This window comes from Oxalobacteraceae bacterium OTU3CINTB1, from assembly GCA_024123955.1.
Classification (GTDB): Bacteria; Pseudomonadota; Gammaproteobacteria; order Burkholderiales; family Burkholderiaceae_D; genus Rugamonas.
Genome location: CP099652.1, coordinates 6444384 through 6559726 on the forward strand (window position 1 = coordinate 6444384; position 115343 = coordinate 6559726).

At 64.8% G+C, this 115343-nt stretch carries 104 protein-coding genes and 1 tRNA gene (1 of these 105 only partly in view); 48 read left to right on the plus strand and 57 right to left on the minus strand.

Annotation, left to right across the window (positions count from 1 at the left end):
• The 5 genes from NHH73_28095 to NHH73_28115 all read right to left on the minus strand — a co-directional run.
• On the minus strand, positions 1–152 hold the 5' portion of the coding sequence (locus tag NHH73_28095; GenBank protein ID USX26376.1) for a formimidoylglutamate deiminase. 1225 nt of this gene lie to the left of the window's left edge; the window shows 152 of its 1377 coding nt (coding positions 1–152); its start codon is at positions 150–152; its stop codon lies off the left edge, out of view.
• On the minus strand, positions 149–937 hold the full coding sequence (hutG, locus tag NHH73_28100) for an N-formylglutamate deformylase (GenBank protein USX26377.1): 789 nt from the start codon (positions 935–937) through the stop codon (positions 149–151). The genes NHH73_28095 and hutG overlap by 4 nt, the downstream gene beginning before the upstream one ends.
• A gap of 11 nt (positions 938–948) precedes the next feature.
• Positions 949–2496 (minus strand): histidine ammonia-lyase, encoded by a 1548-nt coding sequence (gene hutH, locus NHH73_28105; protein ID USX26378.1) that lies wholly within the window; start codon positions 2494–2496, stop codon positions 949–951.
• A gap of 13 nt (positions 2497–2509) precedes the next feature.
• Positions 2510–4213: a urocanate hydratase gene (locus NHH73_28110; protein USX26379.1), complete on the minus strand. Its 1704-nt coding sequence runs from the start codon at positions 4211–4213 to the stop codon at positions 2510–2512.
• 82 nt (positions 4214–4295) lie between these two features.
• Positions 4296–5933 (minus strand): amidohydrolase, encoded by a 1638-nt coding sequence (locus NHH73_28115; protein USX26380.1) that lies wholly within the window; start codon positions 5931–5933, stop codon positions 4296–4298.
• 191 nt (positions 5934–6124) lie between these two features.
• Between NHH73_28115 and msbA the strand changes: the two genes are divergently transcribed.
• Complete coding sequence (gene msbA, locus NHH73_28120) at positions 6125–7963, plus strand: lipid A export permease/ATP-binding protein MsbA (GenBank protein USX26381.1); 1839 nt, start codon at positions 6125–6127, stop codon at positions 7961–7963.
• Here msbA and NHH73_28125 read toward each other — a convergent pair.
• From NHH73_28125 to ada, 8 genes are all read right to left on the minus strand, one after another.
• Entirely contained in the window at positions 7960–9867 is a 1908-nt protein-coding gene (locus tag NHH73_28125) for a response regulator (protein ID USX26382.1), read from the minus strand. The genes msbA and NHH73_28125 overlap by 4 nt on opposite strands.
• An 11-nt stretch (positions 9868–9878) precedes the next feature.
• Complete coding sequence (locus NHH73_28130) at positions 9879–11270, minus strand: sensor histidine kinase (GenBank protein ID USX26383.1); 1392 nt, start codon at positions 11268–11270, stop codon at positions 9879–9881.
• Positions 11270–12316: an ATP-binding protein gene (locus NHH73_28135; GenBank protein ID USX26384.1), complete on the minus strand. Its 1047-nt coding sequence runs from the start codon at positions 12314–12316 to the stop codon at positions 11270–11272. Before NHH73_28135 ends, NHH73_28130 begins: the two co-directional genes overlap by 1 nt.
• Positions 12304–12771, minus strand: a complete 468-nt coding sequence (locus NHH73_28140) for an ATP-binding protein (protein USX26385.1) — start codon at positions 12769–12771, stop codon at positions 12304–12306. Before NHH73_28140 ends, NHH73_28135 begins: the two co-directional genes overlap by 13 nt.
• Positions 12768–13124, minus strand: coding sequence for an STAS domain-containing protein (locus tag NHH73_28145; GenBank protein USX26386.1), 357 nt, complete (start codon positions 13122–13124; stop codon positions 12768–12770). Before NHH73_28145 ends, NHH73_28140 begins: the two co-directional genes overlap by 4 nt.
• A 7-nt stretch (positions 13125–13131) precedes the next feature.
• Entirely contained in the window at positions 13132–13992 is an 861-nt protein-coding gene (locus NHH73_28150) for an STAS domain-containing protein (protein USX26387.1), read from the minus strand.
• Positions 13993–14154: 162 nt separating this feature from the next.
• A complete protein-coding gene (locus NHH73_28155) occupies positions 14155–14946 on the minus strand; it encodes a 2OG-Fe(II) oxygenase (GenBank protein ID USX29733.1) in 792 nt (263 codons plus the stop codon).
• Positions 14947–15109: 163 nt separating this feature from the next.
• Positions 15110–16195, minus strand: a complete 1086-nt coding sequence (ada, locus tag NHH73_28160; GenBank protein USX26388.1) for a bifunctional DNA-binding transcriptional regulator/O6-methylguanine-DNA methyltransferase Ada — start codon at positions 16193–16195, stop codon at positions 15110–15112.
• A gap of 212 nt (positions 16196–16407) precedes the next feature.
• Between ada and hutC the strand changes: the two genes are divergently transcribed.
• The 6 genes from hutC to NHH73_28190 all read left to right on the plus strand — a co-directional run bounded on the left by hutC (position 16408) and on the right by NHH73_28190 (position 26032).
• A complete protein-coding gene (gene hutC, locus NHH73_28165) occupies positions 16408–17097 on the plus strand; it encodes a histidine utilization repressor (protein ID USX29734.1) in 690 nt (229 codons plus the stop codon).
• Positions 17098–17326: 229 nt separating this feature from the next.
• The gene (locus NHH73_28170; protein USX26389.1) at positions 17327–21685 is read left to right on the plus strand and encodes a PAS domain S-box protein; all 4359 of its coding nucleotides are present in this window, start codon (positions 17327–17329) and stop codon (positions 21683–21685) included.
• 214 nt (positions 21686–21899) lie between these two features.
• Positions 21900–22226: a thioredoxin TrxA gene (trxA, locus tag NHH73_28175; GenBank protein USX26390.1), complete on the plus strand. Its 327-nt coding sequence runs from the start codon at positions 21900–21902 to the stop codon at positions 22224–22226.
• A gap of 168 nt (positions 22227–22394) precedes the next feature.
• On the plus strand, positions 22395–23657 hold the full coding sequence (gene rho / locus NHH73_28180; GenBank protein ID USX26391.1) for a transcription termination factor Rho: 1263 nt from the start codon (positions 22395–22397) through the stop codon (positions 23655–23657).
• A 268-nt stretch (positions 23658–23925) separates the two neighbouring features.
• On the plus strand, positions 23926–24195 hold the full coding sequence (locus NHH73_28185) for a type B 50S ribosomal protein L31 (protein ID USX26392.1): 270 nt from the start codon (positions 23926–23928) through the stop codon (positions 24193–24195).
• 112 nt (positions 24196–24307) lie between these two features.
• Positions 24308–26032 carry a glycosyltransferase family 39 protein gene (locus tag NHH73_28190; GenBank protein ID USX26393.1) on the plus strand — a complete coding sequence of 575 codons (1725 nt, stop codon included), beginning with the start codon at positions 24308–24310 and terminating at the stop codon, positions 26030–26032.
• Between the two features lie 75 nt (positions 26033–26107).
• On the opposite strand, the gene NHH73_28195 is transcribed toward NHH73_28190, so the two are convergent.
• Positions 26108–26509: a gel scht gene (locus NHH73_28195; GenBank protein USX26394.1), complete on the minus strand. Its 402-nt coding sequence runs from the start codon at positions 26507–26509 to the stop codon at positions 26108–26110.
• 444 nt (positions 26510–26953) lie between these two features.
• Here NHH73_28195 and NHH73_28200 point away from each other — a divergent pair, with 444 nt between their 5' ends.
• Entirely contained in the window at positions 26954–28858 is a 1905-nt protein-coding gene (locus NHH73_28200; protein USX26395.1) for an AAA family ATPase, read from the plus strand.
• Positions 28859–28861: 3 nt separating this feature from the next.
• Here NHH73_28200 and NHH73_28205 read toward each other — a convergent pair whose 3' ends face one another.
• Positions 28862–29401: a hypothetical protein gene (locus NHH73_28205; protein ID USX26396.1), complete on the minus strand. Its 540-nt coding sequence runs from the start codon at positions 29399–29401 to the stop codon at positions 28862–28864.
• A 241-nt stretch (positions 29402–29642) separates the two neighbouring features.
• Between NHH73_28205 and NHH73_28210 the strand changes: the two genes are divergently transcribed.
• Positions 29643–29727, plus strand: a tRNA-Leu gene (locus tag NHH73_28210).
• 107 nt (positions 29728–29834) lie between these two features.
• Here the strand turns inward: NHH73_28210 and NHH73_28215 are convergent.
• Positions 29835–30029 (minus strand): hypothetical protein, encoded by a 195-nt coding sequence (locus tag NHH73_28215; protein USX26397.1) that lies wholly within the window; start codon positions 30027–30029, stop codon positions 29835–29837.
• A 188-nt stretch (positions 30030–30217) separates the two neighbouring features.
• Here NHH73_28215 and NHH73_28220 point away from each other — a divergent pair, with 188 nt between their 5' ends.
• The 4 genes from NHH73_28220 to NHH73_28235 all read left to right on the plus strand — a co-directional run bounded on the left by NHH73_28220 (position 30218) and on the right by NHH73_28235 (position 32566).
• Positions 30218–30724, plus strand: coding sequence for a hypothetical protein (locus tag NHH73_28220; GenBank protein ID USX26398.1), 507 nt, complete (start codon positions 30218–30220; stop codon positions 30722–30724).
• A gap of 137 nt (positions 30725–30861) precedes the next feature.
• Complete coding sequence (locus NHH73_28225; protein USX26399.1) at positions 30862–31578, plus strand: choice-of-anchor J domain-containing protein; 717 nt, start codon at positions 30862–30864, stop codon at positions 31576–31578.
• A gap of 61 nt (positions 31579–31639) precedes the next feature.
• Positions 31640–31963 (plus strand): hypothetical protein, encoded by a 324-nt coding sequence (locus NHH73_28230; protein ID USX26400.1) that lies wholly within the window; start codon positions 31640–31642, stop codon positions 31961–31963.
• Positions 31964–32062: 99 nt separating this feature from the next.
• Complete coding sequence (locus NHH73_28235) at positions 32063–32566, plus strand: glycine zipper 2TM domain-containing protein (GenBank protein USX26401.1); 504 nt, start codon at positions 32063–32065, stop codon at positions 32564–32566.
• 14 nt (positions 32567–32580) lie between these two features.
• On the opposite strand, the gene NHH73_28240 is transcribed toward NHH73_28235, so the two are convergent.
• Together NHH73_28240 and NHH73_28245 are read right to left on the minus strand one after the other, a co-directional pair.
• Positions 32581–34125 carry a carboxypeptidase gene (locus NHH73_28240; GenBank protein USX26402.1) on the minus strand — a complete coding sequence of 515 codons (1545 nt, stop codon included), beginning with the start codon at positions 34123–34125 and terminating at the stop codon, positions 32581–32583.
• Between the two features lie 110 nt (positions 34126–34235).
• Positions 34236–35582, minus strand: coding sequence for a BNR repeat-containing protein (locus NHH73_28245; GenBank protein USX26403.1), 1347 nt, complete (start codon positions 35580–35582; stop codon positions 34236–34238).
• Between the two features lie 102 nt (positions 35583–35684).
• Here NHH73_28245 and NHH73_28250 point away from each other — a divergent pair, with 102 nt between their 5' ends.
• Positions 35685–36131 carry a hypothetical protein gene (locus tag NHH73_28250; protein USX26404.1) on the plus strand — a complete coding sequence of 149 codons (447 nt, stop codon included), beginning with the start codon at positions 35685–35687 and terminating at the stop codon, positions 36129–36131.
• Positions 36132–36150: 19 nt separating this feature from the next.
• Here NHH73_28250 and NHH73_28255 read toward each other — a convergent pair whose 3' ends face one another.
• Genes NHH73_28255 through NHH73_28265 form a run of 3 tightly spaced genes read right to left on the minus strand, consistent with a single transcriptional unit; the run spans position 36151 to position 39400 of the window.
• Positions 36151–37374 carry an ABC transporter permease gene (locus NHH73_28255; GenBank protein ID USX26405.1) on the minus strand — a complete coding sequence of 408 codons (1224 nt, stop codon included), beginning with the start codon at positions 37372–37374 and terminating at the stop codon, positions 36151–36153.
• The gene (locus NHH73_28260; GenBank protein USX26406.1) at positions 37371–38168 is read right to left on the minus strand and encodes an ABC transporter ATP-binding protein; all 798 of its coding nucleotides are present in this window, start codon (positions 38166–38168) and stop codon (positions 37371–37373) included. Before NHH73_28260 ends, NHH73_28255 begins: the two co-directional genes overlap by 4 nt.
• The gene (locus NHH73_28265) at positions 38168–39400 is read right to left on the minus strand and encodes an efflux RND transporter periplasmic adaptor subunit (protein USX26407.1); all 1233 of its coding nucleotides are present in this window, start codon (positions 39398–39400) and stop codon (positions 38168–38170) included. The genes NHH73_28260 and NHH73_28265 overlap by 1 nt, the downstream gene beginning before the upstream one ends.
• A 291-nt stretch (positions 39401–39691) precedes the next feature.
• Between NHH73_28265 and NHH73_28270 the strand changes: the two genes are divergently transcribed.
• Complete coding sequence (locus NHH73_28270) at positions 39692–40402, plus strand: dienelactone hydrolase family protein (protein USX26408.1); 711 nt, start codon at positions 39692–39694, stop codon at positions 40400–40402.
• 32 nt (positions 40403–40434) lie between these two features.
• The gene (locus NHH73_28275) at positions 40435–41424 is read left to right on the plus strand and encodes an alpha/beta hydrolase (GenBank protein USX26409.1); all 990 of its coding nucleotides are present in this window, start codon (positions 40435–40437) and stop codon (positions 41422–41424) included.
• An 88-nt stretch (positions 41425–41512) separates the two neighbouring features.
• On the opposite strand, the gene NHH73_28280 is transcribed toward NHH73_28275, so the two are convergent.
• The 8 genes from NHH73_28280 to NHH73_28315 form a co-directional block, all read right to left on the minus strand.
• Positions 41513–42733, minus strand: a complete 1221-nt coding sequence (locus NHH73_28280; protein ID USX26410.1) for a pyridoxal phosphate-dependent aminotransferase family protein — start codon at positions 42731–42733, stop codon at positions 41513–41515.
• Positions 42734–42839: 106 nt separating this feature from the next.
• A complete protein-coding gene (locus tag NHH73_28285) occupies positions 42840–44255 on the minus strand; it encodes a HAMP domain-containing histidine kinase (protein USX26411.1) in 1416 nt (471 codons plus the stop codon).
• A 37-nt stretch (positions 44256–44292) separates the two neighbouring features.
• Positions 44293–45000 (minus strand): response regulator transcription factor, encoded by a 708-nt coding sequence (locus NHH73_28290; protein USX29735.1) that lies wholly within the window; start codon positions 44998–45000, stop codon positions 44293–44295.
• A gap of 234 nt (positions 45001–45234) precedes the next feature.
• Positions 45235–46386, minus strand: coding sequence for a glycosyltransferase family 4 protein (locus tag NHH73_28295; protein USX26412.1), 1152 nt, complete (start codon positions 46384–46386; stop codon positions 45235–45237).
• A gap of 56 nt (positions 46387–46442) precedes the next feature.
• On the minus strand, positions 46443–47594 hold the full coding sequence (locus tag NHH73_28300; GenBank protein ID USX26413.1) for a glycosyltransferase family 4 protein: 1152 nt from the start codon (positions 47592–47594) through the stop codon (positions 46443–46445).
• Positions 47591–48511 (minus strand): GDP-mannose 4,6-dehydratase, encoded by a 921-nt coding sequence (locus NHH73_28305; GenBank protein USX26414.1) that lies wholly within the window; start codon positions 48509–48511, stop codon positions 47591–47593. Before NHH73_28305 ends, NHH73_28300 begins: the two co-directional genes overlap by 4 nt.
• Positions 48512–48521: 10 nt before the next feature.
• A complete protein-coding gene (gene gmd / locus NHH73_28310; protein USX26415.1) occupies positions 48522–49565 on the minus strand; it encodes a GDP-mannose 4,6-dehydratase in 1044 nt (347 codons plus the stop codon).
• A gap of 209 nt (positions 49566–49774) precedes the next feature.
• Complete coding sequence (locus tag NHH73_28315; GenBank protein USX26416.1) at positions 49775–52093, minus strand: NADP-dependent malic enzyme; 2319 nt, start codon at positions 52091–52093, stop codon at positions 49775–49777.
• Between the two features lie 428 nt (positions 52094–52521).
• Between NHH73_28315 and NHH73_28320 the strand changes: the two genes are divergently transcribed.
• Both NHH73_28320 and NHH73_28325 read left to right on the plus strand, forming a co-directional pair.
• Entirely contained in the window at positions 52522–53055 is a 534-nt protein-coding gene (locus tag NHH73_28320; protein USX26417.1) for a carboxymuconolactone decarboxylase family protein, read from the plus strand.
• A gap of 26 nt (positions 53056–53081) precedes the next feature.
• The gene (locus NHH73_28325) at positions 53082–53753 is read left to right on the plus strand and encodes an AhpC/TSA family protein (GenBank protein USX26418.1); all 672 of its coding nucleotides are present in this window, start codon (positions 53082–53084) and stop codon (positions 53751–53753) included.
• A gap of 12 nt (positions 53754–53765) precedes the next feature.
• Here NHH73_28325 and NHH73_28330 read toward each other — a convergent pair whose 3' ends face one another.
• Positions 53766–54671 (minus strand): LysR family transcriptional regulator, encoded by a 906-nt coding sequence (locus NHH73_28330; protein ID USX26419.1) that lies wholly within the window; start codon positions 54669–54671, stop codon positions 53766–53768.
• A gap of 122 nt (positions 54672–54793) precedes the next feature.
• Here NHH73_28330 and thiL point away from each other — a divergent pair, with 122 nt between their 5' ends.
• Positions 54794–55762: a thiamine-phosphate kinase gene (thiL, locus tag NHH73_28335; protein ID USX26420.1), complete on the plus strand. Its 969-nt coding sequence runs from the start codon at positions 54794–54796 to the stop codon at positions 55760–55762.
• Here thiL and NHH73_28340 read toward each other — a convergent pair.
• On the minus strand, positions 55747–58353 hold the full coding sequence (locus NHH73_28340) for an EAL domain-containing protein (GenBank protein USX26421.1): 2607 nt from the start codon (positions 58351–58353) through the stop codon (positions 55747–55749). The genes thiL and NHH73_28340 overlap by 16 nt on opposite strands.
• Positions 58354–58657: 304 nt before the next feature.
• Between NHH73_28340 and NHH73_28345 the strand changes: the two genes are divergently transcribed.
• The 4 genes from NHH73_28345 to NHH73_28360 all read left to right on the plus strand — a co-directional run bounded on the left by NHH73_28345 (position 58658) and on the right by NHH73_28360 (position 60762).
• Complete coding sequence (locus NHH73_28345; protein USX26422.1) at positions 58658–59164, plus strand: CinA family protein; 507 nt, start codon at positions 58658–58660, stop codon at positions 59162–59164.
• Between the two features lie 127 nt (positions 59165–59291).
• On the plus strand, positions 59292–60044 hold the full coding sequence (locus NHH73_28350) for a hypothetical protein (GenBank protein ID USX26423.1): 753 nt from the start codon (positions 59292–59294) through the stop codon (positions 60042–60044).
• A 6-nt stretch (positions 60045–60050) separates the two neighbouring features.
• A complete protein-coding gene (locus NHH73_28355) occupies positions 60051–60620 on the plus strand; it encodes a hypothetical protein (protein ID USX26424.1) in 570 nt (189 codons plus the stop codon).
• Positions 60621–60624: 4 nt separating this feature from the next.
• The gene (locus NHH73_28360; protein USX26425.1) at positions 60625–60762 is read left to right on the plus strand and encodes a hypothetical protein; all 138 of its coding nucleotides are present in this window, start codon (positions 60625–60627) and stop codon (positions 60760–60762) included.
• Here NHH73_28360 and NHH73_28365 read toward each other — a convergent pair.
• Entirely contained in the window at positions 60750–62327 is a 1578-nt protein-coding gene (locus NHH73_28365; GenBank protein ID USX26426.1) for a Fic family protein, read from the minus strand. The genes NHH73_28360 and NHH73_28365 overlap by 13 nt on opposite strands.
• A 188-nt stretch (positions 62328–62515) precedes the next feature.
• On the opposite strand from NHH73_28365, the gene NHH73_28370 reads away from it, so the two are divergent.
• Together NHH73_28370 and NHH73_28375 are read left to right on the plus strand one after the other, a co-directional pair.
• Positions 62516–62842: a metalloregulator ArsR/SmtB family transcription factor gene (locus NHH73_28370; GenBank protein USX26427.1), complete on the plus strand. Its 327-nt coding sequence runs from the start codon at positions 62516–62518 to the stop codon at positions 62840–62842.
• Entirely contained in the window at positions 62839–63888 is a 1050-nt protein-coding gene (locus NHH73_28375; protein ID USX26428.1) for a cation diffusion facilitator family transporter, read from the plus strand. The genes NHH73_28370 and NHH73_28375 overlap by 4 nt, the downstream gene beginning before the upstream one ends.
• Here the strand turns inward: NHH73_28375 and cysK are convergent.
• The 3 genes from cysK to tcdA all read right to left on the minus strand — a co-directional run bounded on the left by cysK (position 63885) and on the right by tcdA (position 66408).
• Positions 63885–64817, minus strand: coding sequence for a cysteine synthase A (cysK, locus tag NHH73_28380; protein ID USX26429.1), 933 nt, complete (start codon positions 64815–64817; stop codon positions 63885–63887). The genes NHH73_28375 and cysK overlap by 4 nt on opposite strands.
• Positions 64818–64883: 66 nt before the next feature.
• Entirely contained in the window at positions 64884–65417 is a 534-nt protein-coding gene (locus NHH73_28385) for an FKBP-type peptidyl-prolyl cis-trans isomerase (GenBank protein USX29736.1), read from the minus strand.
• Between the two features lie 118 nt (positions 65418–65535).
• Positions 65536–66408, minus strand: a complete 873-nt coding sequence (tcdA, locus tag NHH73_28390; GenBank protein ID USX26430.1) for a tRNA cyclic N6-threonylcarbamoyladenosine(37) synthase TcdA — start codon at positions 66406–66408, stop codon at positions 65536–65538.
• A 73-nt stretch (positions 66409–66481) separates the two neighbouring features.
• Here tcdA and pdxH point away from each other — a divergent pair, with 73 nt between their 5' ends.
• From pdxH to NHH73_28410, 4 genes are all read left to right on the plus strand, one after another.
• Positions 66482–67729, plus strand: a complete 1248-nt coding sequence (gene pdxH, locus NHH73_28395) for a pyridoxamine 5'-phosphate oxidase (protein USX26431.1) — start codon at positions 66482–66484, stop codon at positions 67727–67729.
• A 96-nt stretch (positions 67730–67825) separates the two neighbouring features.
• Positions 67826–69097: a cyclopropane-fatty-acyl-phospholipid synthase family protein gene (locus NHH73_28400; GenBank protein ID USX29737.1), complete on the plus strand. Its 1272-nt coding sequence runs from the start codon at positions 67826–67828 to the stop codon at positions 69095–69097.
• A 168-nt stretch (positions 69098–69265) separates the two neighbouring features.
• On the plus strand, positions 69266–69769 hold the full coding sequence (locus NHH73_28405; GenBank protein ID USX26432.1) for a flavin reductase family protein: 504 nt from the start codon (positions 69266–69268) through the stop codon (positions 69767–69769).
• A gap of 88 nt (positions 69770–69857) precedes the next feature.
• Positions 69858–71042: an acyl-CoA dehydrogenase gene (locus NHH73_28410; protein USX26433.1), complete on the plus strand. Its 1185-nt coding sequence runs from the start codon at positions 69858–69860 to the stop codon at positions 71040–71042.
• Positions 71043–71114: 72 nt separating this feature from the next.
• Here the strand turns inward: NHH73_28410 and NHH73_28415 are convergent, their stop codons facing one another.
• From NHH73_28415 to NHH73_28470, 12 genes are all read right to left on the minus strand, one after another.
• Entirely contained in the window at positions 71115–71813 is a 699-nt protein-coding gene (locus NHH73_28415) for an outer membrane beta-barrel protein (protein ID USX26434.1), read from the minus strand.
• 72 nt (positions 71814–71885) lie between these two features.
• Positions 71886–73265 carry an esterase gene (locus NHH73_28420; GenBank protein ID USX26435.1) on the minus strand — a complete coding sequence of 460 codons (1380 nt, stop codon included), beginning with the start codon at positions 73263–73265 and terminating at the stop codon, positions 71886–71888.
• A 184-nt stretch (positions 73266–73449) separates the two neighbouring features.
• On the minus strand, positions 73450–74967 hold the full coding sequence (locus tag NHH73_28425) for a prolyl oligopeptidase family serine peptidase (protein ID USX26436.1): 1518 nt from the start codon (positions 74965–74967) through the stop codon (positions 73450–73452).
• Between the two features lie 110 nt (positions 74968–75077).
• On the minus strand, positions 75078–76148 hold the full coding sequence (locus NHH73_28430) for an L-threonylcarbamoyladenylate synthase (GenBank protein ID USX26437.1): 1071 nt from the start codon (positions 76146–76148) through the stop codon (positions 75078–75080).
• Positions 76145–77338: a 5-(carboxyamino)imidazole ribonucleotide synthase gene (locus NHH73_28435; GenBank protein USX26438.1), complete on the minus strand. Its 1194-nt coding sequence runs from the start codon at positions 77336–77338 to the stop codon at positions 76145–76147. The genes NHH73_28430 and NHH73_28435 overlap by 4 nt, the downstream gene beginning before the upstream one ends.
• A gap of 16 nt (positions 77339–77354) precedes the next feature.
• Entirely contained in the window at positions 77355–77861 is a 507-nt protein-coding gene (purE, locus tag NHH73_28440; GenBank protein ID USX26439.1) for a 5-(carboxyamino)imidazole ribonucleotide mutase, read from the minus strand.
• Position 77862: 1 nt separating this feature from the next.
• Positions 77863–78756 carry a phosphoribosylaminoimidazolesuccinocarboxamide synthase gene (locus NHH73_28445; protein USX26440.1) on the minus strand — a complete coding sequence of 298 codons (894 nt, stop codon included), beginning with the start codon at positions 78754–78756 and terminating at the stop codon, positions 77863–77865.
• A gap of 107 nt (positions 78757–78863) precedes the next feature.
• On the minus strand, positions 78864–79928 hold the full coding sequence (gene fba / locus NHH73_28450) for a fructose-bisphosphate aldolase class II (protein ID USX26441.1): 1065 nt from the start codon (positions 79926–79928) through the stop codon (positions 78864–78866).
• A gap of 77 nt (positions 79929–80005) precedes the next feature.
• The gene (gene pyk, locus NHH73_28455; GenBank protein ID USX26442.1) at positions 80006–81451 is read right to left on the minus strand and encodes a pyruvate kinase; all 1446 of its coding nucleotides are present in this window, start codon (positions 81449–81451) and stop codon (positions 80006–80008) included.
• A 263-nt stretch (positions 81452–81714) separates the two neighbouring features.
• Positions 81715–82920 (minus strand): phosphoglycerate kinase, encoded by a 1206-nt coding sequence (locus tag NHH73_28460; protein ID USX29738.1) that lies wholly within the window; start codon positions 82918–82920, stop codon positions 81715–81717.
• A gap of 76 nt (positions 82921–82996) precedes the next feature.
• Complete coding sequence (locus tag NHH73_28465) at positions 82997–83356, minus strand: AzlD domain-containing protein (GenBank protein ID USX26443.1); 360 nt, start codon at positions 83354–83356, stop codon at positions 82997–82999.
• A complete protein-coding gene (locus tag NHH73_28470; protein USX26444.1) occupies positions 83349–84113 on the minus strand; it encodes an AzlC family ABC transporter permease in 765 nt (254 codons plus the stop codon). Before NHH73_28470 ends, NHH73_28465 begins: the two co-directional genes overlap by 8 nt.
• A gap of 139 nt (positions 84114–84252) precedes the next feature.
• Between NHH73_28470 and NHH73_28475 the strand changes: the two genes are divergently transcribed.
• Genes NHH73_28475 through NHH73_28490 form a run of 4 tightly spaced genes read left to right on the plus strand, consistent with a single transcriptional unit; the run spans position 84253 to position 86536 of the window.
• Positions 84253–84465, plus strand: coding sequence for a zinc-finger domain-containing protein (locus NHH73_28475; GenBank protein ID USX26445.1), 213 nt, complete (start codon positions 84253–84255; stop codon positions 84463–84465).
• A gap of 35 nt (positions 84466–84500) precedes the next feature.
• Complete coding sequence (locus tag NHH73_28480; protein USX26446.1) at positions 84501–84929, plus strand: nuclear transport factor 2 family protein; 429 nt, start codon at positions 84501–84503, stop codon at positions 84927–84929.
• Positions 84930–84945: 16 nt separating this feature from the next.
• The gene (locus NHH73_28485) at positions 84946–85938 is read left to right on the plus strand and encodes an alpha/beta fold hydrolase (GenBank protein ID USX26447.1); all 993 of its coding nucleotides are present in this window, start codon (positions 84946–84948) and stop codon (positions 85936–85938) included.
• Positions 85931–86536, plus strand: coding sequence for a DUF2946 family protein (locus tag NHH73_28490; GenBank protein USX26448.1), 606 nt, complete (start codon positions 85931–85933; stop codon positions 86534–86536). Before NHH73_28485 ends, NHH73_28490 begins: the two co-directional genes overlap by 8 nt.
• Here the strand turns inward: NHH73_28490 and NHH73_28495 are convergent.
• Positions 86511–88226, minus strand: coding sequence for a M48 family metalloprotease (locus NHH73_28495; protein USX29739.1), 1716 nt, complete (start codon positions 88224–88226; stop codon positions 86511–86513). The genes NHH73_28490 and NHH73_28495 overlap by 26 nt on opposite strands.
• Positions 88227–88350: 124 nt before the next feature.
• Here NHH73_28495 and moaC point away from each other — a divergent pair, with 124 nt between their 5' ends.
• Positions 88351–88857: a cyclic pyranopterin monophosphate synthase MoaC gene (gene moaC, locus NHH73_28500; protein USX26449.1), complete on the plus strand. Its 507-nt coding sequence runs from the start codon at positions 88351–88353 to the stop codon at positions 88855–88857.
• Positions 88858–88964: 107 nt separating this feature from the next.
• On the opposite strand, the gene NHH73_28505 is transcribed toward moaC, so the two are convergent.
• Positions 88965–90278: a hypothetical protein gene (locus tag NHH73_28505; protein USX26450.1), complete on the minus strand. Its 1314-nt coding sequence runs from the start codon at positions 90276–90278 to the stop codon at positions 88965–88967.
• 288 nt (positions 90279–90566) lie between these two features.
• On the opposite strand from NHH73_28505, the gene NHH73_28510 reads away from it, so the two are divergent.
• Positions 90567–91277, plus strand: coding sequence for a flagellar brake protein (locus NHH73_28510; protein ID USX26451.1), 711 nt, complete (start codon positions 90567–90569; stop codon positions 91275–91277).
• 66 nt (positions 91278–91343) lie between these two features.
• On the opposite strand, the gene NHH73_28515 is transcribed toward NHH73_28510, so the two are convergent.
• The 7 genes from NHH73_28515 to recA all read right to left on the minus strand — a co-directional run bounded on the left by NHH73_28515 (position 91344) and on the right by recA (position 98571).
• Positions 91344–91799, minus strand: a complete 456-nt coding sequence (locus tag NHH73_28515) for a prepilin-type N-terminal cleavage/methylation domain-containing protein (protein ID USX29740.1) — start codon at positions 91797–91799, stop codon at positions 91344–91346.
• A gap of 207 nt (positions 91800–92006) precedes the next feature.
• Complete coding sequence (locus NHH73_28520) at positions 92007–92582, minus strand: FHA domain-containing protein (GenBank protein ID USX26452.1); 576 nt, start codon at positions 92580–92582, stop codon at positions 92007–92009.
• Positions 92583–92651: 69 nt separating this feature from the next.
• Positions 92652–93533 (minus strand): succinate--CoA ligase subunit alpha, encoded by an 882-nt coding sequence (gene sucD, locus NHH73_28525; protein ID USX26453.1) that lies wholly within the window; start codon positions 93531–93533, stop codon positions 92652–92654.
• A 13-nt stretch (positions 93534–93546) separates the two neighbouring features.
• Positions 93547–94716, minus strand: a complete 1170-nt coding sequence (gene sucC, locus NHH73_28530) for an ADP-forming succinate--CoA ligase subunit beta (protein USX26454.1) — start codon at positions 94714–94716, stop codon at positions 93547–93549.
• 526 nt (positions 94717–95242) lie between these two features.
• Entirely contained in the window at positions 95243–96856 is a 1614-nt protein-coding gene (locus NHH73_28535) for a phosphoethanolamine transferase (GenBank protein ID USX26455.1), read from the minus strand.
• Positions 96857–96928: 72 nt separating this feature from the next.
• A complete protein-coding gene (gene recX, locus NHH73_28540; GenBank protein USX26456.1) occupies positions 96929–97387 on the minus strand; it encodes a recombination regulator RecX in 459 nt (152 codons plus the stop codon).
• Positions 97388–97461: 74 nt separating this feature from the next.
• Positions 97462–98571 (minus strand): recombinase RecA, encoded by a 1110-nt coding sequence (gene recA / locus NHH73_28545; protein ID USX26457.1) that lies wholly within the window; start codon positions 98569–98571, stop codon positions 97462–97464.
• Positions 98572–98745: 174 nt separating this feature from the next.
• Between recA and NHH73_28550 the strand changes: the two genes are divergently transcribed.
• The 9 genes from NHH73_28550 to NHH73_28590 all read left to right on the plus strand — a co-directional run bounded on the left by NHH73_28550 (position 98746) and on the right by NHH73_28590 (position 110356).
• Positions 98746–99462, plus strand: a complete 717-nt coding sequence (locus NHH73_28550; protein USX26458.1) for a response regulator transcription factor — start codon at positions 98746–98748, stop codon at positions 99460–99462.
• Between the two features lie 35 nt (positions 99463–99497).
• On the plus strand, positions 99498–101012 hold the full coding sequence (locus tag NHH73_28555) for a sensor histidine kinase N-terminal domain-containing protein (protein ID USX29741.1): 1515 nt from the start codon (positions 99498–99500) through the stop codon (positions 101010–101012).
• Complete coding sequence (locus NHH73_28560) at positions 101005–101307, plus strand: DUF4212 domain-containing protein (protein USX26459.1); 303 nt, start codon at positions 101005–101007, stop codon at positions 101305–101307. Before NHH73_28555 ends, NHH73_28560 begins: the two co-directional genes overlap by 8 nt.
• Complete coding sequence (locus NHH73_28565; protein USX26460.1) at positions 101304–103367, plus strand: cation acetate symporter; 2064 nt, start codon at positions 101304–101306, stop codon at positions 103365–103367. Before NHH73_28560 ends, NHH73_28565 begins: the two co-directional genes overlap by 4 nt.
• Positions 103368–103452: 85 nt before the next feature.
• Positions 103453–105516 (plus strand): prolyl oligopeptidase family serine peptidase, encoded by a 2064-nt coding sequence (locus tag NHH73_28570; protein ID USX26461.1) that lies wholly within the window; start codon positions 103453–103455, stop codon positions 105514–105516.
• Between the two features lie 84 nt (positions 105517–105600).
• Positions 105601–107646: a prolyl oligopeptidase family serine peptidase gene (locus NHH73_28575; protein USX26462.1), complete on the plus strand. Its 2046-nt coding sequence runs from the start codon at positions 105601–105603 to the stop codon at positions 107644–107646.
• Between the two features lie 61 nt (positions 107647–107707).
• Positions 107708–108922, plus strand: a complete 1215-nt coding sequence (locus NHH73_28580; protein ID USX26463.1) for a 6-phosphofructokinase — start codon at positions 107708–107710, stop codon at positions 108920–108922.
• Between the two features lie 13 nt (positions 108923–108935).
• A complete protein-coding gene (locus NHH73_28585) occupies positions 108936–109616 on the plus strand; it encodes a polyphenol oxidase family protein (protein ID USX26464.1) in 681 nt (226 codons plus the stop codon).
• 14 nt (positions 109617–109630) lie between these two features.
• Positions 109631–110356 (plus strand): hypothetical protein, encoded by a 726-nt coding sequence (locus NHH73_28590; GenBank protein USX26465.1) that lies wholly within the window; start codon positions 109631–109633, stop codon positions 110354–110356.
• A 209-nt stretch (positions 110357–110565) separates the two neighbouring features.
• On the opposite strand, the gene purM is transcribed toward NHH73_28590, so the two are convergent.
• A complete protein-coding gene (gene purM, locus NHH73_28595) occupies positions 110566–111609 on the minus strand; it encodes a phosphoribosylformylglycinamidine cyclo-ligase (protein USX26466.1) in 1044 nt (347 codons plus the stop codon).
• 358 nt (positions 111610–111967) lie between these two features.
• On the opposite strand from purM, the gene hda reads away from it, so the two are divergent.
• Genes hda through folK form a run of 4 tightly spaced genes read left to right on the plus strand, consistent with a single transcriptional unit; the run spans position 111968 to position 115284 of the window.
• The gene (gene hda / locus NHH73_28600; protein USX26467.1) at positions 111968–112654 is read left to right on the plus strand and encodes a DnaA regulatory inactivator Hda; all 687 of its coding nucleotides are present in this window, start codon (positions 111968–111970) and stop codon (positions 112652–112654) included.
• A 10-nt stretch (positions 112655–112664) separates the two neighbouring features.
• A complete protein-coding gene (locus NHH73_28605; protein USX26468.1) occupies positions 112665–113336 on the plus strand; it encodes an HAD-IB family hydrolase in 672 nt (223 codons plus the stop codon).
• The gene (pcnB, locus tag NHH73_28610; GenBank protein ID USX26469.1) at positions 113329–114753 is read left to right on the plus strand and encodes a polynucleotide adenylyltransferase PcnB; all 1425 of its coding nucleotides are present in this window, start codon (positions 113329–113331) and stop codon (positions 114751–114753) included. The genes NHH73_28605 and pcnB overlap by 8 nt, the downstream gene beginning before the upstream one ends.
• Before the next feature lie 15 nt (positions 114754–114768).
• Positions 114769–115284, plus strand: a complete 516-nt coding sequence (gene folK, locus NHH73_28615; GenBank protein ID USX26470.1) for a 2-amino-4-hydroxy-6-hydroxymethyldihydropteridine diphosphokinase — start codon at positions 114769–114771, stop codon at positions 115282–115284.
• The last annotated feature ends 59 nt before the right edge of the window (positions 115285–115343 follow it).

Here is a 115343-nt window from a genome sequence, read left to right on the forward strand (position 1 = left end):
ATGCCCGGCAGCGCATACTCGACGGTTTCGACGCCCTCCACGGCGGCGCCGGCGGCCGCCGCCAGGATAGTGCCCGCCGCGTCCCACTCTATCAGCACATCGGTGCGCCAACCTTCCGGCAGCAACGCATGGCGGGCAAAGAGCTTGCTCATCGGCGCACCCAGTCGGCGGCGGCCTGCGTCATCTCGCGCAGCAGCCCCCTCACCTGGTCGGCGCGGTCGGTGCGGTAGCCGTAAGGCGCTTCCTCATCCATATAGGTCGATTGACACATCTCCAGCTGGATCGCGTGCACATTCGCCTCCGGCTTGCCGTAGAAGCGCGTGATATGCCCACCTTTGAAGCGGCCGTTGACGGCCACGCTGAAGCGCTCCTGCGCCAGCGCGCGCGACACCACGGCCTCGCTCAACCCCGGCGCGCAGCTGACGCCATCTGCGGTGCCGAAGTTCAGGTCGGGCAGCTTGCCCTCGAAGAAGCGCGGCACGTGGGAGGCGATCGAATGCGCGTCCCACAGCGCCACCGCGCCGTGCAGCGCCAGCAAGCGGTCCAGCTCCGCGCGCAGCCGCTCGTGATACGGTTTCCAGTAAAGACCCAGGCGACGCTCGACCTCCGCCTGGTCCGGCACCCGGCCTTCCAGATACAGCGGCTCGCGGTGGAAGGTATCGACCGGGCACAAACCGGTCGTGTCCTGCCCCGGATACAGGTTGGTGTTCTCCGGCGGCCGGTTCAAATCGATGACATAGCGCGACCAGCGTGCCGACAGGGTCGATGCCCCCATCTCGCCAAGGAAATCGTACAGGCGCGCCAGATGCCAGTCGGTGTCCTGCTTGTCGACGGCGGCCGGCGTCATCGCCGCCGCCACGTCGTCGGGAATATCCGTGCCCACGTGCGGCATGGACACCAGCAAGGGAATGCTGCCTGCTTTGAACTGATAATCCATGGCGCCCCCGGTTATGGATGCAGCGATGCGAACAACTCCTTGCACGACGCGCTCAACTCGCCGCGCATGACCATGCCCTTGGCGGCCTCGATATCCGGCGCGAAGAAGCGGTCCTGGTCGTAGACGGCGACCTTCTGGCGTAATTGCGCATGCACGTGCTCGAGATGCGGAGACGTCGTCAGCGGACGATGGAAATCGATCCCCTGCGCCGCCGCCAGCAGCTCGATACCGATGATCACCGCCGTATTCTGCGCCATGTCGTCCAGACGCCGCGCCGCGTACGTCGCCATGCTGACGTGGTCCTCCTGGTTGGCGGAGGTCGGGATGGTGTCGACGCTGCCGGGATGCGCCAGCGACTTGTTCTCCGACGCCAGCGCGGCGGCGGTGACATGGGCGATCATGAAGCCCGAGTTCAGGCCCGGCTCGCGCACCAGGAACGGCGGCAGGCCGGACAAAGTGGCGTCGATCAGCAGCGCAATGCGGCGCTCCGAGATGCTGCCGATTTCGGCGATCGCCAGCGCCAGCGTGTCGGCGGCAAAGGCGACCGGTTCGGCGTGGAAGTTACCGCCCGAGACCACCACCGACAGCTCGCCGTCCTTGAACAGCAGCGGATTGTCGGTGACGGCGTTGGCCTCGATCAGCAGGGTGCGGGCGGCGTTGCCGATGATGTCCCAGCAGGCGCCCATGACTTGCGGCTGACAGCGCAGGCAATATGGATCTTGCACACGCTCGTCGCCGACCAGATGCGAGGCGCGGATCGCGCTGTCGCTCACCAGTTGGCGGTAGATCGACGCGGCGGCGATCTGGCCCGGCTGGCCGCGCACCTCGTGCACGCGGGCGTCGAACGGCGAATCGCTGCCCTTGGCGGCGTCCAGCGACAGGGCGCCGGACACCATGCCCGCCTCCAGCAAGCGTTCGGCCATGAACAGGCCATGCAGCGCCAGCGCGGCCGACACCTGGGTGCCGTTGATCAGCGCCAGGCCCTCTTTTGCGGCCAGCACCACCGGCGCGATGCCGGCGGCCTTGAGCGCGTCGGCGGCCGGCGTGATCAACCCGTTGAAGCGCACGTCGCCCACGCCCAGCATGGCCAGGGTCATATGCGACAGCGGCGCCAGGTCGCCCGAGGCGCCGACCGAACCCTTGGCCGGAATGGCGGGCATGATGCCGGCGTTGTACAGCGCGATCAGCGTCTCGACGATCAACGGGCGCACGCCGGAGTAGCCGCGCGCCAGGCTGCCGATCTTCATCAGCATGATCAGGCGGCAGACGGCGTCCGACAGCAGCTCGCCGGTGCCGACCGAATGCGACAGGATCAAGTTGCGCTGCAGCTGTTCCAGCTTGTCGTCCGGGATGCGGGTCTTGGCCAGCAGGCCGAAACCGGTGTTGATGCCGTAGGCGGCGTCGCCCTTGGCGACGATGGCGCGCACGGCGGCGGCCGACGCCTCGATAACCGGCCAGGCTTCGGCGGCCAAGGACAGCGGTGCGGCGGCGGTCCATACAGCGCGCAATTCGGACAGCGTCATCGCGCCGGGCTTCAAGGTCAATGCATTGGTGGTCATGGTGGTTCTCTGATTATTTGATCATTGGGAGATTGAGGCCGTTGCGCTTGGCGCAGGCGACCGCCGTCTCGTATCCCGCGTCGGCATGGCGCATCACGCCGGTGCCGCTGTCGTTGACCAGCACCCGCGCCAGGCGGCGCGCGGCGGCGTCGGTGCCGTCGGCAACGATCACCACGCCGGAGTGCTGCGAGTAGCCCATGCCCACGCCGCCGCCGTGGTGTAGCGACACCCACGTCGCGCCGCCGGCGGTGTTCAACAAGGCGTTCAGCAGCGGCCAGTCGGAGACCGCGTCGGTGCCGTCCTTCATGCTCTCGGTCTCGCGGTTAGGGCTGGCGACCGAGCCGGTGTCCAGGTGGTCGCGGCCGATGACGACCGGCGCTTTCAGCTCGCCGCTGCGCACCATCTCATTGAAGGCCAGGCCGGCGATGTGACGCTCGCCCAGTCCCAGCCAGCAGATACGCGCCGGCAGGCCCTGGAAGGCGATGCGCTCGCGCGCCATGTCCAGCCAGCGGTGCACCTGAGCGTGATGCGGGAACAGCTCCTTGATCTTGGCGTCGGTCTTGTAGATATCCTCCGGATCGCCGGACAGCGCCACCCAGCGGAATGGCCCACGGCCCTCGCAGAACTGCGGACGGATGTAAGCCGGCACGAAACCCGGAAAGTCGAAGGCGTTTTGCACGCCGTGGTCGAACGCCACCTGGCGGATGTTGTTGCCGTAGTCGACCACCTTGGCGCCCAGCGCCTGGAAGTCCAGCATCGCCTGCACGTGCACCGCGCAGGATGCGGTGGCCGCATCCTTCAGCGCCGCGTGGCGCGCCTCTTCGTGCTGCGCGGCCTTCCACTCCTCCACGCTCCATCCCTGCGGCAGGTAGCCGTTGATCAGGTCATGCGCGGAGGTCTGGTCGGTGACGATATCCGGCACAATGCCGCCGACCTTGGCGCGGCGCACCAGCTCCGGCAGCACGTCGGCGGCGTTGCCCAGCAAGCCGATCGAAATCGCGTCGCCATTGGCCTTGTGCAGCTTGATCATCTCCAGCGCCTCGTCGATGCTGGCGGCCTGCTTGTCCAGGTAGCGGGTGCGCAGGCGGAAGTCGATGCTGCTTTGCTGGCACTCGATGGTCAGCGACACCGCGCCGGCCATGGTCGCGGCCAGCGGCTGCGCGCCGCCCATGCCGCCCAAGCCCGCCGTCAGCACCCACCGGCCTTTGAGGTCGCCGCCGAAATGCTGGCGCCCCGCCTCGGCGAAGGTTTCGTAGGTGCCCTGCACGATGCCCTGGGTGCCGATGTAGATCCAGCTGCCGGCGGTCATCTGGCCGTACATGAACAGGCCTTTGCGGTCCAGTTCATTGAAGTGCTCCCAGTTGGCCCACTTCGGCACCAGGTTCGAATTGGCGATCAGCACGCGCGGCGCGTCCTCGTGGGTCTGGAACACGCCGACCGGCTTGCCGGACTGGATCAACAGGGTTTGATTGTCTTCCAGCTCGCGCAGCGAAGCCAGGATCTGGTCGTAGCATTCCCAGTTGCGGGCGGCGCGGCCAATGCCGCCGTAGACCACCAGATGCTTGGGATTTTCCGCCACTTCCTTGTCCAGATTATTCTGGATCATGCGGTACGCCGCCTCGGCGCCCCAATTCTTGCAAGTCAGTTCCGGACCACGGGGCGCGCGGATCTCGCGGCTGGCGTCGAATCGTGGATCGCTGTCTAAATGGCTGGTCATGGGGCCTCCTCCTGTGGATGATGGCCACAAGGATAAGTTGTATAGACAACCAAGTCAAGCCACTATTTTTGCGCCCGACCCTTTACTTTTTGTACACGCGCTTGCCGCCCATCCAGGTCTGCAGCACCACCGTCTTGCCGATCTGCTCAGGCGCCACCTTGAATATATCGCGGTCGATCAGGATGAAATCGGCCCACTTGCCCGGCTCCAGCGAGCCGATGACGTTTTCCTGGTGGGCCGCGTACGCCGCGTCCAGGGTGAAGCAGCGGAACGCCTCGTTCATCGTCATCGCCTGGTTCTTGTACCAGCCGCCGGCCGGCACGCCGGCGTTGTTCTGGCGCGTGACGGCGGCGTGCAAGCCCTCGAACGGATTAGGCGACTCCACCGGGAAGTCCGACCCGCAGGCGATCTTCGAGCCCTGGTCGAGGAAGGTGCGCCAGGCGTAGGCGCCCTTGATGCGCTCCGGGCCGACGCGGTGTTCGGCCATGTTCTGGTCGGACGTCGCGTGCGTGGGCTGCATCGACGGGATCACTCCCAGCGCCTTGAAACGCGGGATGTCGTCCAGCGCCACCACCTGGGCGTGCTCGATGCGGTGGCGCAGTTGCGCGTTTTTATATTTGGGGATCAGCTGCGCATAGGCGTCGAGGATCTGGCGGTTGCCGGCGTCGCCGATGGCGTGGATATTGACCTGATAGCCGGCCTTCATCGCCTTGTTCATCTTGGCCAGCATCTCATCGTTGGGGTAGAACAGCAAGCCCTTGGTCGACGGCATATCGCTGTAGGGCGACATCAACGCCGCGCCACGGCTACCCAGCGCGCCGTCCGAATACAGTTTGACCGCCGCCAGCGCGTAGACGTCGTTGGCGTAGGACTTGAGCGGGCCTTCCCTGGACAGTTCGTCGAAGTCGCCGGCGGTGTCGCCGATCATCGCGTAGACGCGCGCGGTCAGCTTGCCGTGGTCGGCGTAGTCGCGATACAGGTCGTCCTGCGCCACCTTGATGCCGGCGTCGTGCACGCTCGTCAGTCCCACCTTGGCCAGCGCCGCCAGCGCGTTGTCCAGCGTGCCGCGCGCCTGCGCCGGCGTCGGCAGCGGCACCACCTTGTTGACCAGCTCCATGGCGCTGTCGACCAGCACCCCGGTCGGCTTGCCGTTGGCGTCGCGCTCGATCTTGCCGCCGGCCGGGTCGGGAGTGTCCTTGTTGATGCCGGCCATCTCCAGCGCCTTGGTGTTGACCCAGCTGGCATGGGCGTCGACCCGGTGCAGCAGCACCGGACGGTCGCCCACCACGGCGTCCAGTTCGGCGGCGGTCGGGAAGCGGCCGAGCTTCCACACCTCCTGGTTCCAGCCGTAGCCGACGATCCAGGCGTTCTTCGGGTGGCTGCGGCTAAATTCGGCCACCGCCCGCACCGCGCCGCCCAGCGACGTCGCGCTGAACAGGTCGACCCCGGAGGCGATCTCGCCCAGCTCGAACACGTGGCCGTGGGCGTCGATCAGCCCTGGCAGCAGGGTTTTGCCCTGGGCGTCGATGTGCTGCGCGTCCGGCAGCCTGGCCGCCGTGTCCTTTTCGCCGCCTACAACGATCACCCGTCCCAGATCGTCGAACCCCAGCGACGTGAAACGCTGCAAGGTGCCCGCCGCCGTCAGCGTGTAGCCGTTGGCGTGGTCGATGATGGTGTCGGCGTGGGCCGGCGCCAGGAAGGTGGCCAGGGCAAAAGTCATTGCCGCTGCCAGCGGGGAAGGTTGCAAAAGGGCGGTGCGCATCAAATCTCTCCATTCGGAAGCAAGTTCAGAGTGTAACCAAGTTTGCGCCGGGGTCAACCGAACTCGCCATGGGTGTCAGGGGTTTTTACACGCTGGCGCCCGGGCGGGAGGGGTACAATGGCGGATTCGCCGCTCTCAGAACGCCACACGTGTCCAGCCGCCTACTCTATATCCGCCTGCTCAACCAGTTCCGTCCCTACGCCGGGATCGTCGCCGTCACCCTGTTCGCGGTCGGCGTGGCGGCGGCCACCGACGTGCTGCTGATTAACCAGCTGAAGAACGTGATCGACGCACTGGCGCCGGCCGAAAACGCCACCGGCGCCCCCGCCACCGGCATCCTGGCCTGGGTGCGCGAACTGCTCGCCCCCCTGCTGCCGAGCGACCCGGCGCGCGTGGCGCTGTGGACCATCCCGGCCGTGATCCTCGGCCTGGCGGTGATGCGCATGGTCTCCAGCTTCGTCGGCGAGTACGGCGCCGCGTGGCTCAGCAGCCGCGTGCAGGCCAACCTGCGCGAGCAGATGTTCGCCCGCATCATGCGCCTGCCGAACGGCTATTTCGACCAGTCCTCGACCGGCACCACGCTCTCGCGCGTGGCGTTCGATGCCGCCCAGGTGTCACAGGCGGTGCTCAACGTCGTCAACGTCGCCGTGCGCGACTCGGTGCAAACCATCGGCTACCTGATCACGCTGTTCCTCGTCGACTGGCAGCTGGCGGTGTTTTGCCTCGGCCTGCTGCCGCTGGTGGCGGCCATCGTCACCTTCACCGGGCGCCGCATGCGTCACCTGAGCAAAAGCGCCCAGGCGGCCATGGGCGAGTTGACCAATGTGCTCGACGAGAGCATCAGCGGCCAGCGCGTGGTCAAGATCTTCGGCGGCCAGCACTACGAGCAGACCCGCTTCGACAACGTGGTCAAGACCAATCGCCAGCTGGCCGTCAAGCACGCCGCGACGTCTGCGCTCAACTCCGGCATCATCATGCTGCTGATCGGGATCACGCTGTCGTCGGTGATTTATTTCGCGCTGATCCGCAGCCAGGCCGGCGCGCTCTCGCCGGGCGACTTCGTCGCCTTCATGTCGGCGCTGATGGCGATGCAGTCGCCGATCAAGAACCTCACCAAGATCAATGAACCGATGCAGCGCGGCTTGGCAGCCGCCGAATCGGTGTTCGGCCTGATCGACACCGACACCGAGGCCGACACCGGCACCAAAACGCTGGAACGCGCCGAGGGGCGCCTGCAACTGGAGGAAGTGAGCTTCCATTATCGCGGCGCCGATGGCCAGCCGCTGTCGCCGGACGCGCGCCCGGCGCTGGACAGCGTCTCGCTCGATATCGCCGCCGGCGAAACGGTGGCCCTGGTGGGCAGCTCGGGCAGCGGCAAGACCACCCTGGCCGGCCTGCTGCCGCGCTTCTACGATGTCAGTTCCGGCGGCATCAGGCTCGATGGCGTCGACCTGCGCGAGTACACGCTGGCGTCGCTGCGCAGCCAGATCGCGCTGGTGAGCCAGGATGTGGTGCTGTTCAACGATACGCTGGCGGCCAACATCGCCTACGGCGATCCGGCGCCGTCGATGGAACGCATCGAGGCGGCCGCGCGCGCGGCGCATGCCCACGAATTCATCGAGCGCCAGCCGGGCGGCTACCTCGCGCCGGTGGGAGAAAATGGTTTGCGTTTGTCCGGCGGCCAGCGCCAGCGCCTGGCCATCGCCCGCGCCTTGTACAAGAACGCGCCGATCCTGATCCTCGACGAGGCCACCAGCGCGCTCGACACCGAATCGGAACGGCTGGTGCAGTCGGCGCTGGAAGTGTTGATGAGGGGCCGCACCACGGTGGTTATCGCGCACCGCCTGTCGACCATCGAGAACGCCGACCGCATCGTGGTGCTCGACGGCGGCCGCATCGCCGAAGCTGGCAGCCATGCCGCGCTGCTGGCGCAAAACGGCATTTATTCGCGTTTATATCAAACGCAAAAAAGCGTGCAAATCGCTTAAAGCAGGCGCAGCGTCTGCTGCAGTTCGTCGATCGCGGCCGGTTTGACCAGGTGGAAATCGAAGCCGGCGGCGGCGGTTTTCTCGCGGTCCTCGGCCGAGCCGAAACCGGTGTGCGCGATCAGCCGGATGCGCGACAGCGCCGAGTCGGCGCGCAGCATGCGCGCCAGTGCGTAGCCGTCCACGTGCGGCATGCCGATGTCGAGGATCATCGCGTGCGGCGCGAAGTCGCGCGCGCTGGCCAACGCGGTCGCCGCGTCGTGCGCCAGCCGCACCTCGTAGCCAAGCAACTGGAGCAGATCGCTCAACACCTCGCCGGAATCGATGTTGTCGTCGACCACCAGCAGCCGGTTCAGGCCTTTGGCCGACGCCGGCACCGGCGAACCCGCGCCCGCCACCGGCGCTGAAAGCTCCGTTCCGGGCGCGACCAGCACCGGCAGCTCGATGACGAAGCTGCTGCCCTGGTCGGTGCCGGCGCTTTCGGCGTACACCGTCCCGCCATGCATCTGCACCATCTTCGACACCAGCGACAGCCCGATGCCCAGGCCGTCGTGCGCGCGGTCGTGCGTCGAGGCGCCCTGCGCGAACATGTCGAAGATGCGCGGCAGGTTTTCGGTCGAGATGCCGATGCCGTTGTCGCGCACCGCGATGCGCACGCGGTCCGGCGCCGGCAACGTCACCTCCAGCCGGACCTCGCCGCCGACCACGGTGAACTTGGCCGCGTTGTGCAGCAGGTTGCCGACCGCCTGCGCCAACCGGACCGGATCGCCGTGCAGGCGAATCGGCTGCGGGGGCACGTCCACGGTCAAAGTATGGCCGCGTGACTCCATCAGCGGCCGGGCCGTCTCCAGCGCCGGCTCCAGCACCTCTTGCAGCTCCAGGTCCTCCAGCTTCAACGCCAGCTTGCCCTCGGAGATGCGGGCCACGTCGAGCAGGTCGTCCACCAGCCGCGCCAGATGGCCCACCTGGCGCATGATCACCTGGCGCGCCTTGCGGTGCACCTCCACCTGGCCGGCGTCGGCCACGCCCATCAGCGCCACCGCGTTGCGGATCGGGCTCAGAGGGTTGCGCAGCTCGTGCGCCAGGGTGGCCAGGAAGTCGTTCTTGTTCTCGTCGGCCGCGCGCAGCAGGCCTTCCATGGTTTTACGCTGGGTGATGTCGCTGCTGATGCGGGCGATGCGGTACGGCGTGTGACCGGCGTCGCGCACCTGGAAGGCGCGGTCGCGCACCCAGCGCAAGGTGCCGTCGGCCAGCAGCAGGCGGTACTCCTCGTCGTAATGCTCGCCGTGCTGCGCCGCCTCCCAGCGGGCGGCGACGGCGATGCGGTCGTCGACGTGGATGGCGTTGAGCCAGTCGCCGTTGTTTTGCTGCAGCTGCGCCGCCACCCGGCCCCAGAAAGTATCGTAGGCGTTGTTCACGTAGAGCAGCGCGCGGCTTTGCAGGTCGAACATCCAGAACACGTCCTCGATGTTCTCGGTCAGCTGGCGGAAGCGTTCCTCGCTGTTGCGCAGCTCCGTCTGGGTGCGCTGAAGCCGCAGCAGCGCGTTGACGTTGGCCACCAGCTCGTCGGCCTCGATCGGCGCCGCCAGGTAGTTGTCGGCGCCGCCCTCCAGGCCGCGGATCTTGTCGTCGCGCCCCGTCAGCGCGGCCGACGTTTGCAGCACCAGCACGCCGGCCGTCAGCGCATCGTCCTTGATTCGGCGGCACACCTCGATGCCGTTGATGTCGGGCAGTTTGACGTCCAGCAGCACCAGCGCGGGCAGCATCTGGCGCGTCAGCGCCAGGCCGTCGGTGCCGTTGGCCGCCTCCACCACCTTGAAGCCGGCGCCGTGCAGGATGCGGGTCTTGACGTAGCGCGCGCCGTCGTTGTCGTCGACATTCAGGATCAATATGCTGTCATTGCTCATGGCTTTGTCTTTCATGGCGCACCGTCGATGGCGCCCTCGGGACGGCGCGGCAGGTGCAGCGAAAAGGTCGAACCGGTGCCGATCACGCTGGCCACGTCCACCGAACCGCCCAGCAGCTGCGCCAGCTGGCGGCACAGCGGCAGCCCCAGGCCGGTGCCCTTGGCGCCAGCCTGCAGCGGATGGGCGATCTGGCTGAATTCCTCGAAAATCAGTTGCAGGTTGTCGGCCTCGATGCCGATGCCGGTGTCGCTGACGGTGAAGGTGAGCTGGTCGCCGCCATCGTCGTGCAGCGCCACCGTCACCTGGCCGGCCTGGGTGAACTTGAGCGCGTTGGAGATGAAGTTGCGCAGGATCTGCGCCACCTTGGGCTCGTCCGATAGCAGCAGGCAAGGCGCCGCCGGCGCGACGAACACCAGCTCGACGTCGGGATTGCGCGTCAGCGGCCGCAGCATGCCTTTGAGGCTGCTGAACAGGTTGTCGATGTCGATCGGCGCGATCGCCAATTCCACCTTGCCCGCCTCGATCTTGGCCAGGTCCAGCAGGTCGTTGACCAGCTCCGACAGGTCGAAGGCGGCGCTGGCGATGAAGCCGACCTGGCGCTCCTGCTCGGGGGTCAGGTCGCCGTCCATGCGGTCGAGCAGCAGCTTGGCCAGCGCGCGGATCGAGCTCAGTGGCGTGCGCAGCTCGTGGCTGGTGTTGGACAGGAAGCGCGATTTCATTTCGTCGGCCTTGCGCAGGCGCTCGGCCTTTTCCTCGATCTCGGCGTACAGCGCCACCACGCCACGGTTGGTGTCCTCCAGCTCGCGCGTGAGCGCCAGCAGGTCGTCCTGGCGTTCGCGCAGCTCGGCCAGCGCGGCGCCCAGCTCGCGGTTTTGCTGCTGCATCTCCGAATACGTGTTCTGCACCGGGCTGGCCGCCAGCTCGGCGCCGAGTCCGGCCAGGCCGGCGGCGTCGATGCGCTGGCCGGCCGGCAGATCCTTGCGCATGACCACCGTCAGGCCGCCGCCGGCCGCGTGTTCAACCTCGCAGTCGTCCATCAGCCGCCGGGCGGTGACGATGGCGTTGTCGAACTGCGCCGCCGCCGATTCCATCTCGACGCCTGCCGCAGACACCGGCGGCGTGAAAGCCGACAGGGAACCCTGCGCCGGCACCGGCCGCGCCTCGGCGCGGATCGACACCGTCAATTGCGCCACCGGCCCGCGCTGGTCGAGCGCGAACTGCCCGCGCCCGCCGGACAACCGGCCGTAGGCGCAGCGCGCCACCTCGGAGACCGCCGTCGCGACCCGCACCTGGTCCTGCACGCCGAAGCCGAGCAGGCCGGAGATCTGGCGCGCGCGCTGGCGCACCAGCACCACGTCAGGCTCGCTGTCGATGCCAACTTGCAGGATGCGGGTAAGCGACATCAACGTTCTCCGGGACAGCGTTGCACCAACACGCAGGCGTCGTCGCGCGCGCGCGCATGATCGCGCAGCAGCACCGCCGCCACGATGGACGGATCGCACGCGGCCAGGCCCGGATACTGCGCCAGGTCCCACTGCGTGGCGATGCCGTCGCTGGCCAGGATCACCAGCGCGCCGGGCGGGCATGGCAGCACGAACTCCTGCACCTTGCGGATGTTATGGCCGACGATGCCATTGTGCGACATCATCTGGCGGCGCTCCTCGCCGTCGATCACACAGGCGCCGATGTTGCCGACGCCGGCGAAGGACAGCTGGCGCGCCTCCAGGTCCAGCAGCGCGATCGCCTGCGCCGCGCCGCGCGTGGGCCGCAGCGCCGCGTGGCACACCTCGATCTGTTGCGCCGGGCGCATGCCCGGCTGCAGCGCCATCGCGTCGACGGCGGCGCGGCCGGCCTTGGCCGCCTCCGGCCCGTGTCCCAGGCCGTCGACCACCATCAGCGCGATGGCGTGCCGCTGGCGCGCCACCAGCCAGGCGTCGCCGCTTTCCGTTTCGCCGGCCAGCGGCAGGCAAACGGCACCCGATAAGGACCGGGACGGCGCCGGCGCCGGCGATATCGCCCCCGCGCCGGCGCGCGGCCACAGCCGCATGCAAAACACCGCGCCCTTGCCCGGCACCGCATACACGTCGAATTCGTCGGCCAGGCGGCGCATCGCCCCCAGGCCGGTGCCGGCGGTGCCGGCGCTGGAGACGCCGTCGCGCAGCGCCTGCCCCAGGTTGGCGATGCCGGGGCCTTTGTCGAGCGCCAGAATCTCGACGCCGGCGCTGTCGCCGCTAAACACCGGCAACAGCGCGATGCGCCCTTCGCCGGCGTGCTTGAGGATGTTGGTGGCGGCCTCGCTGATGACGATGGCCACCTGGCCGCTGCGCACATCGTCGAAGCCGGCGTCCTGCGCCATGCGCTGGCCGCAACGGCGGGCGCTGGCGATATCACTCGGATGAACAATTGAAAACCACTGCTGGCCGTCGAACGAACTGGCTATTTTTTCCATTTGACGACCGCCACGGCGGTGCCCTCTCCACTGCGTGAATCGATGTCGAATTCGTCAACAAGTCTTTTGGCGCCGCCCAGGCCGAGGCCCAGGCCGCCGCCGCTGGTGAAACCGTCGCGCAGCGCCTGCGCGATGTCGGCGATGCCGGGACCGTCGTCGGCGAACACCAGCCGCAATCCCTGGCGCACGCCGTCGGTCAGCTCCTGCGCGACAACCATGCCGCCGCCGCCATATTTAATGGTGTTGCGCGCCAGCTCGCTGGCGGCCGTCACCAGCTTGGTCTGCTCGACCAGGCTCAGTTTGAGCGCCAGCGCGTGCTCGCGCACCACCCGGCGCACGGCCACGACATGCTCGTCGGTACGCAACGGCAAGGTCTGGCTGGCGCGCACCATGCGGTCCGCTTGCAGCAACGGCGAGGCGAAGCGGACCGGGTCCGCTGACGACGCACCGTTCATTGATAACTCTTGCCGAGCAGCGCCATGCCTTTTTCGACATTGAGCGCGGTTTTCACGCCCGGCAGGGTCAACCCCAGCTCGACCAGCGTGATGGCGACGGCCGGCTGCATGCCGACGAGCACCGTTTGGGCGTCGAGCACGCGCGCCATGGCCGCCGTGTTGCTGATCATGCGGCCGATGAAGGAATCGACCAGATCGAGCGCGGAGATATCGATCAACACGCCCTTGGCCTGGTCCTTGACGATGCGCTCGGTCAGGTCGTCCTGCAGGGTCATCGCCAGGCGGTCATGCATGTCGACCTGGATCGTCACCAGCAGCAGGTCGCCGATGCGCAGAATAGGTATGCGTTCCATCGGCGGCTCAGACTTTGCGGGAAATGGTCGAGCCGACCCGCGCCAGCGCCACGATGAAGGCGTCGGCCAGGGTCGCCTTGGTGACGACGTCGTCCAGGTTCACGCCCAGGTGGACGATGGTTTGGGCGATCTGCGGGCGAATGCCGCTGATGATGCAGTCGGCGCCCATCAGGCGGGCGGCGGCGATGGTCTTCATCAAGTGCTGGGCCACCAGGGTGTCGACGGTCGGCACGCCGGTGATGTCGATGATGGCGATGGCGGCGCCGGTCTCGACGATCTTCTCGAGCAGGCTCTCCATCACCACCTGGGTGCGGGCGCTGTCGAGGGTGCCGATCAGCGGCAGCGCCAGGATATCGGTCCACAGCTTGACGACCGGGGTCGACAACTCCAGCAGCTCCTGCTGCTGGCGCACGATGATCTGGTCGCGGCTCTTCTGGAACACCTCGATGGTGAACAGGCCCAGCTTGTCGAGCAGGGTGCTGACGTTCCACAGCGCCTCGGCCAGCAGTTCCGGCTCGGACGCCAGCGACTGGCGCAGGCTGCCGAACAGCGACTGCTTGAGCGAGAACACGAAGGTGGCCGTCTCGCTCGGCGTCGAACCCTGCTTGGCGCGCTGGCCGGAGATTTCGGTCAACTGGTCGCGCACCTCGTCCCAGGCGCGGCCTTCGATGCTGTCGAAGCCGCCGTTCAGGGTCGCTTCGGGCAGCAAGGTCAGCAACTGGCGGCAGTGGCGGCGCAGTTGTTCCTGCGAAGCACTGTCGCTGCGAAATGCCATGCTTTCCAGATTTGCGATCCAGTCGGCGCCGATCTCGGCCTGGTGCTGTTGAATCAGGGCGCTGATACGGCGCGCGTTGTCGTTGGTGGTCATCAAATCCCCGGAGGTTGTCGTGCAAATTAAATAATAGCAACTAATAGTACCAAAGCATTGCGGCTTTTCGATGTTCAATTGACCACGCGCGCGGCCGCTGCGCAGGCAGCATAACAGGCGGACGAGTAGTGCGGCGGGGAAACCGAAGGAATATTCGAATCTTCAGGTGGCGTCGTGAAAGATGACGCCCAAGGTATGGCGCACCGCGATGGTGCGCGCGCCTGCGCCGGCGCCGGCCTCGGTTGCTGCTACCGCGCGCACCCGGCTCACGCCGTGACGCATGGCCACCCGGTAAACGCCGCGCGTGCCTTGCACCGGACGGTGGTTGACCGGGAAAATCACCATGTCGCCGCGCCGCAGCGGCACCACCTCGACCCGCGACTGCATGCGCGGGCGCTGCTCGGTCAGCACGAACTCGCCGCCGTCGAAATCCTTGCCCGGTTCGCTGAGCAAAATCGCCACCTGCAGCGGGAACACGTGCTCGCCGTACAGGTCCTGGTGCAGGCAGTTGTAGTCCCCCGCCGCGTATTGCAGCAGCAGCGGCGTCGGACGGTTCTGGCCGGCGGCGTGGCAGCGCGCCAGGAAGTCGGCGTGGTCGGCCGGGAAGCGGGTGTCGATGTCCAGCGCCTCGTGCCAGCGGTTGGCGATGGCGGCCAGCGGCCCATACAGCGCCTGCCGCAGCGCCGAAATCATCGACGGCAGCGGGTAGCGGAAGTATTGATACTCGCCGCTGCCGAAGCCGTGCCGCGCCATCACCACGCGGCTGCGGAACAGCTGCGACTGCGCGTACTGCGCGGCCATGGCGACGCTTTCGTCGGCGGTCAGCATGCCGGGGACGATGGCGTAGCCATGCGCAGTGAGCTCGTCGGCGATGGCTTGCCAGTCCAGCCCCGCCACATGCACGGCGATGCCGGCGGCCGCGCCCACGGCGCGGCGCGCGTTGGCCAGCGCCAGCGCGCCGGGCGCCGGATCGGTGGCGGCCGCGGGGTCGCTGGCGATGGCCGCCGCTGGCGCGGCTTGGGAGGTTGCTGGACCGGCCGGCGCCACGCCGACCGGCGGCGCCTTGCGCGGCTGGCGTTCCGGCGCGCCGGCGCTGAAGTCGAATTCGCCGTTGTTACTACTCATTGCCCAGCCTTTCCCGGTCCAACAGCGCCGCCTTGCGGTCCACGCCCCAGCGGTAGCCGGAAATCGCGCCATCGTTGCGCACCACCCGGTGGCAGGGAATCGCCACCGCCAGCGCGTTGGCCGCGCAGGCGCCGGCCACTGCGCGCGCGCCCTTGGGCACGCCCACCAGCTCCGCCAGCTCGGCGTAGCTGACCGTGCGCCCGGCAGGTATTTCGCGCAACACCTGCCACACCCGCTGCTGGAACGCCGTCCCACGCACGTCGAGCGGCAGATCGAGGCCGATCCCGGGCCGTTCGACCATGCCCACCACGCGCGAGACCACCTGCTCGTACTCCGCCTCGGCGCCGATCAGCTCCGCCTTGGGAAAGCGGTCCTGCAGGTCGCGCACCAGGAAGTCGGGATCGTCGTCGATCAGGATCGCGCAGATGCCCTGCGCCGTGCTGGCCACCAGGATCGCGCCCAGAGAACAGGCGGCGATGGCGAAGCGGATCACCGTGCCGGCGCCGCCGGCGCGGAAGGCGGTCGGCGTCATGCCCAGCACCGCTGGCGAACTGGCGTAGAAACGGCCGCTGGAATTGAAGCCGGCATCGTAGATCGCCTCGGTGACCGTGGCCTGGCGCGTCAAGCCGTCCTGCACCCGCCGCGCGCGCCGCGCCTGGGCATAGGCTTTCGGGGTGATCCCGGTGACCGCCTTGAACAGCCGGTGGAAATGAAAGCGGCTGACGCCGACGGCGGCGGCCAGGCGGTCCAGGTCCGGCGCCTCGTCGGCGGCGTCGATCAGGCGGCAGGCCTCGGCCACCAGCGCGGCGCGGCGCTCGGCCAGCGGCGGCTCTTCGGGCTTGCAGCGCAGGCAGGGCCGGAAACCGGCTTGCAGCGCCGCCTCGCGGCTGTCGTGGAACGCCACGTTCTTGCGCAAGGCCGGCCGCGCCCCGCACGACGGCCGGCAGTACACCCCGGTGCTGCGCACCGAATACCAGAACACGCCGTCGGCGCCGGCGTCGCGCCGCTGCACGGCGGCCCAGCGCGACTGCTCGTCGGCGTAGCCCGTCTCGGTCGCCTTGTCTGTTAACTTGTCCATCGCGGACTCCATCGTTGAATTGGAATGGTGTCATCCTATCGGGGGACGGACGGGGACGCACTCCAGCTCTTGCTTTTGAATTGTACCCGTGCCGATGCTAAAATGCCCCGCTCCGCCGCCTGCGGAGGCGCGCCAGGAGAACCCGTTTGGACGATCAAAGCGATCAGCAACAACAAGAACATCCCTCGCCGGCCAGCCCGGACGGCACCCCTATCTTCCAGCGCATCAAAGACCATTTGCTGGCGCAGATCGCCGCCGGCGTCTGGAAGGAAGGCGACGTCATCCCGTCCGAACAGGCGCTGGTCAAACAATTCGGCGTCTCCCGCATGACCGTCAACCGCGCCGTGCGCGAACTGACGGCCGAACAGGTGCTCACGCGCCGCCAGGGCTCCGGCACCTACGTCGCCCAGCAAAAATACCAGGCCACGCTGGTGGAGATCAAATCGATCGCCGACGAGGTGCGCGCGCGCGGCCACGTCCACCGCAGCAGCCTGCAGCAGCTCGAGCGCGCCAAGGCCAGCGACCTGATGGCCAAGCAGTTCGACCTGCCGGCCGGCCACCCGCTGTTCCATTCGGTGATCATCCACTTCGAGAACGGCGTGCCGATCCAGGTCGAGGACCGCTGGGTCAACCCGCTGTGCGCGCCCGACTACATGGAGCAGGACTTCGCCAGCACCACCCCCAACGAATACCTGATGAAGGCGGCCCCGCTGCAGGGCGCCACCTACAGCATCGAGGCGCTGGCCACGCCGCGCGACATCGCCGACATGCTGGCCATCGACACCCGGCAAGCCTGCCTGGTGCTCAAGCGCCAGACCCTTTCGGGCGGGCGCATCGCCAGCATCGCCACCATGTGGCACCCCGGCCACCGCTACCAGTTCGCCGGCAGCTTCGCGCAATAGCCGAAGCGTGACTCCCAGTCGGCAAGTCGCGCCACGCGCCGCTTTCTCACCGAATGTCACACGCGCGGGCCGCAACAGGGCGTTTTCATGCCCAAAATGTGTCTTTTTCGGGGCGCGACGCCCCTCGCACGCAGCAATTCCCTTCTTTTCCTATCGATGCGATCACAGCGGTTAAAACTGCTATAGTTGGCTGCCTCCAGGCACCCACTGTCATCGGAAAGGGAAGCTCTTGTCGCACAGCCGTCCCCGCGTTTTCCCGAGTTCCTGGCGCCGTTTGCCGCGCCTGGCGGCGGCGCTCGTCCTGCTGCTTGCCAGCGCGGCGCCGGGCGCGCAGGCGGCCGAGAAAGTCACCATCCAGCTCAAATGGCGGCACCAGTTCCAGTTCGCCGGCTACTACGCCGCGCAGGACCAGGGCTACTACCGCGACGCCGGCCTCGATGTCACCCTGGCCGAGGCGGTGCCGGGCAGCGATCCGCTGCAAAACGTCGCCGGCGGCCGCGCCCAGTACGGCGTCGGCAACACCGGCTTGCTGCTGGCGCGCGGCGCCGGCCAGCCGGTGGTGGTGCTGGCCTCGATCTTCCAGCATTCCGGCGCGGCGCTGCTGGTGCGCCATGGCCCCGACGGCAAGCCGCGCCCCTGGGCCGGCAGCCGCATCATGCTGGCGCCGAACAACGAAGAGTTGACCGTCTACCTGAAAAAACTGGGGGTGCGCAGCGACAGCATGGTCCAGTTGACCCACACCCATGGCTACGACGAACTGCTGCAGGGCCGCGTCGACGCCATGTCGGCCTACACCACCGAGGCACCGTTCGTACTCGAACGCGCCAACGTCTCCTACGAGATCCAGTCGCCGCGCGCCATCGGCCTCGATTTCTACGGCGACGTGCTGTACACCACCGAGAGCGAATTGCGCGAACATCCGGCGCGCGCGCGGGCGCTGCGCGAGGCGACCCTGCGCGGCTGGCGCTACGCCATGGCCCACCAGGGCGAAATCGCCGACCTGATACGGGCCCGCTACCCGGAGCGCAACAGCCGCGAGCTGCTGATGTTCGAGGCGCGCCAGATCGCCGCGCTGCTGGAGCAGGACCTGGTCGAACCGGGCTACAGCAACCCGGAACGCTGGAGCGCCATCGCCCGCGCCTACGCCCAGCAAGGCATGCTGCCGGCCGACTTCAAGCTCGACGGCTTCCTGTACCAGCCGCAGGGGTCGAGCCGGATGCTGCGCTACGGCGGCTTCGCGCTCGGCGCGCTGCTGCTGCTGGTGACCGTGGGCGGCGCCTGGCGCCTGCGCAAGCAAGCGGCCGCGCTGGGCGCCGCGCGCACCGAACAAAACAGCGCCGAACGCCTCGCCGGCCTGGCGCTGGAAGGCTCCGGCGCCGGCATGTGGGAATGGCGCATCGACTCCGGCGCGCTCAAACTGTCGGCGCGCTATTGCGAACTGCTCGGCTACGACGGCGGCCACGGGACGTCCGCCACGACGACACCGGCCCGGCCGCTGGCGCAACCGTTCGCGCAATCGATGGAACAATGGCGCGGCCACGTCCATCCCGACGACCTGCCGCAGGTCGAACGCGGCATCCAGGATTGCCTGGGCGCGGCGCCCGACGGCAACGTCCAGATCAACAGCGAACACCGCATGCGCTGCAAGAACGGCGCCTGGAAGTGGGTGCTCATGCGCGGCATGGTGGTCGAGCGCGACGGCGCCGGCCGGCCGCTGCGCGCGGTCGGCACCTTGGCCGACATCAGCGACCGCGCCGCCGCCGAGCAGGCGCGCCTGTGCGCGGTGGTCGACGCCACCCCGGGCGCGGTGCTGATCGCCGACAAGAGCGGGCGCGTGCGCCACGCCAACCCGGCCTGCGCCGCCAGCTTCGGCTACGACGGCGACATGGCCGGGCGCTCGGTCGACCACCTGGCGCCGGAGGCGATGCGCAGCAACGGCCGCGGGCGCGAGCTGTTCGCCCGCCCCAACCTGCCGGGGCGGGTGCTGAGCGCGCACCGCGCCGACGGCAGCACCTTCCCGGCCATGGTGCATATCTCGCAGGTGGAGCTGGGCGGCCAGGAGCTGGTGATCATGGCGCTGCGCGACATGACCCAGCGCCAGCGCGCCGAGGAGGCGCTGCAGGCCAGCTCCGAGCGCTACCGCCTGATCGTGCAGACCGCCGCCGAGGGCATCTGGATGAGCGACGCCGACGACCGCACCACCTTCGTCAATCCGACCATGGCGCGCATGCTCGACTACGACGTCGAGCAAATCATGGGCCGCGCCATGACCGACTTCATGGACGCCGACGGCCGTGCGCAGCTGCACCACCACCTGCAACGGCGCCTGGCCGGCGAGGCGATCCAGGGCGACGTCAGCTTCCGCCGCAGCGACGGCACCACCGTCTGGTGCCTGCTGTCGACCACCGTCATCAATTCCGACGCCGGCCACTACGCCGGCACCCTGGCCATGCTGACCGATATCACGGCGCGCCGCCAGGCCGAGGGCGCGCTGCGCGGCTCGAGCCAGCGCCTGGCGTCGATCTTCAACGCCGTCACCAACGGCCTGGTGATGGTCGACGGTAACGGCGCCATCCTCGAACGCAACGCCGCCGCAGCGCGCATGCTGGCGCACGCGCTGCCGATCGAGCCCGGGGGCGCGAACGGCGGCGCCGATGATGGCGGCGGCGGCGGCGGCGGTGGTCTCTGGTGCGGCGTGCGCGAGGACGGCACCCGCTTCGACGCCGCCAGCCACCCGGTGCGCCTGGCCATCGTCACCGGCCTGTCGGTGCGCGACGTGGTGATGGGCATCGCCCAGCCCGACGGCGCGCTGCACTGGCTGTCGATCAACGCCGAACCGATTCCCGACCAGGGCGGCGCCGTGCCGCTGGTGGTGGCCAGCCTGACCGACATCACCGACCGCAAACGCGGCGAGGACGCGCTGCGCGAGTTGAACGAGCACCTGGAGGAGCGCGTGGCCCGGCGCACCCGCGAGCTCGACCAGGCGCGCCAGGTGGCCGAGGAGGCCAGCCAGACCAAGGGCCAGTTCCTGGCCAATATGAGCCACGAGATCCGCACGCCGATGAACGGCGTGATCGGCATGGCCTACCTGGCGCTCAAGACCGACCTCGATCCGCGCCAGCGCGACTATCTGGAGAAGATCCGCTTCGCCGGCGAACACCTGCTGGGCATCATCGACGACATCCTCGACATCTCCAAGATCGAGGCCGGCAAGCTGGCCATCGAGCAGGTCGACTTCGCGCTCGAACACGTGATCCAGACCCTGACCACGGTGGTTGCCCCCAAGGCCGCCAGCCGCGAGCTGGAACTGGTGTTCGACCTCGATCCGAACCTGCCCAAGGTGCTGCGCGGCGACCCGCTGCGGCTCGGCCAGGTGCTGATCAACTACACCAACAACGCCATCAAGTTCAGCGAAAAGGGCCGCATCGACGTGCGCGTGCGCCAGGTCGTCGGCGACGCCACCGGCTGCCTGCTGCGCTTCGAGGTGAGCGATTGCGGCATCGGCCTGTCCGAGGGCGAGATCGAAAAGCTGTTCCAGTCGTTCCAGCAGGCCGACACCTCCACCACGCGCGAATACGGCGGCACCGGCCTGGGCCTGTCGATCTGCAAGCAGCTGGCGCAGCTCATGGGCGGCGAGGTCGGGGTGCGCAGCCGGCCCGGCCACGGCAGCACCTTCTGGTTCACCGCGCGCCTGGGCGTGTCGAGCGCCAGCGTGCCGGCGCTGATCGACCGCGTCAAGGACGCCGCCGCCGAGCTGCTGGCGTCCTCGCGCAGCGCGGCGGTAATGGCCGCGCTCAAGAACGCCCGCATCCTGCTGGTCGAGGACAACACCTTCAACCAGCAGATCGCGCTGGAGATGCTCGAGGAGGTCGGCTCGTCGGTGTGCCTGGCCGCCAACGGCATGGAGGCGCTCGAGCTGCTGCGCCAGACAGCCTTCGACTGCGTGCTGATGGACGTGCAGATGCCGCTGATGGACGGGCTGGAGGCGACCCGCCGCATCCGCGCCGACCCGCGCCTGGCCGACATCCGGGTGCTGGCCATGACGGCCACCGCCACCAGCGAGGACCGGGTGCGCTGCATCGAGGCCGGCATGGACGATTTCATCTCCAAGCCGATCCAGCCGGCGCTGATGTACCAGACCATCGCCAACTGGCTGCCGGAACGCGACGCGGCGCGCGAACGGCCGCCGGCGCCGGCGCGGCCGGCCTTCAAGACCACGCTGGGCGGCGATCCGGCGGTGATCGACCTGTCGATCCTGGCCAAGCTGCTGGGCTACCACCCGCACAAGGTGCGCAAGTTCGCCTTCAAGTTCCTGCAAAACAGCCAGGACGTCATCACCCGCATGGAGGCGGCGCTCAAGCGCGGCGACATGACGACGGTGCGCGACCTGAGCCACCGCTTGAAGTCGCCGGCGCGCACCGTCGGCGCGCTGGGCATGGGCGAGCTGCTGCTCGAGCTGGAGGAGCTGCCGCTGGACGATGCGGCCGGCGCGGCCAGGGCGCAGGCGCTGCTGGCCGAGCTGTGGCCGCTGCTGGAAAAGATCACCGAGCAGATCATGACCAACACCACCTTCGCCGACGACAATTGAGCCCTTTCGACATTCCGCCGCACATTTTTAAAAAATGGGTTATTATTTCAGCCATCCCCGCCTGCCGACCTTGTTGCCATCCCATCCAAGACATTGAATTCGCGCAATTGGCCACCATCTGTTGTCGGTAACCGGCAACGTTGTAGGCGATTGCGGACAACATGGCATAATCTCCAGGCGTTATTGACCCACACAGACCTCGATTGAGGAATATATGAGCGAAAATATCAAACACATCACCGATACTTCTTTTGACGCCGACGTGCTGAAGTCCGACCGCCCCGTGCTGGTCGACTTCTGGGCCGAATGGTGCGGTCCTTGCAAGAGCATCGCCCCGATCCTGGAAGAAGTGGCCAAGGAATACGACGGCAAGATCCTGATCGCCAAGATGGACGTCGATGCGAACCAGGCGGTCCCTGCCAAGTTCGGCATCCGCGGCATCCCGACCCTGATCCTGTTCAAGAACGGCGTTCCCGCCGCTCAAAAAGTCGGCGCGATGGCAAAAGGTCAACTGACTTCTTTCATCGACAGTAATATCTAAGTACGATAGTATTTGCCTGCATCGACGGCGCCGCGCCCGCGGCACCGTCGGTTATCCGGCAGAAAACGATGGCCCGGCCAGACCGCAGCCCGTTTTATAATTAAACAGACAACACCACGCAGTTCCCTCCCCTACCTTTACTTTCCCGTCACGGGACACTCAACACATATGCATCTATCTGAATTAAAGGCCCTACACGTCTCGGCATTGCTGGAGATGGCCATCGGTCTTGATATCGACAACGCGGCGCGTCTGCGCAAACAGGAACTGATGTTCGCGATCCTGAAAAAGCGCGCGAAATCCGGTGAACAGATCTTCGGCGACGGCGCCCTGGAAGTGCTGCCCGACGGCTTCGGCTTCCTGCGCTCGCCGGACGCCAGCTACATGGCCTCCACCGACGATATCTACATTTCCCCTTCCCAGATCCGCCGCTTCAACCTGCACACGGGCGATTCGATCGAGGGCGAAGTGCGTACCCCGAAAGATGGCGAGCGCTACTTCGCGCTGGTCAAGGTCGACAAGGTCAACGGCGAATCGCCGGAAGCCTCGAAGCACCGCATATTGTTCGAGAACCTGACGCCGCTGCATCCGAACGAGCCGCTGCGCCTGGAACGTGACATCAACGGCACCGAAAACATCACCGGCCGCATCGTCGACCTGATCGCGCCGATCGGCAAGGGCCAGCGCGGCCTGCTGGTGGCGTCGCCGAAATCCGGTAAATCGGTCTTGCTGCAGCATATCGCCCACGCGATCACCTCCAACCACCCGGATGTGACCCTGATCGTGCTGCTGATCGACGAACGTCCTGAAGAGGTTACCGAGATGCAGCGCTCGGTGCGCGGCGAAGTGGTCGCCTCGACCTTCGACGAACCGGCCACCCGCCACGTGCAGGTCGCCGAGATGGTGCTGGAAAAAGCCAAGCGCCTGGTCGAAATGAAAAAAGACGTGGTCATCCTGCTGGACTCGATCACCCGCCTGGCGCGCGCCTACAACACCGTGATCCCTGCCTCGGGCAAGGTATTGACCGGTGGTGTCGACGCCAACGCGCTGCAGCGTCCGAAGCGTTTCTTCGGCGCCGCCCGCAACATCGAGGAAGGCGGCTCGCTGACCATCGTCGCCACCGCGCTGATCGAGACCGGCTCGCGCATGGACGATGTGATCTATGAGGAATTCAAGGGTACCGGCAACATGGAGGTGCACCTGGAGCGCCGCCTGGCCGAGAAGCGCGTCTACCCGGCGATCAATCTGAACAAATCGGGCACCCGCCGCGAGGAACTGCTGATCAAGCCGGACCAGCTGCAGAAGATCTGGATCTTGCGCAAGTTGCTGTACTCGATGGACGAGATCGAGGCGATGGAGTTCATCCTCGACAAGATGAAGGCCACTAAGAACAACGGTGAGTTCTTCGACATGATGCGTCGCGGCGGCTAAAACCGCCCACAGCTTCGTTGCCCCTCCTAGCCGTGCTATTCGCACTGTCTTCGTCGGGGCACCTCGCTGCGAGCGGTTTTTAGCCGCCGCGCGGGGCCGGAGTAGTGCATCATGACAAACAGGCAACCTCGGTTGCCTGTTTCCGTTTACGGCTGTATAATCCGCGGTCGCACTATCCAAACCACTGGCAAGTGATCGGCAATCGGGTCAAGAAGCAGCATCGACCGACGAAGTGCTGTTTGGCTACCAAACCTACCGAGACTTAAACATGAAACCAGAAATCCATCCAGAATACCGCGACGTTGTCTTCCACGACCTGTCGTGCGACTTCAAATTCGTCACCCGTTCGACCATCCAGACCCGCGAAAAGATCCAGCACGAAGGTAAAGAATACCCGCTGGTCAAAATCGAGGTGTCGGCTGAATCGCACCCGTTCTACACCGGTAAGCACAAAATCGTCGACACCGCTGGCCGCGTTGAGAAATTCCGCCAGAAATTCGGCGCCGTCGGTTCGAAGACCCAAGTCGCCCAAGGTTAATTCCTTCCCGCGATCAAAAAAAGCAGCCTCTGGCTGCTTTTTTTGTTTGTCGGCCTCGCCTGCCGCCGGTTTTCCTTCATACTCCCGTCTACCTCAATTTGCACACTGATCGATGAAGCCAGTCCGTCTTCCCGCCGCCGCCACCCTGGCCTTGCCACGCTGGGCCCTGTTCGCCCTCGGCCTGCTCTACATCCTGCCCGGTTTGATCGGCCGCGACCCGTGGAAGAACGACGACGCCGCCAGCTTCGGCATCATGTGGACGATGGCGCACGGCACCTGGCAGGACTGGCTGTGGCCCAATATCGCCGGCCTGTCGATGCCCGACGAGGGCCCGCTGGCGTTCTGGATCGGCGCGCTCGGCATCAAGCTGTTCGGCTGGCTGCTGGGCGACGTCATGGCCGCCCGCGTCGGCACCATCGCCATCTTCCTGATCGGCGTGTCGTCGCTGTGGTTCGCCACCTTCAACCTCGGCCGCCGCCAGGACGCGCAACCGCTGCGCCTGGCCTTCGGCGGCCAGCCCGAGCCGGACGACTTCGGCCGCACCCTGGCCGACGCCGCCGTCCTGATCTACCTCGGCTGCCTGGGCCTGCTGCTGCACAGCCACGAGACCACCTCCGAGGCGCTGCAGGTGTCGCTGACGGCGTTCATGCTGTACCGCACCGTGCGCTACGTCGAGGCGCCGTCGCTGCGCAACGCCGCCCTCAGCGGCCTGGCGATCGGCCTGCTGACGTTGACGCGCGGCTGGGTCACGCCGGTGTTCCTCATGCTGGCCGTGTTCGCCTGCACCCGCCTGCTGGCCCAGCCGGTGCTGCGCGCGCTGCGCGACCTCGGCCTGGCGCTGCTGGTGGCCGCCTTTGTTGCCGCCGTGTGGCTGGTGCCGGCCGAAGTGCTGCGCCCGTACAACCAGCAGCCGCTGCAGGCGTGGATGAACTGGAACCTGAACCAGGTCGCGCTGCCCACCCTCGCCGCCTTCAAATACTTCTTCCGGGTCGGGGTCTGGTTCTTCTGGCCGGCCTGGCCGTTCGCCGGCTGGGCCGTGTGGGCCTGGCGCCGCCAGCGCCTGGCGCTGCACATCGTCGTGCCGCTGGCCTTCGTCACCATGGGTACGCTGCTGAGCTTGTCCACCGAGGTGCCCGAGCAGGGCCAGTTGCTGGTGCTGCTGCCGCCGCTGGCCGTCATGGCCGCCTTCGGCCTGCTGACGATGAAGCGCGGCGCCATCAACGCCATCGACTGGTTCTCGGTGATGGCGCTGACCTTGTGCGGGGCCGTCATCTGGCTGTTCTGGATCGCCAAGCTGACCGGCTGGCCGGCGCAGTTCGCCAAGAACGCGTTGAAACTGGTGCCGGGCTTCACGCCGGAGGTGGGACTGGTCGCGGTGCCGGTGGCGCTGCTGGCCACGGCCGGCTGGTTCGTGCTGGTGCACTGGCGCGTGTCGCGCCGGCCGACGGTGCTGTGGCGCGCCGTGGTGCTGTCGTCCGGCGGCGTGATCCTGATCTGGATCTTGCTGATGACGTTGTTCCTGCCGGACGTCAACTACAGCAAGAGCTACGCCAGCGTGGCGCGCCAGATCGCCGAGAAAATTCCATCGAAGGGGGATTGCATCGAAACCAACGTGGGGCCGGCGCAACGCGCGTCGTTCGCCTACTACGCGCAACTGCCGTTCACCGGTGTCGAAGGCGGGCGCTGCAAACTGCTGCTGCTGCAGGACAGCACCAAGGTGCGCGACAACCGCGAGATCCAGCCGCAGCATCGCGGCAAGCAGTGGGCATTGATCTGGGAAGGTCGCCGTCCGGCGGACCGCTCCGAGCGCTTCAGGCTATACCGCCGGGCCGACTAAGCTGACTAACAACCCGACTGAAAAACCCGGGCGCCGGCGGCCGCCACGCGACCGCCCGCCCACGGCATGCCCGCATCAGCGGCGCGCCATCATGATCGTATTGGCAGGCAGCTTGGCGGCCATCGGCAACTTTTCAAAGTTGCTGATGCCAACCGTTTGGCCCTCTTCGGTGAACACGATGCGGGTGCCCGCCTCGGTGACGAACTCAGTCCGCGAAGCGGCGAAGATACGCACGCGCTGGCCCTTGTCGATCTGCGTGTAATAGTGGTTGCCGTTCTGCGTGAACTGCAGCACCTGGCCGTTGGTCAACTGATAGGCGTTCTTGAAATCGGCGAACTCGCCCGGCGTGACGTAGTAGCGGGCCGGCGTGGCTTTGATCTGCACGCTGCTGTCATCCGCGTGGGCGGCGGACATCGAGGCCAGCGAAGTCATGACGAGGGCGGCTGCGGCGGCAATGCTGAACAGGGATTTTTTCATGGTGTGCTCCGTAAGGTTATCGGTTCAATAAACTGCTCTGGGATCACCGCTGGAATGTGCTGTTCAGCGGCTGACGTGATCACATTAACAAAAGCGGGCGCCGATATCCGGCGTTTGCGACGGGCGGTCAAACGGCGGGCGTCAAAAGCAAAAAACCGCGACGAACGGAAGGCGCATCAACCACGCCCGGCGCGCGCCGCCGGCTGTTGCGCGACACGCTTTTTTGTTGAGCAAACGCGAGACAAAACGAAAAAGGACCGCTATAGTTCACCTAGGACGAGTTGCCGCACGGCATGTTAGTTTCACAAGATTCGTCCCAAGTTAACCCTTAGCAACACCCGGCTGCGCCACACCGCGCACCGGCAACGGCGGCCTCGGCTGCTGCGCCCCACTCCCGCGCACCAGCCCGACACTCAGCTGCCCACTCCAGGTTGGATAGCGCATATGTTTACTCTTCACAAACTTCAATCCGCACTACGCAATAATTACGTCCGCGCCGCGCTGCTGCTGCTGGCGATCGCCGCCGCCGCGCTGTTCAGCTGGCGCAGCGACGTGCCGCAGGACACCGGCCCGATCATGCGCTCGCAGGACATTTCGCAGATCACCGCGCTGGCCACGCAGCGCGACAAGCTCGAATACCTGATGGTGGCCGCGCCGCTGTCGGAGGCGCCGCGCTATATCTTCAAGCTCAAGGGCGACCCGATGCTGCGCGTGATCAAGGTGCCGAGCACCTCGCACCTGAGCCTGGAGCGCGAAGTCCTGCTGCGCAATAACATCCCCTATTCCATCGCGCGCGAGGATTACCTGGCGTCGCACAAGGCCGTACTGGTCGACGAGGACGACAGCAAGCTGGCGCGCGCAGGCGGCTTCCTGCGCCGCCACGCGGTCGACATCCTGCTGATCGGCCTGGTGCTGTTCCTGCTGCGCCACGGCATTCCCGGCACCGGCGTCAGCGCCACCGTGCTCGATCCCGCGCAGCTCAAGGGCAGCATGGACGATCTGATCGGCATGGAAGACATCAAGCAGGAAGTGCTGCACCTGGAAGACATGATCCGCAACCGCGCGGTGTACCGCGAGCACGACATCGACAAGCCGTTCAACGTCATGCTCACCGGCCCGGCCGGCACCGGCAAGACCAAGCTGGCCGGCTACCTGGCCAAGCGCCTCGACGTGCCGCTGATCCAGGCGTCGGCCTCGGCGCTTGAATCGGGTTATATCGGCGGCGGCTCCAAGGCGCTGCACGCGCTGCACCGCAAGGCTTGCGCGCGCGGCAGCTGCATCATCTTCCTCGACGAGGCACAGGGCTTGTTCATGCCGCGCGGCCGCGGCGAAAAGAAATGGGAAGACGACACCGCCAACACTCTGCTGGGCCTGCTCGACGGCGTGCGCAGCGACCAGGGCGCCGGCGTGATCTGGGTGGTGGCCTCCAACTTCGACGACGCCTCCTCGCAGATGGACGAGGCGATGCTGCGCCGCTTCTCTGTCAAGATCAACTTCCGCCTGCCCAACAAGGGCGAGCGCAGCGAACTGCTGCGCTCCTTCCTGTCGCGCAAGGCGCACGGTTGCGTCGACTGGGACGGGCTCAACCTCGACCACGTGGCCGAGATCACGGCCAACCTCAGCCCGGCGCTGTTGCAGACGGTGGTCGAGCGCGCCAGCATGATCGCGATCCAGGAAAAGACCGTCATCAACACCGACCTGATGTTCCGCGCCTTCGAACGGGCCACCATCGGCCTGACCGACCGCGCCACCACGGCCGAGAAGACCCGCCAGCGCGAACGCGTCGCGCTGCACGAGCTGGGCCACTTCTTCATGCAGATCGATCCGTGGCTGCGCGAGGGGTTGCCGCTGGCCGAGGTGAAGGAACGCTCGCCGCTGCTCAAGATCAGCACCGAGTCGGTGTCCAAGCTCGGCGCGCTCGGCTATGTGTTGTCGGCGTCGGACGACGTCGCGCTGCGCACGCTCGAGGAACTCGAGCGCGACGTGATCCAGCTATACGGCGGCGTGGCGGCCGAGGAGTTGTTCTACGGCGCGCGCGGCATCTCGGTGGGCAGTCAGAACGACATCCAGAAGGCCACTTCGATGCTCGACATGATGGTCAACAAGCTGTCGATGTACTCGCGCTCCAAGCTGGACTACTCGCAGTTCAAGAACAAGGAAAACGACCTCGACCAGGTCCAGGCCAAGGCGGACGAGCTCTACACGTACACCTTGCAATCGATCAACGACTACCGCGAGCAGATCAGCGAACTGAAGGAAGTGCTCATGGATCAGTATGTGCTGTCGAAGGACGCCATCTTCGCGCTGCTGGAGCAGCAGCATCAACAGCGCCTGTTGAAGGTGGCGTGACCGCTAGCGGCTGAGGACGAAGATCATCTGTGAGATGTTGGCTGCCGCGAGCAGCCACATCGCGAACTCGACCCGGCCCACGCGTCGCTCAACCCTATCTACCCCTTGGGAAAGGTTGTCGACGTTGACGGACAAATGGTCGACGCTGGCGGACAAATGGTCGACGCTTACGGACAAATGGTCGACCCTGACGGACAAATGGTCCACCCTGACGGACAGAGCGGCCAACTCTGCCGCCAGTAGCGAGACTTGTTGCTCGAGTGTCTGAACTCTTGCAACCAAGGCATTCAGCCGTTCCTCCAAAATGGCAACTTTAAAAGTCAGCGCCGCCACTTCCTTGCGCAAGGCAGCCACTTCCTGGCGCACGGAGGCCAGCTGTTCCCCGTGATTGCCAAGCACCCGCTCAAGCGCATCCAAGCGTTCGCCGCACTCCGCCAGCTGCTCGCCATGCGTCTCCAACTGGTCGCCATGGGCCGCTTTGACCAACTCGGTCAGCGCATCGACCCGCGCGGCCAGCATATCTACTCTCTGGGACAATTCCATAGCGCCCTCCGCCCCTTGCGGTGCATGGCTAAAGTTTATACGGTTTACAGGGATATACCGGTCGTTCATGCATGCATTGTGGCGCCAAAAAAAACGAGCTCATCCGACAAAGACAGCACGTTTTGATCTGCGTCCAACGGTGCGCAGGCGACCGCGACGTCCGGCCACTTGCTTGAAAACCAAATAGTGCGCATCAAGGCTTGCGGCTGCGGAGCAAATCAGTGATAATGCGGGTCGCGTTGCCGGGATGGCGGAATAGGTAGACGCACGGGACTCAAAATCCCGCGCCGCAAGGCGTGCCGGTTCGATTCCGGCTCCCGGCACCATGAATAGAATTTGACCACGCAGTACATAGCTTCACCAAACGACAAAACCCGCATCGCCAACAGGCTCTGCGGGTTTTTTGTTGGCTGGCGCCGGCGCGCCAGGCACATCACTGGTAACGGCGGACGGTATCGCTCTTGCGGCGGGTCTCCGGATAGGCCAGCACGCGGCGGATCGCTTCCGCAGGCACCTTGTACGTCTGCATATACGCCCAGGCGATCGCGCTCCCCTGCGAGTCGGCCAGCCAAATTCCATGTTCCACCGCCGCGCTGAGCGAAGCGTTGTGTCGTTGTTCTGTTTGCATGTGCTCTCTCCCAATAGACACGCAAGTTATCATAAAAATAAAAACAATGTCGGATGCGAACTAAAGTGTTTCGATTGTACTGTATAAAAAGACAATCCCGCCTGTTGAGCGCCCCACCCTTCGTTAGCCCCCGAACAGACGCCGCCGCGCTTCGCCCCTATGCTGAGGTTTTTAACTCGGGAGCAGTCATGGGCTTTGACCTCGGAAACTTATTGCAGCAATTCGCGGCACATCCTACCGCCACCGATCCGGAAGGCGTCGCGCAAGCGTTCTCGCACGTTGCCGGCGATGCGCCACGCGCGTCGATCGCACAGGGATTGGCCTCCGCCTTTCTGTCGAGCGAGACGCCGCCGTTCGGCCAACTGGTCAGCCAGTTGTTCGTGCGCAGCGATCCGCAGGTGCAGGCCGGCTTGCTGAATCAGTTGCTCGACGACGTAGGTCCGACGATGCAGGCCGCCTTGGCCGGCAGCGTGGGCGAGCTGTTCACCGCCAACGGCCACGCGACACTGACGCCCCAGCAGGTGTCGGACATCACGCCGCCGCAAGTGGCCGAAATCGCCACCACCGCGCAGCAGCACAACCCGGGCGTCGTCGAGCGCGTCGCGTCCTTTTTTGCCGACCACCCACAACTGGTCAATTCGCTGGACAGCGCCAGCTTGAAGGTCGCGCTGGGTAAAATGGCCCAGGTGCACTGAAGGACGCTGCCGCAGCGAACCAGTATCGATCAAACTACCGCAGGGTTGTTTTGAGTTTAATGCCAATAAATTAAGCATGCTATTTTGACCATGACGGCGGGCGCCCGCTCGCCGTTTTCCACTTACTGGAGGTTAAGATGGCTGTTTCTTTCAAATCCGCTTTGATGTCGGCTTTCGCGTTGGCATTGGCCCTGGGCCTGAGTACCGGCGCCTCGGCCGATCCGTTGACCGAAAACTTCAACACCGGTCTACCCGCAGGCTGGACCGTCAAAAACCTGAGTGAGCCGCCGGGCACGCTCGCCTGGTTCCAGGGCAACGAGTTCGTCTTCGACGCGCAACAGGGCGCGCCGAACTCCTATCTCGCCGCCAATTTCGAATCGGGCGGTGACTTTTCCACCATCAGCACCTGGCTGATACTGCCGACCTCCACTTACCGCAATGGCGACACGCTGTCCTTCTACAGCCGCACCGCCGACTTGTCGGAATGGCCGGACCGACTGGAGGTTCGCTTCAGCAACATCGGCGGCAGCGATGTCGGCACCACGGCGACCAGCGTGGGCAGCTTCTCCACGCTTCTCCTCAGCATCAATCCGACGCTGGAGGTGGGTGGCTATCCGGAAGACTGGACCCGTTACAGCGCCACCTTGAACGGCCTGGCCGGCCCGACCACCGGGGCGTTCGCGTTCCGCTACACGGTCGCCGACGCCGGGCTGTTCGGCGCCAATTCGAACTACATCGGTATCGACACGGTGCAAATCAGTGCCGCCGCCGTGCCCGAACCAAGCACGTACGTGATGATGGCGTTCGGATTGGGCATGGTCGGCTACATGCGCAGGCGTCAATCCCGCGCCTAAGCGGGTGGCTGCGGGGCGGGCTTGCCGTCGGGTGCGCCCGCCCCCGGCGTAGAATGTCGCCATGGCTACCAAATCTCCGAAATCCCCCACCTTCCCCGGTCCGTTGACGGCGCGCGGCGCCGTGCTGGCGGTCCTGCTTTCCGATAGCGACCAGTCCGGCAACCCGCCGCTGCAAGGCCGCACGTCGCTCGCGGCCATCATTAAAAGCTTGAAGCGCAAATATCACTGGCCGGTCGAGGTGAGCAGCTTTCCGTCGAACGGCGCCGACGGCCGCGCCACCTGGGCCACCGTCTACAGCCTGCCCCCCGCCGTGGTGGAGCGCGCGCTGGAGCGGGGCGGACGCGAATGGCTGGAGCGCCGCGACGCCGCCAAAAGCGCGCCGTAACATCTGCTTACGCCGGAAACACTTCCCAGGTCACCCCGTGCCCTTCCCGTCCCGTTATAGGGGCAAGCGCCACACACGGCGATATCTGGAGAGAAGAAAATGGAACATACCGTACCTAACCGCATGCATCCCTTGCTGGCCGTCGCCGCGTTTTCCGTGACCATCGTCAGCCTGGTGGGCGCCGCTTCCATCCTCGGCCTGCTGCCGTACTCGCAAGCGAAAGGCAGCATGCAGCCGGAGATCAGCGCCACCGCGCCGGCGTCGCAGGCGAACCAGCCGCTGACCGCGCAAGTACAGGCACCGCAGCCGCAGCCCCGCCAGGTCGTCGAGCACCGCACCGTCGTGCACCACACGTATGCGCCTGCCCGCCAGGCAAGCCGCAACGACGACCGCACCGAGGTCGCGCAAGCGCCGGTGCAGCGCGCTGCGGCACCGGCGCCGCAGAACAGCGCGGTCGGGATCGGCCTGGGCGCGGTGGTGGGCGGGCTGCTGGGCAACCAGGTGGGCGACGGCAAAGGCAGGACGCTGGCCACCATCGCCGGCGCGATGGGTGGCGCCTACGCAGGCAACGAAATCGCCAAGCGCAACCAGCAACAGCAGTAATCCAGCGGTGCGTTTTAGTACTTGGCCGGCGCGTTGGGCGCCGGTGTCGCCTGGCGGATGAAGTCACGCAGATCCTCGTTGGCGCTGGCCAAATCCTCCGACCGCAGATACATCATGTGGCCGCTGCGGTAGCCCTCAAAGCGCAGGCGGTCCTTCATCTTGCCGCTCGGGTCCAGCTGCCACATCGTATACTTGGCGTCGAAGTAGGTGCAGGCGCCGTCGTAGTAGCCCGACTGGATCATCACCTTCAGGTAGGGATTGGCGGCCATCGCCAGACGCAGGTTCTCGCCGGTCTTCTCGTTCTTGAAGTCCCACGGATGGACGTCGCCGAACAGGTTGTACTTGATGTCGGTCTTGTAGCCCAGCTCCACCCGCAGATACTGGTTGATGGCCGGGGTGAACGAGTGCAGCCACGACGTCAGTTCGGCGTTGTAATCGACCTTGTCGCCGGAATCGGTCTTGTCGATCCCAAGGTAGCGCGAGTCGAGGCGGCCGACGGTCTTGCCCTGCTTGCGCAGCAGCTCCTTCCAGAAACTGTCCACCGGCACCGACAGGTTATTCTGCAGCACATAGGCTTCCGACAAACCGGAGTAGCGCGCGAACCTGGCCGCGATCTGCGCCTTCTTCTGCGGATCGATAAAGCCGCCGCGCGCCGTCGCCGGCAGCAGTTCGTCGATGGTGAAGGCCTCCACCTCCGGCAGCAGATCCTTCAAGTCGCGCGCCTGCAAGTCGGCCGGCAACACCTTTTGATACCAGGCGGTGGCGGCGAAGTACGGCAGCGCGAGCGCGTCGGCGACGACGCCGTCGCGCTTGAGGCCCAGTTCCGTCGGCGACACCAGCACCACACCGTTCAAGTACATCCACTGGGCGTTCTGCAATTCCAGCGCCAGGCCGGCCACGCGCGAGGTGCCGTAGCTCTCGCCGATCAGGTATTTCGGCGAAGTCCAGCGGCCCTCGCGCGAGACGAAGGTGCTGACCCATTCGGCCAGGTAGGAAATGTCGGCGTTGACGCCGAAGAAGCGCGCGCGGTCGCTCTTGCCGTCCAACACGCGCGAGAAGCCGGTGTTGACCGGATCGATGAAAATGATGTCGGCCACGTCGAGGATCGAGTGCGGATTGTCGCGCACGCCGTAGGGCTGGGTCGGATAGCCTTCGGCGTCGAGGTTGAGCACCTTGGGGCCGGTGTAGGCGACGTGCATCCACACCGACGCCGATCCCGGGCCGCCGTTAAACGATAGCACCAGCGGACGCTTGCTCTTGTCGGCGACGTCGGTGCGCTGGTAGTAAGTGTAGAACAAGGTCGCGCTGACCTTGCCATCCTTGTCCCACACCGGCTGCGTGCCGGCCGTGACCTTGTACGGCACCGCCTTGCCCTTGATGGTGACGGTGGCGGTTTTGCTCACGCGCGAGTCGGCCTTGATGACGCGCTCGTTGGCCAGCAGGTCGGCCGCGCGCTCCTTGCCCAGCGCCGGCGCGGACTGTGCTTTGTCGGTAGGGTTTTCTTGCGCGCAGACGGTCGCGCTGACGGCCAGCAGCATGATGGCAAGCTTGGATTTCATGGGCTACTCTTGACGTTAAAAAATCAATGGTAGTCCAATCGAATACCAGCCGACAACAAAATACGCGATACCGCCGGTATCGATTTGTCACGTATTGTTTCAGCGTGGTTTTAGCGCGGCGGCCGCCAGTCCAGCACCCGCACCGGCCGCGGCGGCACCGCCGCCTGTCCCTCGCCATCGACCTGCTGCACGTCCTGCACGAACAGGCTGAGCACACCGTTGCGCCGCCACAACTCGGTATCGAAACTCGGCTCCCACGCACCGACCGACGCATCGGTCAAATCGCTGACTTGCCACTTGCCGCCGACAAAGTTACTGATGCTGACGACCGACACCTTGCTGCCGCGTTCCTCGTCGCGGAACACCAGCAGGCCCCCCGGCGTGCCCGTGCCGGGACCGGCATCGACCATGATTTGCGGGCGCGCGATCGGGATGCGCTTGGTGCCCTGCCCGCTCAGCGAAAACGCCGTCTTGCGGAAATCGAGGGCGCGCACCGTCCAGCCGGCGTCGGTGCGGAACACCACGTGGTATTGCGGCACCGCCGAGCCGGCGTCGCGCCAATAGCTGGCGATGTAGGGGTGGCCGTCGCGGTCGGCGGCCATCGAGGTCTGGTTGATCAGCTCGCTGTTTTGCGGGATGCGCAGCGCGTACTCGGCGCTGCCGGCGCTGATCGGCAAGCTGTAGGGCTGGCCGTCCGATTTCTCCCAGGTCACGCCGCCGTCGCGCGAGCGGGCGTAGGCCAGGTCGTGGTTGCTGGCCACGTCCGGCGATTCGCGCCACACCCAGGACAGGTGCAAGGTGCCCTGGTGGTCGAGGAAGGCTTGCCAGTAGGCGTTGCGCTTGCCTTCGCCGGTGATCAGGTTGGTGTGCAGGCGCGACCAGCGCCGCGTCTTCGTGTCGTAGCGGTTAATCACCAGGTCGCCCCGGCCGGAACCTCCCAGCCGGTAAAAGAATAGCAGGTTGCCGTCCGGCAGACGGTAGAACTCGGGATACGACACCGATTCCTCGTCGGCGCCGACCATCGCCAGCTTGGCGCCCAATTCCAGCGCGCCCGGCTTGACGCTGCGGGCGTAACGCAGCGCGTTGTTGTGGTGGTCCCAGGACACATGCAGATACCCGGCGCCGTCGAGCATCAGGCTGATGGCGTTATGGGCGTCGGCGGCGTTGCCCCGGTACGGCGTGCGTTGCGTGGTCCACCGCGACGTGCCCAGCTTGCGCTTGCCCAGCACCAGGTAGCGCTCGGCGTCGTAGTAGCCGATGTATTGCGTGTGCCGGTCCGAGACCAGGGAATTCTTGCGGAACACCACGGCGTTGACCGAATTGTTAGCCCAGCCGGGGCCGACGACCGATTCTGTCGGCGCCAAGGCCGAGTCGGCCGCCGCCAGCGCGCCCGGGGACGCGATGCACACGGCCACGGCCATGGCCAGCAATACGGCCGGCAACAAGCTTCTCTTCATCTCAGCGCCCTCATTGATACATATCAATTGCAACTATAGTTTCCCTATGGAAAATATGACCTATAATATCCTCCGCTCCACCCGCGCCCAAAAAATGCCGCCATGACAACCGAAACGCTTGACACCCTCCCTAACGATGCCCCTCTGGAATTCTGGGAACATCGCATCAAAGCCAGCAGATGGTTGATCACCAAGACCATGGCGCTGGGCACCTGCGCCGCCGTGCTCGGGATATTGGGCCAGGGCTGGCTGGAGCAAGCGGCGCCACTGTTTCCCTTCATCAGCCAGAATTATGGCATCTGGCAAGCCGCCTATCTGCTCTCCCTGCTGATCATTTTCTTTATCTGGGCGGCCGCGATGCGGCAAAAAATGGGGCTGCTGGAAAACAGCAAGAGGGGTTTCCAGGTGCAGCAGCGCATCGCCGAGCACAACGAACGCCGCGCGCAGCAGGCGCAAGAGGCGCGCGAGCGGCGCAAGAAGCTGGAAGAAGAGCGCGACCCGGTGTCGTTCTTCAAGAGCGCGGCGCGCAGCAAAAAATTCGACTACTAAATTCGACCATCACGCGGCGTCACTCATAGCGCAGGCAATCGACCGGCAGCAGCTTCGACGCCCGCCGCGCCGGATAAAAACCAAAGAACACGCCCACCAGGCTGGAAAACCCGCACGCCACCACCACCGCCTGCAAGGTGATGAACACGTCGAATTTGCCGGTCGCGGTGATCGCCGCCGCCGCCCCCGTGGCCACCAGAATGCCGAACACCCCGCCCACCAGGCAGATGACCACCGCCTCCGTCAGGAACTGCAGCAGCACGTCGCGCGGCTTGGCGCCGATCGCCATGCGGATGCCGATCTCGCGGGTGCGCTCGGTCACCGACACCAGCATGATGTTCATGATGCCGATGCCGCCGACGATCAGCGAGATCGCGCCGATCAGGCCAAGCAGCGCGGCCAGGCCGGCGCTGATGGTCTTTGCCGTCTCCGCGAACGAGGCCAGGTTATCGATGCGGAAGTCGTCCGGCTGCTCGAACTTGATGCGGTGACGGTCGCGCAGCGTTTCGTTGATGTCTTGGATGGCGTCCTGCAGATTGCCGCCGGATTTGCCCTGCGCGACCACGTAGTGCACATTGCCGGGGAACTGCATCTTTACCAGGTTGGCGGCGGCGGCGGTGATCGGCACCAGCACGTAGTCGCTCAAATCGCCGCCGTCAACCTGCTTGCCCTCGCCGTACAGCACCCCCACCACCTGGAACGAGACGTTCTCGATGCGGATGTATTTGCCCAGCGGGTCGATCTTGTAGAAGAACTGGTCGGCGATCTTGCGGCCGATGACCACCATGCGCGCGGCCGAACGCACGTCGGCGTCGCTGAAGGCGCTGCCCTTGTCGATTTTCCAGCCACGGATCTTGAACATGTCCGGCGTGACGCCGTGCACCGTCTTCGATGCGTTCTCGTTGCCGACCGCCAGATTGAAGCCGCCTTGCAGGGTCGGCGCGGCGCCGGCCAGCGACGGCAGCCGGTTCAGCGCCGCCGCGTCGAGCATCGTCAGCGCCGGCGCGGCGCCGTTGCGCAGGCGCTGCTGCTGCGCGCGGTCGCCGCCGGGAGAAATGAACAGCATGTTGGTGCCCAGCTGCTCCAGCTGCTTGCCGATGAAGCGTTTCATGCTGTCGCCGACGGCCAGCAGCAGCACCACCGAGGCAATGCCGATGATAATGCCCAGCATCGTCAGCAAGGTGCGCAGGCGGTTCGCCAGCATCGAGCGGAACGCCTCTATCGTGATCTGCAATGGGTTCATGGCGCCGCCACGCTTGTCGGTGACAGCGGAGGATGGCCGAGGGCCGCCTCCTGGCTTAGCGCCATCTCGCGCAAACCCTCGGCGGCCGGGCCGTCATAGATGACATGGCCGTCCTTGAGGCGCATCAGCCGCTTGCTGTAGGCGGCGATGTCCGGTTCATGCGTGACCAGCAGGATGGTGATGCCGCGCTCGTGGTTCAATTGCTGGAACGAGCGCATGATCTCCTCGCTGGTCTGCGTATCGAGATTGCCGGTCGGTTCGTCGGCCAGGATCAGCGGCGGGTCGCCGACCAGCGCGCGGGCGATCGCCACCCGCTGCTGCTGGCCGCCGGACAGCTGGTTCGGCGTGCGCTTGGCGTAGTCCTTCAGCCCCACGCGCTCCAGCTCCACCAGCGCCTTGGCGTGCGCCTTCGCGCGCGAGACGCCGGCGTAGATCAGCGGCAGCGCGACGTTTTCCGCCACGCTCATGCGCTTGATCAGGTTAAAGCTCTGGAACACGAAGCCGATGGTGCGGTTGCGGATGGTGGCCAGTTCCGCACGCGACAAGGTCAGCGTGTCGACGCCGTTGAGGAAGTAGCTGCCGCCGGTGGCCTGGTCCAGGCAACCGAAGATATTCATCAAGGTCGACTTGCCGGAGCCCGACTGCCCCATCACCGCCAGGAAGTCGCCGCGCGGCACGGCCAGGTCGATCCCGAACAGCACCCTGGTCTCGACGCCGCCGGAGAAGTAGCTTTTGGTGACGCCGCGTATGTCGATCAAGGCATTGGTCAATGCGCTGCCGGCTGGTGGCGTCATCAACGCACCCCGTCCTTGTTCTCGACGATGGCGCGGGTGACAACCTTGTCGCCCTTCTTCAAGGCGCCGCCCACCACCTCCGTATAGCGGAAGTTCGACAGGCCGATCCTGACGTCGATCGGCTGCGGCTGATTCTTGGCGTCGAGCGTGTAGATCTTGAAGGTGCGCGTCAAGTCGGCCTTGGTGCGGAACGCCGCATCGTCGTCCGGCGGCGGCGCGTCCAGCGCGGCGTCGGCGCCGGCACCGGCGCCGGTCCCCGCACCCTTGCCCTTGGCCGTCCTGGCCTGCCGTTCGAGTTCCTCGTCGCTGAGGCGGAAGCGCAGCGCGGCGGTCGGAATGCGCAGCACGTTCTCGCGGTTGCCCACCAACAGGCGCACCTGCGCCGTCATGCCCGGCTTGAGCAGCTCGTCCCGGTTGTCGACATCGAGCACCACGTTGTAGGTGACGACGTTCTGCACCACGTTGGCCGCCAGGCGGAACTGCCGCATGCGCGCCTCGAACTCCCGGTCCGGATAGGCGTCGACGACGAAGCGCGCCTGCTGCCCCTCCTTCAGCGCGCCGACGTCCGCCTCCGAAACGCTGGTGTCGATCTGCATCTTGGTCAAATCCTGCGCGATCTGGAACAGGGTCGGCGTGGTGAACGACGCGGCGACCGTTTGTCCCAGGTCGACGGTGCGCTTGATGATCACGCCGTCGATCGGCGAGCGGATCACGCTGTTGTTCAAGTCCGCCTGCGCGCGCGCCAGCTGCGCCTGCGTCAGCTGGATGTTCGCCTGCGCCACGTCGACCTCGCGCTTGGACTGGTCCAGCGCCAGCGGCGAGATGAAGCTTTGCGTCACGAGGGTCTGGTTGCGCTGGTGCGTGGCCTGCGCCAGCCGCAGCGAAGCGCGCGCTGATTCCAGTTGCGCCTCGCCCTGGCGGATTTGCGCGTTGAAGATGGTCGGATCGAGCGTCAGCAGGATCTGGCCCTTTTTCACGCGGTCGTTGAAGTCCGCCTTCAGCACGTTGACCGTGCCGGACACCTGCGAACCGATGTTGATCAGGGCGACCGGATTGATGGTGCCGGTGGCCGTCACCGTCTGCGTGATGGTTCCCGTGTCGACGGCAGCGACGCGGAACCGTGGCGGCTCCACCACAGGGGCCTGGCTTTTGGAATAGAACGCCAGCGCGGCGCCGCCGATCACGATCGCGCCCACCGCCAGCGCGATCTTTTTCTTGGTGAAAAAGGCCATCGTTTTTTATCTGTCTCATAGTGGAGATCCGGCCATACGCGGATCAACCCGGCAAGTATTGAGCAGTTTTGCAAAAAACGCAATCCAGCGCCTTGCATCGCCGGCCCGCAAAGGGGAATGGAGACGGGTATCACTTAGGGGATGGAAGCCCGCACCCCGATGTCGGGATATGCAATTTTGCAATCCAACTTTGCAGGAATGGCCGTTCCCAGCGACGAAAATCGGCCCTACCATGCACTCCATCGCCAGGCCACAACGGCCTGTCAGCGGCCCACACCACGGAGCAAAAACATGAACGCATCCCTCAAGGAGTCCCTCACCGTCACCGTCGCCGACGGCAGCTTCCAGTGCTACGTCGCGCGTCCGACCGGCAGTGGCAGCGCGCCGGTCATCATTGTTCTGCAGGAGATCTTCGGCGTCAACGCCGGCATCCGCAGCATCTGCGACGACTACGCCGCCAAGGGCTACATCGCCGTCGGCCCCGATCTGTTCTGGCGCGCCGCACCCGGCCTGGACATGTCCGAGGCCAGCCCCGGCGACTGGGAGCGCGGCTTCGCGCTGTACAGCGCCTACGACTTCGGCGCCGGCGTCGGCGACATCGCCGCCACCGTGGCCGCCGCCCGCGCGATGACCGGCGCCTCCGGCAAGGTCGGCGTGACCGGCTACTGCCTCGGCGGGCTGATGACCTTCCTCACCGCCGCCCGCGCCGACGCCGACGCCTTCGTCGCCTACTACGGCGGCGCCACCGAAAACTACGCGGGCGAAGGCGCCAACGTCAAACGCCCGCTGCTCTACCACCTGGCCGGCGACGACGAATACATCGGCAAGGATGCGCAGGCGGTCATCCACGCCGCCCTCAAGGACAACGCCAACATCGAGATGCATACCTACCCGGGCTGCAACCACGCCTTCGCCCGCCCGGGCGGCGACCACTACGACGCCCAGGCGGCGACGTTGGCCAACGGCCGCACCGACGCTTTCTTCAAGCAGCACCTGAACTGATCTTTAATCCCATCGACAAATAAGGAAAAACCATGTCCGGCAACGATAACAACCAAGTCAATCCATCCCGCCGCTCCGCCATGGTGGGCGGCGCGTTCGCCGCCGCCGCGGCGGTCGCCACCGCGCTGCCGCTGGCCGCCGTCAGCACCGACAGCCAGGCCGCCGCCACCGGCGGCAAAATCCAGAAGACCGCCAGCACCATCACCACCCGCGACGGCGTCGAGATCTATTACAAGGATTGGGGTCCACGCAACGGCCAACCGGTGATCCTGAGCCACGGCTGGCCGCTCAACGCCGACAGCTGGGAATCGGCCGCCTTCCATCTGGCGAACAACGGCTTCCGCGTCGTCAGCCACGACCGCCGTGGCCACGGCCGTTCGAGCCAACCCTGGGACGGCAACGACATGGACCACTACGCCGACGACCTGGCGCAGCTGATCGAAGCGCTCAACCTGAACAACATCATCCTGGCCGGCTTCTCCACCGGCGGCGGCGAGGTGGCGCGCTACGTCGGCCGCCACGGCACCAAACGCGTCGCCAAGCTGGCGCTGATTTCCGCCGTCACGCCGCTGATGCTCAAGACCGACACCAACCCGGGCGGCCTGCCGCTGTCGGTGTTCGACGGCATCCGCGCCGCGTCCGAGGCCAATCGCGGCCAGTTGTACCTGGACTTCGCCTCCGGCCCGTTCTACAACTACAACCGTCCCGGCGCCAAGCCGTCGCAAGGGCTGATCAACGCGTTTTACAACCAGGGCATGCAGGCCGGCCATAAGAACACCTACGATTCGATCGCGGCGTTCGCCCAGACCGACTTCCGCGACGACCTGAAAAAATTCGACAAGCCGACGCTGATCATTCACGGCGAGGACGACCAGGTGGTGCCGATCGACGCCGCCGGCCGCGCCGCCGCCAAGATCGTCAAGCAGGCCAGGTTGATCACCTATCCGGGCGCGCCGCACGGCCTGACCGACACCCACAAAGAGAAGTTCAACGCCGACTTCCTGGCCTTCGCCAAGTCTTGACAGCACGCGGAGCCGCGGGCCGGTAACAGATGCCCGCGCTCCCTGTGATCAAGAAGCGCCGGGCAGAGCATTCAGTAGAAAAAGACCGTCAGGCCACCAGTCGCAACTCGCGCCCCGCCATGCGCGCCATGACGCCGACCACGTGGTCGATTTGCGCGCGGGTATGGCCGGCGTTCATCATGAAGCGCAGGCGCGCCTGGCCCACCGGCGCGGCCGGGAACTGGATCGCGTCGACATGGATGCCCTCGCGGCGCAATTCGATCGCGTAGCGCTGGCAGGTCTCGGCGTCGCCGATCAACACCGGCAGGATCGGCGTCTGCGTCGAGATGATGGTGTAGCCCAGCGGCGCCATCTTCTCGATGAAGTAGCGCTGGTTGTCCCACAGGCGCTGGCGGCGCTGCGGCTCCTCCTCCAGCAAATCCAGGGCCGCCAGCAGCGCGGCCGCCTGGTCCGGCGGCGGCGGGCAGGTGAAGCCGTAGGCGGAACTGGTCAGGCGGATCACGTCGGCCACCTCGGGCTCGACGGCGACAAAGCCGCCGATCGACCCGAGCGCCTTGCTCAGGGTCCCCATCTGCATGATGTTCTCGCTGTAGCAGTTGAAATGCTCGGAGGTGCCGCCGCCGTTGGCGCCCAGGATGCCGGTGGCGTGGGCGTCGTCGATGTACAGCAGCGCGCCATAGCGCTCGGCCAGCGCCACCAGCTCCGGCAGCGGCGCGATCGTGCCCTCCATGCTGAACACGCCGTCGCTGACGATCAGCGGCGTGGTGCCCTCCTCGGCGCCGGCCTTGAGCAGCGTCTCCAGGTGATTCATGTCGCAGTGGCGGTAGTTGTAGCGCAGCGCGCCGGACATCTGGATGCCTTCGCGGATGCTGATATGATTGAACTCGTCCGAGTAATAGGCGTACTTGTGGCGCTTCTTGGTGCGGAAGCCGTGCAGCCGCGCCAGGGTGGCCGCCTTGACGATCGACGACAGCACGCCGATGTTGGTCATGTAGCCGGTCACGAAGAGCACCGCGTCGCCCTTGTGCTTGAGCGCCCCGAGGCGCCGTTCCAGCTCGCGGTAGACTTCCAGGTCGCCGCCCAGCAGCCGCGATTCGCAGTTGCCGACGCCGTAGCGGTCGAGGCCCTGCTTGGCCGCCGCCACCAGGCGCGGATGGTTGGCCAGCGCCAGGTAGTTGTTGGTGCTGAAGGAGACCACCGTCTCGCCGCCCGTGACAAAGGTCGGATCGGGCAAGGTGCTGTGCACCAGCGAGTCGTGGTGGATCGGGTGGTGTTGCAGCCAGTGGGCGATGTCGCTTAAATCATGCATGGTGATGGAGAGTCGAGTGAGCGTGAATCCATGATAGGACCGCGCGCCTCTCCGCAAGATTGCGGTCACATTACGGGTGGGATAGCTTGGCGGCGCGTCACCGCCGTCACCCCGGCGCCAGCGGCAGCAGGATGCGCGCGACCAGCCCGGGCGCGCCGTCCTCCAGCGCCAGCGAGCCGCCGTGCGAGGTGGCCGTGGCGCTGACGATGGACAGTCCCAGGCCATTGCCGGGCAGGTGGCGGCTCTTGTCGAGGCGATAAAACCGCTGCGTCACCTTGTCGCGCTCCGCCGCCGGGATGCCGGGGCCGTTGTCGTGGATGGCGATCGAGGCCCGGCCCTGGTGCACGCCGGCGCGCACGCGGATGGCGGCGCCCGGCCCGGCGTATTTGATGGCGTTGTCGAGCAGGCTGGCGACGGCGCTGGCCAGCAGGTTGCGGTCGCCGTCGACGTACAGCGAGGCCGGCGAATCGACCGTCAGCGCGATGCCCGCATCCTCGGCGATGGCCTCGTACATCTCGCCGATGTCGGCCACCACCCGCCCCAGGTCGAGCCGCTCGAACAGGCGCGCGCGCATGCCCGATTCGGCTTCGGCGATCTGTAGCAGGCGTTCGAACAGGCGTATCAGATCGTCGATGTCGTCGATGGCGTCGTGGGCGGCGCCGGACAGGCGCGGCACCGTCATCTCGTGGCGCAGCGCGTCGTCGAGCCGCCCGCGGATGCGGCTGAGCGGCGTGCGCAGGTCGTGGGCGATGGCGTTGGAGACGTGGCGGATGCCCTCCATCAGCAGCTCGATGCGGTCGAGCATGCGGTTGATGTCGCGGTTGAGCAGCGCGAACTCGTCGCCGCCGGAGACGGGAATGCGGTGACTGAGGTTGCCCGCCTCGATCTGGGCGGCGGTGCGGCGGATCTGGCCCAGCCGCCCCTCGATGCCACGGCGGAACAGCAGCGCGCCGCCCACCGTCAGCAGCAGCGAGACGCCGGCGCCGGCCAGCAGCGCGCGCCAGATCACCTCGCGCACCGCGTGCTGTTCGCTCAGGTCGCGCCCGACGATCAGCAGGCCGCCGTCGGCCATCGGCCGCAGGTACAGGCGCGCCGGCCGGTCATGGCCGGCGCGCTTGACGACGGTGGTGACCATCAGCGCGCGGCGCGGCGGCACGGGTCCGGCGCCGGCCGGCACGGCATCGAGGTTGCCGGCGGCGGGCACGCCGTTGCCGGTGAGGAGCTGGAAGATCTCGCGGTCGCTGTCGACGCCGTCGGCCAGCTGGCGCCGCACCTCCTCGACCAGCGCGCCGTGGCCGGGGAAGCGGGCGTGTTCGATCAGGCGCTCCGATTGCATGACGATCTTGCCGTCGAGGTTATCGTCAAGCACGCCGATGGTGCCGGTGTAGAACACCGCCGACACCACCACGATCGAGAAGGTGCCCAGCAGGCCGTAGCCCAGCGCCAGCTTGGCGGCGATCGAGGCCCGCCCGAGCGGCCCGAAAGGCCGCTTGGCCGGCAACCTGGCGGCGGCGCCCGGCAAGGAAGACGGGGTAGACGATCGAGACGAGTTAGACGAATTAGCCAAGCGCCGGCCCCGTGTCGTCGGCCGCGCCGGCGCCCATGCGGTAGCCGACGCCGCGCAGCGTGTGGATCAACATGACCGGGAAATCCTTGTCCACCTTGGCGCGCAGGCGGCTGATCTGGACGTCGATCACGTTGGTCTGCGGGTCGAAGTGGTAATCCCATACCGATTCGAGCAGCATGGTGCGGGTGACGACCTGGTTCTCGTTGCGCATCAGGTATTCGAGCAGCCGGTACTCGCGCGGCTGCAAGGTGATGACCTTGGGGCCGCGCGTGACGCGCATGGTGCGCAGGTCCAGGGTCAGGTCGGCCACCTGCAGCTGGGTGCTGTCGGCGCCCGGGGCGCTGCGCCGCAGCAGCGCCTCGACCCGCGCCAGCAGCTCGGAGAAGGCGAAAGGCTTGGACAGGTAGTCGTCGGCGCCGCCGCGCAGGCCCGTGACGCGGGCGTCGATGGTGGTCAGCGCGCTGACGATGATGACGGGGGTCTGCTTGCCCAGCGCGCGCAGCTTGTCGACAATGGACAGGCCGTCGATGCGGCCCGGCAGCATGCGGTCGAGGATGATCAAGTCCCATTGCTCGCCGGTGGCGTAATCGAGTCCGTCCGGACCAGTCGCGCAGGCGGTGACCAGGTAGCCCGCTTCGCGCAGGCCCTTGCAGATGTAGTTCGAGGTTTCTACTTCATCTTCGATGACCAGGCAGCGCACGCGGTTCTCCATCATATTGGGGCGATGGGCGTATTCTACCTGCTTGGGGACAGGGACGAGGACAAGGACGAAGACAAGCACAAGGACGACCGGGTGAACCCCCGCCCGGACGACGTCGTTGCGTCGCACAGGGGGTGGCGCCATCTTGGTAGCGCCATCAATGAGGACCGTCGGCAGGACGCGGAGTTCGGTGACGATGATAGCCGCCGGCGCCCGCCGAAGACTTGCGCCAGATCAAACAGCGTGGTCGCGCGGGGCTGCGCGCTTGCCGGTGTGGCGCGCCGCCAGCTCCCGGTACAGCGCGTGGTAGTTCTCGGCCATGCGCTCGGCGGTGAACAGCTCCCAGTAGCGCGCCTCGGCGCGGCGGCCCATTTCGGCGGCGCGCTCGGGCTGCTCCCACAGCAGGCGCATGGCGCCGCTGAAGGCTTGCGGGTCGCTGGGCGGCACCACCAGGCCGGTCTCGTTGTCGATGTTGATGTAGGTGGTGCCGGTGCCGATTTCGCTCGAGATCATCGGCTTGCCGAACATCGCGCCCTCCAGCAGCGAGATGCCGAACGCCTCCGAGCGCAGGTGCGACGGGAACACCATCGCGTAGCAAAGCCGCAGCAGCGCGATCTTGTCCTCCTCCTCCACCGCGCCGACGAACGTGACGTGGGTCAGCCCCAGGCGGGCGGCGTGCTCCTTGAGCTCCTGCTCGATCGGGCCGGCGCCGACGATCACCACCGGATAATCGATGTTGGCCATGGCGTCGAGCAGGATGTGCAGTCCCTTGTAGTAGCGCAGCACGCCGACGAACAGGAAGAAGCGCTCGCCGCAGCGTTCGCGCCACTTCTCCATCACCGCCGCCGACGGCTGCGGATAAATGCTCTTATCGAGGCCGTAGGTGATGGTGCGGGTCTTGTGGGCGAAGCGCTTGAGCACCGGCGACGAGGCCAGGTAGTTGGGCGAAGTGGCGATGATGGTGTCGACGCTGCGCAGGAAGCGGCGCTTGAGCGGGCTGTAGACGCGCAGCAGGTTCTTCTGGCGCACGATGTCCGAGTGGTAGGTTACCACGCTCGGTTTGTTGATGCGGGCCATGAAGTGGGCCACGTCCATGAACGGCCACGGGAAATGATAGTGGATCACGTCGGCCTTGCGCGCCAGGCGCGCCAGCGCGCGGATCGCCGCGAACGAGAAGCCGGTCGAGGCGATCTCGAAGTCCATGCGCACGCGGTGCACGGTATGGCCTTCGAACTCGATCTGCGCCGGGCCGCCATCGCGGGTCAGCGTCAGTACTTCGTTGGTCACGCCGAGGCGTCCGGTGCCCACGCACATCTGGCGGATCACCTGCTCGATGCCGCCCCAGGTGTCGGGATAATAAGTCTTATAGAAATGGAGGACGCGCATGGATGTGGTGGGGGTTGCCGCCCTGCGGCGCCGGCCGGCGTGGCAGGGGTGGGGCGTTATTGTGACAGGACGCCATGATACACGGCGGCGGTGCGGCGGGCCGCTTCGTCCCAGGTGAGTTCGAGCGCGCGGCGCCGGCCGGCGTCGATGCAACGGGCACGCAGCGCGTCGTCGCGCACGATGGCGGTCATCGCCGCGCTCATCTCCGGCACCGACAGCGGGTCGAACTCCAGCGCCGCGCCCTGCGCCACTTCCGGCAGCGAGGTGGCGTTGGAGGTGGCCACCGGCACGCCGCTGGCGAAGGCCTCGACCACCGGCAGGCCGAAACCCTCGTACAGCGAAGGAAAAATAAAGGCGCCGGCGCCGGCGTACAGGTGGCGCAGCTGGCCGTGGTCGGTCAGCTGGTCGAGCCAGACCACGTTCTCGCCGTTCTGGCGCGCCGCCTTCAGGCGCGCCACCACGTCCTCGCTGCGCCAGCCGGGCGCGCCGACGACGACCAGCTGGCGCGCCGAGCGCAGCACCGGCGGCAGCGCCAGGTAGGCATCCAGCAGGCGCCCGATGTTCTTGCGCGGCTTCAGCGTGCCGACGAACAGGAAGTAGCCGGCGCGCAGGCCGTATTGCGCCAAGGTCGTGTCGCGCTCGGCGGCGGCCGGCGTCTCGAACCATTCGGCGCCTATGCCGTGGTGCACCACGCTGATGCGGCGCTCGTCGACGCCGAAGCAGTCGACCAACTCGCGGATCGAATAGTGCGAGCCGGTGATCACATGCTGGGCCTTGCGGGTCGCCTTGACCTGCAGCCAGTTCTTCAGGCGACGCATCTTCGGACTGCACCACTCGGGGTGGGAAATCGGCAGCGCGTCGTGCAGCGTCGCCACCACCGGGCAATCCATGCGCACGATGCGGTAGTCGGTGGCGTGGAACAGGTCCAGCGGTGCCGGCGCCAGCCGGCTGACGTTGAGGTGGACGCTGGACGGCAGGATCAGGTCGCCGAGCGTGGCGAGCGGATACGACAGCGGCAGCGCGCGGCCCACGGTCAGGCGCCCGGCCTGGCCGGGCGGGGCGAACGAAAACGGCAGCACCTCGACGCCGGCGCGCGGCAGGTGCCGCAGCAGGGCGCTGCTGTAGACGCCGATGCCGTCGGGCCGGCCGCCGCTCAGTCCCGGCTCGGCCGTCGTGGTCGACAGCCCGACCCGGGGTGCGCCACTCATGCTTCGTACATCCAGCGCAGCGTCTCGGCCAGCGGCGGCGCGGCGATCGGACCGGTGACGGCGACCAGGCGGGTATTGTCGCCGACCAGGCGCACCACCTCGTTGGCGCGCACGAAGGCCGGATTGACGTGGACGTTGATTGTATAGCCGGCGATGTCGGCCATCATGTCGAGCGCCTCGCCCAGTGAATAGGCCTGGCCCGAGCAGATGTTGAAGGTTTTGCCGGCGGCGGCCGGCGCGGCCAGCAGGCCGCGGTAGGCGCGGGCGACCGCGCGCACGTCGGAAAAGTCGCGCCACACATGCAGGTTGCCCAGCTCGATGTCGGCCGCGCGGCGGCGGAAGTGCGAGACGATTTTCGGCAGCAGGAAGTTCTCGTGCTGGCCGACGCCGGTGTAGTTAAACGGACGCACCACGATCAGCGGCAGCTTGTCCTGCCACAGGCGCGCCATGTATTCCATGGCCAGCTTGCTGACGGCGTAGTCGTTGGCCGGCGCGGCCGGCACGTCCTCGCCGATGACGCCGACGTCGGTGTTGCCGTAGATGTTGGCGCTCGAGGCCAGCAGCACCGCCGACGGTTTCTTATCGAGGCCGGCCAGCGCCTCGAGCAGGTTGCGGGTGCCCGCGACGTTGACGCGGTAGATTTGCTCGACGTCGCCGTGGCCGACAAAGGCGATGGCGGCCAAATGCGCCACCACATCGGGGCGCACCTGCTGCACCACGGCGGCCAGGCCGGCGCGGTCGTTCAGGTCGACCGGATAGCGCCCTTCGGCCTGCGCGCCGTCCGGCGACACGGTGCCGAAGACTTCATAGCCGGCCGCGCGCAGTTCGCGCTCAACGTACAGGCCGGTGAAGCCGGACAGGCCGGTGATCAAGGCCCGCTTGCCGGTGCCCTCGCTGCCCTCCAGCGCCGCCGTCACCGTGCCCACCTTAGAACGAGAAGCCGGCTTTGTTGCGGCGCAGGTCGGCCTCGACCATCATCTGGCACAGCTGTTCCAGCGTGGTTTGCGGTTTCCAGCCCAGCTTTTCGGTGGCCTTGGCCGGGTCGCCGATCAGCAGCTCGACTTCGGCCGGGCGGTAGAACTTCGGATTGACGCGCACCAGCACCTTGCCGGTTTTCTTGCAGGTGCCGATCTCGTTGTCGGCCGCGCCGCTCCACGCGATCGTCACATCGATCGCCTTGAAGGCCATGCTGACGAAATCGCGCACGGTCTCGGTGCGGTTGGTGGCCAGCACGAAGGTGTCCGGCTCGTCAGCTTGCAGGATGCGCCACATGCCTTCGACGTACTCCTTGGCGAAGCCCCAGTCGCGCTTGGCGTCCATATTGCCCAGCTCGAGCACGTCGAGCAGGCCCAGATGGATCTTGGCCACCGAGTCGGTGATCTTGCGGGTGACGAATTCACGCCCGCGCAGCGGCGACTCGTGGTTGAACAGGATGCCCGACGAGCCGAAGATGCCATACGACTCGCGGTAATTCACCGTCATCCAGTGGGCGTACAGCTTGGCCACGCCGTACGGGCTGCGCGGGTAGAACGGGGTATCTTCTTTTTGCGGCACGGCCTGCACCTTGCCGAACATTTCCGAGGTCGACGCCTGGTAGAAGCGGATCTTCGGATTGACGATGCGGATCGCCTCGAGCAGGTGGACCGGGCCGACGCCGGTGATCTCGGCGGTGGTCAGCGGCTGGTCGAACGACACGCCGACGAAGCTTTGCGCGGCCAGGTTGTACACCTCGTCCGGTTGCACCGTCTGCATCAGGCGGATGCTCGACGCCAGGTCGGTCAGGTCGTACTCGACCAGGTTGAGCTTGGGGTGCGACTGGATGCCCAGTTCTTCGATCCGCCAAAAGTTGACCGAGCTGGTGCGACGATAAGTGCCGGTGACCTCATAACCCTTTTCCAACAGCAGTTCGGCCAGATAAGCGCCATCTTGCCCGGTGATGCCCGTAATAAGGGCTTTTTTTGTTTTCGTCATGGTGTGTGGCTGCAAATTGTAAGATAAAAATTGTCCGGTATTGTAACAGGACCGTCACACGGGACGGCTCGCGCAAGGCCCGACATTACATAAATTACATCCTGTTACAGCGTGTCGGCGCCCAAAAAAAAACCGGCCCGGCTCCTGGCGGAGCGGGACCGGTATCGCCGGCCCGCGCGCGGCGGGCCGTCACGGTTGGGTACTCCGGCTTAGACCTTGCGCTGGGCCACCGAGTCGACCACGCACAGCGCGGTCATGTTGACGATGCGGCGCACGGTTGCCGACGGCGTCAGGATGTGCACCGCCTCGGCGCAGCCAAGCAGAATCGGGCCGACCGCGATGCCGTTGCCGGCCGCCGTCTTGACCAGGTTGTAGGCGATGTTGGCCGAGTCCATGTTCGGCGCCACCAGCAGGTTGGCGTCGCCGGTCAGCGTCGATTCCGGCATGATGGCGTGGCGCAGCTTCGAGTCGAGCGCGGTGTCGCCGTGCATCTCGCCGTCGATCTCCAGGGTCGGATCGAGCTTCTTGACCAGCGCCAGCGCGGCGCGCATTTTCTGCGCCGACTCGCTGTTGGACGAACCGAAATTCGAATGCGACAGCAGCGCGGCGCGCGGCGACAGGCCGAAACGGCGCATCTCCTCGGCCGCCATGACGGTGATGGCCGCCAGTTCGTTGGCGTTCGGGTTCTCGTTGACGTGGGTGTCGACCATGACGAGCTGGCGCTCCGGCATGATCAACACGTTCATCGCCGCGTACACGCAGGCGCCTTCGCGCTTGCCCAGCACCTGGTCGATGTAGTGCAGGTGCAGCTGGGTGGTGCCGAAGGTGCCGCAGATCATGCCGTCGGCGTCGCCCTTCTTGATCATCATGGCGCCGATCAGGGTGTGGCGGCGGCGCATTTCCAGCTTGGCGTATTCCTGCGTCACGCCCTTGCGGCTGGTCATGTCGTAGTAGGTCTGCCAGTAGTCGCGATAGCGGTCGTCGTGGTCCGGGTTGATGACGTCGAAATCGACGCCGTGCTTCAGGCGCAGGCCGAACTTGGCGATGCGCGTCTCCAGCACGGCCGGACGGCCGACCAGGATCGGGCGCGCCAGCTTTTCATCGACGATGACCTGCACGGCGCGCAGCACGCGCTCCTCTTCGCCTTCGGCGTAGACGATGCGCTTGAGGTTCATATCGGTCTTCTTGGCCACCTGGAACAGCGGCTTCATGAAGGTGCCGCTGCGGTAGACGAATTGCTGCAGGCTGTCGGCGTACGCTTGCAGGTCCTTGATCGGACGGGTGGCGACGCCGGAATCCTCGGCCGCCTTGGCCACGGCCGGCGCGATCTTGATCAGCAGGCGCGGATCGAACGGCATCGGGATCAGGTACTCGGGGCCGAACGACAGGTTGGTGAAGCCGTAGGTGGTGGCGACGATGTCGGACTGTTCGGCGTGCGCCAGTTCGGCGATGGCGTGGACCACGGCGATCTCCATCTCGCGCGTGATGGTGGTGGCGCCGCAATCGAGTGCGCCGCGGAAGATGTACGGGAAGCACAGCACGTTGTTGACCTGGTTCGGATAATCCGAACGGCCGGTGCAGATGATGGCGTCGCCGCGCACGGCCTTGACGTCGTCCGGCAGGATCTCCGGATTCGGGTTGGCCAGCGCCAGGATCAGCGGGTTCTTGGCCATGGCCTTGACCATGTCCTGTTTGAGCACGCCGCCGGCCGACAGGCCGAGGAAGATGTCGGCGTCGGGGATCACTTCGGCCAGGGTGCGGGCCGAGGTGTCGCGCGCGAAGCGTTCCTTGTCCGGGTCCATCAGCTCGGTGCGGCCCTTGTAGACCACGCCGGCCAGGTCGGTGACGTAGATGTTCTCCAGCGGGAAGCCGAGGTCGACGATCAGGTCCAGGCAGGCCAGCGCGGCCGCGCCGGCGCCGGACACCACCAGTTTGCAGTTTTTAATATCCTTGCCGACGTACTGGATGCCGTTCATGATGGCCGCGCCGACGATGATGGCGGTGCCGTGCTGGTCGTCGTGGAAGACCGGGATCTTCATGCGCTCGCGCAGCTGGCGCTCGATGTAGAAGCACTCGGGCGCCTTGATGTCTTCCAGGTTGACGCCGCCGAAGGTCGGCTCGAGCGAGGCGATGATGTCGACCAGCTTGTCCGGGTCGAGCTCGTTGATTTCGATGTCGAAGACGTCGATGCCGGCGAACTTCTTGAACAGCACGCCCTTGCCTTCCATCACCGGCTTGGCGGCCAGCGGGCCGATGTTGCCCAGGCCCAGCACGGCGGTGCCGTTGGTGATGACGGCCACCAGGTTGCCGCGCGCGGTGTATTTATAGGCGGCGGCCGGGTCGATGACGATTTCTTCGCACGGGGCGGCCACACCGGGGGAGTAGGCAAGCGCCAGATCGCGCTGGTTGGTCAGTTGCTTGGTCGGCGTAACGCTGATTTTGCCTGGGGTCGGGAACTCGTGGTACTCGAGCGCGGCGACGCGCAATTGTTGACGAATTTCTTCTTTTTTCTCAGATGACGAATCCATGCTGTGCTGCCTTCCTGTTTGTGCGGTCGGAAAGCTTACGATTTTATCAGACCAATTCTTTCATTTAAGTAGGTATTTTCACCAACGGTGATGACGGTTATTGGCAGAACTTATTGTTCCAGAGGGCAATTGGCCGAATTTTTGGTGTTTTTAGCAGCTTTAGGCTATCAATAGCTTCAATATAGTCACATTTGATTAATAATTCAGTTTAGCTATTGATACACGCTTACTGATTGAGATTATGAATATTTTGACCGGTTCCCCAGAAAGTTCCGGCGCGGTCACGCCGGGCATCGACGGCCGCTTCGCCAATCACAGTTCTACTGTCGGAGGAATAAAGCGTATGCCGGCCACCTTCCTACCCTGAGAGACTAAACAACTTCATAGTTCGTCCTGTCGCAACCCACATTAACCTCCAAGGACCAACCATGAAAACTTTCACCATCCCGACCGCTGCCACCGTCTCGCCCGCCAACCAAGCCATTTTCGAAAAACTCCAAAAGGGCTTGGGCATGGTGCCCAACCTGTACGCCACGCTGGCACACTCCGAAAGCGCGCTGGGCAATTACCTCACGCTGCAGAACGGTAAAAGCTCGCTGAACGCGAAAGAGCGCGAAGTCATCAACCTCGTGGTCAGCCAGGTCAACGAGTGCGCATACTGCCTGGCAGCCCATAGCGCGCTCGGTGCCATGGCCGGCTTCACTCCCGAGCAGATCATCGCCATCCGCAGGGGTGGCGCGCCGTTCGACGCCAAGCTCGATGCCTTGGCGCGTCTGGTGAAAAGCGCCACCGAGCGCCGTGGCCAAGCGGAACCGGCGCTGGTCGACGCCTTCTTCGCCGCTGGCTATATGGAGGGCCAACTGGTGGATGCGGTGATGGTCATCGGCGACAAGATCATCACAAACTACCTGCATGCGCTGACCCGGGTGCCGGTCGACTTCCCCGCAGCGCCGACACTGTAAATAACGCACCCAAAGGAAAACCAGTCATGACGTTACAAGCAAAACTCGACGCATTCAAGGCCGACTTCAAGGGCGGCAAAGCCCCTTACTTCGCACCTGCGGAAATCCACCCCGTGATGGAACGCGCCACCGCCGAACTGATCGAATCCGGCCAAGCCGGCCGCGCGCTGAAGGCGGGCGACCGCGCGCCCGTGTTCACCCTCAACGATCCGGATGGCCAGCAGGTCTCGTCCACAGACCTGCTGGCGCAAGGGCCGCTAGTCGTCAGCTTTTACAGGGGCGTGTGGTGCCCCTACTGCAACCTGGAACTGCAGGCACTGCAAGAAACGCTGCCGCAGTTCAAGGCCGTGGGCGCCAACCTGGTTGCCATCTCGCCGCAAACGGCCGCCAACAGCCGCAAGTCGCAGCGACAGAACAAGCTGGACTTCCCTATCCTGAGCGACACGCACAATGATATTGCCGCCGCGTTCGGCCTTCGCTTCGCACTGCCAGACTACTTGGTGGACCTGTACAAGCGCTTGAAGAACGATCTGCCGGCCTTCAACGACGACCCGGCCTGGACCCTGCCGATGCCGGCCCGCTACGTGATCGGCAAGGATGGCGTCATCGCCTATGCCGAGGTCAACCCCGACTACACGCTGCGACCGGAACCGGACAGCATGCTGCCAGTGCTGCAGAGTTTGCTAACCAGCACCTGATCCATTGGCCGCTCACTCTAGCGCTGGCGCATCACCGCCCATGATCTCCTGTACAAAGGCCGTGAACGCACGCGCTTTGGCGCTGGCCAAACGGCCGGACGGATAGACCGCCCACAAGTCTATCGACGGTAGGCTCCAATCGGCCAGCACGCGTTCCACCGCGCCGCTGGCCAGTTCTGGCGCGAACATCCACTCCGAGACAATGGCCAGGCCGACGCCGCCACACACAGCCGCCCGCACGCCTTCGGCCGCGTTCACGCGCAGCCGGCCGTTGACGGCGACCGACAACTGAGTGCTGTCGCGTTCGAAGGACCATGTGTTGTCGCCACCGGCATCCGCCAGGTAAACCACCGCCTCATGCCGGACCAGATCCGCCGGCACTTTCGGCACGCCGCGCCCGGCAAGATAGGCAGGAGCGGCCACCACCGTGCGCGGTCCGGTGGCGATGCGGCGCGCGGTCATCGATGAATCGCCGAGCTCGCCCATGCGCAACGCCACGTCGATGCCATGTTCGAGCAGGTCTATATTCCTGTCGTCGAGCATGACCTCGACGTCGAGCCCCGGGTGGCTGTCCAGGAAGCGCTTGATATGCGGGATAACGTGCAGGCGCGCGAAAGTGACCGCGGCGCACACCCGCAGCTTTCCTGTCAGGCCCGCACTGGCGTCGCGCGCCGCAGCATCGGCCTCGTCCGCCATGGCAATCGCCCGCTTGACGAATTCGTAGTACGCCTGCCCCGATTCGGTCGTGGTCAGGCCGCGCGTCGAGCGTAGCAGCAGTCGGGTTTGCAGCCGGTCCTCCAACTGTGCGACCGCCTTGGAAACGGCGGGCTGGCCCACGCCGAGTCTGCGCGCGGCGGCCGAGAATGAGCCAGTCTCCACGGTACAGACAAAGGTTTCCATCAAAGTGAGTCGATCCATCGGTTTCCCTAGCGATGCGCCTTGCCGCTATACCGGGCATTCCGCGCAGGAATGAATTATAGGCGCGACGGCGCCGCGCGCGTTTTTTGTGTTCTTCGCCAGCCGGCTGGGTACAATAGGCCATGATCTCCGAATTCGACCTCATCAAAGAATACTTTCAGCGCCCCCAGCAGCCGGGCCGGGCCACGCTCGGCATCGGCGACGATTGCGCGCTGCTCACCCCTACCCCCGGCATGCAGACGGCGATTTCGTCCGACATGCTGGTCGAGGGCCGCCACTTCTTCGCCGGCGAGGACGCTTTCCGGCTGGGCCACAAAAGCCTGGCCGTGAACCTGTCCGACCTGGCGGCGATGGGCGCGCGGCCGGTCGGCTTTACCTTGGCGCTGGCGCTGCCGCTGGCAGATCGCGCTTGGCTGGCCGGCTTCTCGCACGGCTTGTTCGCGCTGGCCGACGCCTTCAACATCGAGCTGATAGGCGGCGACACCACCAAAGGTCCGCTGACCATCTGCATCACCGTATTCGGCGAGCTGCGTCCGGGGCAGGCATTGCGCCGCAACGCCGCGCAGGTTGGCGACGATATCTGGGTGTCGGGCACCTTGGGCGACGCGCGCCTGGCGCTGGCCGGCTACCGCCTTGAACAATCCCTGGACGCGACCATTCTGCATACGGCGTCGGTGCGCATGCACACGCCGGTGCCGCGGGTGGAACTGGGCGCCGTGTTAGGCGAACAGGGCATCGCCCGCGCGGCAGTCGATATCTCCGATGGCCTGGTCGGCGATCTCGGTCATATCTTGTCGATGTCGAACGTAGGCGCGACCTTGAACGTGGATGCGCTGCCCCCGGGCGAGGCGCTGACGGCCTTCCCGCAGGAGCTGCGGCGCCGGTTCACCGCCGCCGGCGGCGACGATTACGAGTTGTGCTTCACCGCGCCGGCGTCGGCCCGCGCGGCGGTCATCGCGGCCGCCGGCAGCGTGGCCACGCCGGTCACGCGCGTCGGCAGCATCGAGGCGGCGCCGGGCCTGCGCCTGGTGGACGCCGCCGGCCAGCCGCTAGACCTCAAGCTCGCCGGCTTCGATCACTTCACGTCCTGAAGCGCGGTCACATCCTCGTCCGGCTGACCGGCGCGCAGGCCGCTGCCGTGCATCAGCCAGTAGTGGTGGAACGCCAGCCGGATGTTGTCGCGCAGTTGGGTGTCGTCCCACGGCTTGGTGTAGAAACGGTAGATGGCGCCCTGGTTGACCGATTCGAGCACCGCGTCGAGCCCCATGTAGCCGGACAGGATGATGCGGATCGTCTCCGGATACATGTCCTTGACCTGGCCGAGGAACTCGGTGCCGTTCATGCCCGGCAGGCGCTGGTCGCACAGGATCACCTGCACCGGGTGCAGCGCCAGCAGCTCGAACGCCTCGCTGGCCGATCCGGCCGTCAAAATCTGGTAGGCGTCGCGCTGGAACAGCTGGTCGAGCGACCATAAAATATCCGGATTGTCGTCGACGATGAGCAGCGTTTGCGCCGGCTGGTTAGGCGCCGACGGATCGACCGGCAGGCAGCGGCCCGATTCGACCAGCACCGCCATGTCGGCCGGCGCCACCGGACGGCTGAAGAAATATCCCTGGATTTCATCGCAGCGGCTGCGCCGCAGGTATTCGAGCTGCGCGCGCGTTTCCACGCCCTCGGCGATCACGCGCAGCTTGAGGCTGTGCGCCATGCTGATGATGGCCGTGGCAATCGCCGCGTCGTTCGGATTGGTGGTGATCTCGCGCACGAAGGCGATGTCGATTTTGAGCTTGTCGATCGGGAAGCGCTGCAGGTACGCCAGCGACGAGTAGCCGGTGCCGAAATCGTCGATCGCGACCTTGATGCCGATCGCCTTCAGATTGGTCAGCACCATGATGGTGCGCTCGGCGTTGGACATCAGCGCGGTTTCGGTCAGCTCCAGTTCCAGCAGTTCCGGCGGCACCTCGTGGCGCACCAGCGCCGAACGCACCACCTGTTCCAGGTCGCCCTCGATGAACTGGCGGCTGGCGACGTTGACGGCCACGCGCACCGGTCCCACGCCGCTGCGCAGCCAGGCGCCGATCTGCTTGCAGGCGGCGTCGATGATCCAGGCGCCGACGCGCACGATCAGGCCCGTGTCCTCCAGCACCGGCACGAACTCGGACGGGAACACCAGCCCGAAGCCGGGCCGTTGCCAGCGCAGCAGCGCCTCGGCGCCGGCGATGGCGCCGGTGTGCAGGTTGACCTTGGGCTGGTAGTACAGCAGCAGTTCGTCGTTGTCGAGCGCGCGGCGCAGCGCCAGCTCCATGTCCAGCCGCGCCAGCACCTGCACGTTCATGCCGGCGGTGAAGAAGCGGTAGCCGTCGCGGCCCGCCTGCTTGGCGCGCTCCATCGCGGTGTCGGCGTATTTCAGCAGCGTTTCCGGGTCGGTGGCGTCGTCCGGATACATGGCGATGCCGATGCTGGCGCTGAGCACCGCCGGGTGGCCGTTCAAATCGAACGGCAGGCGCAGCGCCTCCCTCACCTCGTTGGCCGTGTGGACGGCGTCCTGCTGGTCGCGCGGCATCGACAGGATCAGCGCGAATTCGTCGCCGCCCATGCGCCCGACCGTGTCGCGCAGGCGCACGCATTGCACCAGCCGGTTGCTGAACTGGCGCAGCAACTCGTCGCCCAGCGCGGCGCCAAGCGAATCGTTGATGTTCTTGAAGCGGTCCAGCGCGATGAACAGCACCACGATGCGCCACGATTTTTCCTGCGCCAGCGAGATCGCGTCGGCCAGGGTCTGGAAGAACAAGGTGCGGTTGGGAAGACCCGTCAGGCTGTCGTAATGGGCCATGTGCTGCAGCAGTTCCTCCGAGTGGCGCCGCTCGCTGATGTCGCGCGCCACGCCCAGCATGACGTTCGACTGGCCGGGACGCGTGAGCAGCTGCCAGTAAATCTCCACCGGCACCGAAATTAGGTCGCGCCGCATCAATTCGAGTTCGGCCAGCTCCGGCGCGCGCGCCTTGCCGACGGCGGCGGCGTAGTCGTCGAGCCGGTGCGCCTGCGCGCGCAGCAGCGCCTGCGTGCCCAGGCCGAGCCGGCTGGCGGTCTGGCCCAGCATCTCGTCGCGCGGGTAGCCGAGCATGCGGCAGGCGCCGTCGTTGACGTCGACCAGTTCGGCGGTGGCCGCGTCGAGCAGGAAAATGGCGTCGGCGGTGGCGTCCATGGCGCTGCGGAAGCGCTGCAGTTCGACCGTCCGCTCGCGCACCGTCTGCTCCAGGCGCACGCTGTAGTTGCGCGCCTCGCGGTGCAGCAGGCGCACCTCGAGCATGTTGCGGATGCGCGTGAGCACCTCGACCGGGTCGATCGGCTTGCTCAGGAAATCACGCGCGCCCGATTCGAGCGCCTTGAGTTTATGGTCCGGCTGGGCCGTGACCACCAGCACGGGCAGCCAGGAATCGGCCTCGAGCGGGCGCAGCGCGTCCATCACCTCGAAGCCATCCATGCCGGGCATCTGCAAGTCGAGGATGATGAGGTCGTACCGGTGTCGGCTGTGCCAGTCGGCCACCACGCGCGAGTCGGTGGTGGACGTGACGGCCTTGTAGCCCGTCGATTTGAGCAGGAATTCCAGCAGCTCCACGTTGACGAGCTGGTCGTCGACGATCAAGATGCGTGCATGAAAAATATCAGTCTGGCTGATCATGGGATGCGCCTCCGTGGGCTCTTGAACCGGCGTTCTGGCCGGATCAGTCCGATTTCTTCCCGCAAGCGACTTCGGCTTGCTTGTCTGGTGCGCGTTCCGCGGTGTTTGGGCAGAGCACGCTACGCAGTGCTATTGAGTGTACGCAAGTTCAAATCGCCGGTCTAATGTTTTTATGCAAAGTTAGGGTTGCCGTTAATCAGCGGTGCATCGCTGGCAACGATTGTGATCTGCATGGTACAGTGGCAGCACGCCCAGCGGGATATCCCAGCCGGCTCCCGAACGCCGCTTCAGAAGGAGAGTTTACATGAGCACCGAGATGACATCCGATAACGCTAGCACCATCCTCGACCTGGCCGCGCAGGTCGGCAAGGCACTGCAGGACAAGGGCCTGATCCTGGCCACCGCCGAGTCGTGCACCGGCGGCGGCGTGGCGCAGGCCATCACCGAGATCGCCGGCTCGACCGCGTGGTTCGACTGCGGCTTCATCGCCTATTCCAACGCCTCCAAGAGCGAGCTGCTGGACGTGTCGGCCGCGCTGATCGCGCAGATGGGCAGCGTCTCCGAGGAGGTGGCGGCGGCGATGGCGAGCGGCGCCCTCGGTTCGAGCAACGCCCATCTGGCCGTCTCGACCACCGGCATCGCCGGCCCGACCGGCGCCGTGCCGGGCAAGCCGGTCGGCACCGTCTGCTTCGGCTGGGCCAACGCCGACACCGTCCACACCGAACGCCTGGTCTTCAGCGGCGACCGCAAGGCGGTGCGCGAACAAACCGTGATCCACGCCTTGCAGGGCCTGCTGCGCTTTATTGATTAACCTGGTTTCATCGCCCTGATGGCGCCATCACTTTCGTGATGGTTGCCTTCCTGCCACAAAACAATTACTCTCGATGCGTTCGAGCGCGATGGTGCGCCTATTCCATGCAGATTCAGGGGTGATTTCGATGCAAAACACGGTACATTTTATTCTCCAGGGTAAAGGCGGCATCGGCAAGACGCTGGTGTCGACCATCCTTGCGCAGTGGCTCGCCAGCAAGGACGCCGCCGGCGACCTGGAAGCGCAGCGCCAGCCGCTGCGCTGCTACGACACCGACCAGGAGAACGCCACGTTTTCGCGCTACAAGGCGATGGAGGTCAAGCACGTGCCGGTGATGACCGACAGCCGCACCATCGATCCGAAACGCTTCGACGCGCTGATGATCGACATCCTCGAAGAGGAAGGCAACTGCGTCATCGACAACGGCGCCAACACCTTCTCGCCGCTGATGGGCTATTTGCTTGAAAACGATTGCTTCGCTTTATTGGAAGAATCAGGCCGCAAGGTCTACATCCACACCATCGTCGGCGGCGGCGACACCTTGCACGACACGGCGATGGGCTTCGTCTCGACCGCCAAGGCCACCAAGGTGCCACTGGTGCTGTGGGAAAACGAACACTTCGGGCTGCTGCAATCGGCATCCGGCAAGCAGTTCACCGAATCGCAAACCTACGCCGACAACTCGTCGCGCGTGCGCGGGCGCATCGTGCTGTCGGCCCGCAACGCCGACACCTTCGGCGCCGACATCAAGAAGATGAACACGGCGCGCCTGACCGCCAACGAGGTACGCGAAAGCGACAAGTTCAACGTCATGGAAAAGCAGCGCATCAAGGTGGTGTTCCGCGACTTGTTCGAGCAGCTCGACAAGGTCGAGTGGTAAGCGGCCATGGATCAACAAAAGCTGCGGAGTCTGGTATTTGAAAAAACCGGCGTCAAGATCGACATCGACGACCCGATTTTTGCGCTGGTGGCGCTGAACGAGGCGGTGCTGGAGGAAGCGGTCGGGCGGCATATCGCGGCCATCGACGCGGCCTCGCTTGAGCTCACGCAGCATGCGCGGCTGGCGGGCGGGCTGCCGGCGGAGTCGGCGCGCAAAACGGCGGCGCCGGACGCAACCGACGAGGGCCCGGCGCCCTCCCCGTCAGCCGCCAATGCCGGCTACGTGCCGACGCCACCCGGTCCGGTGCGACCGATCGCCACGCAGTCGCCCGCGATCACGCCGCGCGAGTTGCGGTTGCTGGGGGCGGCCGCCGGTATCGCCATACTCAGTGCGCTGATCGTTGTTGGCGCGCAGGCGGTGTTTTCCAAACCCGCGCCGGCGCCGGTGATCGAGCAGGCCAAGCAGCTGACGCCGGAGCAGACGCTGGCCTTGCGCAATGCTGAAAAACTGAGCAAAGCGATCGAGAAGCTCGATCCGAAGCTGCGCAACCAGTTGCAAGCGGAGTTGCAGAAATAGCGGTTTGGAGAGCGATTCCGGCGCCGCAGAAAAACACAACTTTCCCATCTTCGTGCGCCTGAAAGAGCGCGTCGGGAACATCTGGACCAAGATTGGCAAACTGCACGCGGTGCTCACCTTCCCGGAAGTTTACTTAGAATGACCAGGTGAATCAGCTTTATCCTCATCGTCTATGACTTCAAGGTAGTCGGGATCTAGCACTGCTCGAACGGCGTCGATGATGGACTCTGCAAGTCGAGGATCCTCCAACATTGGAAACGCCTTTCGTAACTTGTTTGAGAGCATCCAGCCATTGTCCCGTATGGAGCGGATTATTTGGTCGATATCACTGTTAGGTCCCTCGAGATAGTCTTTTACATTATGTCTGGCACGTTCGATATCGCGCAGGTAGCTAGCCTCCTTACTCATCTCCACTTCGATGGTCATCCGGACGACGCGGCCAAGGAAGTCCGCCTGTTGTGTGAGATCGGGATAACGCCAAGTTGGTAAGGCATCTTCGTATGCGTCGAAGGTAAAATCACTTTCGATCCCATCGTCATAAGTGTTCCGCGTACCGAAATCACACTGCCTGTGGTACTTAAGCATCAGTGGTTTGGAGAGCACTTCAAGGGCGCGATCATAACCAATGCGCTCGCGTGAGTTGTCAGTGATCGTCGCAGAAATAGGAATGATGAATGGCGCTGGCACTGCCCCATCACGACGTAGCACATCATTTACCAGGAACCTTGAGATGCGTCCGTTCCCGTCCGACATTGGATGGATATAGACAAAACCAAATGAGGCAATTGCCGCCCTTAAAATGGACGGCATTCCTTTTGTTCGACGCATTGTGGTGCGTAAGCCATCGAGCATCTGTTCCGTTTGATGCCAGTGCGGTGCAATGTAATCGACGACATTTGTGAAGCCCGCTGTGTGGCCGACGATTACGGGCGATTTGCGCAATCCATATCGCGTTGCCATCCCAAGGATGTCAGCCTGAAGCTGGCCTAGCGAATCCAGCGTTAGTGGATCTCCGTCCTGACCGCACCGACGGTCCATGACAGCCGCAAACCTCTTTATTCGATCGACGTGGCGATCTTCGTGTTCGATCTTGAAGCTTGCTCGACTTTCCTTTATGGACAACCAAACCACACTACGCATCAGAATATCGGCGCCAAACTCACGTTCAAGCTTTGCAAGCTCCCCGTCGCAATCATAGGTTTCCCATTGTTTGATCGCCTCGGTACGGTGGATAATTGGGCAGAACTCGCGCGTTCCAGGCATGTTGTCCCTCACGCGCCAGCGAGGGACATTGGCTGACCGGCTTGCAACGAGATGGGTGCCTGAGTCAAGGGCGTCAACATAGTTTCCGCCCAAGCCCTCCGGCACGTTAAGCTGTAGATTAGTGAGCCATTCATATAGGAATCCGGCGCGGCGAGCGTACGCGCCCGTCGGCTCGTCTGAAAGCCATGCTTCGAGCTCACTTGCGTCGAGTACGTCAAACAAGCGCGAGAAGAATTCCAAATTAACGACCTCGTGTTTGAGCGCAAACGTGAGTTCTGTGCGTAAGCTAGGTCTGGCATCAACTTTAACGTATGTTTCTTCGCGCGTGCCGTCACTTTCCACCGTTCGGCGAGTGTTGCCTAATTTGCTGACGACAGCAAAAGCTTGAACCGGTTCAAGCTGAAATTTTTCAGCCAGCCATTTTTGCCCCAAGTACTGTGTCATTTTCGATTAACCCGCGTAAGTAACGATTACATTTTAGCCCCCTGCCAAAAAAATGATTAGAAAATTGAGATGCAGGAAATGTATATAACTTTCAGCGGATGAAAAAGTCCTGAGCACGCAAATTATTCGTGCTAACATATGAATAGCTGTTCACATGAAGAGTTATACAAAATACACGAGCTAAATCTATGAGCTGTCAACACGACTACGCCGGCGTCGATCCCGCCATCGCCCAACTCGCCGATCTGTTCCACCTGCTGGGCGATCCGACCCGCTTGCGCATTGTGCTCGCCTGCGTGGCGGCGCCGATCGCCGTCAGCGACATCGCCACCTCCCTTGAACTGAGCAGCTCCCTCGTCAGCCACCACTTGCGCTTGCTGCGCGCGGCGCGCATCGTGAAGTCGGAGCGGCAAGGCAAACAAGTTTTCTACTCCGCCGCCGATGCGCATATCAGCGACGTCCTGAACGATATGCTGGAACATATCGCCGAACCTGCCAACGGGAACGAAGCATGAGCAAGCACCACGACCATCACGACCACGATCACGACCATGAGCACCACGATCATGATCACGGGCATGGCCACAGCCACGCGCCCGCCAAGCCGGCCGCGAAAGCACACGCCCACGATCATGGCCATGGACACGATCACGCGCACGGCCACGGCCATCACCACCACGGCGATCCCAACACCATGGGCCGCGCCTTCGCCATCGCCATCGTGCTCAACCTGGGTTTTGTCGGCGTCGAATTCTTCTACGGTTTCCTGGCCAACTCCACCGCGCTGATGGCCGACGCCGGCCACAACCTGTCCGACGTGCTGGGCCTGATGCTGGCCTGGGGCGCGGCCATCCTGGCCAAGCGCCTGCCAAACCAGCGCTATACGTACGGCCTGCGCAGCACGTCGATGCTGGCGGCGCTGTTCAACGCGATGCTGCTGATGGTCGCCTGCGGCGGCATCGCCTTCGAGGCGGTGCAGCAACTGGCCCATCCCGAGCCGGTGGGCGGCTTTACGGTGTCGGTGGTGGCCGGCATCGGTATTCTGATCAACGGCTTCTCGGCGTGGCTGTTCATGTCCGGCAGCAAGGACGACATCAATATCCGTGGCGCCTACCTGCACATGGCCGCCGACGCGGCGATCTCGCTGGGCGTGCTGGTGGCCGGCCTGATCGTCCGCTATTCGGGCTGGAACTGGGTCGATCCGGCGGTCAGCATGGTGATCGTGGCGATTATCGTCTACAGCACCTGGTCGCTGCTCAAGCAGTCGCTGCGCATGATGCTGGCGGCGGTGCCGGACAACGTGGATCGCGGCGAGATCGAGCAGTTCTTGCGCGACCGTCCCGGTGTGACCGAGGTGCACGACCTGCACATCTGGGCGATGAGCACCACCGAGACGGCGCTGACCGCGCAGCTGGTCACGCCGGCCGGGTATCCAGGCGACGTGGCGGTCGACGACATTACCCGGCAGCTGCGCGAGGATTTCTCAATCCAGCACAGCACCTTGCAGGTGCGGCTCGGCACCACGGTGCACGAGTGTTGCCTGCAGGAGCCGGCGCACTAATCAGCGTATTGGGCGTATAGGGCGGTGCTCAGGTAGCGCTCACCGAACGACGGGATGATCGTGACGATCATCTTGCCGGCGCTTTCCGGCCGGCGCGCCACTTGCAGCGCGGCCCACAGCGCCGCGCCCGACGATATCCCCACCAGCAAGCCTTCCTGGCTGGCCGCCAGCCGCGCGGTCTCGAAGGCATTGTCGTTGCTGACGCCAATAATCTCGTCGTACACCCGCGTATTGAGCACGGCCGGCACGAAGCCGGCGCCGATGCCCTGCAGCGGGTGCGCTCCCTTGACACCCTTGGCCAGCACCGGCGAGGCTTCCGGCTCGACCGCGATGCAGCGGAACGCCGGCTTGCGCGCCTTGATCACTTCGCCCACGCCGGTGATGGTGCCGCCGGTGCCGACGCCAGCCACCAAAATATCCGCGCGGCCGTCGGTGTCGTCCCAGATTTCCTCGGCCGTCGTGCGGCGGTGCACATCCGGATTGGCGGGATTGTTGAATTGCTGCGGCATCAGGTAGCGGCGGTCGCTCTCGGCCAGCGCCTCGGCGCGGTGGATGGCGCCGAGCATGCCTTCGCTGCCCGGCGTCAGGATCAACTCGGCGCCATAGGCGCGCAGCAGCATGCGGCGCTCGCGGCTCATGGTGTCCGGCATGACGAGCGTGCAGCGGTAGCCGCGCGCGGCGCAAACCATCGCCAGCGCGATGCCGGTGTTGCCGCTGGTCGGTTCGAGGATGATGGTGTCGGGATGGATCTGGCCAGCCGCTTCGGCCGCTTCGATCATGGACAGGCCGATGCGGTCTTTCACGCTGTGGGCGGGGTTGCAGTATTCCAGCTTGACCAGTACTTCAGCGTTGAGGCCCTTGGTCAATCGATGCAGCCGCACCAGCGGGGTGTGGCCGATCAGTTCAGTTACGTCGTTGGCAATTTTCATGGAAAAAACCTCCGCGCGATGGGGAGTAGCCAGTCTACTCCTGCCACGCGGACAACGACGTATTGTTTACTTCACATCCATCAGTTCGACGTCGAAGATCAGCGCCGAATTCGGCGGGATGCCGCTGCCCGGCGACGGGCGCGAGCCGTAGGCCAGCTCGGACGGAATGATCAGGGTGCGCTTGCCGCCGACCTTCATGCCCTGGATGCCCTGGTCCCAGCCTTTGATGACGCGGCCGGCGCCGAGCACGAAGTCGAGCGGTTCGCCGCGCGAGATCGACGAGTCGAATTGTTTGCCGTGCATGTTTTTCGCCAGCGGACGATACAGCCAGCCGGTGTAGTGCATGTAGACGGTGGCGCCGGTACTGGCTTCCTTGCCGGTGCCGACCTTGGTGTCGGTGATGATCAGCTGCTCGGCGGCCGGACCCGGCGTGGCCGAACCGACGACCATCGGCGGCGGTGGCGGCGCGACGGCGGGCGTGGCGGTGGTGGTCGGCGCGGCCGGCGCTGGCTGGGCGGTAGGGGCTGCCGGGGCTGCGGGTGCGGCAGGCGCGGCGGGAGTCTGGGCCTGGGCCACGGAGGCCGCCAGCGCGCACAGCATTGCTACTAAAACGGAACTACGCGTCATGTTTTTTCTTTCAATGAGTTTCTGTGGACGGCACGGCGGCCGGGCCAGCGCGCACAATGATAGCAAACCTGCCTGGCGCACCGGATAAAATCTACGCCGTCTCGTCAGCCGCCACCGCAGGTACCGGCGCCGGCGCCGCCTGCGCGCCATTGGCCAGCTGCCGCAGCACGTGGCCGGCGGCGACCATGCCGAAGGTGGCCGTGACCACCATCGCCGAGCCGAAGCCGGCGCAGTTCAAGCCAGTCACGCCGCCGGCGCGGTCGTCGCCGTCGACCGCGCACACCTCTCCCGTTTCGGGAAACTTGAGCGGTTCCATCGAGAACACCGCGTCCACGTGGAACTTGGTTTTCTCGCCGCGCGGATAGCCGTACTGGCTGCGCAAGACCTTGCGCACTTTTTTGAGCAGCGGTTCCTGCTCGGTGCGGGCCAGGTCGCGCACGGCGATCTGAGTCGGATCGGTCTGGCCGCCGGCGCTGCCGATGATGACCAGCGGCAGCGCGTGCTGGCGGCAATACGCGATCATCGCCGCCTTGGCCTTGACGCTGTCGATGGCGTCGACCACGTAGTCGAACTTGCCGGTGCCGAGCATCTCGTCGAGATTGTCGGCGCTGACGAAATCCTCGATCTGGTTGACCACGCAATACGGATTGATCTGCGCGATGCGCTCGGCCAGCGCGCTGATCTTGGCCTGGCCGACAGTGCCGGTCAGCGCCTGGATCTGGCGGTTGATATTCGACTCGGCGACGTTGTCGAGGTCGATGAGGGTCAGTTGGCCGATGGCGCTGCGGGCCAGCGCCTCGACGATCCACGAGCCGACGCCGCCGACGCCGACCACGCACACGTGGGCGCCCCGGAAGCGCGCCAGCGCGCGTTCGCCGTACAATCGGGCGATGCCGCCGAAACGGCGGTCGAAGTCGACGGCGTCCGGGCCTTGGTCGACATTAAGGTCAGAGATACTGTTCATCCCGCCATTTTACCGGACACGGCGACAAGAATTATTCTAGAATGACTTTCCCCCCTAGCCTAAGCCCCACGCCATGAGCAACGCAGAGAATAAACCCCTGTTCGACACCGCCCCCGATTTCAGCCAGCCGATAGCAGTTTTGAAACATTGCCACGACCGTATCCGCAAGCAATTGTTGACGATGCAAAACCTGCTGGCCCACCTGCCCGCCCACGGCGCCGACGCCGAGGCGCAAAAAGCCGCGCAAGCCGTGCTCAAGTATTTCAACAACGCCGCCCACCTGCACCACGACGACGAAGAGCAAAACCTGATGCCGATGTTGCAGGCCACCGCGCGCGACGCCGACGCCGCGCTGCTCGACGAATTGGTGCCGGGCATCCTGGCCGACCACCAGGCCATGGACAAGGACTGGGAAATCGTCCGCGCGCAGCTGGAAAAAATCGCCGCCGGCGACAGCGCCGAGCTGTCGACGCCTGACGTGGAGCGCTTCTGCGACGCCTACGCCGCCCACATGGCCAAGGAGGAAGCCAACATCGCGCCGATGGCCAAGCGCCTGTTCAGCCCGGAGCAGATGGCGCAACTGGGCAGCGCGATGCAATTGCGGCGCGGTATCACGCCCGACCTGCCGCAAAGCCAGGTGCCGGAGCAGCAACAGGTGGCCGTGGCCAAGGCCGTGGCAGACGGCGTGGTGCTGGCCGATCTGCGCCTCGACTATGGCCGCGCCAGCCTGACGAAAGCGGACGTGCTTGACGACCCGATCGCCCAGTTCGGCAAATGGTTCGACGAGGCGCTGCACGCCAAGGTCAACGAACCGAACGCGATGAGCGTGGCCACGGTGGGCGCCGACGGCAAGCCAACCTCGCGCATTGTTTTGATCAAGCAATTCGATCCGCGCGGCTTCACCTGGTACACCAATTACGACAGCCAGAAGGGGCAGCAATTGCGCGACAACCCGCACGCGGCGCTGCTATTCTTTTGGAACGAACTCGAGCGCCAAGTGCGCATTGAAGGCAAGGTCGTCAAAACTTCGGCCGAGGAAAGCGATCAATACTTCCATAGCCGGCCGGTGAAAAGCCAGATCGCCGCGATCGCCTCGCGGCAGAGCGCGCCCATCGCCAGCCGGGAACAGATGGAAGCCAATTACGATGCCTCGGCCGCGATCAGCGGCGAGCATCCGGTGCGGCCGGAACACTGGGGCGGTTACCGCCTGGAACCGGTGCGCATCGAATTCTGGCAGGGGCGCCGCTCGCGCTTCCACGACCGGATCGTGTATGTGAAACAGGCAGATGGCAGCTGGATCAAGGAGCGCTTGCAGCCGTAACCGCGGCGCGCGAACGCGATCCGATTCGGAAATCCAGACCATCGCTTGCGGTGGTCTTTTTTATTTCTGGACGGGAGGTGCATCGTGTTAGCACAAGTGTTCGTACAAAACCGCTTCAGCGCCTGGATCGCCGGCATCCGGCGACAGATCGCGCTACCGCTGCGGATTGAATTATGGAACGGCCAATGCGTCGACTTTTCCAGCGAGGCGCCGCGCGTGACGATACGCCTGCCCAATGTAGCGGCCGCGCGCTACCTGCTCAAGCCGTCGCTGGCCAACCTCGGCACGGCCTATGTGGAAGGGGCGATCGAGGTCAAGGGGGCGGCGCGCGACATGATCGCCGTCGTCAACGCGCTGGCGCGCACCACGCTCAAGCCGGAGCGCAAGTTCTCGCGCCCGGCGCGCGGCATGAAGCACGACAGGCACAAGGACGCCGAGGCGATCCGCTATCACTACGACGTCTCCAACGACTTCTACGCGCAATTCCTCGATCCGGACATGGTCTATTCCTGCGCCTACTTCGAGGACGGCGACGAGGACCTGGCCGCCGCCCAGCTCAAGAAGATCGACCACATCCTGCGCAAGATCGCGCTGGAGCCGCAGCACACCTTGCTCGACATCGGCTGCGGCTGGGGCGCCCTGGTGATCCGCGCCGCGCAGCAATACGGGGTGCGCTGCATCGGCGTCACCTTGTCGGAAAACCAGTGCGCGCTGGCCCGGCAGCGCGTGCGGCTGGCCGGGCTCGAGCACCTGGTGGAGATCCGGCTGCAGGACTACCGCGACGTGCGCGGCCAATTCGACCGCATCACCAGCGTCGGCATGTTCGAGCATGTCGGCCTGCGGCATTTGCCGGAATACTTCGCCGCCATCGAACGGCTGCTGGCGCCGGACGGGTTGGTGATGAATCACGGCATCACCTCCACCGACGCGGACAACGGCCAGACGCCCTACGGCGGCGGCGAGTTCATCGACAAGTACGTATTCCCGCATGGCGAACTGGCGCACGTCGGCAGCGTACTCAAGGCGATGCAGCAAGGCGGCCTGGAAGCCTACGACGTGGAAAACCTGCGGCGGCACTACGCGCGCACCTGCGCCATCTGGACCGACAATTTCGAAGCGCACGCCGAGCGCCTGCGCGCGCTCGCCGGCGACAAGCGCTACCGCATCTGGCACGTCTACCTGGCCGGTTGCAGCTACGCCTTCGAGCAGGATTGGATCAGCCTGTATCAAATCGTCGGCCACAAGGCGGGGCAGCGCAGCGGCACCCTGCCGTGGTCGCGCCGGCACATGTACCCGCCGCAAAAGCAACTCCAGGGTCAGGTCCACCAATGCTACACGGGCCCGAGCGTACCGGACCTCGACGGTTGAGATCGTGTAGAAATGGTGGACCTGACCCCGGGCTACGAAGCCGCATGCGATGGCCCCCTGTAAGGCAATCGCGCGCCGTCCGCAGCTCGTTTACCGCCGCCCCGAGGGACGCAATCCGACGCCGCCACAAATCTTTGGCATAATGGCTAAAAGAACCCAGGCCGACCCATGCACACCATTTCCCCCCGCGCTGAAGAACGCGCTTTCGACACCGCCCATTTCCGCCAGGCCCTGGGCCAGTTCGCCACCGGCGTGACCGTGATCACCACCCGGCTGGCCGACGGCACGTTTCGTGGCCTGACGGCCAGTTCCTTCAACTCGGTGTCGCTCGATCCGCCGCTGGTGCTATGGAGCCTGTCGAACGGCGCCAACAGCATGCCCATTTTCACCGGTAACTCCCACTATGTCATCAACGTGCTCAGCGCCGGCCAGGCCCACCTGGCCAAGTTGTTTGCCACGCGCGGCAGCAATCCGTGGGACAGCGTCGAGTACGACCTGTCGCGCACCGGCCATCCCATCCTCAAGGGTGGCTCGGCCTGGTTCGAATGCCACAACCGCAGCCGCTACCCCGAGGGCGACCACGTCATTTTCGTCGGCGAGGTCGAGTTGTGCGAATTTACGCCGGCGCCGCCGCTGATCTTCCACGGCGGCCAGTTCGGCAGCCTGGGCTAAAAACGGAAATTGGTGTCGCCATTTGAAAAGCCGGGGTCTGCGGCGCGGCATAGAATGCTGGCAGCATTCACCATAATGAGAGACCACCATGAGCCAAGCCCGCGCCCAATTCCACTGGGATGACCCCTTGTTGCTGGATCAGCAACTGACCGACGACGAGCGCATGGTGCGCGACGCCGCCGCAGCCTATTGCCAGGACAAGCTGGCTCCGCGCATCCTGGAGGCCTTCCGCCACGAGAAGATGGACACCTCGATCTTCCGCGAAATGGGCGAACTGGGCCTGCTGGGCCCGACCATTCCCGACCAGTACGGCGGCCCCGGCCTGAACTACGTCTCCTACGGCCTGATCGCGCGCGAAGTCGAGCGCGTCGATTCCGGCTACCGTTCGATGATGAGCGTGCAATCGTCGCTGGTGATGGTGCCGATCTTCGAATTCGGCACCGAGGCGCAGCGCCAGAAATACCTGCCGAAACTGGCCACCGGCGAGTGGATCGGCTGCTTCGGCCTGACCGAGCCGAACCACGGTTCCGATCCCGGCTCGATGATCACCCGCGCCAAGAAGGTGCCGGGAGGCTATGCGCTGACCGGCGCCAAGATGTGGATCACCAATTCCCCGGTGGCCGACGTGTTCGTGGTCTGGGCCAAGGACGACGAAGGCGCGATCCGCGGCTTCGTGCTGGAAAAAGGCATGGCCGGCCTGAGCGCGCCTGCCATCCACGGCAAGTTCGGCCTGCGCGCCTCGCTGACCGGCGAGATCGTCATGGATAACGTGTTCTGCCCGGAAGAGAACGCCTTCCCGGACGTGCGCGGTTTGAAGGGTCCGTTCACCTGCCTGAACTCGGCACGCTACGGCATCGCCTGGGGCGCGCTGGGCGCGGCCGAGGCGTGCTGGCACATCGCCCGCCAGTACGTACTGGACCGCTCGCAGTTTGGCCGTCCGCTGGCCGCCAACCAGCTGGTGCAAAAGAAACTGGCCGACATGCAGACCGAAATCACCTTGGGCCTGCAGGGCTGTCTGCAACTGGGCCGCATGAAGGACGCCGGCACGGCGGCGGTGGAAATCACCTCGATGATGAAGCGCAATTCCTGCGGCAAGTCGCTGGACATCGCCCGGGTGGCGCGCGATATGCTCGGCGGTAACGGCATCTCGGACGAGTTCGGCGTTATCCGCCACATGGTCAACCTGGAGGTGGTCAACACCTACGAGGGCACGCACGACATCCACGCCCTGATCCTGGGCCGCGCGCAGACCGGCATCCAGGCTTTCCAGTAAGCCGCCGCAAGACGAAAAAAAACCGCTGCAGAACATCGCAGCGGTTTTTTTTATCCAGCCCAAGCGCAATAATCAGAAATTGAAGCCCTTGAAGTTGTAGCCGACGCTGACGCTCACCGCCAGCGGATCGAGGCGGATGTCCTGGGTCTGGCCGGTCGAGAAATGCACCTTGGTCTTGAGCTTGGTCTTGATGACGGTCGCATCGACAAACCACTGCTCGTTGATCTTGACGGTGCCGCCGATCTGGTAGCTGGCCGCCCATTTGTCGTCGACCTTGAAGGTGGCGCCCGGGCCGCCGGTGTTCAGGATCGCCGTCAGCTGGCCCGAACCGCGTTCCTTCTGGAAGTGCGCGTAGGTGATGCCCAGGCCGACATACGGACGGAACATCGCGTTGGCCGGCAGGAAGCGGTACTGGATGAAGGCCGTCGGCGGCAGCACTTCCGACGTGCCCAGCTTGCCCGTGCCCTCGATCGATCCCGCGCCGACCAGGTCGTGCTTGTACGGCAGGCCCAGATCGACTTCAGCCGAAATATTATCGGTGACCATATACGCGAACGCCACGCGCGGCTTGGTGTCCGGATCGATGTCGGCCTTGGTGCCCGGCAGCGCCGGCGCCGACACGTCGCCGGATTTGACCTTCGGCGTGATCTTGTTGATACCGGCGGTGACCAGCCAGGTGCCGGTGGTCTGTTGCGCCGACGCGGCCGTGGCCACCGACATCGCGGCGGCCAGCGCCAGCAGTTTTACGGTGGTGTTGAAACCCTTGTTCATATCGTCTCCTGTTTTTTTATGGTGTTGTCCGGGGAGCACCGCCGAAAGCGGCGCTCCCCTGCGACGACAGAATTACAGCCAGCCCTTGGTCACCAGGCTTCTGGACACGAAACGGGCCAGCAGCAGGTTGTTGAACGGGGTTGGGTGGACTTCGTCGGCGAACGAGTAGTGGCTGACATCGCCCGATTTGAGGTTGCCGCCGTTGCACACCAGCGAAGTGCCCAGCGGGTTCTTGGCGGCGCTCAGGTCGCAAGCCGGTTCGGCCACGTTGGTCAGGCCGTACGGGCCGGGATTGGTGGCCTGGTCGTGGCTGACGGCGAACACGTCGACAATCACCACCTTCGATTCGGCCGACAGGCCGGCGGTCAGCGCGTTGTTAAAGGCGCTCACCATGGCGTTGATCAGCGCCTGGGTGGCGGCCGACTGGCCACGGCCCGACGGCGTGGTGGCCACGTCCGGCAGGTTGTTCACCGTCACGAAGTTGGCGCCGTTGGCGAGGATCTGCGTCTTGACCAGGTTGGCCAGTTCGGTGCCGGCGGTCGCCAGCGCGGCGACCAGTTCCGGGCCCTTGGCGGCGGCGTAGTCCAGTCCGGCCTTGTTGCCGGCGGCGGTGGCGTCGGCGGTGGCCTTGGCGACCATCGGACCGTAGACGGCCTGCCCACCGACCGCCGAATTGCCCGGCTGGACGGCGGCCGCGCCGATGGCGATCTGGGTGATGCTGGCCTGGGTGCTGCCGGCGCGCGCCGCTTCCGTCTGCGCGGCAAAGGCGATCGCCTGCGCAGCGGTCTGCGGATTGGTCGCGCCCGCCGCCAGCTGTGGCACCAGGCTCTGCAAGTATGCGGGACCACCGGCGGCGGTGCCGGCGGCGGTGGCGCCGGCGCTCAGCGCGGCCAACTGGAACAGCACATCGTTACCGCCGGCCATGACGAAGACCATCTCGTCGCCCTTGAACTTGCCGCCGACCGCCTTCAGGTGGTTGGCCACCTGGGTGACGACGGGAACCGTCAACGCGCCCAGCGCGCTGCCGGTCAACTTGTTGCCCGGTCCGACGGGGTTGGTGACGCGGGAGCCGCCCTGGGCGTAGCCGTAGCAGCCGGCGTGCGCGACCTGCGGCACCGAGAAGCCCTTGGTGGCGTCGCCGTCGAGGCCGGTAAGCGCGGCGCATGGCGCCGGCAGACCCAGCTGGGCGGCGACCAGTTCGGTCCAGTTTTTGCCGGTCAGGGTGGAGGCGATGGCCGTATTGTCGCCATTGATGGTGAATTTGCCGCCCTTGAGCGCAGCCACGGTACCGACGGCATACGAACCCACGTCGGACAGGCTATCGCCGAACGACACTTGCGCGCTGTACTTGTTTTTGATGGTCTGATCACCCGGCTTCGGGTCGGCGCTGCCGCCGCAACCCGCGAGGACGGCCAGAGTCATTGCAGCGAGTGCAAATTTGGTGTTGCGCATGTTGTCTCCTGTAAATATTCTTTTATGATTTGACACGAACGAACGTGCTATTCGTAGCCCGACTAATATGCCAGCGTTCGCGTGGCTTGTATAGGAAAACACCCGACAAACGCAATAGTTGTGAGCAAAAAAGAACAGTTGCTCGGCTATTCCGTTGCAAGTTTAATTTTCCTCAAAGGCCAAGTTAGCGGTTTGGGGCAGAATCGAAGAACGCGCGCGCCTCGCGCAGGCAAAACGGCGCGACAAGGCCGGCATGATAACTATCCTTCACCGACTTGTTGGCGAAGCGCAGCGCCTCCTTGGCGGCGGCGAATTGCAACCGCGTGCTCAAGTAAGGCGCCGCCAGCGACGTCTCCTCCAGATCGAGTCCGGTTACGGCCGCCGCTCCCCGGGCAGCGAAGTAGGCCCCGGCCGCCTTCGTATTGGTAAAGGACACCACCGGATCGTCATTGCCGCCGCACAGGAACAACGGGACGGCGGGCGTATAGGTGCGCAGATCGTTTTTCAACAGCCAGCGGCGCAACGGCTGGGCCGGCGCGCAATCGAGCGGGTTGGCCACGCTGGCGTTGCACGCGTTGGCCTTCAAATCGGCCAGGTAGGCGTTGCGGTAACTCGTCCGTATCAAATGGTCGGCGCCGAAGAAGGAGGCGTAGCCGCTCGCCTGCGGCAACGAATCCTGCGCGAACAGCACATCGTCGGGCAGCTTGCCGGCGGCCACCAGATCGCCGAAGCCGCGCGTGCCCGGCAGCAGCGTATCGATGCCGGTGGCGTACCTGGCTTCGTAGATATCGGCTGTTGCCGCATAGAGCGCGGCGCCGGCGCGCTGGCCGGCATTGATCACCAGCGGCAGGAAGCCGGTCGCGCCCACCGTCGGCGCGCCGCTGAAAATGGTATCTCCCGTCAGCAGCAGCGCATACGGACCGGACAGCGGCGCGGCGGCGGTGACGGCGAACTCGCCCGCGTAACCGGTCTGCATCGCGCGCTGCGTGGCCATTGCGACATAGCCGCCCTGCGAATAGCCGGTCAACATCAGCCGGCTGGAGGCGGCAACCTTCATCGATCCGAAGGCGGCGCGGGCGGCGCGCAACGCGTCGACCATATCGCTCGACTGCTGGGCGGCGTCGAGGTAGGCGTGGTAGCCCAGTGACGAACCCGCATATCCCGCGTAGTTCGGCGCCACCACGATGTAGCCCTGGGCGGCGAACAAGGCGGCGATCGTCAGCGGCTCGCTGGCCGACAGGTCGGCCATATCGGTGCCTTTTTTCACGGAGGTGCCGTGCGCATACAAGAGGACGGGCCGGCCGCCCTGGCAGGCCGCATCCTTGCCGGACGGGACCATGACGGCGGTGCTGGCATCGGTGTCGGCCGCCATCGCGTCGACGGTATGGTATTTGAGTGTATAGGTGGTGACCGCGCACACGGGCGTGCTGGTGACATTGGTTCCCAGCACCACGGACGCATCGACCAACAACTTCAGCTCGCCCGGTTCCAAGGTATTGGCGGGACCACCGCCGGCCAAGGTGGCCGGCACCAGGGTCGCGCCGCCGATCAACATGCCGCGCGGCGGCGGCGCCGGTTGCAAGACGGGCGGCTGTACCACCACCGCGCCGCTGCTCTGGCCGTTGGATCCACCGCCACCGCCGCCACCGCATGATGCCAGCACCAGCGGCAAGCACATCACCCTCCATCCAGCCCAGCGCATACGAGCTCCAATGCAAGACGGCCGGGCGAGCTTTTCGGCCGGCAACAATTCATCTTAGCACTGGATTTCGGAAATTTCACTCAAACCAGGCGAATCGAACGCCCAAAAACCTATTGCAACAGGGAGTCGATGACGCCGGCGGAGCCGAACACCGAGCGGCGCAGGCGGTCGTTGACGCCCAGCCATTGCGCATCCTGCGGCGGGGTTTCGACCAGGATCAGATCGGAACCGGTCTGGTCCATGTCCCGCAGGGCGGCGTAGAGGCCGTAAGCGTACCCGGCCGGGTCGGCGGGCAGCATTTGCTGGCTGACGGCCAGCTTTGGCTGTGCGTGGCTGATGATGGCGACCTCGATGCCCTTGGCCTGCAACTGCGCCAGTTTAACGGTCAGGGTGGCGCCGTCGAGCATCGTGACCGGCGTGCGTGGGGCGTAGTGCGATTCCAGCGTGCCGGAGGCGCGCGGCGCGGCCTGGTCCGGCGCTGCCGGCAATTGGCCGATGACGCCGGCGATTTGCTCGGCGCTGATATGGCCGGGACGCAGCAGCACCGGGCCGTGCGTCGCCAGCCGCGACAGGTCGACGATGGTCGACTCGATGCCGACCTGGCTGGGGCCGCCCTCCAGCACGGTATTCAATAATGCGGCCGAACAGGCGTCATCGCCCGTGATCGGGCCTTCATCCTCGTCGTCCAGCGCGAACTCGTCGCGTACGTGCTGGGCCGTGGTCGGGCTGACGTTGCCGAACTTGTTGGCCGATGGCGCCGCCACCCCGCCCTTGCCGCCATTGAAGGCGCTCAGTAAGGCGATCGCGACCGGATGCGACGGGCAGCGGATGCCGACCGTGTCCTGCCCGCCAGAGACGGCGTCGGGAATGTGGCCGGCACGTTTCAAAATCAGGGTCAGCGGTCCCGGCCAGAAGGCGGCGACGAGTTGCCGCGCTTCGTCGGGGATGTCGGTGACCCAATAGTCCAGGTCGGCGCCGGGCGCCACGTGCACGATCACCGGGTGGTCGTTGGGGCGGCCCTTGGCTTGATAGATGCGGGCGACGGCGGCGGGATTTTCGGCGTCGGCGCCGAGGCCGTAGACGGTCTCGGTCGGGAAGGCGACCAGGCCACCCTCCTCCAATACGGCGGCCGCGGCCGCGATGTCGGCGGCGTCGGCTACCGCGTGATGCTGTTTCTTCACGGCGCGATACCCAGGATGGCGCACGCGGCGTTCAGCTGGCGCTGCGCCTCGTCCAAGGTCGGCGCAACGATGGTCAGGTGGCCCATCTTGCGGGCGCGGCGCGGGTCGTCCTTGCCGTACAGATGCAGGCAGGCGCCCGGCAAGGCCAGGATGCGGTCCCAGGCCGGTTCGCGCACGGTCTCGCTGTCGCCTTCGAACCAGACATCGCCGAGAATGTTGAGCATGACGGCCGGCGAATGCTGGCGCACGTCGCCCAGCGGCAAGCGCGCCATCGCGCGAACCTGCTGCGCGAACTGGCTGGTGACGCAGGCGTCCATCGTGTAGTGCCCGCTGTTGTGCGGACGCGGCGCCATTTCGTTGACCACCAGGCTACCGTCGGTCAGCACGAAGAATTCGATGCACAACACGCCAACATAGCCGAGCTCGGCCACAATCGCTTGCGCTGCCTGTTGCGCGACCTTGGCGCTGGCGTCGGAAACATTGGGGCCCGGCACGGTGGTGGTGAAGAGGATGCCGTCGCGGTGCACGTTCTCGGCGATTGGATAAACCACCGACGCGCCATCGGCGCCGCGCGCGGTCAGCACCGACACCTCATAGGCCAGCGGCAGCATTTTTTCCAGCAGGCAGGTAACCTTGTCCATGCTCTCGAACGCGGCGCGCACGTCCTCGCGCGACTTCACGCGGACCTGGCCCTTGCCGTCGTAACCCATGCGCACGGTCTTGAGGATGCCCGGCAGCAGATCGTCGGCGATATCGTCGATATCCTGCTGCGATGCGATCACTTTGTGCGGCGCCGGCAGCACGCCCGAGCGCGGCGCGCAATCGACGAAGAATTTCTTCTCGGCGATGCGGTCCTGCGCCACCGACACGCCATGCGCGTTGGGGGCGACGAATACGCGCTCGGCCAACCGCGACAGGCTGTCTGCGGGCACGTTCTCGAACTCGGTGGTGACGGCCAGGCATTGCTCGGCCAGCGCGTCCAGTCCGGCGGCATCGCTGTAGCCGGCGTTGACCAGGCGCTGGGCGACCTGGCCTGCGGGACATTCATCGGCAGGCTCCAGCACTGCGACCTGATAACCCATGCTCTGGGCGGCCTGGGCGAACATGCGGCCCAGTTGACCGCCGCCCATCACGCCCAGCCACGCCGGTGGATTGGCGGCGGGCAGAAGTGGAGAAAAATCTTTACTCATCGATGTATTTCAAACGTTATTCAAACGGCAGCGTCATGGCCTTGGCGGCGTCGGTCTGCGTCACGCGGAAGGCTTCCAGCTTGTCGGCCAGCGCGTCGTCGTTGGCGGCGATCATGGCCACAGCCGTCAGTGCGGCATTGGCGGCGCCCGCCTCTCCGATGGCGAAGGTCGACACCGGCACACCCTTCGGCATCTGCACGATGGACAACAGCGAATCCTCGCCGCGCAAATACTTCGACGGCACCGGCACGCCCAGCACGGGCACAATGGTCATCGCCGCGACCATGCCCGGCAGGTGGGCCGCACCGCCCGCGCCGGCGATAATGGCGCGCAAGCCGCGAGCACGGGCGCTCTTGGCGTACGCATACATTTCGTCGGGCATGCGGTGCGCCGAAATCACTTGCGCCTCGAACGGCACGCCGAACTGCTTGAGGATGGCGACCGCGTTTTGCATCACGTCCCAGTCCGAGGACGAGCCCATGATGACGCCGACCAGCGGCTTGGAGTTGTTAGCGTCCGCCATCTCAGGCCTTCAGCTTCTGGCCGGTCAGGCGCTCGATCGCTTCAAAGTACTTGGCCTGGGTCTTGTCGATGACGTCGGCCGGCAGCGCAGGCGCCGGTGCAGTCTTGCCCCAGTCCAGGGTTTCCAGGTAGTCGCGCACGAATTGCTTGTCGAACGACGGCGGCGACATGTCCGGCGCGTACGAATCGGCTGGCCAGAAGCGCGACGAGTCGGCGGTCAGCACTTCGTCCATCAGATGCATGACGCCGTTTTCGTCGAGGCCGAATTCGAACTTGGTGTCGGCGATGATGATGCCGCGCGTGGCAGCGTAGTCGGCGGCTGCCGTGTACAACTTGATGCTGATATCGCGCATTTTGGCGGCCAGTTCGGCGCCGATGCGGCTTTCCATGTCGGCAAAGCTGATGTTCTCGTCGTGCTCGCCCAGATCGGCTTTCGCGGCCGGGGTGAACAGCGGCTCAGGCAATTTCTCCGCCTGGCGCAGGCCGGCCGGCAATTCGATGCCGCAGATGCTGCCCGTCGCCTGGTAATCCTTCCAGCCCGAACCGATGATGTAACCGCGCACCACCGCCTCGACCATGATCGGCTTCAGGCGCTTGGCGACCACGGCGCGGCCTTTTACCTGCTCCACCTCATCGGCGGCCACCACGGACTCTGGCGCGACGCCGGTCAGGTGGTTCGGCACGATGTGGCCCAGTTTCTCGAACCAGAAATCGCTCATCTGGTTCAACACCATGCCCTTGCCGGGAATCGGCTCGTTCATGACAACGTCGAAGGCGGACAGACGGTCGGTGGTGACGATCAGGATCTTGTCATCGCCGACGGCGTAATTGTCGCGGACTTTGCCATGGCCGAGCAGTGGCAGGGATTTGATGGAGGATTGGTAAAGGCTGTTCATAGCGGAGAATGTATTAACCAAACGTAGAAAAAGCGAAAACCGGCGACAAGGAAACCTTGCCAGCCGGTCAAGAGATTCGGGCAACCATCGCCCGTCCAACCCGAATTTTACTTCACAATCTGTTGCAGCTCGCCGGCCTTGTAACGCTCGGCCATTTTTTCCAGCGTAACCTGCTTGATTTTCGATGCTTGACCGGCACAGCCGAACTGCTCGAAACGGGCGCGAACGATTTGTTCGGCGGCCAGGCGGGCAGGCTTCAGGTAGTCGCGCGGATCGAATTTCGACGGGTTCTGGAACATGAACTGACGGATCGCGGCGGTCATCGCCAGGCGGATGTCGGTGTCGATGTTGATCTTGCGAACGCCGTGACGGATGCCTTCCTGAATTTCTTCAACCGGCACGCCATAGGTTTCCTTCATGTCGCCGCCGAATTCGCGGATGATGGCCAGCAGTTCCTGCGGCACCGACGACGAACCGTGCATCACCAGGTGGGTGTTCGGAATGCGCGCGTGGATTTCCTTGATGCGGTCGATCGCCAGGATGTCGCCGGTCGGCTTGCGGGTGAACTTGTAGGCGCCATGGGAAGTACCAATAGCAATCGCCAGCGCGTCGCACTGGGTTTGCTTGACGAAGTCGGCGGCCTGGTTCACGTCGGTCAGCAGCTGCTCGCGGGTCATGGTGCCGTCGGCGCCGTGGCCGTCTTCCTTGTCGCCCTTCATGGTTTCCAGCGAACCCAGAACGCCCAGCTCGGCTTCCACGGTGACGCCAATGGCGTGCGAGAACTTGACCACTTCGCGCGACACTTCAACGTTGTACTCGTACGATGCGACCGATTTGCCGTCCGCTTCCAGCGAGCCGTCCATCATCACCGACGAGAAGCCGGAGCGGATCGCGGCCATGCAGATCGCCGGCGATTGGCCGTGATCCTGGTGCATAACGACCGGAATGTGTGGATAGGCTTCAATCGCGGCGTCGATCAGATGACGCAGGAACGCTTCGCCGGCATATTTGCGGGCGCCGGCGGATGCTTGCATGATGACCGGGCTGTCGAGCGCGTCGGCGGCGGCCATGATGGCTTGCACTTGTTCCAGATTGTTGACGTTGAAAGCAGGAATGCCATAGCCGTTTTCAGCGGCGTGGTCCAGCAGTTGACGCATGGATACGAGGGACATGATGTGTACTCCAAACAATAAAAAAACTTGGTTGCCGGAGCATTGCGCCCCCGTTCCGCGGGGGCGCGCTATCGGACTTACTTAATACCTACTTTGACGATCTTGAGCGCGTTGGTGCCGCCGGCCTGGCCCATCTGGCCGCCCCACGTCACGACGATCATATCGCCCTTCTTGACGATGCCGTTCTGCACCAGCAAGTCTTCGGCAGCCTGCAGCACGGCGGCGCTATCGCCAGCCTGCGCCAGATTGTATGCCTTCACGTTGCGGTACAGCGCCGCTTTGCGCTGGGTCGTCACGCTCGGCGTCAACGCGTAGATCGGCGTGTCGATGTTGTGACGGCTCATCCACAGCGCGGTCGAACCGGACTCGGTCAGCGCGATGATCGCCTTGACCGCCAGGTGGTGCGCGGTGAACAGCGCGCCGTACGCGATCGACTGGTCGATGCGGGTGAAGGTCACATTCAGGAAGTCGGCGTCGAGCTTGTTGTACTCGGACTGCTCGGCTTCCACGCAAATGGCGGCCATCATTTCCACGGTCTCGATCGGGTAGCGGCCCGAGGCCGTTTCCGCCGAGGTCATCACCGCGTCGGTACCGTCCAGCACGGCGTTGGCCACGTCGGACACTTCGGCGCGGGTCGGCACGGCATTGAAGATCATCGACTCCATCATCTGGGTCGCGGTGATCGCCAGCTTGTTCGACTCGCGCGCCATCTTGATCATGCGCTTTTGCAACGCCGGCACCGCCGCGTTGCCCACTTCCACCGCCAGGTCGCCGCGGGCGACCATGATGCCGTCGGAGGCGTCGAGGATCTCCTGCAGCACAGGGATCGCTTCGGCGCGCTCGATCTTGGCGATCATCATTGGCTTATGGTTGAATGGCTCGCCGGCGATATTCGCCAGCGTGCGCGCCATTTCCATGTCGGTTGCGCTTTTCGGGAACGAGATCGCCAGGTAATCGCACTGGAAACTCATTGCCGTCTTGATGTCTTCCATGTCCTTGGCGGTCAGCGCCGGCGCGGTCAGGCCACCACCCTGGCGGTTAATGCCCTTGTTATTGGACAGCTCGCCACCGATTTTCACGGTGGTGAAGATTTCATGGCCGACGATCTTGTCGACCACCAGCACGATCAAGCCATCGTTCAGCAGCAGCTTGTCGTCGGCGCGCAAATCCTGCGGCAGCGCCTTGTAATCCAGACCGACGCGTTCCTGGTTGCCCAGTTCGCCGTTTTCGCCCCATTTGGCGTCGAGGATGAACTTGTCGCCATTGGTCAGATCGATCTTACCATTTTCAAATTTGCCCACGCGGATCTTAGGACCCTGCATGTCCGCCATGATCGCCACTTCGCGCCCGCATTCGGCGGCCGCCTCGCGCACCAGCTTGGCGCGGTCGATATGGTCCTGCGCCTTGCCGTGCGAGAAATTCAAACGCACGACATCCACCCCGGCACGTATCATTTTTACCAGAACGTTGAAGTCTGTAGAGGCCGGGCCGATCGTTGCGACAATTTTGGTACTACGGGACATAGGATTCCTTAGCGTTGGGTCATGCGGAAAGCCCCCGCGACAGCGGCGGGAACCAGGAAAAAACCAGGAAAGCTGCACTGTAAGCTCGTGTCGAGCTGGGTGTCGCCCGGTTCGAAGTAGGCAAAGTGGCTATCAATGTAGCCAAACTACAAATCTTTGTAGCAAACTTTCACAAACCGGGCTTTTTTCAGCGATTACTCGAATTTTACTGGCAATTTGCTACACCGCACGACCGTGCTTTTTACGTCACATCACGTCTAAAGTTATTGCGCCGCAGCACGCTGCGTCAGGATTTCCACCGCCGGCAAGGTCTTGCCTTCCAGGAATTCCAGGAAAGCGCCGCCGCCCGTCGAGATATAACCGATCTGCTCGGTGATACCGTATTTGGCGATCGCCGCCAGGGTATCGCCACCGCCGGCGATCGAGAACGCCTTGGAATTGGCGATGGCCAGCGCCAGCGTCTTGGTGCCTTCGCCGAACTGGTCGAACTCGAACACGCCGACCGGGCCGTTCCAGACGATGGTGCCGGCGGCGGCGATCTGCGCGGCCAGTGTCGCGGCGGTTTTAGGACCGATATCCAGGATCATGTCGTCGTCGGCGACGTCGGCCACGTCCTTGACGGTGGCGACGGCCGTTGGCGAGAATTCCTTGGCGCACACAACATCGACCGGGATCGGCACTTGCGCGCCGCGCTTGGCCATGATGTCGATGATGGCCTTGGCCTCTTCCACCAGTTCGTTCTCGACCAGCGATTTACCGATGTTCAGGCCGACGGCCTTCATGAAGGTGTTGGCGATGCCGCCGCCGACGATCAGGTTGTCGACCTTGTCGGCCAGCGCCTTCAGGATCGACAGCTTGGACGATACCTTGGAACCGGCGACGATCGCCAACAACGGACGGGCCGGGGCGCCCAGCGCTTTGCCCAACGCGTCCAGCTCGGCAGCCAGCAGCGGACCTGCCGACGCGACCGGCGCAAATTTGGCGATGCCGTGGGTCGACGCCTCGGCGCGGTGGGCGGTGCCGAAAGCGTCGTTGACGTAGATATCGCATAACTTGGCCATTTTTTGCGCCAGCTCGTCGTTGTTCTTCTTCTCACCCTTGTTGACGCGGACGTTTTCCAGCAGCACAACCTGGCCCGCTTGCAGGTTTTCCAGACCGGCGCCATCGACCCAGTTCTGTTTCAGCTCGACCGGCTGGCCCAGCAACTCGGACAGGCGCGCAGCGACCGGCGCCAGGCTGTCTTCCGGCTTGAACTCGCCCTCGGTCGGACGGCCCAGGTGGGACGTCACCATCACTTTGCCGCCGGCGGCCACGGCCGCCTTGATGGCGGGAACGGAGGCGCGGATGCGCGTATCTTCGGTGATATTGCCCGCATCATCCTGCGGCACGTTCAAGTCGGCACGGATGAAGACGCGCTTGCCTTGCAGCGCATTCTGGGCGATGAGATCTTGCAGACGGATGAAGTTCAAAACAGCGGACATGGCGACCCAAGGGTGAGTTGAAAGAAGAGCGCTATTTTACCGCAAGCGCAGCCGTGTTTTATTGTTATTGAAATACAGGAACAAGGGTGGGCAAGAAGGAGGGAAGCACCCGCAGTGCCGTAAAGAAAGCCATGCCGAAAATGATCGTTTCCAGCATATTGCGCCGCAGCAAATAATACCCCGTAGCGACGATGCCGGCGATTAATTTTAGATTGCTCACATCAAGGACGACGTGGCCGTCCGGGGCCAGCAGCAGATCCGGGAAGATAATCGCCGCCAGTGCGCAGGCCGGGGCATAGCGCAGCATTTCCTGCACCCGTTTGGGGATGGTGATGTGCTGGCCGATCAGCCAAAACGAGCTGCGCGTGGCGGCGGTGGCCAGCGCCAGCACACCGATGACGACCCAAATTTCCCAATCAGCCATTTTTGTTCTCCGAGCGGTTGCGCCACTTTTCGGCTCCCTCTTCCACCGCCATTGCGGTCAACATGCCGACCAGCACCGCCAGCAATAGGCCCAATTTATAAGGCAGCCCCGCCGCGACCACGGACACGCCGCCAGCGACGAGCACGCCGCACAGCGCCGGCCGCCCGACCATCAAAGGAATCATCACGCAAATAATGGCCAAGGTGCCGGCAAAACCCAGCCCCCACTCCGGCGGCACAGTGCTGCCGAGGAAGATGCCGGCGATCGAGCCGACCTGCCATGCGCCCCAGTTCGGGTACATCAGGCCCTTCAAATACGACAACTTGCCGACCTGCGGGGCTTCCGACGGATACTTTTTCAAGAACAGCGCCACCGTGATATCGCCGGAGACATAGCCGAGCAAAAAACGGCGCATCCAGGGAAGATGCGCGAAGTGCGGCGCCAGCAAGGCCGCGAAGATTACGAAGCGGAGATTGACGACGAACGCCGTCAGGAAGATGACCCAGATCGGCGCGCTGGCGGCGATCAGCGGCAGCGCCGCCAGCTGCGCCGAGCCGGCGAACACCAGCAACGTCATGCCCAGCGCCTGCGGCACGGTCAGCCCGGACTTGACCATCGCGATGCCGACCACCAAACCCCAGGCGCCGATGCCGAACAATGTGGGAGTGCCGACCTTCAGGCCTTCCCTCCAGGAAGGCTCATGATGCTCGGCCACATAGCGTGCGGGCGCGGGAGGGGTGCTGCTCGGTTCGGTCATGTGGCTGTAGTGTTGTGTGGCATTCCCGCCACATAGCAGGCCACACCGATATTGTTGAGGCGCTATTTTACCGATGATTTTTGCTCAATGCGCAATTCCGTTAAAATCGTGGTTTTCACGCCTTTCGGAGCATTACAACATGACCAACGCCAACACGTCCGCCGCAGCCGCCCCCAACGCCGTCGAGCTGGATGGCAAGGATTTGCCGGCACACTGCCCGAACCCAGCCATGCCGCTGTGGTCGTCGCACCCACGCGTGTTCCTGGAATTCAACAACGACGGCACCGCCAAGTGCCCGTACTGCGGCACCGCCTACCGCCTCAAGCCGGGCACCGTCGTCGGCCACCATTAATATGCCCACCGCCAGCCGCGTCCTCCGGAGCCCGCATGCCCATTAAACGAGAAAAACAGTTGAACGGCAGCGCCGTCGAGGTGGAAACGGCGTTCTACGCCGCGCTCAACCGCGCCGACCTGGACGCGCTGATGGCCCTGTGGGCCGACGACGAAGAGATCGTCTGCGTCCATCCGGGCGGCACCCGCCTGATCGGCCACGCGGCGATCCGCTCGTCCTGGAGCAAGATCCTCGAACACGGCGGCCTGCACATCATGCCGTCGCAACTGCACGAAACCCACAACCTGATGAGTTCCGTGCACACGGTGGTCGAAGGCACGACCGCCGCCAGCGGCGAAGCGGCGCACCTGGTCGCCACCAACGTCTACGTCAAAACGCCGCGCGGCTGGCGCATCGTGCTGCACCACGTTTCGGTCGCGCCCGGTCCGGTGCCGGCCGACACCTCGACGCAAGTCCTGCACTAACCCCCCGTCCACCGCCGTGAAGTACACCGCTCCGTTCTGGCTGCCTAGCGGTCACCTGCAAACCATCTACCCCGCCGTCGCCATCGCCAAGCCGGCGGTGGCGTTCCGCCGGGAGCGCTGGGACGCGCCGGACGGCGACTTCGTCGATGTCGATTTCGTCGACGGCCAGCCGGGGCAACCGTTCGTGGTGCTGTTCCACGGCCTGGAAGGCTCGTCCGACAGCCACTACGCGCGCGCCCTGATGGCCGACATCGCCGCGCGCGGCTGGTCCGGCGCGGTGCCGCATTTCCGTGGCTGCTCCGGCGAGGCCAACCGCGCGCCGCGCTTCTACCATTCCGGCGACGCGACCGAAGTCGACTGGATCATCCGCCGCCTGCACGCACAGCACGTCGCGCAAGGCGGTGGCAAGTTCTACGCCGCCGGCGTCTCGCTGGGCGGCAACGCGCTGCTGCGCTGGCTGGGCGAATCGCAGCACCAGGCCGACTTCGTCGACGCTGCCTGTTCGGTGTCGGCGCCGCTGGACCTGGCGCAGGGCGGCGCCTCGCTGTCGAGCGGCTTCAACATGATCTACACGCGCATGTTCCTTCAAACGCTCAAGCCCAAGTGCATCGCCAAGCTGCGCGAGTTCCCCGGTCTGTTCGACCTCGACGCCCTGCACGCGGCGCGCGACCTGTACGCGTTCGACAACGTCGTCACCGCGCCACTGCACGGCTACCGCGACACCGACGACTACTGGGACCGCGCCAGCGCCAAGCATGTACTCAACGACATCACGGTGCCGACCCTGGTGCTCAACGCCAAAAACGATCCCTTCCTGCCCGGCCGCCACCTGCCGCAGCGTGCGGCACCAAACGTAGTATTGGACTATCCTGACCACGGAGGCCATGTCGGCTTCGCGGTCGGCGGTCTGCCGGGCAAGCTGCACTGGCTGCCGCAGCGTCTGATTCACTTTATGGAAGGCGCCAACGACGGTATGGCGCAGAAACGGATCGGGAAGAAACATGGATGACATCGTCAAGCAGGCCTTGGCCAAATGGCCGAACGTGCCCCACTGCTACGGCTGGCTGGGCCTGGACGCGCGCGGCAATTGGCGCATGCGCGACGAGCGCGCCCAGCAGCAGAATCTGCCCGGCGACAAGCTCGCGCACGAGGCGCTGATCGCCTTCATCGTGCGCAACTACGCCGCCGACGACCGGGGTTGCTGGTACTTTCAGAACGGCCCGCAACGCGTGTACGTGAACCTGGAAGCGACGCCCTACATCGTGCGCACCGATCCGTCCTGCGGATGGCTGCTGCACACCGGCACCGCGATGGGCGGCATCGACAAGGCGGTGTTGACGGAGGCCGGCGCGCTGGTCTTGCGCAGCGGTGAAATCGTCGCCCAGCTGGACGACCGCGATTTCGCGCAGGTGCTGCCGCTGCTCAGGATGAACGACGAGCCGGTGGCCGACGAGACCTTGCTGGAATGGATGGAGAGCGACGCGCACTCGGTCGCCTCCACGTTGACCTTGACCGACCACGAGCGTCAGGTGCCGGTACACCGGGTGGCCGCCGCGCAGGTGGCGGCGCACTTCGGCTTCGTCAGCGAACCGAGCGCCCCGGCGTAAGGTCCGAAGCCCCCTGGCGCAGCCGGTCGAACGGATTGGTCGACTGGTTGGAGAATGGACTGTTCGGGTTTTTGGTACGGTCGTCATCCTCGGCGCGGGAACCGGAGCGCATCTCCGCCTTGAACGCCGGCCGGCTGTCGGCCTCGCGCAAATCCTTCTTGCCCTTGTCGCCCATTTCCTCGCGCCGACGCGCCTGCAACTCGCGCTCGCGCGCATCGATCACCGCCTGGTCGTAGAACGACGCGTCGGGCGCCTTGCGCGCATAGCCAAGCTGGTCGAGCGCCGACAGCACCCCACCCTGCAACACATACGACTCGGCAAGCGCCATGTGCTGCAACGCCAGCTTGCCCTGCTTCGAATAGGCCTGCGCCAGCAAATCGTAGGCGTTAGGATCTTCGCGGTAGGACTGCACCTGTTCGCGCAGATAGCTGGCCGCCTCCTCGTATTTGCCGGCGGCGATCAATGCCTCGCCGTACAGGTGCGCGATGCCGCGCGACAGCGGATAACGCTGATGCGCCGCCTCGGCATCGACCACCGCCTGTGCGAGGACGGCCTTGTCGTTGGTCTGCGCCAGCTTGATCTCGATCGCCGTGCTGACGAAAATCGCATCCGACGACGGCTTCGGCGCCGCGCTGAAGGTGCCCGCGGCGGGCGCCTTGCCGAACGTCGCGCGTGCCTTGTCCAGCCACACCTGCGCGTTGGCGGTGTCGCCTTTTTTCAGCGCCAGGAAAGCCATGCCGTACTGGCCCGCCGTCAGCTGATGACGGTTCTCCTGCAACATCTGATTCTCAAAAAACGTTTTCGTCTCGGCATAGCCTTGCGATGTCTGGTCCTGCAGCACGCGCGCGCGCGAACGCACCAGATAGAAATCGAGGCTGTCGACGCGCTGCTTGTACGGCTGGTCGCGGATGCGCGCCTGGATGTCGGCGATGCGCTCGGTCGTCAGCGGGTGGCTCTGCAGATAAGCCGGCACCAGATCGCTGTAGTTGCGCGAAGCGGCCTGCATACGCTGGAAGAAGCCCACCATGCCGGACGTGTCGAAACCGGCCTCGCCCATGATCTGGAAGCCGATGCGGTCGGCCTCGCGCTCGGCGTCGCGGCCGAAATTCAATTGCCGCTGGATCGCCAGCCCCTGCCCGCCCATGAACACGCCCATGGCCGCGTCGCCGCCGGCACGGGACGCCAGCGCGGCCAGGATCATCGCCGCCAGCGGGATCAGCGCGTCCTGCTTTTGCTGGCCGATCGAGCGGGCGATGTGGCGCTGCGCCACGTGGCCGATCTCGTGGCCGAGCACGGACGCCAGTTCAGATTCGGACTGCGCCGCCAGCAGCAGCGCCGAGTGCACGGCGATAAAACCGCCCGGCAGCGCGAACGCGTTCAGGTTCGGATCGCGCACGGCGAAGAAGTAATAGTCGAAATTGGCCTCGCCGCGCGCGTCGGGGCGGGCAGCGACCAGCGCGTTGCCGAAGGTGTTCAGGTATTCGAGGATGGGACCGTCGTCGAGGAAATCACGGTCGCGGCGGATATCGCGCATGATCTCTTCGCCCAGCTTGCGCTCCATCAGCGGCGACAAGTCCTGGCGCTCGGTATCGCCCAGCGCCGGCAGGTTGGGAATCCTGGCGGGCGCGAGCGCGTTCTGCGCCATGGCCATCGGCATGGCGACCAGCAGGGCAGCCGCGATCATGCGCATGCGCAGCGGACGGCGGCCATCGTAGGTAGGGGGGCAACGGTTCGATTTCACGGTGCTATGATACCCGCATCTCGGGTGCTTACGCACAGTGCCCGCCACCGAAATATTTTGTTAGCTCTTCAACATGACCGACACCACTTCCCCCCTGCCATCCGACCACCTGACCCACTTCGACGCCTCCGGGCAAGCCCACATGGTCGATGTCGGCGCCAAGCAGGAAACCCACCGCATCGCGCTCGCCAGCGGAACCATCCGCATGAAGCCGGAGACGTTGGCGATCATCACCGGCGGCACGGCCAAGAAGGGGGACGTGCTCGGCATCGCCCGCATCGCCGCGATCATGGCGTCCAAGCGCACCAGCGACTTGATTCCGCTGTGCCACCCGCTGGCGCTGACGCGGGTGACGGTGGATTTTGAGACCGATGTGGCCAATTCGAGCGTTCACTGCAAGGCGCAGGTGGAGACTTTCGGTAAGACCGGCGTGGAGATGGAAGCGCTTACGGCGGTGCAGGTGGGGTTGCTGACGGTGTATGACATGTGCAAGGCCGTAGATCGCGGGATGGTGATGAGCGATATCCGGGTGATGGAAAAGCATGGCGGCAAGAGCGGCGACTGGAGCGCGACGAGTTAAGCGCCTTACCTGAACTTGGCGACAATGCACTGGCGGTCTACGTCATCGAACGATGCCGCCACTACAAAAACCCTTCCATACAGCCCTGCCGTCCCACTCCGCTCAAGCTACCACGGCACCCACTGCTGGTGAGCGCCAAAGATATTGAAGCGCCGCGTTCCATTCGATTGCAGACGAGAACTCCAGAGGTCGGCATCCGCAGCGGTCGCACCTGCCGTTGCCTGTCCCACGCCGGAACCTGTGGTGAACAGGTAATAGCCGTAAAAAGGCAGGCCGGCTTGCAAAGTGACATTTGCCCGGAACATCTCCCCCTGCTTGGCGCGAATCACGATGAAGTCCATTAGACCGCCGCCGTCCGCATAGACGTTCGAGTTCGAAGTCGCCAACAACGTGTAGGTGGTACCACCATCATTGGAGACGTAGAGCTGCAATCCATAATCGTTCCAGGCATTCACCGGAACCACGTTGAGCAGCACGAACTGATTGTGCTGGGACGTGAATAAATAACTATCGCCCGTCGTCGTCGGGTCGTTGAACGACGCGTCAACGGCGAACGACGTGTCGTTGACCTCGCAACCGCCGCATCCCGTTCCCATTTGCTGCGCATACTGCTTGGAGTACATCTCGTACAGATTGTAGGTGCGCCAGACAGCGGCGTCCTGGCCATACCGTATCGGCCGGGTTTGGCGCACGATGGTGGAACCGGCCTTATAGACACCATCGGTCGTGGTGGTCATGCCGAGTTGCAGCGATATCCCCAACGGCCCCAAAGGACCCAGGGCGCCGAACGGGCCACTGGGTCCCAGCGGTCCCTGGATGCCCCACACGCCGGTGGAATCGAGATTGTGGTTGTGGTTTCCACGCCAGAAACTGTCTTCCTGCAGGTGGTACATGGTGTAGTAGTAGGAGCTTGGGTTGAGCGCGCCAGTCTCCCCCAACGGGCCTTGGGAGCCATAGACGCAGCCGATGTCGCTTTGGTCGCTGGGCACGTTGCACCAGTTGTTATCGTAGGATGCGCCGACCAGCGACGGCACGGTGCCTCGGAAGCGCTTCGATAAAAATCCCGACCAGCTGAGCGGCCCGAAAGCGCCCAACGCTCCGGCTTGACCCAGCGGACCACTGGCGCGTGTGTACTGATAGGCGGACTCGCCGGCTGCATCGGTGGCGGAGATCCAGCGATCCACCGCGTTGCCCAACCTCGGATCATCCACCAAGTCGTATTTCATGATGATCGCGTCGGGACTGTCGGGATTCATGTTGTCGCTTTTCAGGGCGTAAACCTGGTTCGCGGTCACGATCATCCGGCACAGCGCCGGATCGTCATCGCAGACGATGGTCTTCAGAGAGGCTTCGAGCTCAGACGTTGTAGCGCACCCGCTAAGCGCCATGGCAATCGAGACAAATACAAGATTTTTTATCATGACTGTTTCGCCTCTCGAGGGAATACGTCGAAGATCATCCTGTATCGATGTTACACGTATTTTAAGCTTATTAACTTTATAATTTTTATGGCGATCTCAGATTATTTGGCTATTCACGCCTGTCGTCAAAAACGCAACGCTTTGCGGCCCCGGTGGTTGTCCATGGCAACCTCATCAATTGCTGCTTTGTTACTTTTCATTAACCTGTATATAATAAATAGCACGGAAGTAATTTTTTTGACAGTTACCTTGCCGTGGTCGCCCATGCGTCTGCGAGAAAGAAATTGAATGAGCAGCAACCCTCTCCCGAGCGAAGCCAAGACTCAGGAATACGAGTTCGAGCAGATGAACCTGCAGGTGGGCGGCAGGATCCAGTTCATCACGCACCGGACCATCAAGCCGATCCAGCACTTTTCGACCTTGATCGGTTGGGTCAAAGACGAGTACATGATCGTCAAGGTGCCGTTCGAGAACAACGCGCCCATTTCGATCAACGATGGCGACAAGCTGACCATCCGCGTGTTTTCCGGCGTGAACGTGTGCTCGTTCGCGTGCGTCGTGCAGCGCGTGTTTCCCCGGCCGTTCTTTTACGCCCATCTGTCGTTCCCGGTGTCGATTCAGGGCACCAGCTTGCGGGCGGCAATGCGGGTGAAGGTGGATATTCCGGCGCAGTTGACGACGCCGGTCGGGACGTCGTCTGTGTTCCTGGTGAATTTAAGCGTGTCGGGGGCGCTGATCGAGTCGGCGAAGCGCTTGCCGGAGGATGATGCGCAGGTTGCGCTGTCGTTTTACCTGATCGCACAGCCGGGTAACCGGCAGGTGCGCGTTAATCCGAACGCGACTATCCGGAATATCAATGTGGTAAAGCCGGCGGCCGGTGATAAGCCGGAGGTGTTTACCTATGGCGTGCAGTTTGTCGATTTGCATCCGGTGCATTACACCATGTTGCAGAATTTAACCTACGAGGCATTGATCGCGGACCGGCAGAAGATTGTGTAGGGCGGTGCGTTTTGAGATGGCGAAAAAAAACCGGCCAAGGCCGGTTTTTTTTATTCGACATCGATATTAAGGGGCGACGTTGTTTTTCGTCAGGGCTGCCAGGGCCGCCACGTGGGTGACCGTCGTCGCGACAGTCCAGTTCAAATTGGTCGCGCCTGCGGCGATATTGGGTGTGTAGGTAACGGTTTTGCCATCGACGCCATCGCCCAGGCCGGAAGCGGCCAACGTCACGACGATCGTGCCATCCACAACGGTTGCCGAAAGAACTTCTTTGGTCTTGGTCAGCGTAGCTGGAACGCCATTCTGGCCCGCATCGCAACCGGCGAGAACGCCGCCGGCTTCTTGCGCGCACACCGCCACAGCGGTCTTCATCGAATCAGCCGCGCCCTGGATGTTGGCGACCTTGGCTTTGACCGTGTAGTCGCTGTACGCAGGAATCGCGACCGCCGCCAGAATGCCGATAATCGCGACGACGATCATCAGTTCGATCAGGGTGAAGCCGGCCTGTGCTTGTTTCTTCATCATTTTCATGGATTTCATTTTGCGACTCCTGTGGGGTGAAAAAATTGGGTGGTACACCTTTCTTATCGCAAGCGGTGTGCCAGCCTCTTTTTCGACAAAACGGGCCGGAATATTTTCACAAGCGCCATTTCAGCCCCAGCCGCTGCCGTTTTTTGTCAGTTCCGACCGCCGCGTTTTGTCAGCCGGGACAAGGCCTGACAATTATTGTCAACCGATGCGGAAGGCCATTTGCGTGCCGCCGAGGTCGATCACATCGCCATGACCGAGCCGCCAGCCCTGCTTCCCGAGCGCGACGCCATTGACCAGCGGCGCCTGCGCACCCTCGATATGCGTCAACGTATAAGCATCCGGTTGGCGCGTGATCACCACCACCTGCACGCCGGTACGGCCAAGCGTGGTCTGCGGCTTGGTCAGCGCCATTTGTTTCCCGACATTGTTGCCGTTTAAGACTTCGATATGGGCCAGCAGCGGTTCGGCGGCCATGCTCGGCCTTACGCCGTCAGCCAGGAACTCGACCTGGAACTTGGCCATCTTGATGACGTCCTGATGTTGCAGGAAATGCTTGCCGATGCGGTGGCCGTTGACGAAGGTGCCATTGGTGCTGTGCAGGTCTTCAAGAAAGGAGTCGTCGAGGATGGTGACGATGACGGCGTGCTCGCCGCTGACGGCCGGATGCGTCAGCACGATGTCGTTGCGCGGATGGCGGCCGATGGTCATCCGTTCCTTGCTCAGCTGGACCTGCTGCTCCACCTGGCCGTCGCGCGTGACGATGATCTTCGCCAATCCGGTTCTCCAATAATAAAGGGGAGCACGAGGCTCCCCTTTATTATTCCACATTCAACCGGGCTGTAATTACAGCATGGCTTTCAGCAGACGCGCCATTTCGGACGGGTTTTTGGTGACGGTGATGCCGCAAGCTTCCATGATTTCCAGTTTGGCTTGTGCGGTGTCCGCGCCGCCGGAGATCAGCGCGCCGGCGTGGCCCATGCGCTTGCCCGGAGGAGCGGTAACACCGGCGATGAAGCCGACGACCGGTTTTTTCATGTTGTCTTTGATCCAGTAAGCCGCGTTGGCTTCGTCCGGACCGCCGATTTCGCCGATCATGATGACCGCGTCGGTGTCAGGATCGTCGTTGAACATCTTCATGACGTCGATGTGCTTCAGACCGTTGATCGGGTCGCCGCCGATGCCGACTGCCGACGATTGGCCCAGGCCCAGTGCGGTCAGCTGGCCGACTGCTTCATAGGTCAGGGTGCCCGAACGCGACACAACGCCGATACGGCCCTTCTTGTGGATGTGGCCTGGCATGATGCCGATCTTGATTTCATCAGGGGTGATCAGGCCTGGGCAGTTAGGGCCCAGCAGCAGGGTCTTCGAGCCGGCTTTGGCCATGCGGTCCTTCAGGGCCATCATGTCGCGGACAGGAATGCCTTCGGTGATGCAAATTGCCAGGTCCAGCTCGGCTTCTACGGCTTCCCAAATAGCGGCGGCGGCGCCTGCTGGTGGAACGTAGATGACCGACACGTTGGCGCCGGTTTCTTTTTTCGCTTCAGCAACGTTGGCGAAAATTGGAATGCCTTCGAAGTCTTCGCCGGCTTTCTTCGGGTTCACGCCTGCGACGAACGCATTTTTGCCGTTCGCGTAATCGCGGCAGCCACGGGTGTGGAACTGGCCGGTCTTGCCGGTGATCCCTTGGGTAACGACTTTGGTATCTTTATTGATCAGAATGGACATGTTGATTCCTTAATTAAGCTTGACCGGCAGCGGCGGCGACGACGCTCTTCGCTGCATCTTCCATGGTGTCGGCAGCGATGATAGGCAGACCGGAATCGGCCAGCATCTTCTTGCCCAGGTCTTCGTTGGTGCCCTTCATGCGGACCACCAGCGGCACGTTCAGCGAGACAGCTTTCACCGCGGTGATCACGCCTTCGGCGATCACGTCGCAGCGCATGATGCCGCCGAAGATGTTGACCAGGATAGCTTTCAGGCCTGGGTTTTTCAGCATGATCTTGAATGCTTCGGTTACTTTCTCAGCCGTCGCACCGCCGCCCACGTCCAGGAAGTTGGCCGGCTCGCCGCCGAACAGCTTGATGGTGTCCATGGTGGCCATGGCCAGACCGGCGCCGTTGACCAGGCAGCCGATGTTACCGTCGAGGGAGATGTAGGCCAGGTCGAATTTCGATGCTTCGACTTCAGCTGGATCTTCTTCGTCCAGATCGCGGTAAGCGACGATTTCCGGTTGACGGAACAGCGCGTTGGCGTCGAAGTTGAACTTGGCGTCCAGCGCGATGACCTTGCCCGAACCGGTCAGGATCAGCGGGTTGATTTCGGCCAGCGACGAGTCGGTTTCCCAGTAGGCTTTGTACAGGCCTTGCAGGTTGGTGACAGCGTCGGCGATCGACGCTTCCGGCACGCCGATCTTCGCGGCGATGCCAGCGGCTTCAGCGTCGGTCAGGCCGACGGCTGGATCGATGGCGATCGAGTGCAGCAGTTCTGGATGGGACTCGGCAACTTCTTCGATGTCCATGCCGCCTTCGGAGGAAGCCATCAGGACAACGCGCTGCGAGACGCGGTCGGTGACCAGCGACACGTACAGTTCTTTCTTGATGTCCGCGCCTTCTTCGATCAGCAGGCGGCGTACTTTTTGGCCTTCAGGGCCGGTCTGGTGCGTGACCAGCTGCATGCCCAGGATCTGCTCGGAGAATTCTTTGACTTGTTCCAGCGATTTCGCAACTTTCACGCCGCCGCCTTTACCACGGCCACCGGCGTGGATTTGTGCTTTCACAACCCAGACCGGGCCGCCCAAGGTTTCCGCAGCTTTAACTGCTTCTTCAACGGACATGCACGGAATACCGCGCGGAACCGTCACTCCGTATTTTCGGAGGATTTCTTTGCCTTGATACTCATGGATTTTCATGCTGGCTTCCCTTCTGATGCTGATGTGTATAAATCGGTTGATACTGCGAAATGTGTGTTGCTAGTAAGCAGATGTTGCTACGCGCTACCCGGTGCTGCTTTGTCCACCCAGCGCGGGTAAAACCGGCCCGTGCGACGGCGTCGTGACGCGGTGCGGGGCAATGTTTTGGAATTGGGGGGTGTGGCGACGATCAGGGGGGTGCTGCCAGCGCGAAGGCCGGAGGTGAAACAGGCGTCAATCTTCCATAGGCAACCGGTATGCGGATATGCTGGGACGACCGTGCGGAACGCACGACAGTGAACTGGTAGTGACAGTGACATAAGAATTACCGCTCTCGCGGCATGAGTTAGTTAGCAGCCTTGCGCATTTCTCTTATCGAAAATGCACGTTGCCGTAGCTTCTACGGACAACCACCGCACCCACGGTGCTGCAAAAACCCTAAAAGTGTAGCACACCCCAGCCCGACTTGCGACGTGCCTGATGCCAACTCGTCATAAAACTGCGCGGCTTTGTTGCACCGCAGAAGTTATTTGAGGCTTTCGTAAGGCGTGGTCGACACGGCGTCGATCATGACGTTGCGCGGGCGCTCTATATATGAGGGGGATGCGAAGCTGTGGCTGGCGTCATTGCCGTCCCAACCGACCGCGCCGATGTCCAGCAAGGTCGGAAACATGGCGGCGTGGCCGATTTTCTTTTCACGGTTGGCGCGCAGCGCTTGCCCGACGGCCGGATGGGCGGCGCGATATGGCGGGTTCATCCAGACAAGCAGGGGGACGTGCGTATCGTGACGGGTGGGGCCGGTCTGGGCATGCATGAACAGGTGGCGCTGGTCGTCGAACAGGTTTTCGCCATGGTCGGAGGTGTACACCATCACGGCCGGACGCGACTCGGCGCGTAGCACGTCGATCACGCGCGCGAGGAAACGGTCGGTCTCTACCACCGTGTTGTCGTAGGAGTTGATGGCGGCGGCCTTGTCGGCCGGCAGCGGCGCGTCGATGCCGAGCTCGCGCAGCGTCGGCCGGTAGACGCGCGAGGCGGCGCCGTAGCGCTCCTCGTATGGAATGTGGCTGCCGATCATATGCAGCACGACGAACTGGCGCGGTCCGGCCTGGCGGACGAAGGACGTCATCAGCGGCAGCAGGTTGGCGTCCGTGCGCAGGTGGAAGTCCTGGGCGTTGACGGCGTGCTCGACGACGTCGGCGCCACGGCTGAACTGCGTCGGCTCCTGATTGGACAGCCAGGCCGTGCGGAAGCCGGCTTCGCTGAAGGTTTGCAGGACGCTGGCGCGTTGCTTGCCCGCAGTGCCGGCCGGCAGCGAGACGATGGCGGGCATTGCGTGGTCGGTCCAGTTAGCGGTGGAGGCGACGTCCGGGAACGTCAGCAGTTCCGGCCCGAGCGCGGCCAGTTGCGGCGTGGTGTTGCGGACGTAGCCGTTGATGCCGAGGTGGTCGGCGCGCAAGCTTTCGCCGATGACCAGCACGACCAGCAGCGGTTGCGCCTCCGCCCCGGTGGCCGGGCGGCCGTGGACGCTGGCGAATTCTTTGGCGCTGGCGTGGTTTTGGTGGCGCGCCAGTCGGGATAGCGACATCGCCAAGCCGCTGGGGAAGGCCAGGTTGAGTGTGGATTGTTCCAGCAGCGGGGGCAGCTTGAGCTGCTGGGGTAGCGCCAGCCGGGCGACCATGGCAATGCTGACACAGGCCAGCACGACGGCCAGCAGGCGTTTGCGGGTCGGCATGCCGAGTTGCCATTGGCGCTTAATGCTGAGGGCCAGCAGTACGTAGGCCAGCAGGCTGAGCGGCACGAGCCAGACGCGCCAGCCAAACGAGGCAAGCACTTGCATGCTGGTGGCGGGGCTGGTGTGCAGGGCCGACGCCAACATGGCGTCGCCCGGGACGCTGCTGTAGAAGTACGTCAGATAAGTGTATGGCAAGACCAGCAGCGCCAGCGGGGTCCAGAGCAGGAAGTAGAGGCGCGGATGTGGGATCAGCGCCAGCGGGAACGCCAGCACAAGGAGGGAAAACGCCAGCAACGCGAAGATGTCGGCGGCGCTTTGCAGTTGATCCGTTGTCAGCACCGCCAGTGTTGGCAGCCAGAGCCACGCCGCCAGCGTCAGTGCCTTGGCCATATCGCGTCGGGTCATGGCGGTGGATTTCTTGGGAGAAAAATCCATTTTACCCGGTTGCCAGCGGCCCGCAATGGGCCGCCAACGACCTTACGTTTCCTCGTCGAGATCGACGCCTTTCATCGCGGCTTGCACGGCGCGTTGGGAAAAACCGCGCAGCATCAGAAACCGCATCTGCTTGTTGCGCTCCTTCGGGTCGGTGGCGACGACACCGAACTTGCGCTCCCACACTTCGCAGGCGCGCGCCGTTTCGCTGTCGGCCAGGCCCGCTTTGAGTTCCTGCAACGCTTCGCCTTTGACGCCGTGGCTTTGCAATTCCGCCACGATCCGGCTGTTGCCGAAGCGCGCCGAGCGGCGGTGGATCAGCGATTCGGAAAACCGCTCCTGCGACAGCCAGTTGTTTTTTTCCAGCAGGTCGAGCAGCGCCTCGATGTCGTCGCCCTCCTCCGCATACTTGGACAGCTTGCGGCCCAGCTCCAGCCGGCTGTGCTCGCGCATCGACAGGAACCGTAGCGCGCGTCCCTTCAGGCTAAGTTGAGGTGCGGCCATAAAACCCTCTGCACAATGAGAAAACCACCGGCCATGGGAATGGCGCGGTGGCTGCGATTCGGACTACGGGCAAATTACGCCGCGTCGGCCTTGTCGCCTTTGTCCGCTTTATCGACCGACTTCAGCTTGACGACGCTCTCGGCCTTGTCGGCTGCCAGCGGCGGCAAGGTGCGCACGCCCAGCGATTCACGGACCTTGTTTTCGATTTCCCACGCCAGCGCCGGACGCTCCTGCAGGAAGATACGGGCGTTGTCCTTGCCCTGGCCGACGCGCTCGCCGTTGTAGCTGTACCACGAACCGGATTTCTCGACGATCTTCGCTTCCACGCCCAGGTCCAGGATCTCGCCTTCGCGCGAGGTGCCGGCGCCGTACAGGATGTCGAAGTGCGCTTCCTTGAACGGCGGCGCGATCTTGTTCTTGACGACCTTGACCTTGGTTTCGTTACCGATCACCTCGTCGCCCGATTTGATCGAGCCGGTGCGGCGGATGTCCAGACGCACGGAGGCGTAGAACTTCAGCGCGTTACCGCCGGTGGTGGTTTCCGGCGAACCGAACATGACACCGATCTTCATACGGATCTGGTTGATGAAGATGACCAGCGTGTTGGTGCGGTTGATCGAGCCGGTCAGCTTGCGCAGCGCTTGCGACATCAGACGGGCTTGCAGGCCCGGCAGCGAATCGCCCATGTCGCCTTCGATCTCGGCGCGTGGCGTCAGCGCGGCCACGGAGTCGATGACGACCAGGTCGACCGAGCCCGAACGCACCAGCGCGTCGCAGATTTCCAGCGCTTGCTCGCCGGTGTCCGGCTGCGAGATCAGCAGTTCATGCAGGTTGACGCCCAATTTTTGGGCATAGCCGACGTCCAGCGCGTGTTCCGCGTCGATGAACGCGCAGGTGCCGCCCAGTTTTTGCATTTCCGCGATGGTTTGCAGGGTCAGCGTGGTTTTACCGGACGACTCGGGACCGTAGATTTCCACGACGCGGCCGCGCGGCAGGCCGCCCACGCCCAGCGCGATGTCCAGGCCCAGCGAGCCGGTCGACACCACTTGCACGTCCTCGATCGGCGCGTTGGCGTCCATGCGCATGACGGAGCCTTTGCCGAATTGCTTTTCAATCTGTGCCAGCGCGGCGGCCAGCGCCTTGGCTTTTTCAGATGCGGGAATTACAGCTTTTTTGTCGTCCATAATGTGCTTTCAACCAGTGGGTGGTGGGACAATTCGTCGGTTCAGGCAGTACTGTATAAAAAAACAGTGATCAATGCAAGCGGATTTCTACAGAATCGGCGAAATCGTACAAAAACTCGCCACCTTGCGAGAAATCAAACACAATACAAACTTCTGCAGCCGGAGTGTTCTGACATGCGTATTTTACTAGCCGAAGATGACAGCGTTCTGGCCGACGGGCTGACGCGCTCGCTGCGCCAGTCCGGCTACGCCATCGATTGCGTGCGCAACGGCCAGGAGGCCGACACCGCCCTCTCCACCCAGGAATTCGATCTGCTGATCCTGGACCTGGGCCTGCCCAAGCTGTCCGGGTTGGAAGTGCTGCGCCGGCTGCGCGCGCGCGCCTCGCTGCTGCCGGTGCTGATCTTGACGGCGGCCGATTCGATCGAACAGCGGGTCAACGGCCTCGACCTGGGCGCCGACGATTACATGGCCAAGCCGTTCGCGCTGTCCGAGCTGGAGGCGCGGGTGCGCGCGCTCACGCGCCGGGGCGCCGGCGGCGGCGCCACCGTCATCAAGCACGGGCCGCTGTCGTACGACCAGGTCGGCCGCAGCGCCTATATCAACGACCAGATGCTGGACCTGTCGGCGCGCGAGCTGGGCCTGCTGGAAATCCTGCTGGCGCGCACCGGCCGTCTGGTATCGAAAGAACAACTGGTCGACCACCTGTGCGAATGGGGCGAGGAAGTGAGCAACAACGCCATCGAAGTCTATGTGCACCGGCTGCGCAAGAAGATCGAGGTGGGCGGCGTGCGCATCGCCACCGTGCGCGGGCTGGGCTATTGCCTGGAGAAATATTCCGAAGCGGCCCGCGCCAGCGCCAACGCCGACGTCGGCGACGCCGTCAAGTGAACCGCCTGCCGGCGCCCGGGCACTTGCCCGAGCCATTGAAGGACGCGCAGGCGGACGCCCCGGAATACCAGCCGCCCGCCGCCGAGGCCGACGAGGGGATGCAAAATTCCCTGTTCGGCGAAATCCTCGACTGGATGCTGGCGCCGCTGCTGCTGCTATGGCCGATGAGCATCGCCATCACCTACCTGGTCGCCAAGTCGATCGCCAACCAGCCGTTCGACCATGCGCTGGAGGACAGCGTGACGGTGCTGGCGCAGCAGGTGCGCTCGGTCGACGGCAAGATCATCAAAAGCCTGTCCGGCTCGGCGCGCGACATCCTGCGCGCCGACGACGTCGACAATGTGTATTTCCAGATCCACGGCCCGCGCGGCGAGCACATCGACGGCGACCGCGACCTGCCGGCGCCGCAGCTGGAAGAGGACGAACGCTACCGCGCCGGCAGCGTGCGCTTCCGCAACGACAGCATGCACGGCACGCCGGTGCGCGTGGCCTATTCCTATGTGCGGCTGGAAAGGGTCGGCGACGACGCGCCGCAGCTGGCGCTGGTACAGGTGGCCGAGACGCTGGAAAAGCGCGGCCAGCTGGCCAACGAGATCATCAAGGGCGTGATCCTGCCGCAGTTCATCATCCTGCCGATCGTGCTGGCCTTGGTCTGGTTCGCGCTGGCGCGCGGCCTGTCGCCGCTGGCGCAGTTGCAGGAGCGCATACGCGCGCGCGGTTCGGACGACCTGAGCCCCATCGAATCGAGCGACGTCCCGGAAGAGATCTCCCCGCTGGTGCGTTCGCTCAACGAGATGCTGGCGCGGCTGTCGCTGTCGATCGAGATGCAAAAACGCTTCATCGCCGACGCCGCGCACCAGATGCGCACGCCGCTGGCGGGCATGCGCATGCAGTCGGAGCTGGCGCTGCGCCAGACCGACGGCGGCGAGATCCACCGCTCGCTGGAACAACTGGCCAAGAGCTCGCAGGCGGCCACGCGGCTGGTCAACCAGCTGCTGGCCCTGGCGCGCGCCGAGAACCAGCCGCAGACCGGCGCCGCGATGCTGCCGCTGGAACTGTCCGACCTGGCGCGCGGCGTGGTGCAGGATTGGGTGCAGGCTTCGTTCTCGCACCGCATCGACCTGGGCTACGAGGCGCCGGACGAACCGGTGCAGATCGTCGGCGATCCGACCATGCTGCGCGAGCTGCTGTCCAACCTGATCGACAACGCGCTGCGCTACACGCCGGCCGGCGGCAGCGTGACGGTGCGGGTGCGCGGCCACCACGGCGAGCCCGGTTACCTGGAAGTCGAGGACACCGGGCCCGGCATCGCCAAGGCCGAGCGCGAGCGGGTGTTCGAGCGCTTCTACCGCATCCTCGGCCACACCGCCGAGGGCAGCGGCTTGGGGCTGGCGATCGTGCGCGAAATCGCCCAGCAGCACGGCGCCGAGGTCGACATCTACAGCAATCCGCGCGCGCTGCAACCGAAGCTGCCGGGCTGCCTGTTCCGCGTCGGCTTCCCGCCGCCGCCGCCGCCGGAAGAAGAAAGCGAGCCGCCGCATTATGGATGACGCCAAAGCCCCGCCCGCCACGCCGCTGACGCGCCAACAGCACTGGCGCAAGACCCGCGCCATGACCGGCTGGTTGCTGTTGCTGTGGCTGCTCACCGGCTTCTGCGTCGCCTTCTTCGCGCGCGAGTTGACCGGGCTGAGCGTGTTCGGCTGGCCGCTGTCGTTCTACCTGGCCGCGCAGGGCGCCTCGCTGGTGTCGCTGGCCATCCTGGCGTTCTACGCCTGGCGCATGCGCCGCCTGGACCGGGCCGCCGCGCCAGCCAAGCCATCGGCCGCGAAGGAGCCACCCGTTTGAAAGAACCCGGCACCTTCTTCCGGCGCCTGAGCCGCTACTACCTGCTGTTCACGCTCGGCTTCGTCTTCTTCCTGATTTCGCTGGCCGTGCTGGAGCAGGAAGGCATGCCGCGCGTGTGGATCGGCTACCTGTTCATGTTCGCCACCATCGTGCTGTACGCCACGCTGGGCGTGCTCAGCCGCACCTCCAACGTGCTGGAATATTACGTTGCCGGACGCCGCGTGCCCGCCATGTTCAACGGCATGGCCACCGCCGCCGACTGGATCTCGGCCGCCAGCTTCATCAGCCTGGCCGGCGGCCTGTATCTGCACGGCTTCGACGGCCTGGCCTACATCATGGGCTGGACCGGCGGCTACTGCCTGGTGGCGCTGCTGATCGCGCCCTACCTGCGCAAGTTCAGCCAGTACACCATCCCCGACTTCCTGGCCGCGCGCTACGGCGGCGCCAGCGACGACAACCGCGGCGGCCGCGCCGTGCGCATCATCGCCGTCGCCGCCACCATCATCGTCTCGTTCACCTACGTGGTGGCGCAGATCTATGCGGTGGGACTGATCGCCTCGCGCTTCACCGGCGTCGACTTCTCGGTCGGCATCTTCCTTGGCCTCGCCAGCATCCTGGTGTGCTCGTTCCTGGGCGGCATGCGCGCCATCACCTGGACCCAGGTGGCGCAGTACATCATCATCCTGGTCGCCTTCCTGATACCGGCCATCTGGCTGTCGGCCAAGCACAGCGATAACCCGATTCCGCAGGTAGCCTACGGCAAGCTGCTGCCGCAACTGAGCGCGCGCGAGGCGGTGCTGCAGAACGATCCGAAGGAGGCCGAGGTGCGCGCCATCTTCCGCCAGCGCGCCGACGACTACCAGTTGCGCCTCAACACCCTGCCATCGTCGTGGGAGGCGGGACGGCTGCAAATGCAGCGCAAGCTCGACGACGTCAAGCTGCGCAACGCCTCGCTGCTGGAGATCCGCAACGCCGAGCGCGCGCTGATCGCCTATCCGAAGGACGCCGACGAGGCCGCCCGCATGTGGTCGGACGCGCGCACCCAGAACCTGGCCCGCGCCGAGCCGATCACCCCGCACGCCACGCCCTACCCCGGCGATCCGGCCACTTCCGACATCAAACGCAACAACTTCCTGGCGCTGGTGTTCTGCCTGATGCTGGGCACGGCCGCCCTGCCGCATATCCTGATGCGCTCGTACACCACGCCGTCGGTGCACGACACGCGCGTGTCGGTATTCTGGACCCTGTTCTTCATCCTGCTGATCTACCTGACCATTCCGGCGCTGGCGGTGCTGGTCAAGTACGACATCTACAGCGCGCTGGTCGGCAGCGACTTCGCCCACCTGCCCAACTGGGTCTCGTACTGGAGCAATGTCGACAAGGTCAATCCGCTGTTCAGCATCAGCGACATCAACCGCGACGGCGTGGTGCAGCTGGCCGAGATCACCATCGACGCCGACGTGCTGGTGCTGGCCACGCCCGAAATCGCCGGCCTGCCGTACGTGATCTCCGGCCTGGTGGCCGCCGGCGGGCTGGCGGCGGCGCTGTCGACCGCCGACGGCCTGCTGCTGGCGATTTCCAACGCGCTGTCGCACGACATCTATTACAAGATCGTCGACCGCACCGCCTCCACGCAAAAGCGCGTGACGATCTCCAAGTTGCTGCTGCTCGGGGTGGCCTTCATCGCCGCCTACGCCGCCTCGACCAAACCCGGCGACATCATCTCGCTGGTGGGCGCGGCGTTCTCGCTGGCCGGCTCGGCGATGTTCCCGGCGCTGGCGCTGGGCGTGTTCTGGAAACGCGCCAACTACCAGGGCGCCGTGGCCGGCATGATCGCCGGCTTCGCCGTCTGCCTTTACTATATGTTGCACACCAATCCCGTGCTCGGCGGCAGCGCGGCCGGCCAGTGGTTCCACATCGCGCCGATCTCGGCCGGCATCTTCGGCGTGCCGGCCGGCCTGCTGACGATGGTGGCCGTCAGCCTGATGACGCCGGCGCCCGATCCGGAGACCGCCGCCTTGGTCGATTACATCCGCGCGGCCGAACGCACGAATATGTAACGTTACATTTCGGGCATTGCCGCATGTGGCGGATTTGATAACTTGGTGGTACCCTCGGGCAGTTATCCTACTTTCATACCATCCCATGAGACTCAAGCAATTGCTCGCCCATTCCGCGCTGATCGCCCTCGCCGTCCTGACCGTGCCACGGGTGGCAGCGGCGGCCGATGCCGGCCAACCCGCCGCCCCGGCGCCGGCCACCGCCGCCGCGCGTCCGCCGATCGCCGATTTCTTCAGCAATCCCGAGTTCAGCGGCGCGCTGCTCTCGCCCAGCGGCAAGTACCTGGCGGTGCGCCTGGGCAAAAAGGACATGCGCGACGCGCTGGCTGTCATCACGCTGAGCGACAACAGCGTCAAGGGCGTGGGCAATTTCAGCGACGCCGACATCGGCAGCTTCGACTGGGTCAACGACGAGCGGCTGGTGTTCACCGCCACCGACCGCACCGTCGGCCAGGGCGACGCGCGCTACGCCCCCGGCCTGTATGCGGTCAACCGCGACGGCAGCAAGTTCATGCAACTGGCCAGCCGCGCCGGCAAGCCGTTCATCACGGCGGGTGGCGCCACCGCCATCCGCAGCCGCGAGCTGTTGCCGTGGAATACGTACTTGCTGGGCCAGCCGACGCCGCAGGATTCCGAATTCGTCTACGTGACCAAACCCGCGATACAGCCGACCCGGCAAATCGATTATGTCGAGCTGCAGCGCCTCAACACGCTCACCGGCCGTTACACCTCGTTCAAACGCCCGGGCGACAGCATGTCCTGGCTGCTGGACCTGAACGGCGAGCCGCGCCTGACCACCACCAGCGAGAAAGGCGTCAGCACGATCTACCACCGCGATCCGGCCAAGGACCCCGAGTGGCACAAGCTCGTCAGCTTCAACAGCTTCACCGGCGGCAAGGGCGCGTTCACCCCGCTCACCTTCGGCCCGGACGGCACGCTGTATGTGACCAGCAGCGCCGGCCTGGACAAATCGGCCGTCTACACCTTCGATTTCGCCGCCAACAAAATCGCCGACAAGCCGCTGATCGTGCTCGACGGCTACGATTTCAACGGCCACCTCATCTTCGCCAACAACAAGCTGATCGGCGTGCGGCGCCTCACCGATGCCTGGGACACGACCTGGCTCGACGACGGCATGAAGGCGATGCAGGCCAAGATCGACCAGATGCTGCCGAACACCATCAACCTGCTGACTTTGCCGACCAAGCCGGAGTCGCCGTGGGTGCTGGTGGAATCGTATTCGGACCTGTTCCCGTCGCGCACAATGCTCTACAACAGCGACACCAAAAAACTGAACCTGATCGGCGGCCTCTTCCCGCAAATCGATCCGGCGCGGATGGCGCAGCAGTCGCTGGTCCACTACAAGGCGCGTGACGGGCTTGTCATTCCCGCGTGGCTGACGATGCCGCGCGGCGCCGCCAAGAACCTGCCGCTGGTGGTGCTGGTGCATGGCGGCCCTTACGTGCGCGGCGGCAGCTGGGGCTGGGACGCGGACGCCCAGTTCCTGGCCTCGCGCGGCTACGCGGTGCTGGAGCCGGAATACCGCGGCAGCACCGGCTACGGCAAACGGCTGTTCCGCGCCGGCTGGAAGCAATGGGGCCTGAAAATGCAGGACGACATCGCCGACGGCGCGCGCTGGGCCATCGCCCAGGGCACCGCTGACGCCAAGCGCATCTGCATTGCCGGGGCCAGCTACGGCGGCTACGCCACGTTGATGGGCCTGGTCAACGATCCCGACCTGTACAAATGCGGCATCGACTGGGCTGGCGTGACCGACATAAACCTGCTGTACGACGGCCAATGGAACTTCAGCTCCGACATGCAGGACGCGTGGAAACAATACGGCATGCCGGCGCTGGTGGGCGACCAGGTCAAGGACGCCGAGCAATTGAAGGCGACGTCGCCGTTGCTGCAGGCGTCGCGCATCAAGCAGCCCCTGCTGCTGGCCTACGGCGGCGCCGACGTGCGCGTGCCGCTGCCGCACGGCACCCGGTTCTACAAGGCCGTCAAGGAAGGCAATCCCAACGTCGAATGGATCGAATACGAGGAGGAAGGCCACGGCTGGGCGCTGCCGAAAAACCGCATCGACTTCTGGGGACGGGTGGAGAAATTCCTCGACAAAAATATCGGCCAGGGCGCCGTGCCGTAGGCGGCCAACAACAGCATCGAGGAGGTGGCGGATTTGACAACTTGGTGGTATTGTTCCAGACCTTCAACATTTCACGAGCGCCCCATGCGATTTCACCAGCTGTTCGTCCGCGCCACACTGGCGGCGGCGGCCGCGTTCATTGCCCAAGTCCCGACCGCCCGCGAGGCCGACGCGCCGGCGGTGACCGCCGGGGCCAAGGAAGCGCCGCCGCCGATCGCCGCCTTCTATGACAGTCCCCAGTTCAGCGGTGCGCTGCTTTCGCCCAGCGGCAAATACCTGGCCGTGCGGGTGGCCGGCAAGGAGAGCCGCGATCGCCTGGGCGTGGTCACGCTCAGCGACTCCAGCGTCAAGGTGGTGGGCTCCTTCACCGACGCCGACATCGGGTCCTTCCAATGGGTCAACGACGAGCGGCTGGTCTTCACCGCCACCGACCGCAGCGTCGGCCAGGGCGACAGACGCTACGCGCCGGGGCTGTTCGCGATCGACCGCGACGGCGGCAAGCTGCTGCAACTGGTGAGCCGCAGCGGCAAACCGTTCGTCAACAGCGGCGCCTCGGGCATCCGCAGCCGCGAACTGCTGCCATGGAATACCTATCTGCTCGGCCAAAGGAACGCCCAGAATTCCGACGACATCTACGTCACCTATCGCGCCGCCACCAAGCAGGGCCAGGTCGACTATGTGGACCTGCAACGGCTCAATACGACGACCGGCCGCTACACGTCGTTCACCCGTCCCGGCAACAGCATCAGCTGGCTGCTCGACCACAACGGCGAACCGCGCCTGACCACCACGCTCGAGGGCAGGATCAGCACCATTTATTACCGCGACCCGGCCAGGGACGACGCATGGCGCAAACTCGTCAGTTACGATGCCTACACCGGCGGCGAGGGGGCCTTCAGCCCGCTGACCTTCGGGCCGGACGGCACCTTGTACGTCATCAGCAACGCCGGCCAGGACAAGACGGCCGTGTACACCTTCGACTTCGCCACCAACAAGATTTCCGACCAGCCGGTGGTGCGGCTGGCGGACTACGACTTCAGCGGCAGCCTTCTGTTCGGCAAGGGCAAGCTGCTCGGCGTGCGCCGCCTGACCGACGCGCGCGACACCGACTGGTTCGACGACGACATGAAGGCGATGCAGGCCAGGATCAACCAAATGCTGCCCAACACCGTCAACCTGCTGGTGCTGCCGGCGCGGCCGGAATCGCCGTGGGTGATGGTGACGGCCTATTCGGATCAGTTCCCGGCGCGCACGATGATCTACAACAGCGACACCCAAAAACTGAGCCTGCTCGGCAACAGCCATCCGCAGATCGAGCCGGAGCGGATGGGCCGGCGAACAATGGTGCGCTACAAGGCGCGCGACGGGCTGGAGATCCCCGCCTGGCTGACCCTGCCCAAGGGCGGCGGCAAGAACCTGCCGCTGGTGGTGCTGGTCCACGGCGGCCCCCACGTGCGCGGTGGCAGTTGGGGCTGGGACGCGAACACCCAGTTCCTGGCCTCGCGCGGCTACGCTGTGCTGGAACCGGAATTTCGCGGCAGCACCGGCTTCGGCAACAAGCACTTCCGCGCCGGCTGGAAGCAGTGGGGCTTGAAGATGCAGGACGACATCGCCGACGGCGCGCGCTGGGCGATCGCCCAGGGCACCGCCGACGCCAGGCGCATCTGCATCGCCGGCGCCAGCTACGGCGGCTACGCAACCTTGATGGGCCTGATCAACGACCCCGACCTGTACAAGTGCGGCGTCAACTGGATCGGCGTGACCGACATCAACCTGCTGTACGACGGCCACTGGAACTTCAGCTCCGACATGCCGGACGGCTGGAAACAGTACGGCATGCCGGAGCTGGTCGGCGACCAGGTCAAGGACGCCGAGCAACTCAAGGCCACTTCCCCGCTGCTGCAGGCGGCGCGCATCAAGCAGCCGCTGCTGCTGGCCTACGGCGGCGCCGACCGCCGCGTGCCGCTACCGCACGGCACCAAGTTCCACCAGGCCGTGAAAGCGGGCAACCCCAACGTCGAGTGGGTCGAATACGCGGAGGAAGGCCACGGCTGGGCGCTGCCGAAAAACCGCATCGATTTCTGGGGACGGGTTGAAAAGTTTCTGGATAAAAACATCGGTGGCAAGTAAAAATTTCGCTGTATAGTCACGGCTCAGTCTTATCCACGATATCCACGATAAGGAGCGGAACATGTCTTCAGGCAAAATCCTGGTCGCCCAGGGCGGCGGCCCGACCGCCGTCATCAACCAGTCGCTGGCCGGCGTGGTGCTGGAGGCGCGCCGCTTCCGCGACGTCACCCGGGTCTACGGCGCCATGCACGGCGTGCGCGGCATCGTCGACGAGGACTTCGTCGACCTCACGCGCGAGACCAGCAACAACCTGGAACTGGTGGCGGCCACGCCGTCGTCGGCGCTCGGCTCCACCCGCGACAAGCCGGACCTGGCGTACTGCGAAGAAATCTTCAAAGTGATGCGCGCGCACGAGATCGAGCAGTTCTACTACATCGGCGGCAACGACTCGTCCGACACGGTGCGCATCGTCAGCGAGCAGGCGCAGCAGGCGGGCTATCCGCTGCGCTGCATGCACATCCCCAAGACCATCGACAACGACCTGGTCGGCAACGACCACACGCCCGGCTTCCCGTCGGCCGCGCGCTTTGTCGCGCAAGCCTTCGCCGGCGCCAACCTCGACAACGCCGCGCTGCCGGGCGTGTATGTCGGCGTGGTGATGGGCCGGCACGCCGGCTTCCTGACGGCCGCCTCGGCGCTGGGCAAGAAGTTTTCCGACGACGGCCCGCACCTGATCTACCTGCCCGAGCGCGTGTTCTCGCTCGACCAGTTCCTGCTCGACGTCAAAGCCGTCTACGAGCGCCACGGCCGCTGCGTGATCGCCGTCTCCGAAGGCATCCACGACGCCTCCGGCGAAGCGATCGCCAGCCTGCTGGCCAAGGAAGTCGAGCGCGACGCGCACGGCAACGTCCAGCTGTCGGGCACCGGCGCGCTGGCCGACCTGCTGTGCGACGAGATCAAGGCCAAGCTCGGCATCAAGCGCGTGCGCGGCGACACCTTCGGCTATCTGCAACGCTCGTTCATCGGCTGCGTGTCCGACGTCGACCAGCGCGAGGCGCGCGAGGTGGCCGAAAAGGCGGTGCAATTCGCCATGTGGGGCGACCGCGACGGCTCGGTCGCCATCAAGCGCACCGGCTTTTACTCGGTCGATTACGAACTGCAGGCGCTGCAAGCGGTGGCCGGCAAGACGCGCGTCATGGAGGACGAGTTCATCAGCGCCAGCGGCACCGATGTGACCGACGCCTTCCGCTTGTATTTGCGTCCGCTGCTCGGCTCGGGCATGCCGGACGCGTTCCGCCTGCGCCCGGCGCCGGTGCAGAAAATCCTCAAACGCTAGATTATAGGTAGCGATGGTTATCAGAAGCACGGTTTTAGAGTCGGTGGCGTCGGTCGTGCACGGCTTCGGCGGGCGGCACGACGACATGGCGCAGCACTTTCCGCAGTACTGGGCGCGGCGTCCGATGCAGCACGAGCGGCACGGCACGCACATCGCCGTCGCCGACCGCGCGCACCAGGACTGCGGCGAGGCCGACGGCATGTTCACCGAGCGTCCCGGCCTGCTGCTGGCCATCGCCACCGCCGACTGCGTGCCCGTGTTATTGGCGCGCAAGGACGGCAAGGCGATCGCCGCGCTGCACGTCGGCTGGCGCGGCGCCTACGCCGGCATCATCGCGCGCTTTGCCGACATGCTGGCCGCGCGCGGCGAACATCCCGGCGACTGGCTTGCCGCGACCGGACCGGCGGCCGGCGACTGCTGCTATCAAGTCTCGCCGGAGCTGATCGCGCAATTCGGCGAGCGCTACGCCATGCCGGCGCGGGTCATCGCGTCGGAAGCGGGCAATTTGAACCTGGCCGGCATCGCCGCCTGGCAACTGGAGCGCGCCGGCTTCACCAATTTCTCGGCCGCGCCGGAATGCACGATGTGCCATCCCGGCGACGCCGGCTTCGCCTTTCACAGCTACCGGCGCGACCGCGAAACGCGCACGCCGATCAAGGACGTCCAATGGTCAGTCATCGCCATCTCTCAATAATCCCGGCTTCAGCGTTGTCGCTCGCCATCGGCGCCGCCATGCCGGGCGCGTCGGCCGCCAGCCTGGACCTGACCTTGCAGGATCAGGCGCGGCAGCGCGCGATCCCGATCGAACTGTCGCTGCCGGCCGCGCCATGCACCAAGGCGCCCTGCCCGGTGGCCCTGCTCAGCGCCGGCTACGGCAACGGCTACAAGGAGTATCGCTTCCTGGTCGAGGAGCTGAACCGGGCCGGGTGGCTGGTGGTCAGCGTCGACCACCAATTGCCGACCGACGCCAAGCTCGACAGAAACGAGGACGTGGGCCCGCAACTGAAGGCCATGCGGCGCCGTGGCGTCGCCAACCTGCGCTTCGTGCAGGACAGCCTGAGCAAATCGCACCCCGGCTACGACTGGCGGCACGTGACGTTGATCGGCCACTCGCTGGGTGGCGACATCTCGGCCGAGCGCGCCAGCGAAGGCGACCCCACGATCACCCGCGTGGTCACCCTGGACAACCGGCGCGGCGCGCTGCCGCGCGCGGCGACGGTCAAGGTGCTCTCGATCCGCGCCAGCGACACGCAGGCCGACCCCGGCGTGCTACCGGACGCGCAAGAGCAAAAACAATACGGCACTTGCATCGTCAAGCCGCCCGGCGCCAGGCACAACGACATGTACGACGGCGGCCCCGCCGAGCTCAAGGCGGCGATCGCCAAGGCCACGCAAGCGTTCCTGATCAAAGGCGCGTGCGAAGCCACCCCATAACCAAAAGCAACTCCGGGGTCAGGTCCGCCATTTCTACACGGGCTGGTCGGTATGAGCTGTTGGCGGCTCATGCATGGCGGATTACGCTTCGCTAATCCGCCCTACGTGTCACTGCGATCTGCATGCGGAACTTATTTTGCTCAGTTCAATAAAAAAAGCGGACGACGCGTTGGCGTGGCCCGCTTTCTTTTTCGCACGTAAACCTTGGCTTACACGACGATGGTCTGGTGCTCGTCGCCGACGCGGGCGCGGATCTTGCCGATGGTGTAGACGATCTCGCCGGCCTCTTCCAGCTGCTCGATGGCGGCGGCGGCATTTTCCTGCGAGACGATGACCGTCATGCCGATGCCGCAGTTAAATACGCGGTGCATCTCCGCGTCGGCCACGCCGCCGTGCTGCTGCAGCCACGTGAACAGCGGTGGCAGGGTCCACGATTTCGAGTCCAGCTCGGCCACCAGGCCAGGCTGCAGCACGCGCGGAATATTTTCAACCAGGCCGCCGCCGGTGATGTGCACCATGCCTTTGACTTCCATCGACGCCATCAGCGCCAGCAGCGGCTTGACGTAGATGCGGGTCGGCTGCATCAGCACGTCGGCCAGTTTGCGGCCATGGAAGTCGCCTTCCAGGTCCGGCTTGGCCACTTCGATGATCTTGCGCACCAGCGAGTAACCGTTCGAGTGCACGCCCGACGAGGCCAGGCCCAGGATGACGTCGCCGGGGGCGATCTTGGTGCCGTCGATGATCTTCGATTTTTCCACTGCGCCCACCGCGAAACCGGCCAGGTCGTACTCGCCGGCAGGGTACATGCTCGGCATTTCCGCCGTTTCGCCGCCGATCAGCGCGCAACCGGCCTGCTCGCAACCCTGGGCGATGCCCTTGATGACGTCGGTGGCGATGGCCACGTCGAGCTTGCCGCAAGCAAAGTAATCCAGGAAGAACAGCGGCTCGGCGCCCTGCACCAGGATGTCGTTGACGCTCATGGCGACCAGGTCGATGCCGACCGTGTCATGACGGTTGAGCTCGAATGCCAGCTTGAGCTTGGTGCCGACGCCGTCGGTACCGGACACCAGCACCGGCTCCTTGTACTTCTTGCTGATCTCGAACATGGCGCCGAAACCGCCCAGGCCGCCCATGACACCCTCGCGCATGGTGCGCTTGGCGAAAGGCTTGATTGCTTCGACTAAAGCGTCGCCCGCGTCGATATCGACGCCGGCATCACGGTAGGACAGGGAAACATTTGAAGTTTGGCTCATGGTGTATTTCGCAGCGGAGGCGGTAAAATAGAAGGCGGAGACCGTTTCGTAGCAAAATCGCACGTTTTCAGCGCTTTTCTGCACAAATCCGCGCAAATAAGCCTGCGCGAACCCGGTCAATCCGCTATTTTATCAAAATGCCCCGTCCACCTGCCGTTTTTAACCATCTAAATCACATTCCATGCCATTTCCCCTCGCGCTAGAGCACAAGCACACGGCATTCTGGCTGGCGGCACGGGCGACCCATCCCCTTGGCATTTCGGCACCACGACCCACGGCGCCCCTCTATAATGCGTGACGTATTTAAAAAAAGCGTCAAGAAAAGCGTTATGCAAACGATCAAACCAAGGCGAACGCCATGAAACAGCTGGTGCTCGATTTAGGCGCGGACCAGGCGCACAGCCTCGCATCGTTCGAGGTGGGGCAGAACGCCGAGGCGGCGGCGCTGATGGCGCAATTCGCCGATCGCAGCTCGCGCGAGCACTTCGCCTACCTGTGGGGCCTGGGCGGCGTGGGCAAGACCCACCTGCTCAAGGCCCTGGCCAGCGCCGGCGGCGAGGACGAGCAGCGGCGCGCGCGCTACATCTCGCCGTTTTCGATCGAGTCCGAATTCCAGTATTCGCCCGAGGTGGACCTGTACCTGCTCGACGACTGCGAAAAACTGTCGCCGGTGGCGCAGATCGACGCCTTCGCGCTGTTTAACGAAATCCGCGCCAACAACGCCTTCATGGTATGCAGCGGCGCCGTCGCCCCGGCCGTGCTGCCGGTGCGCGAGGACCTGCGCACCCGCATGGGCTGGGGCCTGATCTACCAGATCCACGGCCTGACCGACGACGAGAAGGTGGCCGCGCTCTCGGCCGCCGCCACCGCCCGCGGCTTGACGCTGTCGCCCGGCGTGATACCCTACCTGCTGTCCCATTTTCAGCGCGACATGCGATCGTTATCGACGATGCTCGACTCGCTGGACCAGTATTCCCTTGAAACCCAACGCCCGATCACCCTGCCGCTGTTGCGCGAGTGGTTGCAGGCGGAAGCGAAAGAATGACGAATCCCGCATGAAGCTTGCCCTCTTTGACCTTGACCACACGCTGCTGCCGATCGACTCCGACCATGAGTGGGGCGAGTTTTTAGTGCGCATCGGCGCCGTGGACGCGGCCACCTTCAAGCGCCGCAACGACGATTTCTACGCGGAGTACCAGGCCGGCACCATCGACCCGGTCGAATACCTGGAGTTCGCGCTCGGCACCCTGGCCGGCTTTTCGCCGGTGCGGCTGGCCGAGATGCGGCTGCAGTTCATGAACGAGGTGATCGCGCCGGCGATCCGCCCGGCCGCGCTGGCGCTGCTGAAAAAACACCAGGACGCCGGCGACCTGGTGGCCATCGTCACGGCCACCAACCACTTCGTCACCGCGCCGATCGCCAAGGCGCTGGGCGTGGAGCACCTGATCGCGGCCATGCCGGAACTCGACGCCGAGGGCGTCATGACCGGCCGCCTGCTTGGCACGCCGACCCAGGGCGCCGGCAAGATCGTCCACACCAAGGCCTGGCTGGAAAAGATGGGCAAGACCTTGGAGGACTTCGACACCGTGTACTTCTACAGCGACTCGCACAACGACCTGCCGCTGATGTCGATCGTCTCGCACCCGATCGCGACCAACCCGAACGCCACCCTGAAAACGCACGCCACCGCTCAAGGCTGGGCTTTAATTGAACTATTCAATGATTAAGAAACTGATCCGAAAAATCCTCGGCACCAAAGACAAAACCGCCAAGGCCCGCGACACCAACACGCCCGCGATCCTCGGCCCCGACGCCCACGGCATCGATCCGAAGCTGCTGTCGTCGAACGCGGTGCGCGTCACCAGCACCTTGCAGGAAGCCGGCTTCGAGGCCTTCGTCGTCGGCGGCGCGGTGCGCGACCTGCTGCTGGGCGTGAAGCCGAAAGACTTCGACATCGCCACCAACGCCACTCCGGAGCAGGTGCGCAAGCTGTTCCGCCGCGCCTTCATCATCGGCAAACGCTTCCAGATCGTGCACGTGATGTTCGGCCAGGACCTGCTGGAGGTGACCACCTTCCGCGGCACCACGCTGGACAACGCGCCCAAGGACGACCATGGCCGCGTCCTGCGCGACAACACCTTCGGCTCGCAGGCGGAGGACGCGGTGCGGCGCGACTTCACCATCAACGCCATGTACTACAACCCGGCCAACCAGCAGGTGCTGGACTACCACGGCGGCATCGAGGATATCCGCGCCAAGACCTTGCGCATCATCGGCCAGCCGGAAGCGCGCTACCGCGAAGACCCGGTGCGCATGCTGCGCGTGGTGCGCTTCGCCGCCAAGCTCAAATTCACCATCGAGCCGGTCACCGCCGCGCCGATTCCGGTGATGGCGTCGCTGATCGACAACGTGCCGCCGGCGCGCGTGTTCGACGAGATGCTCAAGCTCCTCATGAGCGGCCACGCGCTGGCCTGCCTGCAGCAATTGCGCAAGGAAGGCCTGCACCATGGCCTGCTGCCGCTGCTCGACGTGGTGCTGGAACAGCCGCTGGGCTTCAAGTTCGTCACGTTGGCGCTGGACTCGACCGACTCCCGCATCGCCGCCGGCAAGACGGTGTCGCCGGGCTTCCTGTTCGCGTCGCTGCTGTGGCACCAGGTGCTGGAAAAATGGACCGCCTACCGCGCGGCCGGCGAGCAGACCATCCCGGCGCTGCACCTGGCGGCCGACGACGTGCTCGACTCGCAAACCGAGAAGCTGGCCCTGCAGCGCAAGATCGGCACCGACATGCGCGACATCTGGTCGATGCAGCCGCGCTTCGAGCGCCGCACCGGCAAGTCGCCCTACAAACTGCTGGAGCACCTGCGCTTCCGCGCCGGCTACGACTTCCTGCTGCTGCGCTGCGCCTCCGGCGAGATCGACGCGGAGCTGGGCGAATGGTGGACCGCCTTCTACGAGGGCGACGAAGCCACCCGCGAGGATTTGATCGCGACGGCCGGCCAGTCATCGTCGTCCGGCCCCGGCGGCGCGGCGAGCAAACGCAAACGCGCGCCGCGTCGCGGCGGCCGTAGCAAAGGCCCTGCGGAGGCGGCCGAAGGCGGCGCGTCCGGCGGCGGCGGCACCGGCGGCAGCGGCAGCGGCGAGTAAACCGTCCACGCAACCATGGGCATCATCGGCAAAAAGGATGAAGGCGGCTTCGCCTTCACCATCGCCTACATCGGCATCGGCGCCAACCTCGGCGACGCGCGCGCCAACGTCGCCGACGCCCTCGATCGCCTGCAACGCCTGCCCGGCTGCACCCTGATGGCCACATCGAGCCTGTACCGCACCGCGCCGATCGACTCCAGTGGCGACGACTACATCAACGCCGTCGCCCGCATCGCCACCACCCTGGACGCCGAGGCGCTATTGCGGGCGCTGCACGACATCGAACAGGCGCACGGGCGCGAACGGCCCTACCGCAACGCCCCGCGCACCTTGGACCTCGACCTGCTGCTGTACGGCGACGCCGTCATCGCCAGCCCCACATTGACGGTGCCGCATCCGCGCATGACCGAACGCGCCTTCGTGCTGGTGCCGCTGCTGGAACTGGCGCCGGCGATCCATATTCCCGGGCGCGGCGCGGCGAGCGACTACGCGGCCGGCGTCGCCGGCCAGGGCATCGCCCCGGCCACCTGACCTTCTGCACGCGATAGCATTCAGGACTACACTATCGCGGTCCGACTTCATCTCTAAAG

What these genes read in the sequence shown, in the direction of transcription:
- hutG (USX26377.1), bottom strand. Translation starts at nt 937, where the DNA reads ATGGATTATCAGTTCAAAGCAGGCAGCATTCCCTTGCTGGTGTCCATG.
- hutH (USX26378.1), bottom strand. Translation starts at nt 2,496, where the DNA reads ATGACCACCAATGCATTGACCTTGAAGCCCGGCGCGATGACGCTGTCC.
- NHH73_28110 (USX26379.1), bottom strand. Translation starts at nt 4,213, where the DNA reads ATGACCAGCCATTTAGACAGCGATCCACGATTCGACGCCAGCCGCGAG.
- NHH73_28115 (USX26380.1), bottom strand. Translation starts at nt 5,933, where the DNA reads ATGACTTTTGCCCTGGCCACCTTCCTGGCGCCGGCCCACGCCGACACC.
- NHH73_28125 (USX26382.1), bottom strand. Translation starts at nt 9,867, where the DNA reads ATGAGCAATGACAGCATATTGATCCTGAATGTCGACGACAACGACGGC.
- NHH73_28130 (USX26383.1), bottom strand. Translation starts at nt 11,270, where the DNA reads ATGTCGCTTACCCGCATCCTGCAAGTTGGCATCGACAGCGAGCCTGAC.
- NHH73_28135 (USX26384.1), bottom strand. Translation starts at nt 12,316, where the DNA reads ATGGAAAAAATAGCCAGTTCGTTCGACGGCCAGCAGTGGTTTTCAATT.
- NHH73_28140 (USX26385.1), bottom strand. Translation starts at nt 12,771, where the DNA reads ATGAACGGTGCGTCGTCAGCGGACCCGGTCCGCTTCGCCTCGCCGTTG.
- NHH73_28145 (USX26386.1), bottom strand. Translation starts at nt 13,124, where the DNA reads ATGGAACGCATACCTATTCTGCGCATCGGCGACCTGCTGCTGGTGACG.
- NHH73_28150 (USX26387.1), bottom strand. Translation starts at nt 13,992, where the DNA reads ATGACCACCAACGACAACGCGCGCCGTATCAGCGCCCTGATTCAACAG.
- ada (USX26388.1), bottom strand. Translation starts at nt 16,195, where the DNA reads ATGGACAAGTTAACAGACAAGGCGACCGAGACGGGCTACGCCGACGAG.
- trxA (USX26390.1), top strand. Translation starts at nt 21,900, where the DNA reads ATGAGCGAAAATATCAAACACATCACCGATACTTCTTTTGACGCCGAC.
- rho (USX26391.1), top strand. Translation starts at nt 22,395, where the DNA reads ATGCATCTATCTGAATTAAAGGCCCTACACGTCTCGGCATTGCTGGAG.
- NHH73_28185 (USX26392.1), top strand. Translation starts at nt 23,926, where the DNA reads ATGAAACCAGAAATCCATCCAGAATACCGCGACGTTGTCTTCCACGAC.
- NHH73_28190 (USX26393.1), top strand. Translation starts at nt 24,308, where the DNA reads ATGAAGCCAGTCCGTCTTCCCGCCGCCGCCACCCTGGCCTTGCCACGC.
- NHH73_28195 (USX26394.1), bottom strand. Translation starts at nt 26,509, where the DNA reads ATGAAAAAATCCCTGTTCAGCATTGCCGCCGCAGCCGCCCTCGTCATG.
- NHH73_28200 (USX26395.1), top strand. Translation starts at nt 26,954, where the DNA reads ATGTTTACTCTTCACAAACTTCAATCCGCACTACGCAATAATTACGTC.
- NHH73_28205 (USX26396.1), bottom strand. Translation starts at nt 29,401, where the DNA reads ATGGAATTGTCCCAGAGAGTAGATATGCTGGCCGCGCGGGTCGATGCG.
- NHH73_28215 (USX26397.1), bottom strand. Translation starts at nt 30,029, where the DNA reads ATGCAAACAGAACAACGACACAACGCTTCGCTCAGCGCGGCGGTGGAA.
- NHH73_28220 (USX26398.1), top strand. Translation starts at nt 30,218, where the DNA reads ATGGGCTTTGACCTCGGAAACTTATTGCAGCAATTCGCGGCACATCCT.
- NHH73_28225 (USX26399.1), top strand. Translation starts at nt 30,862, where the DNA reads ATGGCTGTTTCTTTCAAATCCGCTTTGATGTCGGCTTTCGCGTTGGCA.
- NHH73_28230 (USX26400.1), top strand. Translation starts at nt 31,640, where the DNA reads ATGGCTACCAAATCTCCGAAATCCCCCACCTTCCCCGGTCCGTTGACG.
- NHH73_28235 (USX26401.1), top strand. Translation starts at nt 32,063, where the DNA reads ATGGAACATACCGTACCTAACCGCATGCATCCCTTGCTGGCCGTCGCC.
- NHH73_28240 (USX26402.1), bottom strand. Translation starts at nt 34,125, where the DNA reads ATGAAATCCAAGCTTGCCATCATGCTGCTGGCCGTCAGCGCGACCGTC.
- NHH73_28245 (USX26403.1), bottom strand. Translation starts at nt 35,582, where the DNA reads ATGAAGAGAAGCTTGTTGCCGGCCGTATTGCTGGCCATGGCCGTGGCC.
- NHH73_28250 (USX26404.1), top strand. Translation starts at nt 35,685, where the DNA reads ATGACAACCGAAACGCTTGACACCCTCCCTAACGATGCCCCTCTGGAA.
- NHH73_28255 (USX26405.1), bottom strand. Translation starts at nt 37,374, where the DNA reads ATGAACCCATTGCAGATCACGATAGAGGCGTTCCGCTCGATGCTGGCG.
- NHH73_28260 (USX26406.1), bottom strand. Translation starts at nt 38,168, where the DNA reads ATGACGCCACCAGCCGGCAGCGCATTGACCAATGCCTTGATCGACATA.
- NHH73_28265 (USX26407.1), bottom strand. Translation starts at nt 39,400, where the DNA reads ATGGCCTTTTTCACCAAGAAAAAGATCGCGCTGGCGGTGGGCGCGATC.
- NHH73_28270 (USX26408.1), top strand. Translation starts at nt 39,692, where the DNA reads ATGAACGCATCCCTCAAGGAGTCCCTCACCGTCACCGTCGCCGACGGC.
- NHH73_28275 (USX26409.1), top strand. Translation starts at nt 40,435, where the DNA reads ATGTCCGGCAACGATAACAACCAAGTCAATCCATCCCGCCGCTCCGCC.
- NHH73_28280 (USX26410.1), bottom strand. Translation starts at nt 42,733, where the DNA reads ATGCATGATTTAAGCGACATCGCCCACTGGCTGCAACACCACCCGATC.
- NHH73_28295 (USX26412.1), bottom strand. Translation starts at nt 46,386, where the DNA reads ATGCGCGTCCTCCATTTCTATAAGACTTATTATCCCGACACCTGGGGC.
- NHH73_28300 (USX26413.1), bottom strand. Translation starts at nt 47,594, where the DNA reads ATGAGTGGCGCACCCCGGGTCGGGCTGTCGACCACGACGGCCGAGCCG.
- gmd (USX26415.1), bottom strand. Translation starts at nt 49,565, where the DNA reads ATGACGAAAACAAAAAAAGCCCTTATTACGGGCATCACCGGGCAAGAT.
- NHH73_28315 (USX26416.1), bottom strand. Translation starts at nt 52,093, where the DNA reads ATGGATTCGTCATCTGAGAAAAAAGAAGAAATTCGTCAACAATTGCGC.
- NHH73_28320 (USX26417.1), top strand. Translation starts at nt 52,522, where the DNA reads ATGAAAACTTTCACCATCCCGACCGCTGCCACCGTCTCGCCCGCCAAC.
- NHH73_28325 (USX26418.1), top strand. Translation starts at nt 53,082, where the DNA reads ATGACGTTACAAGCAAAACTCGACGCATTCAAGGCCGACTTCAAGGGC.
- NHH73_28330 (USX26419.1), bottom strand. Translation starts at nt 54,671, where the DNA reads ATGGATCGACTCACTTTGATGGAAACCTTTGTCTGTACCGTGGAGACT.
- thiL (USX26420.1), top strand. Translation starts at nt 54,794, where the DNA reads ATGATCTCCGAATTCGACCTCATCAAAGAATACTTTCAGCGCCCCCAG.
- NHH73_28340 (USX26421.1), bottom strand. Translation starts at nt 58,353, where the DNA reads ATGATCAGCCAGACTGATATTTTTCATGCACGCATCTTGATCGTCGAC.
- NHH73_28345 (USX26422.1), top strand. Translation starts at nt 58,658, where the DNA reads ATGAGCACCGAGATGACATCCGATAACGCTAGCACCATCCTCGACCTG.
- NHH73_28350 (USX26423.1), top strand. Translation starts at nt 59,292, where the DNA reads ATGCAAAACACGGTACATTTTATTCTCCAGGGTAAAGGCGGCATCGGC.
- NHH73_28355 (USX26424.1), top strand. Translation starts at nt 60,051, where the DNA reads ATGGATCAACAAAAGCTGCGGAGTCTGGTATTTGAAAAAACCGGCGTC.
- NHH73_28365 (USX26426.1), bottom strand. Translation starts at nt 62,327, where the DNA reads ATGACACAGTACTTGGGGCAAAAATGGCTGGCTGAAAAATTTCAGCTT.
- NHH73_28370 (USX26427.1), top strand. Translation starts at nt 62,516, where the DNA reads ATGAGCTGTCAACACGACTACGCCGGCGTCGATCCCGCCATCGCCCAA.
- NHH73_28375 (USX26428.1), top strand. Translation starts at nt 62,839, where the DNA reads ATGAGCAAGCACCACGACCATCACGACCACGATCACGACCATGAGCAC.
- cysK (USX26429.1), bottom strand. Translation starts at nt 64,817, where the DNA reads ATGAAAATTGCCAACGACGTAACTGAACTGATCGGCCACACCCCGCTG.
- NHH73_28385 (USX29736.1), bottom strand. Translation starts at nt 65,417, where the DNA reads ATGCTGTGCGCGCTGGCGGCCTCCGTGGCCCAGGCCCAGACTCCCGCC.
- tcdA (USX26430.1), bottom strand. Translation starts at nt 66,408, where the DNA reads ATGAACAGTATCTCTGACCTTAATGTCGACCAAGGCCCGGACGCCGTC.
- pdxH (USX26431.1), top strand. Translation starts at nt 66,482, where the DNA reads ATGAGCAACGCAGAGAATAAACCCCTGTTCGACACCGCCCCCGATTTC.
- NHH73_28405 (USX26432.1), top strand. Translation starts at nt 69,266, where the DNA reads ATGCACACCATTTCCCCCCGCGCTGAAGAACGCGCTTTCGACACCGCC.
- NHH73_28410 (USX26433.1), top strand. Translation starts at nt 69,858, where the DNA reads ATGAGCCAAGCCCGCGCCCAATTCCACTGGGATGACCCCTTGTTGCTG.
- NHH73_28415 (USX26434.1), bottom strand. Translation starts at nt 71,813, where the DNA reads ATGAACAAGGGTTTCAACACCACCGTAAAACTGCTGGCGCTGGCCGCC.
- NHH73_28420 (USX26435.1), bottom strand. Translation starts at nt 73,265, where the DNA reads ATGCGCAACACCAAATTTGCACTCGCTGCAATGACTCTGGCCGTCCTC.
- NHH73_28425 (USX26436.1), bottom strand. Translation starts at nt 74,967, where the DNA reads ATGCGCTGGGCTGGATGGAGGGTGATGTGCTTGCCGCTGGTGCTGGCA.
- NHH73_28435 (USX26438.1), bottom strand. Translation starts at nt 77,338, where the DNA reads ATGAGTAAAGATTTTTCTCCACTTCTGCCCGCCGCCAATCCACCGGCG.
- purE (USX26439.1), bottom strand. Translation starts at nt 77,861, where the DNA reads ATGGCGGACGCTAACAACTCCAAGCCGCTGGTCGGCGTCATCATGGGC.
- NHH73_28445 (USX26440.1), bottom strand. Translation starts at nt 78,756, where the DNA reads ATGAACAGCCTTTACCAATCCTCCATCAAATCCCTGCCACTGCTCGGC.
- fba (USX26441.1), bottom strand. Translation starts at nt 79,928, where the DNA reads ATGTCCCTCGTATCCATGCGTCAACTGCTGGACCACGCCGCTGAAAAC.
- pyk (USX26442.1), bottom strand. Translation starts at nt 81,451, where the DNA reads ATGTCCCGTAGTACCAAAATTGTCGCAACGATCGGCCCGGCCTCTACA.
- NHH73_28465 (USX26443.1), bottom strand. Translation starts at nt 83,356, where the DNA reads ATGGCTGATTGGGAAATTTGGGTCGTCATCGGTGTGCTGGCGCTGGCC.
- NHH73_28470 (USX26444.1), bottom strand. Translation starts at nt 84,113, where the DNA reads ATGACCGAACCGAGCAGCACCCCTCCCGCGCCCGCACGCTATGTGGCC.
- NHH73_28475 (USX26445.1), top strand. Translation starts at nt 84,253, where the DNA reads ATGACCAACGCCAACACGTCCGCCGCAGCCGCCCCCAACGCCGTCGAG.
- NHH73_28480 (USX26446.1), top strand. Translation starts at nt 84,501, where the DNA reads ATGCCCATTAAACGAGAAAAACAGTTGAACGGCAGCGCCGTCGAGGTG.
- NHH73_28490 (USX26448.1), top strand. Translation starts at nt 85,931, where the DNA reads ATGGATGACATCGTCAAGCAGGCCTTGGCCAAATGGCCGAACGTGCCC.
- NHH73_28495 (USX29739.1), bottom strand. Translation starts at nt 88,226, where the DNA reads ATGCGCATGATCGCGGCTGCCCTGCTGGTCGCCATGCCGATGGCCATG.
- moaC (USX26449.1), top strand. Translation starts at nt 88,351, where the DNA reads ATGACCGACACCACTTCCCCCCTGCCATCCGACCACCTGACCCACTTC.
- NHH73_28505 (USX26450.1), bottom strand. Translation starts at nt 90,278, where the DNA reads ATGATAAAAAATCTTGTATTTGTCTCGATTGCCATGGCGCTTAGCGGG.
- NHH73_28510 (USX26451.1), top strand. Translation starts at nt 90,567, where the DNA reads ATGAGCAGCAACCCTCTCCCGAGCGAAGCCAAGACTCAGGAATACGAG.
- NHH73_28515 (USX29740.1), bottom strand. Translation starts at nt 91,799, where the DNA reads ATGAAGAAACAAGCACAGGCCGGCTTCACCCTGATCGAACTGATGATC.
- sucD (USX26453.1), bottom strand. Translation starts at nt 93,533, where the DNA reads ATGTCCATTCTGATCAATAAAGATACCAAAGTCGTTACCCAAGGGATC.
- sucC (USX26454.1), bottom strand. Translation starts at nt 94,716, where the DNA reads ATGAAAATCCATGAGTATCAAGGCAAAGAAATCCTCCGAAAATACGGA.
- NHH73_28535 (USX26455.1), bottom strand. Translation starts at nt 96,856, where the DNA reads ATGACCCGACGCGATATGGCCAAGGCACTGACGCTGGCGGCGTGGCTC.
- recX (USX26456.1), bottom strand. Translation starts at nt 97,387, where the DNA reads ATGGCCGCACCTCAACTTAGCCTGAAGGGACGCGCGCTACGGTTCCTG.
- recA (USX26457.1), bottom strand. Translation starts at nt 98,571, where the DNA reads ATGGACGACAAAAAAGCTGTAATTCCCGCATCTGAAAAAGCCAAGGCG.
- NHH73_28550 (USX26458.1), top strand. Translation starts at nt 98,746, where the DNA reads ATGCGTATTTTACTAGCCGAAGATGACAGCGTTCTGGCCGACGGGCTG.
- NHH73_28560 (USX26459.1), top strand. Translation starts at nt 101,005, where the DNA reads ATGGATGACGCCAAAGCCCCGCCCGCCACGCCGCTGACGCGCCAACAG.
- NHH73_28570 (USX26461.1), top strand. Translation starts at nt 103,453, where the DNA reads ATGAGACTCAAGCAATTGCTCGCCCATTCCGCGCTGATCGCCCTCGCC.
- NHH73_28575 (USX26462.1), top strand. Translation starts at nt 105,601, where the DNA reads ATGCGATTTCACCAGCTGTTCGTCCGCGCCACACTGGCGGCGGCGGCC.
- NHH73_28580 (USX26463.1), top strand. Translation starts at nt 107,708, where the DNA reads ATGTCTTCAGGCAAAATCCTGGTCGCCCAGGGCGGCGGCCCGACCGCC.
- NHH73_28585 (USX26464.1), top strand. Translation starts at nt 108,936, where the DNA reads ATGGTTATCAGAAGCACGGTTTTAGAGTCGGTGGCGTCGGTCGTGCAC.
- purM (USX26466.1), bottom strand. Translation starts at nt 111,609, where the DNA reads ATGAGCCAAACTTCAAATGTTTCCCTGTCCTACCGTGATGCCGGCGTC.
- hda (USX26467.1), top strand. Translation starts at nt 111,968, where the DNA reads ATGAAACAGCTGGTGCTCGATTTAGGCGCGGACCAGGCGCACAGCCTC.
- NHH73_28605 (USX26468.1), top strand. Translation starts at nt 112,665, where the DNA reads ATGAAGCTTGCCCTCTTTGACCTTGACCACACGCTGCTGCCGATCGAC.
- pcnB (USX26469.1), top strand. Translation starts at nt 113,329, where the DNA reads ATGATTAAGAAACTGATCCGAAAAATCCTCGGCACCAAAGACAAAACC.
- folK (USX26470.1), top strand. Translation starts at nt 114,769, where the DNA reads ATGGGCATCATCGGCAAAAAGGATGAAGGCGGCTTCGCCTTCACCATC.